At 71.4% G+C, this 111,086-nt stretch carries 104 protein-coding genes and 4 tRNA genes (2 of these 108 only partly in view); 45 read left to right on the top strand and 63 right to left on the bottom strand.

Annotated elements, in window-relative coordinates; translation table 11 throughout:
• Positions 1-264, bottom strand: the 5' portion of a protein-coding gene (locus ACFYNL_RS11130) for a beta-1,6-galactanase (RefSeq protein WP_388800113.1). The gene continues 1,209 nt to the left of window position 1, outside the view; 264 of the gene's 1,473 nt are visible here — the first part of the coding sequence; it begins with the start codon at positions 262-264; its stop codon lies off the left edge, out of view.
• 202 nt (positions 265-466) lie between these two features.
• Between ACFYNL_RS11130 and ACFYNL_RS11125 the strand changes: the two genes are divergently transcribed.
• From ACFYNL_RS11125 to ACFYNL_RS11110, 4 genes are all read left to right on the top strand, one after another.
• Positions 467-670: a hypothetical protein gene (locus tag ACFYNL_RS11125; protein ID WP_388800111.1), complete on the top strand. Its 204-nt coding sequence runs from the start codon at positions 467-469 to the stop codon at positions 668-670.
• Positions 667-978, top strand: a complete 312-nt coding sequence (locus ACFYNL_RS11120) for a DUF6412 domain-containing protein (protein ID WP_388800108.1) — start codon at positions 667-669, stop codon at positions 976-978. Before ACFYNL_RS11125 ends, ACFYNL_RS11120 begins: the two co-directional genes overlap by 4 nt.
• 127 nt (positions 979-1,105) lie before the next feature.
• On the top strand, positions 1,106-1,819 hold the full coding sequence (locus ACFYNL_RS11115; protein ID WP_388800105.1) for a YidC/Oxa1 family membrane protein insertase: 714 nt from the start codon (positions 1,106-1,108) through the stop codon (positions 1,817-1,819).
• Between the two features lie 128 nt (positions 1,820-1,947).
• Positions 1,948-2,805 (top strand): fumarylacetoacetate hydrolase family protein, encoded by an 858-nt coding sequence (locus ACFYNL_RS11110; RefSeq protein ID WP_388800102.1) that lies wholly within the window; start codon positions 1,948-1,950, stop codon positions 2,803-2,805.
• A gap of 113 nt (positions 2,806-2,918) precedes the next feature.
• Here the strand turns inward: ACFYNL_RS11110 and ACFYNL_RS11105 are convergent, their stop codons facing one another.
• Together ACFYNL_RS11105 and ACFYNL_RS11100 are read right to left on the bottom strand one after the other, a co-directional pair.
• Positions 2,919-3,446 carry a heme-degrading domain-containing protein gene (locus tag ACFYNL_RS11105; RefSeq protein ID WP_388800099.1) on the bottom strand — a complete coding sequence of 176 codons (528 nt, stop codon included), beginning with the start codon at positions 3,444-3,446 and terminating at the stop codon, positions 2,919-2,921.
• The gene (locus ACFYNL_RS11100) at positions 3,443-4,534 is read right to left on the bottom strand and encodes a Gfo/Idh/MocA family oxidoreductase (protein WP_388800096.1); all 1,092 of its coding nucleotides are present in this window, start codon (positions 4,532-4,534) and stop codon (positions 3,443-3,445) included. Before ACFYNL_RS11100 ends, ACFYNL_RS11105 begins: the two co-directional genes overlap by 4 nt.
• Before the next feature lie 97 nt (positions 4,535-4,631).
• Here ACFYNL_RS11100 and ACFYNL_RS11095 point away from each other — a divergent pair, with 97 nt between their 5' ends.
• The 6 genes from ACFYNL_RS11095 (at position 4,632) to ACFYNL_RS11070 (ending at position 10,192) form a co-directional block, all read left to right on the top strand.
• Positions 4,632-5,726, top strand: a complete 1,095-nt coding sequence (locus ACFYNL_RS11095; RefSeq protein WP_388800628.1) for an ROK family protein — start codon at positions 4,632-4,634, stop codon at positions 5,724-5,726.
• A gap of 170 nt (positions 5,727-5,896) precedes the next feature.
• Positions 5,897-6,682: a hypothetical protein gene (locus ACFYNL_RS11090; protein WP_388800093.1), complete on the top strand. Its 786-nt coding sequence runs from the start codon at positions 5,897-5,899 to the stop codon at positions 6,680-6,682.
• Between the two features lie 146 nt (positions 6,683-6,828).
• Positions 6,829-7,608 carry an HAD-IIA family hydrolase gene (locus ACFYNL_RS11085; protein WP_388800090.1) on the top strand — a complete coding sequence of 260 codons (780 nt, stop codon included), beginning with the start codon at positions 6,829-6,831 and terminating at the stop codon, positions 7,606-7,608.
• A 147-nt stretch (positions 7,609-7,755) separates the two neighbouring features.
• On the top strand, positions 7,756-8,286 hold the full coding sequence (locus ACFYNL_RS11080) for a hypothetical protein (RefSeq protein ID WP_388800087.1): 531 nt from the start codon (positions 7,756-7,758) through the stop codon (positions 8,284-8,286).
• A gap of 2 nt (positions 8,287-8,288) precedes the next feature.
• A complete protein-coding gene (locus ACFYNL_RS11075; protein ID WP_388800084.1) occupies positions 8,289-8,954 on the top strand; it encodes a class F sortase in 666 nt (221 codons plus the stop codon).
• A gap of 209 nt (positions 8,955-9,163) precedes the next feature.
• A complete protein-coding gene (locus tag ACFYNL_RS11070) occupies positions 9,164-10,192 on the top strand; it encodes a glycoside hydrolase family 6 protein (protein ID WP_388800081.1) in 1,029 nt (342 codons plus the stop codon).
• A gap of 81 nt (positions 10,193-10,273) precedes the next feature.
• Here ACFYNL_RS11070 and ACFYNL_RS11065 read toward each other — a convergent pair whose 3' ends face one another.
• The 4 genes from ACFYNL_RS11065 to ACFYNL_RS11050 all read right to left on the bottom strand — a co-directional run bounded on the left by ACFYNL_RS11065 (position 10,274) and on the right by ACFYNL_RS11050 (position 15,429).
• Positions 10,274-12,211 carry a galactose oxidase-like domain-containing protein gene (locus tag ACFYNL_RS11065; RefSeq protein WP_388800078.1) on the bottom strand — a complete coding sequence of 646 codons (1,938 nt, stop codon included), beginning with the start codon at positions 12,209-12,211 and terminating at the stop codon, positions 10,274-10,276.
• A complete protein-coding gene (locus ACFYNL_RS11060) occupies positions 12,208-14,190 on the bottom strand; it encodes a glycosyltransferase family 2 protein (protein WP_388800075.1) in 1,983 nt (660 codons plus the stop codon). Before ACFYNL_RS11060 ends, ACFYNL_RS11065 begins: the two co-directional genes overlap by 4 nt.
• Before the next feature lie 323 nt (positions 14,191-14,513).
• Positions 14,514-15,230 carry a FadR/GntR family transcriptional regulator gene (locus ACFYNL_RS11055; protein WP_388800072.1) on the bottom strand — a complete coding sequence of 239 codons (717 nt, stop codon included), beginning with the start codon at positions 15,228-15,230 and terminating at the stop codon, positions 14,514-14,516.
• Positions 15,231-15,355: 125 nt separating this feature from the next.
• Positions 15,356-15,429 (bottom strand) — tRNA-Lys (locus tag ACFYNL_RS11050).
• Positions 15,430-15,612: 183 nt separating this feature from the next.
• On the opposite strand from ACFYNL_RS11050, the gene ACFYNL_RS11045 reads away from it, so the two are divergent.
• From ACFYNL_RS11045 to ACFYNL_RS11025, 5 genes are all read left to right on the top strand, one after another.
• Positions 15,613-17,103 (top strand): peptidoglycan-binding protein, encoded by a 1,491-nt coding sequence (locus ACFYNL_RS11045; RefSeq protein ID WP_388800069.1) that lies wholly within the window; start codon positions 15,613-15,615, stop codon positions 17,101-17,103.
• A gap of 89 nt (positions 17,104-17,192) precedes the next feature.
• Positions 17,193-18,332 (top strand): SPFH domain-containing protein, encoded by a 1,140-nt coding sequence (locus ACFYNL_RS11040; RefSeq protein ID WP_388800066.1) that lies wholly within the window; start codon positions 17,193-17,195, stop codon positions 18,330-18,332.
• 119 nt (positions 18,333-18,451) lie between these two features.
• Positions 18,452-19,069, top strand: a complete 618-nt coding sequence (locus tag ACFYNL_RS11035; RefSeq protein ID WP_388800063.1) for a lytic polysaccharide monooxygenase — start codon at positions 18,452-18,454, stop codon at positions 19,067-19,069.
• A gap of 91 nt (positions 19,070-19,160) precedes the next feature.
• Positions 19,161-19,625: a DUF3592 domain-containing protein gene (locus ACFYNL_RS11030; protein WP_388800060.1), complete on the top strand. Its 465-nt coding sequence runs from the start codon at positions 19,161-19,163 to the stop codon at positions 19,623-19,625.
• Positions 19,626-19,681: 56 nt separating this feature from the next.
• On the top strand, positions 19,682-21,355 hold the full coding sequence (locus tag ACFYNL_RS11025; RefSeq protein ID WP_388800057.1) for an AMP-binding protein: 1,674 nt from the start codon (positions 19,682-19,684) through the stop codon (positions 21,353-21,355).
• Positions 21,356-21,408: 53 nt separating this feature from the next.
• Here the strand turns inward: ACFYNL_RS11025 and ACFYNL_RS11020 are convergent.
• From ACFYNL_RS11020 to ehuB, 6 genes are all read right to left on the bottom strand, one after another.
• Positions 21,409-21,485: transfer RNA gene (locus ACFYNL_RS11020), tRNA-Lys, on the bottom strand.
• Between the two features lie 126 nt (positions 21,486-21,611).
• Positions 21,612-22,370 carry an IclR family transcriptional regulator gene (locus ACFYNL_RS11015; protein WP_388800054.1) on the bottom strand — a complete coding sequence of 253 codons (759 nt, stop codon included), beginning with the start codon at positions 22,368-22,370 and terminating at the stop codon, positions 21,612-21,614.
• A 166-nt stretch (positions 22,371-22,536) separates the two neighbouring features.
• Complete coding sequence (gene ehuA, locus ACFYNL_RS11010; RefSeq protein ID WP_388800625.1) at positions 22,537-23,313, bottom strand: ectoine/hydroxyectoine ABC transporter ATP-binding protein EhuA; 777 nt, start codon at positions 23,311-23,313, stop codon at positions 22,537-22,539.
• Between the two features lie 10 nt (positions 23,314-23,323).
• On the bottom strand, positions 23,324-23,974 hold the full coding sequence (gene ehuD, locus ACFYNL_RS11005) for an ectoine/hydroxyectoine ABC transporter permease subunit EhuD (protein WP_388800051.1): 651 nt from the start codon (positions 23,972-23,974) through the stop codon (positions 23,324-23,326).
• On the bottom strand, positions 23,971-24,693 hold the full coding sequence (ehuC, locus tag ACFYNL_RS11000; RefSeq protein ID WP_388800048.1) for an ectoine/hydroxyectoine ABC transporter permease subunit EhuC: 723 nt from the start codon (positions 24,691-24,693) through the stop codon (positions 23,971-23,973). Before ehuC ends, ehuD begins: the two co-directional genes overlap by 4 nt.
• Positions 24,690-25,622: an ectoine/hydroxyectoine ABC transporter substrate-binding protein EhuB gene (ehuB, locus tag ACFYNL_RS10995; protein ID WP_388800045.1), complete on the bottom strand. Its 933-nt coding sequence runs from the start codon at positions 25,620-25,622 to the stop codon at positions 24,690-24,692. The genes ehuC and ehuB overlap by 4 nt, the downstream gene beginning before the upstream one ends.
• A 47-nt stretch (positions 25,623-25,669) precedes the next feature.
• Between ehuB and ACFYNL_RS10990 the strand changes: the two genes are divergently transcribed.
• The gene (locus ACFYNL_RS10990; RefSeq protein ID WP_388800042.1) at positions 25,670-26,164 is read left to right on the top strand and encodes a DUF3830 family protein; all 495 of its coding nucleotides are present in this window, start codon (positions 25,670-25,672) and stop codon (positions 26,162-26,164) included.
• Here ACFYNL_RS10990 and ACFYNL_RS10985 read toward each other — a convergent pair.
• On the bottom strand, positions 26,145-27,554 hold the full coding sequence (locus ACFYNL_RS10985) for an amidase (RefSeq protein ID WP_388800039.1): 1,410 nt from the start codon (positions 27,552-27,554) through the stop codon (positions 26,145-26,147). The genes ACFYNL_RS10990 and ACFYNL_RS10985 overlap by 20 nt on opposite strands.
• Before the next feature lie 23 nt (positions 27,555-27,577).
• Entirely contained in the window at positions 27,578-28,543 is a 966-nt protein-coding gene (locus ACFYNL_RS10980) for a D-2-hydroxyacid dehydrogenase (protein WP_388800036.1), read from the bottom strand.
• Positions 28,544-28,756: 213 nt separating this feature from the next.
• On the opposite strand from ACFYNL_RS10980, the gene ACFYNL_RS10975 reads away from it, so the two are divergent.
• The 3 genes from ACFYNL_RS10975 to ACFYNL_RS10965 all read left to right on the top strand — a co-directional run bounded on the left by ACFYNL_RS10975 (position 28,757) and on the right by ACFYNL_RS10965 (position 31,622).
• On the top strand, positions 28,757-29,548 hold the full coding sequence (locus ACFYNL_RS10975) for a decarboxylase (RefSeq protein ID WP_388800622.1): 792 nt from the start codon (positions 28,757-28,759) through the stop codon (positions 29,546-29,548).
• A gap of 10 nt (positions 29,549-29,558) precedes the next feature.
• Positions 29,559-30,290, top strand: a complete 732-nt coding sequence (locus ACFYNL_RS10970) for an aspartate/glutamate racemase family protein (RefSeq protein ID WP_388800033.1) — start codon at positions 29,559-29,561, stop codon at positions 30,288-30,290.
• 228 nt (positions 30,291-30,518) lie between these two features.
• Positions 30,519-31,622: an LLM class flavin-dependent oxidoreductase gene (locus ACFYNL_RS10965; protein ID WP_388800030.1), complete on the top strand. Its 1,104-nt coding sequence runs from the start codon at positions 30,519-30,521 to the stop codon at positions 31,620-31,622.
• 88 nt (positions 31,623-31,710) lie between these two features.
• Here the strand turns inward: ACFYNL_RS10965 and ACFYNL_RS10960 are convergent, their stop codons facing one another.
• Entirely contained in the window at positions 31,711-33,552 is a 1,842-nt protein-coding gene (locus ACFYNL_RS10960; protein WP_388800027.1) for a putative bifunctional diguanylate cyclase/phosphodiesterase, read from the bottom strand.
• 406 nt (positions 33,553-33,958) lie between these two features.
• On the opposite strand from ACFYNL_RS10960, the gene ACFYNL_RS10955 reads away from it, so the two are divergent.
• Positions 33,959-35,521: a M6 family metalloprotease domain-containing protein gene (locus ACFYNL_RS10955; protein WP_388800619.1), complete on the top strand. Its 1,563-nt coding sequence runs from the start codon at positions 33,959-33,961 to the stop codon at positions 35,519-35,521.
• A gap of 195 nt (positions 35,522-35,716) precedes the next feature.
• Here the strand turns inward: ACFYNL_RS10955 and ACFYNL_RS10950 are convergent.
• From ACFYNL_RS10950 to ACFYNL_RS10920, 7 genes are all read right to left on the bottom strand, one after another.
• A tRNA-Lys gene (locus ACFYNL_RS10950) sits at positions 35,717-35,790 on the bottom strand.
• Positions 35,781-36,356: a hypothetical protein gene (locus ACFYNL_RS10945; RefSeq protein WP_388800024.1), complete on the bottom strand. Its 576-nt coding sequence runs from the start codon at positions 36,354-36,356 to the stop codon at positions 35,781-35,783. Before ACFYNL_RS10945 ends, ACFYNL_RS10950 begins: the two co-directional genes overlap by 10 nt.
• 147 nt (positions 36,357-36,503) lie before the next feature.
• Positions 36,504-36,869: a hypothetical protein gene (locus tag ACFYNL_RS10940; RefSeq protein WP_388800021.1), complete on the bottom strand. Its 366-nt coding sequence runs from the start codon at positions 36,867-36,869 to the stop codon at positions 36,504-36,506.
• 114 nt (positions 36,870-36,983) lie between these two features.
• Positions 36,984-38,318, bottom strand: a complete 1,335-nt coding sequence (locus tag ACFYNL_RS10935) for an AAA domain-containing protein (RefSeq protein WP_388800018.1) — start codon at positions 38,316-38,318, stop codon at positions 36,984-36,986.
• Positions 38,315-39,919, bottom strand: a complete 1,605-nt coding sequence (locus tag ACFYNL_RS10930; RefSeq protein ID WP_388800015.1) for a hypothetical protein — start codon at positions 39,917-39,919, stop codon at positions 38,315-38,317. The genes ACFYNL_RS10935 and ACFYNL_RS10930 overlap by 4 nt, the downstream gene beginning before the upstream one ends.
• Positions 39,910-41,076, bottom strand: a complete 1,167-nt coding sequence (locus ACFYNL_RS10925; RefSeq protein ID WP_388800616.1) for a hypothetical protein — start codon at positions 41,074-41,076, stop codon at positions 39,910-39,912. The genes ACFYNL_RS10930 and ACFYNL_RS10925 overlap by 10 nt, the downstream gene beginning before the upstream one ends.
• The gene (locus tag ACFYNL_RS10920) at positions 41,027-42,052 is read right to left on the bottom strand and encodes a phosphatase PAP2 family protein (protein WP_388800012.1); all 1,026 of its coding nucleotides are present in this window, start codon (positions 42,050-42,052) and stop codon (positions 41,027-41,029) included. The genes ACFYNL_RS10925 and ACFYNL_RS10920 overlap by 50 nt, the downstream gene beginning before the upstream one ends.
• Before the next feature lie 183 nt (positions 42,053-42,235).
• On the opposite strand from ACFYNL_RS10920, the gene ACFYNL_RS10915 reads away from it, so the two are divergent.
• Positions 42,236-42,829: a histidine phosphatase family protein gene (locus ACFYNL_RS10915; RefSeq protein WP_388800009.1), complete on the top strand. Its 594-nt coding sequence runs from the start codon at positions 42,236-42,238 to the stop codon at positions 42,827-42,829.
• Positions 42,830-42,862: 33 nt separating this feature from the next.
• On the opposite strand, the gene ACFYNL_RS10910 is transcribed toward ACFYNL_RS10915, so the two are convergent.
• Complete coding sequence (locus tag ACFYNL_RS10910) at positions 42,863-44,350, bottom strand: hypothetical protein (protein ID WP_388800006.1); 1,488 nt, start codon at positions 44,348-44,350, stop codon at positions 42,863-42,865.
• 272 nt (positions 44,351-44,622) lie between these two features.
• Here ACFYNL_RS10910 and ACFYNL_RS10905 point away from each other — a divergent pair, with 272 nt between their 5' ends.
• Together ACFYNL_RS10905 and ACFYNL_RS10900 are read left to right on the top strand one after the other, a co-directional pair.
• Positions 44,623-45,075 carry a hypothetical protein gene (locus ACFYNL_RS10905; RefSeq protein ID WP_388800003.1) on the top strand — a complete coding sequence of 151 codons (453 nt, stop codon included), beginning with the start codon at positions 44,623-44,625 and terminating at the stop codon, positions 45,073-45,075.
• Positions 45,076-45,121: 46 nt separating this feature from the next.
• A complete protein-coding gene (locus tag ACFYNL_RS10900; protein ID WP_388800000.1) occupies positions 45,122-45,991 on the top strand; it encodes a spermidine synthase in 870 nt (289 codons plus the stop codon).
• A 15-nt stretch (positions 45,992-46,006) separates the two neighbouring features.
• On the opposite strand, the gene ACFYNL_RS10895 is transcribed toward ACFYNL_RS10900, so the two are convergent.
• Entirely contained in the window at positions 46,007-46,528 is a 522-nt protein-coding gene (locus ACFYNL_RS10895) for a hypothetical protein (protein WP_388799997.1), read from the bottom strand.
• Positions 46,529-46,626: 98 nt separating this feature from the next.
• Here ACFYNL_RS10895 and ACFYNL_RS10890 point away from each other — a divergent pair, with 98 nt between their 5' ends.
• The 3 genes from ACFYNL_RS10890 (at position 46,627) to ACFYNL_RS10880 (ending at position 50,327) form a co-directional block, all read left to right on the top strand.
• Positions 46,627-47,331 (top strand): response regulator transcription factor, encoded by a 705-nt coding sequence (locus tag ACFYNL_RS10890; protein ID WP_388799994.1) that lies wholly within the window; start codon positions 46,627-46,629, stop codon positions 47,329-47,331.
• Complete coding sequence (locus ACFYNL_RS10885; protein WP_388799991.1) at positions 47,328-48,731, top strand: sensor histidine kinase; 1,404 nt, start codon at positions 47,328-47,330, stop codon at positions 48,729-48,731. The genes ACFYNL_RS10890 and ACFYNL_RS10885 overlap by 4 nt, the downstream gene beginning before the upstream one ends.
• 108 nt (positions 48,732-48,839) lie before the next feature.
• Positions 48,840-50,327, top strand: coding sequence for a cellulose binding domain-containing protein (locus ACFYNL_RS10880; RefSeq protein ID WP_388799988.1), 1,488 nt, complete (start codon positions 48,840-48,842; stop codon positions 50,325-50,327).
• Positions 50,328-50,491: 164 nt separating this feature from the next.
• Here the strand turns inward: ACFYNL_RS10880 and ACFYNL_RS10875 are convergent, their stop codons facing one another.
• The 4 genes from ACFYNL_RS10875 to ACFYNL_RS10860 all read right to left on the bottom strand — a co-directional run bounded on the left by ACFYNL_RS10875 (position 50,492) and on the right by ACFYNL_RS10860 (position 55,316).
• The gene (locus ACFYNL_RS10875; protein ID WP_388799985.1) at positions 50,492-51,922 is read right to left on the bottom strand and encodes a GH1 family beta-glucosidase; all 1,431 of its coding nucleotides are present in this window, start codon (positions 51,920-51,922) and stop codon (positions 50,492-50,494) included.
• Positions 51,923-52,060: 138 nt separating this feature from the next.
• Entirely contained in the window at positions 52,061-52,963 is a 903-nt protein-coding gene (locus ACFYNL_RS10870; RefSeq protein WP_388799982.1) for a carbohydrate ABC transporter permease, read from the bottom strand.
• Positions 52,960-53,997 carry a carbohydrate ABC transporter permease gene (locus tag ACFYNL_RS10865; RefSeq protein WP_388799979.1) on the bottom strand — a complete coding sequence of 346 codons (1,038 nt, stop codon included), beginning with the start codon at positions 53,995-53,997 and terminating at the stop codon, positions 52,960-52,962. The genes ACFYNL_RS10870 and ACFYNL_RS10865 overlap by 4 nt, the downstream gene beginning before the upstream one ends.
• Positions 53,994-55,316 carry an ABC transporter substrate-binding protein gene (locus ACFYNL_RS10860; protein WP_388799976.1) on the bottom strand — a complete coding sequence of 441 codons (1,323 nt, stop codon included), beginning with the start codon at positions 55,314-55,316 and terminating at the stop codon, positions 53,994-53,996. Before ACFYNL_RS10860 ends, ACFYNL_RS10865 begins: the two co-directional genes overlap by 4 nt.
• A gap of 378 nt (positions 55,317-55,694) precedes the next feature.
• Between ACFYNL_RS10860 and ACFYNL_RS10855 the strand changes: the two genes are divergently transcribed.
• Entirely contained in the window at positions 55,695-56,750 is a 1,056-nt protein-coding gene (locus tag ACFYNL_RS10855; RefSeq protein ID WP_388799973.1) for a LacI family DNA-binding transcriptional regulator, read from the top strand.
• Positions 56,751-57,048: 298 nt separating this feature from the next.
• Here the strand turns inward: ACFYNL_RS10855 and ACFYNL_RS10850 are convergent.
• The 4 genes from ACFYNL_RS10850 to ACFYNL_RS10835 all read right to left on the bottom strand — a co-directional run bounded on the left by ACFYNL_RS10850 (position 57,049) and on the right by ACFYNL_RS10835 (position 59,882).
• Positions 57,049-57,121: transfer RNA gene (locus ACFYNL_RS10850), tRNA-His, on the bottom strand.
• A 116-nt stretch (positions 57,122-57,237) separates the two neighbouring features.
• On the bottom strand, positions 57,238-57,840 hold the full coding sequence (orn, locus tag ACFYNL_RS10845) for an oligoribonuclease (protein ID WP_388799970.1): 603 nt from the start codon (positions 57,838-57,840) through the stop codon (positions 57,238-57,240).
• 106 nt (positions 57,841-57,946) lie between these two features.
• Positions 57,947-59,191: a helix-turn-helix domain-containing protein gene (locus ACFYNL_RS10840; RefSeq protein ID WP_388799967.1), complete on the bottom strand. Its 1,245-nt coding sequence runs from the start codon at positions 59,189-59,191 to the stop codon at positions 57,947-57,949.
• Positions 59,192-59,567: 376 nt separating this feature from the next.
• Positions 59,568-59,882, bottom strand: a complete 315-nt coding sequence (locus ACFYNL_RS10835) for a hypothetical protein (protein WP_388799964.1) — start codon at positions 59,880-59,882, stop codon at positions 59,568-59,570.
• A 358-nt stretch (positions 59,883-60,240) separates the two neighbouring features.
• Between ACFYNL_RS10835 and ACFYNL_RS10830 the strand changes: the two genes are divergently transcribed.
• Both ACFYNL_RS10830 and ACFYNL_RS10825 read left to right on the top strand, forming a co-directional pair.
• Positions 60,241-60,768 carry a universal stress protein gene (locus tag ACFYNL_RS10830; RefSeq protein ID WP_388799960.1) on the top strand — a complete coding sequence of 176 codons (528 nt, stop codon included), beginning with the start codon at positions 60,241-60,243 and terminating at the stop codon, positions 60,766-60,768.
• A 150-nt stretch (positions 60,769-60,918) separates the two neighbouring features.
• Positions 60,919-61,485 (top strand): GPR1/FUN34/YaaH family transporter, encoded by a 567-nt coding sequence (locus ACFYNL_RS10825; RefSeq protein ID WP_388799957.1) that lies wholly within the window; start codon positions 60,919-60,921, stop codon positions 61,483-61,485.
• A gap of 179 nt (positions 61,486-61,664) precedes the next feature.
• Here ACFYNL_RS10825 and glmS read toward each other — a convergent pair whose 3' ends face one another.
• The 3 genes from glmS to ACFYNL_RS10810 form a co-directional block, all read right to left on the bottom strand.
• Positions 61,665-63,482, bottom strand: coding sequence for a glutamine--fructose-6-phosphate transaminase (isomerizing) (glmS, locus tag ACFYNL_RS10820; RefSeq protein ID WP_388799954.1), 1,818 nt, complete (start codon positions 63,480-63,482; stop codon positions 61,665-61,667).
• 14 nt (positions 63,483-63,496) lie between these two features.
• Complete coding sequence (locus ACFYNL_RS10815) at positions 63,497-63,754, bottom strand: hypothetical protein (RefSeq protein WP_388799952.1); 258 nt, start codon at positions 63,752-63,754, stop codon at positions 63,497-63,499.
• Between the two features lie 202 nt (positions 63,755-63,956).
• Positions 63,957-64,850 (bottom strand): DUF4429 domain-containing protein, encoded by an 894-nt coding sequence (locus ACFYNL_RS10810; protein ID WP_388799949.1) that lies wholly within the window; start codon positions 64,848-64,850, stop codon positions 63,957-63,959.
• 95 nt (positions 64,851-64,945) lie between these two features.
• Between ACFYNL_RS10810 and ACFYNL_RS10805 the strand changes: the two genes are divergently transcribed.
• On the top strand, positions 64,946-66,535 hold the full coding sequence (locus tag ACFYNL_RS10805) for a beta-N-acetylhexosaminidase (protein WP_388799946.1): 1,590 nt from the start codon (positions 64,946-64,948) through the stop codon (positions 66,533-66,535).
• Positions 66,536-66,599: 64 nt separating this feature from the next.
• On the opposite strand, the gene ACFYNL_RS10800 is transcribed toward ACFYNL_RS10805, so the two are convergent.
• The 10 genes from ACFYNL_RS10800 to ACFYNL_RS10755 all read right to left on the bottom strand — a co-directional run bounded on the left by ACFYNL_RS10800 (position 66,600) and on the right by ACFYNL_RS10755 (position 79,628).
• Positions 66,600-68,372 carry an IucA/IucC family protein gene (locus tag ACFYNL_RS10800; protein ID WP_388799943.1) on the bottom strand — a complete coding sequence of 591 codons (1,773 nt, stop codon included), beginning with the start codon at positions 68,370-68,372 and terminating at the stop codon, positions 66,600-66,602.
• Positions 68,369-68,902 carry a GNAT family N-acetyltransferase gene (locus ACFYNL_RS10795; RefSeq protein ID WP_388799940.1) on the bottom strand — a complete coding sequence of 178 codons (534 nt, stop codon included), beginning with the start codon at positions 68,900-68,902 and terminating at the stop codon, positions 68,369-68,371. The genes ACFYNL_RS10800 and ACFYNL_RS10795 overlap by 4 nt, the downstream gene beginning before the upstream one ends.
• Complete coding sequence (locus tag ACFYNL_RS10790) at positions 68,899-70,185, bottom strand: lysine N(6)-hydroxylase/L-ornithine N(5)-oxygenase family protein (protein ID WP_388799937.1); 1,287 nt, start codon at positions 70,183-70,185, stop codon at positions 68,899-68,901. Before ACFYNL_RS10790 ends, ACFYNL_RS10795 begins: the two co-directional genes overlap by 4 nt.
• Positions 70,169-71,611 (bottom strand): lysine decarboxylase DesA, encoded by a 1,443-nt coding sequence (gene desA, locus ACFYNL_RS10785; protein ID WP_388799934.1) that lies wholly within the window; start codon positions 71,609-71,611, stop codon positions 70,169-70,171. The genes ACFYNL_RS10790 and desA overlap by 17 nt, the downstream gene beginning before the upstream one ends.
• 161 nt (positions 71,612-71,772) lie before the next feature.
• Entirely contained in the window at positions 71,773-72,606 is an 834-nt protein-coding gene (locus ACFYNL_RS10780; protein WP_388799931.1) for a siderophore-interacting protein, read from the bottom strand.
• A gap of 122 nt (positions 72,607-72,728) precedes the next feature.
• On the bottom strand, positions 72,729-73,775 hold the full coding sequence (locus tag ACFYNL_RS10775; protein WP_388799928.1) for an ABC transporter substrate-binding protein: 1,047 nt from the start codon (positions 73,773-73,775) through the stop codon (positions 72,729-72,731).
• Positions 73,776-73,969: 194 nt separating this feature from the next.
• The gene (locus ACFYNL_RS10770; protein ID WP_388799925.1) at positions 73,970-75,130 is read right to left on the bottom strand and encodes an acyl-CoA dehydrogenase family protein; all 1,161 of its coding nucleotides are present in this window, start codon (positions 75,128-75,130) and stop codon (positions 73,970-73,972) included.
• 6 nt (positions 75,131-75,136) lie between these two features.
• The gene (locus ACFYNL_RS10765; protein ID WP_388799923.1) at positions 75,137-76,072 is read right to left on the bottom strand and encodes a hydroxymethylglutaryl-CoA lyase; all 936 of its coding nucleotides are present in this window, start codon (positions 76,070-76,072) and stop codon (positions 75,137-75,139) included.
• On the bottom strand, positions 76,069-77,997 hold the full coding sequence (locus tag ACFYNL_RS10760) for an acetyl-CoA carboxylase biotin carboxylase subunit (RefSeq protein ID WP_388799920.1): 1,929 nt from the start codon (positions 77,995-77,997) through the stop codon (positions 76,069-76,071). The genes ACFYNL_RS10765 and ACFYNL_RS10760 overlap by 4 nt, the downstream gene beginning before the upstream one ends.
• Positions 77,998-78,011: 14 nt before the next feature.
• Positions 78,012-79,628, bottom strand: coding sequence for a carboxyl transferase domain-containing protein (locus ACFYNL_RS10755; protein ID WP_388799917.1), 1,617 nt, complete (start codon positions 79,626-79,628; stop codon positions 78,012-78,014).
• Between the two features lie 95 nt (positions 79,629-79,723).
• Between ACFYNL_RS10755 and ACFYNL_RS10750 the strand changes: the two genes are divergently transcribed.
• The 4 genes from ACFYNL_RS10750 (at position 79,724) to tesB (ending at position 83,128) form a co-directional block, all read left to right on the top strand.
• Positions 79,724-80,317 (top strand): TetR/AcrR family transcriptional regulator, encoded by a 594-nt coding sequence (locus ACFYNL_RS10750; RefSeq protein WP_388799914.1) that lies wholly within the window; start codon positions 79,724-79,726, stop codon positions 80,315-80,317.
• Positions 80,318-80,373: 56 nt separating this feature from the next.
• Positions 80,374-80,943, top strand: coding sequence for a Uma2 family endonuclease (locus ACFYNL_RS10745; protein ID WP_388800613.1), 570 nt, complete (start codon positions 80,374-80,376; stop codon positions 80,941-80,943).
• A gap of 103 nt (positions 80,944-81,046) precedes the next feature.
• Complete coding sequence (locus tag ACFYNL_RS10740; RefSeq protein ID WP_388799911.1) at positions 81,047-82,204, top strand: acyl-CoA dehydrogenase family protein; 1,158 nt, start codon at positions 81,047-81,049, stop codon at positions 82,202-82,204.
• Positions 82,205-82,261: 57 nt separating this feature from the next.
• Positions 82,262-83,128 carry an acyl-CoA thioesterase II gene (gene tesB / locus ACFYNL_RS10735; RefSeq protein WP_388799908.1) on the top strand — a complete coding sequence of 289 codons (867 nt, stop codon included), beginning with the start codon at positions 82,262-82,264 and terminating at the stop codon, positions 83,126-83,128.
• 93 nt (positions 83,129-83,221) lie between these two features.
• Here the strand turns inward: tesB and ACFYNL_RS10730 are convergent, their stop codons facing one another.
• From ACFYNL_RS10730 to ACFYNL_RS10720, 3 genes are all read right to left on the bottom strand, one after another.
• Positions 83,222-83,872 (bottom strand): DedA family protein, encoded by a 651-nt coding sequence (locus tag ACFYNL_RS10730; protein ID WP_388800610.1) that lies wholly within the window; start codon positions 83,870-83,872, stop codon positions 83,222-83,224.
• A 221-nt stretch (positions 83,873-84,093) separates the two neighbouring features.
• On the bottom strand, positions 84,094-84,882 hold the full coding sequence (locus ACFYNL_RS10725; protein ID WP_388799905.1) for a phosphatase: 789 nt from the start codon (positions 84,880-84,882) through the stop codon (positions 84,094-84,096).
• Positions 84,883-84,956: 74 nt separating this feature from the next.
• Positions 84,957-86,417 (bottom strand): PucR family transcriptional regulator ligand-binding domain-containing protein, encoded by a 1,461-nt coding sequence (locus ACFYNL_RS10720; protein WP_388799902.1) that lies wholly within the window; start codon positions 86,415-86,417, stop codon positions 84,957-84,959.
• A gap of 259 nt (positions 86,418-86,676) precedes the next feature.
• Between ACFYNL_RS10720 and speB the strand changes: the two genes are divergently transcribed.
• Together speB and ACFYNL_RS10710 are read left to right on the top strand one after the other, a co-directional pair.
• Complete coding sequence (speB, locus tag ACFYNL_RS10715; protein WP_388799899.1) at positions 86,677-87,657, top strand: agmatinase; 981 nt, start codon at positions 86,677-86,679, stop codon at positions 87,655-87,657.
• Complete coding sequence (locus ACFYNL_RS10710) at positions 87,654-89,342, top strand: thiamine pyrophosphate-binding protein (RefSeq protein WP_388799896.1); 1,689 nt, start codon at positions 87,654-87,656, stop codon at positions 89,340-89,342. The genes speB and ACFYNL_RS10710 overlap by 4 nt, the downstream gene beginning before the upstream one ends.
• 11 nt (positions 89,343-89,353) lie before the next feature.
• On the opposite strand, the gene ACFYNL_RS10705 is transcribed toward ACFYNL_RS10710, so the two are convergent.
• From ACFYNL_RS10705 to ACFYNL_RS10690, 4 genes are all read right to left on the bottom strand, one after another.
• Complete coding sequence (locus ACFYNL_RS10705) at positions 89,354-89,581, bottom strand: hypothetical protein (protein ID WP_388799892.1); 228 nt, start codon at positions 89,579-89,581, stop codon at positions 89,354-89,356.
• 116 nt (positions 89,582-89,697) lie between these two features.
• Positions 89,698-90,498, bottom strand: coding sequence for an endonuclease I family protein (locus ACFYNL_RS10700; protein WP_388799889.1), 801 nt, complete (start codon positions 90,496-90,498; stop codon positions 89,698-89,700).
• 203 nt (positions 90,499-90,701) lie between these two features.
• Entirely contained in the window at positions 90,702-90,920 is a 219-nt protein-coding gene (locus ACFYNL_RS10695; RefSeq protein ID WP_388799886.1) for a DUF397 domain-containing protein, read from the bottom strand.
• Positions 90,913-91,707 carry a helix-turn-helix domain-containing protein gene (locus ACFYNL_RS10690; protein ID WP_388799883.1) on the bottom strand — a complete coding sequence of 265 codons (795 nt, stop codon included), beginning with the start codon at positions 91,705-91,707 and terminating at the stop codon, positions 90,913-90,915. Before ACFYNL_RS10690 ends, ACFYNL_RS10695 begins: the two co-directional genes overlap by 8 nt.
• Before the next feature lie 162 nt (positions 91,708-91,869).
• On the opposite strand from ACFYNL_RS10690, the gene ACFYNL_RS10685 reads away from it, so the two are divergent.
• The 6 genes from ACFYNL_RS10685 to ACFYNL_RS10660 all read left to right on the top strand — a co-directional run bounded on the left by ACFYNL_RS10685 (position 91,870) and on the right by ACFYNL_RS10660 (position 98,751).
• Positions 91,870-92,043 carry a hypothetical protein gene (locus ACFYNL_RS10685; protein ID WP_388799880.1) on the top strand — a complete coding sequence of 58 codons (174 nt, stop codon included), beginning with the start codon at positions 91,870-91,872 and terminating at the stop codon, positions 92,041-92,043.
• Positions 92,040-92,369: a hypothetical protein gene (locus ACFYNL_RS10680; protein ID WP_388799878.1), complete on the top strand. Its 330-nt coding sequence runs from the start codon at positions 92,040-92,042 to the stop codon at positions 92,367-92,369. The genes ACFYNL_RS10685 and ACFYNL_RS10680 overlap by 4 nt, the downstream gene beginning before the upstream one ends.
• Before the next feature lie 113 nt (positions 92,370-92,482).
• On the top strand, positions 92,483-93,373 hold the full coding sequence (locus ACFYNL_RS10675) for a serine hydrolase (protein ID WP_388799875.1): 891 nt from the start codon (positions 92,483-92,485) through the stop codon (positions 93,371-93,373).
• Between the two features lie 52 nt (positions 93,374-93,425).
• A complete protein-coding gene (locus tag ACFYNL_RS10670; RefSeq protein WP_388799872.1) occupies positions 93,426-94,457 on the top strand; it encodes an esterase-like activity of phytase family protein in 1,032 nt (343 codons plus the stop codon).
• A gap of 90 nt (positions 94,458-94,547) precedes the next feature.
• Positions 94,548-98,267 (top strand): ABC transporter ATP-binding protein, encoded by a 3,720-nt coding sequence (locus tag ACFYNL_RS10665; RefSeq protein ID WP_388799869.1) that lies wholly within the window; start codon positions 94,548-94,550, stop codon positions 98,265-98,267.
• A 94-nt stretch (positions 98,268-98,361) separates the two neighbouring features.
• Positions 98,362-98,751: a hypothetical protein gene (locus ACFYNL_RS10660; protein ID WP_388799866.1), complete on the top strand. Its 390-nt coding sequence runs from the start codon at positions 98,362-98,364 to the stop codon at positions 98,749-98,751.
• Between the two features lie 18 nt (positions 98,752-98,769).
• Here ACFYNL_RS10660 and ACFYNL_RS10655 read toward each other — a convergent pair whose 3' ends face one another.
• Both ACFYNL_RS10655 and ACFYNL_RS10650 read right to left on the bottom strand, forming a co-directional pair.
• Complete coding sequence (locus ACFYNL_RS10655; RefSeq protein WP_388799863.1) at positions 98,770-99,438, bottom strand: hypothetical protein; 669 nt, start codon at positions 99,436-99,438, stop codon at positions 98,770-98,772.
• Positions 99,439-99,585: 147 nt separating this feature from the next.
• Complete coding sequence (locus ACFYNL_RS10650) at positions 99,586-101,436, bottom strand: glycoside hydrolase family 3 protein (protein ID WP_388799860.1); 1,851 nt, start codon at positions 101,434-101,436, stop codon at positions 99,586-99,588.
• A gap of 413 nt (positions 101,437-101,849) precedes the next feature.
• Here ACFYNL_RS10650 and aroA point away from each other — a divergent pair, with 413 nt between their 5' ends.
• A complete protein-coding gene (gene aroA / locus ACFYNL_RS10645) occupies positions 101,850-103,088 on the top strand; it encodes a 3-phosphoshikimate 1-carboxyvinyltransferase (RefSeq protein WP_388799857.1) in 1,239 nt (412 codons plus the stop codon).
• 17 nt (positions 103,089-103,105) lie between these two features.
• Here aroA and ACFYNL_RS10640 read toward each other — a convergent pair whose 3' ends face one another.
• Both ACFYNL_RS10640 and ACFYNL_RS10635 read right to left on the bottom strand, forming a co-directional pair.
• The gene (locus tag ACFYNL_RS10640; protein ID WP_388799854.1) at positions 103,106-103,906 is read right to left on the bottom strand and encodes a sugar phosphate isomerase/epimerase family protein; all 801 of its coding nucleotides are present in this window, start codon (positions 103,904-103,906) and stop codon (positions 103,106-103,108) included.
• Positions 103,907-104,088: 182 nt separating this feature from the next.
• Positions 104,089-104,697, bottom strand: a complete 609-nt coding sequence (locus ACFYNL_RS10635; RefSeq protein WP_388799851.1) for a dihydrofolate reductase family protein — start codon at positions 104,695-104,697, stop codon at positions 104,089-104,091.
• A gap of 250 nt (positions 104,698-104,947) precedes the next feature.
• Here ACFYNL_RS10635 and ACFYNL_RS10630 point away from each other — a divergent pair, with 250 nt between their 5' ends.
• Positions 104,948-105,526, top strand: coding sequence for a TetR/AcrR family transcriptional regulator (locus tag ACFYNL_RS10630; protein WP_388799843.1), 579 nt, complete (start codon positions 104,948-104,950; stop codon positions 105,524-105,526).
• Between the two features lie 101 nt (positions 105,527-105,627).
• On the opposite strand, the gene ACFYNL_RS10625 is transcribed toward ACFYNL_RS10630, so the two are convergent.
• Genes ACFYNL_RS10625 through ACFYNL_RS10615 form a run of 3 tightly spaced genes read right to left on the bottom strand, consistent with a single transcriptional unit; the run spans position 105,628 to position 108,766 of the window.
• Entirely contained in the window at positions 105,628-106,428 is an 801-nt protein-coding gene (locus tag ACFYNL_RS10625) for a sugar phosphate isomerase/epimerase family protein (protein ID WP_388800607.1), read from the bottom strand.
• Between the two features lie 32 nt (positions 106,429-106,460).
• The gene (locus tag ACFYNL_RS10620) at positions 106,461-107,612 is read right to left on the bottom strand and encodes a dihydrodipicolinate synthase family protein (RefSeq protein WP_388799840.1); all 1,152 of its coding nucleotides are present in this window, start codon (positions 107,610-107,612) and stop codon (positions 106,461-106,463) included.
• The gene (locus ACFYNL_RS10615; RefSeq protein WP_388799837.1) at positions 107,609-108,766 is read right to left on the bottom strand and encodes a Gfo/Idh/MocA family protein; all 1,158 of its coding nucleotides are present in this window, start codon (positions 108,764-108,766) and stop codon (positions 107,609-107,611) included. Before ACFYNL_RS10615 ends, ACFYNL_RS10620 begins: the two co-directional genes overlap by 4 nt.
• A gap of 272 nt (positions 108,767-109,038) precedes the next feature.
• On the opposite strand from ACFYNL_RS10615, the gene ACFYNL_RS10610 reads away from it, so the two are divergent.
• Positions 109,039-110,085, top strand: coding sequence for a LacI family DNA-binding transcriptional regulator (locus ACFYNL_RS10610; protein ID WP_388799834.1), 1,047 nt, complete (start codon positions 109,039-109,041; stop codon positions 110,083-110,085).
• Positions 110,086-110,136: 51 nt separating this feature from the next.
• Here ACFYNL_RS10610 and ACFYNL_RS10605 read toward each other — a convergent pair whose 3' ends face one another.
• The 3 genes in view from ACFYNL_RS10605 to ACFYNL_RS10595 are tightly spaced (each overlapping or abutting the next) and all read right to left on the bottom strand, a layout consistent with a single transcriptional unit that may run on beyond the window.
• A complete protein-coding gene (locus ACFYNL_RS10605; RefSeq protein WP_388799831.1) occupies positions 110,137-110,535 on the bottom strand; it encodes a gas vesicle protein K in 399 nt (132 codons plus the stop codon).
• Positions 110,519-110,824, bottom strand: a complete 306-nt coding sequence (locus tag ACFYNL_RS10600) for a gas vesicle protein (RefSeq protein WP_388799829.1) — start codon at positions 110,822-110,824, stop codon at positions 110,519-110,521. The genes ACFYNL_RS10605 and ACFYNL_RS10600 overlap by 17 nt, the downstream gene beginning before the upstream one ends.
• Positions 110,821-111,086, bottom strand: partial view of a GvpL/GvpF family gas vesicle protein gene (locus tag ACFYNL_RS10595; RefSeq protein ID WP_388799826.1) — the 3' end only. The gene runs 679 nt beyond the window's last position; the window shows 266 of its 945 coding nt (coding positions 680-945); the start codon falls outside the window, past its right edge; it ends in the stop codon at positions 110,821-110,823. The genes ACFYNL_RS10600 and ACFYNL_RS10595 overlap by 4 nt, the downstream gene beginning before the upstream one ends.

The raw sequence follows: 111,086 nt of genomic DNA, 5'->3' as shown, positions 1-111,086 counted from the left end.
GCGGGCGATGTCGAGGCCGAGGCCGGGCAGCGTCGTGCCGTTGTACGTGACCGAGCCGGTGGTGAAGAAGAGGTCGGCGAAGTCGTTCCGGTTGCCGAAGACGTTGGCCCACCAGGCGAGGGACGTGCCCCAGCCCTCCCAGGTGCCGTACGACGTGCCGGGATTGACGGCGATCGTCGCGTCCGCGTGTGCGGTGCCCGTGGCCAGGGCGCTGCCGATGAGGGCACCGCCTGTCGCCGCCAGCAGGGTTCTGCGTCGGATCATGAGGTCTCCGCTTCGCTCAACGGCCGGTCGTCGTCGAACCGGCGTCGTGGCCTGTCCCGCTGATGCCGACAGGAAGCATCGGGGGTGGCCCACGAGGTTGTCGAGCCTTACGGCATCCCTTTCTCAAACCTCTGGAGGAAGTGTTCGAGGGGCCGGACGCCTCCTCTCGTCCGCCGGGGCCGTGCGCTGGTGGTGCTGCCGCTTGCGCCCCGGCAGCGCCTGCCGTTCCGATCCCGAGGCCGAGGCTGATCCCGAGGCCGAGCCGACGGGACCGATCCTGTATAACGAAGTTGAGGACGAGCGTCGTAAAAGACGAAAACACGAAAAGACGCAGAAGGCGCAGAAAGCCAAGAAGGCCAAGAAGGCCAAAGACGCCAGTCGTACGAGGGGAGGGCGCCGCCGGTGATCCGTAGCCTGGCCCATGCGCGCCCCGCCGCCACGCTGCTGCTTCTCTTCCTCCAGATCGTGCTGCTCGACACCGGCAGCCTCTCCGCGACCGTCGCGCTCGCCGCGACCGCCGCCGCCGGTTCCGCGTTCGCCGTGTGCTCCCTGCTCGCCTCGCGCGCCGCCCCGGCGGTGGCGCCCACCCGGGTGCGCACGGCCATCCGGGACCGCGCCCGCCGTACGGCCTTCCTGGCCCAGCGCGACCCCGACGCCTCCGGCCGGCCACGGCCCCGGGCGCCCGGGCAGGCCCTTCCGGCGACCGCCGCGTAGGGCACGCACCGCACGTTCGAGTACCACCCGTCGAAGCGCGTGACCTCACGCGGGTCGTCATGCCGCCATGCCGATTCCCGGCATTTTTCCCGCATCCGGCACGACGAGACCCCCGGAGGGCTCATCCATGTCCGTTTTCGCCGAGCTCGTTCAGCGACTGGCCGACCTGCTCCACCCCGTGTTCGGCGCCTCCGCGGCCGCCGCCGCGATCGTCCTGTTCACCGCTTTCGTACGGTTGCTCGTGCATCCGCTGTCCCGGGCCGCGGCGCGCGGACAGAAGGCGCGGGCCGAGTTGCAGCCGAAGATCGCCGAGCTGCGCAAGAAGCACGCGAAGAACCCCGAGAGGCTGCAGAAGGCCGTGCTGGAGCTGCACGCCGAGGAGAAGGTGTCGCCGCTGTCGGGCTGTCTGCCCAGCCTGTTCCAGCTGCCCGCGTTCTTCCTGCTCTACCACCTGTTCTCGAACACGACGATCGGCGGCCGGACCAACGAACTGCTCACGCACCAGCTCTTCGCCGCACCGCTCGGCGACCACTGGGCCGATGCGCTGGCCGCGGGAGGGGTGTTCGGGGGAGCGGGGATCGTGTACGTCGGGTTGTTCGTGCTGGTCGCCTGTGTCGCCGCGTTCAACTACGGCCGCACCAAGCGGATGATGGCCGCCAACCCGGCGGTGCTGGTGGTCGACGGTCAGGCGGTGCCGGGGATGGGGGCCATGACCAAGGTCATGCCGTTCATGTCCTTCTTCACCCTCTTCACCGTGGCGGTGGTGCCGCTGGCGGCCGCGCTGTACGTGGTGACCAGCACGACGTGGAGCGCGGTGGAGCGGGCTGCCCTCTACCGGTGAGGCGGGGCCGCCTGCGGTCCAGTACGTGAACCGGGTATTGCGGAGTGGCCGTCGACCTTGGAGGATCGACCAGTCCTCCGATGGCTGCACCCGTCGGCGGGCGCCCGCGATCGAGGGAGATTGTGACCATGAAGCTGCTGCGAGTCGGTACGGCGGGAGCGGAGACGCCCGCGCTGCTCGACGCCGAAGGGGTTCTGCGGGACCTCTCCGGTGTCGTGCCGGACATCGACGGAGCGCTGCTTGCCGACGATGCGGCGCTCGGGCGGGTACGTGATGCCGCCGGCGCCGGGGAACTGCCCGTGCTGGATGCCACCGGGCTGCGGGTCGGGCCGCCGCTCGCGCGGATCGGCAAGATCGTGTGCATCGGGCTGAACTACCACGACCACGCGCGCGAGACCGGGGCCGAGCCGCCCGCCGAGCCGGTGGTCTTCTTCAAGGCCGCGGACACGGTCGTCGGCCCGAACGACACGGTGCTCGTCCCCCGCAAGTCGGCGAAGACCGACTGGGAGGTCGAGCTCGCGGTCGTCATCGGACGCACGGCCCGGTACGTCGACTCGGCCGAGGAGGCGCTCGCGCATGTCGCCGGGTACGCCGTCGCGCACGACGTGTCCGAGCGGGAGTTCCAGATCGAGCGGGGCGGGACCTGGGACAAGGGCAAGAACTGCGAGACGTTCAATCCGCTCGGGCCCTGGCTCGTGACGGCGGACGAGGTGCCGGATCCGCAGAACCTGTCGCTGAGGCTGTGGGTCAACGGCGAGCTGAAGCAGGACGGCACCACGGCCGAGCAGATCTTCCCGGTGGGGGAGGTCGTGCGGTACGTCAGCCAGTTCATGACCCTGTACCCCGGTGATGTGATCAACACCGGGACACCGGCCGGGGTGGCTCTGGGGCATCCCGAGCCGAAGCCGTTCCTGCGGGCCGGGGATGTCGTCGAGCTGGAGATCGAGGGACTCGGCAGGCAGCGGCAGGAGTTCAAGGACGCCTGAGCGGCTCCGTCGGGAGAGCGGGGGAACTCGCGGGTGGTCGGTCGGCCGCCGGCGGTGCGTGGCCGGCCGCGCGGTTCCCCGCGCCCCTGACGGGCAAGGGCGCGCCCGTGCCGCTACCGCTTGCTCAGGAACTCCTCCAGCGCCTCCACCACGAACCTGTGGTCCGCCAGCTGCGGCAACCCGCTCACCGTCACCGCTCCGACGATCCCGACGCCCTCGACGTTGATCGGGAACGAGCCGCCGTGGGCGGCGTAGGTGTCGGGGTCGAGGCGGGAGGAGTCCTCGAAGGTCGTGCCCTTGGCGCGGAAACGGGCGCCGACGACGTAGGACGAGGCGCCGTAGCGCTCCACCACCCGGCGCTTGCGCGCGATCCAGGCGTCGTTGTCGGGGGTGGAGCCGGGCAGGGCCGCGTGGAAGAGCTGCTGGCCGGCCCGGTGGATGTCGATGGCGACCGGTGCCTCGCGTTCCCGGGCCATCTCGACCAGCAGGCAGCCGAGGGCCCAGGCGTCGTCGTAGGTGAACTGGCGGAAGACCAGACGGCGTTCCTGGGCCTCCAGCTCCGCCAGGGGCGGGGTGATCTCCGGGTGGAACTTCGGGGAGATCTCCGGGTTGTGCGTCTTGTGCGTCTTGTTCGTCGTCACAGGGCCACCGCCACTCCGTCACGGGCCGAACGGCGGGCCGCCTCCAGGACGTCCAGGGCGGATGCCGCCTCCAGGGCCGTCACCGGGTTGGGGCCGCCGTCCAGCAGAGCCTTCGCCACGGCCGCATAGTAGGCGGGGTAGTCGCCGGGCAGGGTGGGTTCGACGCGGCCGCCGCCCGTCAGCGGGGACTCCCCGGAGCCGACCCGGCCCCACATCGACTCCGGTTCGGTGCCCCAGCCGCTCGCCTGTTCCGGGCGTCGCCCCTCCCGCAGGGCCGCCTCCTGCGGGTCCAGCCCGTACTTCACATAGCCCGCCTTCGAGCCCAGCACCCGGAAGCGGGGGCCGAGTTGGGCGGTCGTCGCGGAGACGTACAGGTGGGAGCGGACGCCGCCCGCGTGCGTGAGTGCGATGAAGGTGTCGTCGTCCGTCTCGGCGCCGGTCCGGCGGACGACCGCTTCGGCGTACACCTGGGTGACCGGGCCGAACAGGACCAGGGCCTGGTCGACGACATGGCTGCCGAGGTCGTACAGCAGACCTCCGATCTCTGCCGGGTCGCCGGACTCCCGCCAGCCGCCCTTGAGCTGCGGCCGCCAGCGCTCGAAGCGGGACTCGAAGCGCCATACGTCACCCAGCTCGCCCTCCGCCAAGAGCCGACGCAGCGTCAGGAAGTCGTTGTCCCAGCGGCGGTTCTGGAAGACGGACAGCAGCAGGCTGCGCTCCTCGGCCAGTGCCGCCAGCTCGCGCGCCTCGGCGGCCGTGCCGGCGACGGGCTTGTCGACGACGACGGGGAGCCCGGCGTCGAGGGCGGCGGTCGCGAGGGGGACATGCGTCTTGTTGGGGGAGGCGATGACGACCAGGTCGAGTTCGTCCGCGCGGGCGAGCAGCTCATCGGGCGCGGCGGCGAGGCGTGCGCCCGGGTGCTCGGCGCGGACCTGCTCCTGCCGCTCCGGGTTCGACGTGACCACCGTGTCCAGGGCGAGGCCCTCGGTGGTGGCGATCAGCGGGGCGTGGAACACGGAGCCGGCGAGGCCGTAGCCGATCAGGCCCACGCGCAGGGGAGTAGCGGTCGTGCCGGGAGTGCCAGTCATACGACCACTTTCGCAACGCTGTTGCCAAAGTGCAAGCGCGGGAGAGAATGGCCCCGTGAAGGGTGGCGTGAACAGGACGAACAGCGAAGCCGACGGCATGGGGGGCGGCGGTGTGAACCTGGGTGCCCTGCGCAGCCACAACACCGCGCTCGTGCTGGACCTGCTCCGCACGGCAGGCGCCGAGGGCATCAGCCGGCTGGAACTCGCCGAGCGCACCGGTCTCACCCCGCAGGCGGTCAGCAAGATCACCGCCCGGCTGCGGGCGGAGGGGCTCGCCGCGGAGGCGGGGCGACGCGCCTCCACCGGAGGCAAACCGCGCACGGTGCTGCGGCTGGTGCCGGAGGCCGGGCACGCGGTCGGGGTGCATCTGGACCGGGACGAGCTGACGGCCGTGCTCTGCGATCTGACGGGAGCCGTGGTGGCGCGGCGCAGAACGCCGCTGGACCTGGGGGCCGGCGCCAAGACGGTCGTCGAGCGGGCCGTACGGGAGGTGGAGGAGCTGGCCGCCGGAGGCGGTCGTCCCGGTGCCGTGCTCGGCGTGGGGGTGGCACTGCCCGGGCCCCTCGACCATCGGCGCGGGGTCCTGCACCGGGTCACCGGGTTCCCGGAGTGGAACGGATTCCCGCTGCGGGACGTGCTCGCGGGGCGGCTGGCGCTGCCGGTCGTCGTCGACAAGGACACCAACGCCGCCGCCCTCGGGCTCGCGGTCGGCGGCGCTGCCGCGCCCGCCGTCTCCTTCGCCTACCTGCACGTCGGGGCGGGGCTCGGCGGTGGGCTGGTGATCGGGGGAGCGGTGCACCGGGGCGCCCGCACCGGGGCCGGGGAGTTCGGGCACCAGGTCGTCCAATTGGACGGCCCGCCCTGCGGCTGCGGCAACCGGGGCTGTGTCGAGGCCCTGTGCCTGGCGGCCGTGGCCCGGGGCGACCTGGCGGAGGCGGCCCGGGTGCTCGGCACCGCCGCCGCCAACCTGGTCGCGCTCCTCGACGTCGACCTCGTCCTGCTGGGCGGCCGTACGGTCGCCGCCGCGCCGGGCACCTTCGTCCGCGGGGTCGCCGCGGTCCTCGACGAACGCGCCCGGCGCGCGGGCGGCGACGCGGTGCCGGTACGGATCGCCTCCGGCGGGGAGCGCGGTGTCGCGGAAGGGGCGGCCCAACTGCTGCTGGCGCCGCTGTTCGGGCGGGCGGAGGGGTGAGGCGAGCGGTGCGGCGCGGGCACGGGTGCGCCGCCGTCCGCGGTCACCCGGCGCTGCCGTGCCCGCCGCCGCTCCACGCCCCCCGCGCATGCGCTGATCGAGGGGACTTCCCCCGTCGTACGGAATGGCTCCGACCGGAAGCCGCCCCCACCCGGCATGGTCATGTGTTCATGCGACTGCACTCACCCGCGGCCCTCTGCCTCGCAGCAGCCGCCCTCCTCGCCGCGGCGCCCCAGGCGCACGCGCACCCCACCGCCGACCTGCCCGGCTGTGCCGCCGACGGCCGGGCCTTCCCCCTCACCACCCGCCTGCACGGCGGCCCCGACTCCTACCCGGCCGGCGGCGGATTCGGCACCTGGTACCTCGACCTCACCAACAAGACGGGCAGGACCTGCACCGGCATCCACCCCGTGGTCGTCCTCGTCGACGCCGGACGCGTCCTCAAGCCGTCCCAGCCCCGCCTGGAGTTCTACGGCGGCCGGGACGGCTCCCGCCCCCACCCGGTCCGCTTCGAGACCACCGACCAGGACGAGCTCGTCGGCGCCTTCGACGGGTTCCCCGGCTTCAGGGTGGGCCCCCGCGAAACCGTCACCGTGAAGGTCCGGCTGGCCCTCACCTCCGACGCCGTACCGAACGAGGTCACCGCCAACGCGGCCGTCGTCCAGCGTCACGACGGCGACGGCGACTGGGTCGGGCAGTCCAACGACTACCGCTTCACCATCGAGGCCGAGCCGACGGCATCGGCCGCCGCGAGTCCCGGCCCCGACAAGGACGCCTCGGCGCACGCGGCCAGTCCCACCCCCTCGACGACCCCGGACCCGGCGCCCAAGGAGCTCACCCTCGCCGACGAACTCGCCCGTACCGGCCTCACCTCACCGCCCGGCGCCACGTTCGCCGCCATCACGGCTCTCCTCCTGGCGGGCGCCGTGCTGCTCGTGGCGCGGCGGCCCCGCTGAGACAACCGTGCCCGTCCGCGACGCGAATTCGACCGAGCCCTTCGACGAAGGGAAGGAAACCACCGGAATCCGACCGTTCCCTGAAGATCGGGCCTGTGCTTAGGCTGGGTCCCAGGCAGCACGTACGGCGGCAGGAGAGCGCGCACATGGCAGACCGCAAGCCCATCGAGTCATGGCTCACCGACATGGACGGTGTGCTGATCCACGAGGGCGTACCGATCCCCGGCGCCGATGCCTTCATCAAGAGGCTGCGCGAGTCCGGCAAGCCGTTCCTCGTGCTCACCAACAACTCGATGTACACCCCGCGCGACCTGCACGCCCGGCTGAACCGCATGGGCCTTGAGGTGCCGATCGAGAACATCTGGACGTCGGCGCTGGCCACCGCCAAGTTCCTGGACGACCAACGCCCCGCCGGCTCGGCGTACGTCATAGGAGAGGCCGGCCTGACCACCGCCCTGCACGACATCGGCTACATCCTGACCGACCACGAGCCGGACTACGTCGTGCTGGGCGAGACCCGCACCTACTCCTTCGAGGCCATGACCAAGGCGGTCCGGCTCATCAACGCGGGCGCCCGTTTCATCTGCACCAACCCCGACGAGACCGGCCCCTCCGCCGAGGGCCCGCTCCCGGCGACCGGCGCGGTGGCCGCGCTGATCACCAGGGCCACCGGCAAGCAGCCGTACTTCGCGGGCAAGCCGAACCCGCTGATGATGCGCACCGGTCTGAACGCCATCGGCGCCCACTCCGAGTCCAGCGCCATGATCGGCGACCGCATGGACACCGACGTCCTGGCCGGCATGGAGGCCGGGATGCAGACGTTCCTGGTGCTGACCGGCCTGACCCGGCCCGAGCAGGTGGAGAACTTCCCGTACCGGCCGTCGCAGGTCGTGGACTCGATCGCGGACCTCGTCGACCGGATCTGACGCCCGGACCCCGCCGATCCGATCCGGCGCCCCGACGGGATCCAAACCCGGTACCCCCGCGACACGACCCGTTCGGAGCACTCCGGCCCCGCTGAGGATGCGGGGCCGCAGTCCGCAGGGGAGTCTCCAGATATCTGGAGGTTCACGATGGGATCACTGCGCGTCACTCTCTGCGCGATCGCCGCCCTCGGGGCGGTCGCCGTCAGCCCGGCGGCACACGCGACGGACGGGGGCGTCTCGGTCAGCCCGTCGTCCCCGCACGCCGGCAGCGATGTCGCGCTGCTGGTGAGCGGCTGCCCGCGGCAGTCGGCCACGGCCGCCTCCCCGGCGTTCGTGGCCGACGCACGCCTGACCGCCGGTACCGACGGCACCGCCCTCGTCGGCGAGAGCCGTATCCGCTCCACGCTCAGGGAGGGCACCTACGACGTGAAGGTCGCCTGCGGGGACGCCTCCCGCACGGGCGCCCTCACCGTCACCCGGCCGGGGACGAAGCCGGCCCCCGCCTCTCCCCTGGCCCCGGTCGCGGCGGGCGGCGGTGGCGCCGCGCACCTCGCCGTCGTGGACGCCCGCGCGGCCGGCCCCGGCACGGCGCACACGGTGACCGGGCTGGTGCTGGCCGGCGTCGCCGCCACCGCGGTGGCGCTGCGCAGCGCCCGCCGGAGCCGACGGCCCCGCTGACCATGGCCGATCACGAACACCGCGGCCACCGCGGCCGCCTGCTGATGGGCGCGGCCTGGGGCGCACTGCTGCTGGGGTTGTGGCTGTGGGGGCGGGAGGTCACCGCCGTGAGGCTGAACGTGTCCGCCCCGGTGTCCGGCGACGTCGCCGCGGTCGGACGACCGCAGCGAGTACACCTTCCCACCGCGGTACGGCCGTTGGGGGACGCGCTGCCGCAGCGGCTCGACATCCCGGGGCTCGGCGTGCGGGCGCCGGTGGTGGCCCGGGGACTCGGCCCGACGGGTGCGATCGATCCGCCCCCCTTCGATCGGCCGGGCGTCGTCGGGTGGTACGCGGACGGGGCGCGGCCGGGGGCCGCCGGGGCCGCGCTGATGGTGGGGCATGCCGGCACCGGGACCGGGCCCGCCGTCTTCCGCCGGCTCGGCACGCTGAAGCCGGGTGCGCCGGTGCGGGTGCTCCGCGACGACGGCACGGTCGCCGAGTTCACCGTGGAGGACGTGCACGTCGTCGACCGCGACCGCTTCGACGCCCGGCAGGCCTACGGAGCCCACCGTTCGGGTCGGGCCGAGCTGCGCCTGATCACCTGCGGCGGCCCCGTCGACCGCACGACCCGCGGCTGCACGGCGAACGTGATCGTGTCGGCGTACCTCACCGGGACCGGCCTGTAGGGCCACACCGGGGCCGGCCGCGCGGTCGGCGACCGGTGCCTGACCGCACCCCCCTTCCCCCCACGGCCCGTGCGGAAGTGCGACCACCCTGGTCAGCGGAGCTGTCCGGGTGGCTGTAACAGCTCCCCGACAAGGCCCGGCGACCTCGTGTGCCCCACGACAGGTATGTCAGGATTGAGCCTTGGAACAGTGCACCAGGGGGGAGTTGGATGTACCACAAGAGGGGGGCCTGGAGGGGCGCTCGTACACGGACGTGCGCCGTGGTGCTGGGGGCGGCACTGCTGGTCACGGGTTGCTCGTCCGACGGCGGCGACGAACCGCAGGAGAGCGCCGGCGCCGGGATAGGCCAACAGCCCAAGTCCGTCGACCCGTTCTGGGTCAACCCGGACGGGAACGCGGCCCAGCAGGTGGTGGCCTACCAGAAGGCCGGCAAGAAGGAGGACGCCGAACAGATCCGCAAGATCGCGGAGCAGCCGACCGGCGAGTGGATCGGCCCGGAGAACCCGGAGCAGGAGGCACGCGGCTACACGGAGGCCGCCGACAAGGCCGGCCGTACCGCCCTGCTGGTCCTCTACAACATCCCGCACCGCGACTGCGGCCAGTACTCGCAGGGCGGCGCCGCCGACGGCAACGCCTACCGGGAGTGGATCGACGGCGTGGCCAAGGGCATCGGGGACCGCTCCACGGCGGTGATCCTGGAGCCGGACGCGGTACTGCACCTGGTGGACGGCTGCACCCCGGACGAGTTCCACGAGGAGCGCTACGACCTCCTCAAGGGCGCCATCGGCAAGCTGAAGTCCCTGAAGAACACCAAGGTCTACGTGGACGCCGGCAACGCCGGCTGGGGCCACCCGGACCAGATCTTCGAGCCCCTGAAGTGGGCGGGCATCGACAAGGCCGACGGCTTCGCGGTCAACGTCTCCAACTTCTACACGACCAAGGACTCGATCGCGTACGGCAAGGAGCTCTCCGCCAAGGTGGGCGACAAGCCCTTCGTGATCGACACCAGCCGCAACGGCAACGGCCCCTACACCGAGGGCGACCCGAACGAGCGCTGGTGCAACCCGCCCGGCCGCGCGCTGGGCGAGACGCCGACCACCAAGACGGCGGACCCGCTGGTCGACGCCTATGTGTGGGTCAAGCGACCGGGCGAGTCGGACGGCGAGTGCAAGGGCGGCCCGAAGGCGGGCGAGTGGTGGGCCGCGTACGCCCTGCGCCTGGCCAAGGCCAGCAAGTAGGCCGAAGGGCCGGGTACGGTCCTCGGACGCCTTGGGGGCGCCCTCCGTCACGGAGGGCGCCCCCAACTGCGTACGGGCCCGTTACGGGACCCTGACCCACTGCGCCTTGCTCGGTGTGCCCTGGTCGTCGGTCACGAACAGCATGTACCAGCCCGACGGGACCAGGTTGCGGTTCGTCGGCACGGTCACGGTGATCTTGTCGCCGGCCTTCTTGAAGTCCAGCTTCACCGACCGCTGGTCGACGTCCGTGACATGCGTCGAGGCGCTCGGCCGGATCAGCCGTACGTTCTCGATGGACGAGGCGTGCCGCGAGGTGAAGCTGCCCGTGCCACCGCGCTTGATGGTCTGCGGGCCGCCCGCGAGTGACGGCTGCGCGTCCCGGTAGAGGTACGGCGGCGTGTAGATCTCGATCCGCTGCTCGAACTTGCCCGGCTTGGTGTTGGCCTTGTCGGCGTAGAGCGAGTCCGAGCCGAAGAACATCACGCGGCCGTCCGGCAGCAGGATCGACCCCGAGTGGTAGTTGCGCCCCACCAGCGGGTCGGCGACCCGGTCGAGGGTGTTGCCCTCCGGGTGGTAGAGGTGCGCCTGCAGGATGTTGGAGTCGCCGCGGCCCCGGTAGTCCTCGGAGCCGCCCGACACCAGCACGGTGTCGTCCGGCAGCACCGACGCCTGCGGGTAGCGCGTGCCCTTCTCCAGCGACGGCCCGTCCACGAACTTCGGGGCGTCGTCCTTCAGGTCGATGAGCCGGGTCTTCTCGCTGGACTCCTTGGACTCGCCGACGCCACCGCCGCCGATCACCATGTACTTCTCGTCCTGCGCCGGCGGCAGCAGCACCGTGCCCGAGGTCTCCATCAGCTTGGCGTCGCTCAGCCCGGGCAGCTTGGTGAACTTGTTGGTCTCCACGTCCCAGATGCCCGGGTCGCGGCCCACGTCGTCAGGGCCGTAGCCCGCGTTCGAGCCCGAGTAGAAGATCTTGCCGTTCTGCATCGGGAACAGCGCGGGGTACGTCGGGAACTGCCGCACCTTCGGCGTGTACGTCCACTTCTTCGTCTTCGGGTCGTACAGCTCGTTCTTGCCCGGCACCAGCTGGCCGATGTCGTCGAGGCCGGAGACGCTGAGGATCCTGCCGTCGCTCAGGGTGGTGAGCGTCGGGTACCAGCGGGCCTCGTGCATCGGGTCGACCTTGATGTACTTCTCGGCGACCGGGTCGAACTCGTAGGTGTCCCGGATGCCCTGGAAGTCCTTCTTGTCGAGGGCGAGTTTCTGCGCGATGCCGTACGTGTTGCGGGCGTCGGCGCCGGTCAGGCCCTGGATGCGGTAGTTGTCCTGGGTGCCGGTCTCGTACTTGGCGCCCTTCTTCTGCGCCTCGACGTAGATCCGGCCGAGACCCGGGTCGTTGCGCAGGAACCTGCCGGTCGCCTTGTCGAAGACCTTCTTCGCGCGCGGCACCAGCACCGGGTCCTTGGAGACGAAGGTCTTGCCGTTCTCCTTGCCGGTGAACTTGGTGCCGGCGGGCAGCGTGATCGGCTGGTCCGGGTTCTCGTTGTGGACGATCATCAGGCCGCCGGCCTTGGTGACGTCACCCTTGAGCTTCTCGTACCGCTTCGTGCCGCCCGCGATCAGCAGGTTGCCGCTTGCCAGCTGGGTGTGGCCGGTGCAGAACAGGTCGTTAGGCGTCGGCACCTTCTTGATCGTGCCCTTGACCGGGTCCCAGATCCGGGTGTCGTACTGCTTCGCGTCGAAGTTGTCCTGGTTGTTGCCCGAACCCGCGATCAGCAGCACCTTGCCGGTGTGCAGCAGGGCCGCGTGGATGGTGTTCTGGCGGTACTCCTCGGGGAAATCGACGATCTCCCACTTGCCGTTCTCGGCTTTGTACTCGGGTCTGTTGATCTGGTACTCGTGATACTTCTCGGTACCGACCCGGTACAGCCACGGCCCGTTCATCCCGGCCAGCGCGAGTACCACCGCCGTACCTATCGCGAGTCGACGGGCGCGGCGGCGGCCTGCACGGTCGTTCATTCCTTACGTCCCCCAAGTCCACCAAGGGCGATTTGCATGGTCTGGTCGGTGCCGCTGCCGGAGGCGGCCCAACTCGGTTTGTGCTGCGGCGCATGTGCCGCGTGCGGAGCGTGCGCCGCGTGCTGCGCGGGCAGCGGTTGCGGCTCCGGCTGGTACGACGCGGGCTGCGCCGGTACCGGTGCGGAGGGCCGCTTCTTGTCCTGGCGCAGCATGTAGCGCCAGGCGAAGATCGGTGTCGCGGTGATCAGCATGGCGAACGTCGCCCAGATGATCATCGCGGGGTGCGCGTGGCCGTACACGAAGCCGGCGACGATCGAGGCGCCGAAGATCGCGATGAAGTACCAGTGGTACCGGAACGTCCCGAACCACCGGTCGGGGCTGGCCGAATCGCCCTTGGGGGTCACCACGAACTTGCTCTTGCGGCGCAGCGCGGAGTCGATCAGCGCCTTCGCGTACAGCGGCGCCGACAGCGCGGACATCACCATGCCGGCCACACCGCCGGAGCCCTCCGGCTCGTGCGGCGAGACGTTGTGGCGGCGGTTCCAGACGTACAGGCCGATCTGGAGCGCGGAGGCGTTGCCGTAGAGCATCAGCCAGATCGTCGGGTCGATGTTCACACCCGAGGCGCCCAGGCCCAGGAACAGCGCACAGCTCAGCGCCGCCAGGATCCAGTTGAGGGCCGACATCGGGTAGAAGATGATCATCATCGTGTAGTTGAAGAGCTTGCTCGGCGGCAGCGAGTACCAGCCCTTCCAGTACTGCTTGAGGATCGTCTCGTACGTCCCTCGCGACCAGCGCATCTGCTGGGTGAAGAAGTCGGTCCAGGCGCTCGGGCCCTCACCGACGGCGAGCACGTCCGGCGTGTACACGGAGCGCCACTTCTTGCCCGTCGCCGGGTTCTTGTGGCGGTGGATCTCGAAGCCGGTCGCCATGTCCTCGGTGATCGAGTCGTACAGACCGCCGATCTGCTTGAGCGCCTTGATGCGTACGGCGTTCGACGTACCCACGAACATCGGGGCGCCGTACTTGTTGCCGGCGCGCTGGATGAGGGCGTGGAAGAGGAACTGCTGCGACTCGGCGGCCTTGGTGACGAAGTTGTCGTAGTTGCCGTAGACCTGCGGGCCGATGACGAAGCCGACGTTCGGGTCGCGGAAGAAGCCGAGCATCCGCTCCAGGTAGTTGGGCAGCGGCACGTGGTCGGTGTCGACGGAGGCGAAGAAGTCGTAGTCGTCGCCGTGCGCGTCGAGCCACGCGTTGTAGTTGCCGTGCTTGGTCTTGGCGCGGTGCGGGCCCTTGGCCTGGTTCCACTTGGCTATGCCCTTGCGGGAGAAGTGGTGCACACCGAGTCGCCGGCAGACCTCCTTGACCTCCGGGTCGTCGCCCTCGTCGAGCAGCCAGACGTGCATGAGGCCCCGGTGGCGCAGCTTGACGGCCGCCTCCAGGGTCTTCGTCACCATCTCCAGCGGCTCCTTGCCGGGCACGAAGGAGGTGAGGAAGGCAACTCTCGTGCCGGTCTCCGGCACCACCGGGATCGGGTCGCGGGCGACCAGCGTGGCGTGCGCGTTGGACACCACGTTCATGCAGCGGAAGAACTCGATCAGACCGATCGAGACGAGCATCACGACGTCGAGCGCGGGCAGCCAGTCGAAGGCCGGGTAGTCCCGCTCCGTCCAGTGCTCGGGCTGGAGCAGCCAGAACAGCAGGACCAGGGAGAGCACGGGGGCCGCGGCGAGCATCAGCGCGACCCTGATGCGGTGCGGCTCCTGCGAGATCAGCGAGCGGTACTGGACCCGGTACGGCTTGTTCGGGTCGGGCTGGGTGAGGGGGCCGGCCAGCCGGCTGTAGTGCTCGTAGTCGTACTTCGGCAGCGTCTTCTTTATCCGGCGAAAAGCTCCGGTCCGGGTCTGCGAAGGCACCCTGAGCTGGGTGGTCTGAGACGGGTCGAAGTTGTGCCGGGCGCCCGTCGGCGTCGACGTCATGAGTCATCCCCCCACACGCAGGTGACCGCGTGTCTGTCGGTTCCTTTACGACTGCGTCGGTCCCCCTCGACCTTCACAGGCGTATCAGTGGTGGGCCGCAGTCACCACATCTTCCACACCTTAGACATGGAACTGCGACCTTCCGGTTGCATCATGCCCCCCTCGGCATGCGGTCATGAACGGGGGCCCCTACTCCCCTTCGAAAACCGGCAACCGGCTCCTTGCCCCCCAACTGCCGCGTATGCGCAGCATCTTGAAAAACCAATCACCAGGTTCTACGTCGTGCCACATGATCGCAAGATGCGAAACGAGGTGTTTACCGGTCATACGCGCTCATTGTGGCACCTGTGGGGGTGTTGTGTACCCGTTGGGGACACGCGGGCGCGGATGTTGCCGAAGTGCTCCCGTATGGCCTCCTCCGCCCGCTGCGCCTCGCCCGACCGCACCGCGTCCACGATCTCCCGGTGCTGCCGGCAGGTGACCAGCGGATCCTGCGGCGTGCCGCCGAGATCGGTGCGGACGCGGTGGAAGGTGTCCCAGAACGCCTCCATGACCTCGCCCAGCAGCACGTTGTCCAGCCCCCGGTAGAGGGTGGCGTGAAACGCCCGGTCGGTCTCGGCGATCCCGTCGCCGCCCCGCGCCGCCTGCTCTTCCATACGGTCCACCAGCGCGTCCAGTTCAACGAGATCCGCTTCCGGAACCCGCCCCGCGAGCCGCGACACCAGCCCCGTCTCCACCGCCTCGCGCAACTGCAGCAGCTGGAGCAGGGTGTCCTCGCCCCGGTGGTGCCCGGCGACCGTGCGGAAGGCGAGGCCCTCGATCATCGGCTCCAGGGACATCGACCCGACATACGTCCCGAACCCGTGCCGGACCTCCACGATGCCCATCGCCTGGAGCCCCTTGAGCGCCTCGCGCACGGAGTTCCGGCTGGCACCCAGATGCGCCATCAGCTCCGGCTCCGTCGGCAGCGGGGCCCCGGAGGGCAGCCGGCGGTCGATGATGAGCCTCTTGATCCGCTCCTGAAGGTCACGCGCTGCCATGGCCAGAGACTATCCGGCCAAACACACGGCGGGCCCCCGCTTGCACGAGGGCCTGCAAGGCCACAGGAACGACGAAGGCGAGCCAGGATCGCGTTGCCCGCGATCATGACTCGCCGTCGTCATCGTGCGCCGCCAGGGACTCGAACCCCGGACCCGCTGATTAAGAGTCAGCTGCTCTAACCAACTGAGCTAGCGGCGCCTGCTGACGTCGTAACTCTACATGACCTCCCGGGGTGCTCCGGACCACCTCCGGGTGGCGGTGGGGCGTCGCCGGAGTGCCGTAAACCATTCGGACCGTCAACATGCGAGTCCCGAAGACAGTTGTGAAACTGACGGTGTGTACAGCCGCGGACATGTCCATCTGGTGTGTGAGGGGAATCGCATGGAGACTCGGACTCCGGTATTCGAGGAATTCGATCCGGAGCGGGACTGCGACTGCCCCGGATGCGTTCACTGGCGGCGCGTCCTGCCGCATTCCACGACCGGCCGCCACCCGGCGGGGACCAGGGCGCTGATCGTCGCCGCAGCCGCCTCCACCACCCTCGGCATCGGCCACACCGCCCCGGCCCTCGCCTCCGCGCACGCTCAGGAGCGACCCGGCCTCTCCGGCGTTCCCGCAGGTGACGAGCCTGCATCGCCCCAGGGCGGCCAGGCTCCGCTGCACGGCCCGGGCGGTCGGCCGACCGAGCCGGGCGCGGTCACCGCGCCCGCGACCACGCGTGCGGAGATCATCAGGCGGGCGAAGAAATGGGTCGCGGCGAAGGTGCCGTACAGCATGTACCGGTACTGGTCGGACGGATACCGGCAGGACTGCTCCGGCTTCGTCTCGATGGCCTGGAACCTGCCCGGGAACGAATGGACAGGCAGCCTCGACCAGTACGGCGTACGTATCGCCCGGGAGGATCTCCAGCCGGGCGACATTCTGCTGTTCCATAATCCGGCGGACCCCGAGAAGGGCTCGCACGTCGTCATTTTCGGCGGCTGGACGGACTACATGCGCACCCATTACGTCGCCTACGAGTCGACCCGCCCCCACGCCCGCCGACTGGTCACGCCGTACGCCTACTGGAGCCACTCCGACCGCTATCTCGCCTATCGCTACAAGGGACTCGCGGGCGGTACGAAGGGTGAGGAACCGGACACCGGGCAGCAGGGGGAGGGGCAGCCGGACGGCGGTGGGACGAAGGGGGAGCAGCCCGACGGCGGGCGGCCCGCCGGCGATCCGCCGGGCACCGGACAGCAGCAGCCGGTCACGGCCGAGCCGCAGAAGCCGCACCGACCACGGGAACCGCAGGGTCCGCAAGGACCGCAGCACACGGCGCCGTACCCGGGACGGGCGTACTTCGGCCCCGGGGCCCACAACAGGCATGTCGCCGAGCTGGGCCGGATGCTCGTGGCGCGCGGCGCCGGCCGGTACTACTCCCAGGGCCCCGGCCCGCGCTGGACGGACGCGGACCGCAGGGCCACGCAGGCCTTCCAGCTGTCCCAGGGCTGGCGCGGACCGGACGCGGACGGGCTGCCGGGGCCGCGGACGTGGAAGCTGCTGGTGAGCGGCGGGGGCAAGGACATCCGGGCGGCCGGCGCGGCGGGGGCGGCCGGACCGGTGGCCCGCGGGGCGCCGGCGTCGCACGGGTTGCCCGGGTATCCGGGGCGGGCGATGTTCCGGCCGGGCGCGAACAACGAGTACGTCGCCCGGCTCGGCAGGCAGCTCGTGAAGAAGGGATTCGGCAAGTACTACGGGAACGGGCCGGGACCGCGCTGGGGCGAGGCGGACCGGCGCGGTGTGGAGGCCTTCCAGCGCGCCCAGGGCTGGCGGGGCGGCGCGGCGGACGGCTACCCGGGGCCGGAGACCTGGCGCCGGCTCTTCGCCTGAACCGAGCCGACCTTGAGGGGCGGGGTCCGGGAGTACGACCGGCTGTACGACCTTCCCTGACGCATCTGGCGCGGAGGCTGGAGGCACACATGACCACGACCACTTCTCATACGCCCGAGCCCGAGGGGCTCGCCGGGCTCGCGGGGCAGGCCGAGGGGTCCGCCCGGCCGGGGCGGCTGATCCAGAACGAGGCGACCACCGAGATCCCGGTCCATCTGCTGTTCCGTGACAACCCCGACCCGGTCGCCGTGCCGCTCAAGCCGGCGATCGTGGCCCGCCGGCAGGGCACCGGGGAGCAGCCCCGGCTGCGCCGTCCCGCGCAGTCGAAGCCGCACCCCGCGCCGGAGGTGGATCCCGAGCTGGTGGAGCAGTCCGCCCGGGTGCTGCCCGGGGCCGCGGGTGTGTTCGCCGGGGCCTGCGGGGCGGCCGGCTGCCTGGCCACGTCGTGGTGGGCGGGGGTGCTGCCGCCGCCGGTGCTGGAGGCGCTGCGCCTGCCGGCGTCCGTGGGGGCGGGGCTCGGGCTCGTGCAGTGGGCGGCCTACACGGGTGCCGGAGCGCTGGGGCTCTTCGGGTTCGGCGGGCTGGCTCGGGGGCGGACCGGGCGGGCCTGGGTGCTGGGGCTGTTCGGCCGCTACCGGGGGACGGTCCGGCGTACCGGCCTGCTCTGGGTCAACCCGCTGCTGCTGCGCCGCCGGGTCGACGTACGCCTGCGGCACTGGCGCAGCGAGCCGATGCCGGCGGCCGACGGCAACGGGGTCGCGCTGCGGGCGGTCGTGCTGGTGGTGTGGCGGGTTCGGGACACGGCGCGGGCGCTGCTCGGGGTGGAGGACCACGAGACGTACCTGCGCGAGTGCGTCGAGGCGGCGCTGGCCCGGGTGCCGGTGGAGATGCCGGGCGGTCCGCGCGGCTCGATCGAGGCGGCCGCGGAGACGCTGACCCGCTTGGTGGTGCGGGACGCGGAGGCGGTGGGCCTGGAGGTGTTCTCGGTGCGGCCGGTGCGGGTGGAGTACGCCCCGGAGGTCGCCGCCGCCATGCACCGCCGCCGTATCGCGGCGCTGGACGCCCAGAACCGGGCCACCGTGCTCACCTCGGTCGTCGACTCGGTGGAGGACACGGTGACGCGGCTGACCGTGCGGGGCCTGGTGGAGCTCGACGACTACGAACGCAAGGCGTTGGTGAAGGACTTGACGGTGGCCTTCTGCGCGGGGCGGGGGGAGAGCGCCGGCTGACGGCCCGTCGAACGGGTTCGCCGATTGGTATGGACATGTTCAACCGTCAGCAATAATCTGGGACTTGGTCTAGACCTGCAAGCTCGTCGAACTTCCCCCACGTTCCCAGGAGCAGCAGCATGCACAGGAAGACCAGCAGAAAGACCAAGTGGTACGCCTCCGCGCTCGGTCTGGTCACGACCGGCGCCCTCGTCCTGTCCACCGGCGGTGCCAGCGGCCACGGTTACACCGACCTCCCCATCAGCCGGCAGAAGCTCTGCCAGAACGGCACCGTGTCCAACTGCGGCCCGATCCAGTGGGAGCCGCAGAGCGTCGAGGGCCCGAAGGGCTTCCCGGGTTCCGGCCCGGCGGACGGGCAGATATGCAACGCCGGTCTCGGCCAGTTCAGCCAGCTCAGCGCACCGAGGACCCCGTCCGGCGCCGCCTGGCCCACCACGCGGGTGAGCGGGGGTCAGACCTACACCTTCCGCTGGCAGTTCACGGCCATGCACGCCACGACCGACTTCAAGTACTACGTCACCAAGCCGGGCTGGAACCAGAACCACAACCTGGCCCGCTCCGACCTCAACCTCACCCCGTTCCTGACGGTCCCGTACAACGGCCAGCGGCCACCGGCGACGCTCTCCCACAGCGGCAGACTGCCGTCCGGGCTCAGCGGCCACCACGTCATCCTCGCGGTGTGGACGGTCCACGACACGGGCAACGCGTTCTACGCGTGCTCGGACGTCACGTTCTGAGGTTCCCTTGAGTCACCACCCCGGCCGGCGTGGGTAGGTTCCTGCCACGCTGGCCGAACGAGGTCGGCGCACCGACCTCGGGGGATGAACGATGGACGCGATCTTCTACGTCGTACCGGGCCTGATCATGGCAGTGGCCCTCTTCATGGCGTACCGGGTGGTGCGCCGCTCGCTGCAGCTGCGCAGCGCCTGGAACAGCGGGCTGACGGCGGAGGGCCGTTGCCTGCGGATGTACACGACGACCCACGGCGGCAGCGGTGACTCGCACGTGAGCACCACGCTGCACCATGTCTACGAGTTCACCACGCACGACGGCCGCCTCGTCCGGTTCGAGGAGGAGGACGGTCCGGGGACGACGGTCGAGGGCGACTTCGTGACGGTCTACTATACCGACGGTTCCGACGTGGTGGCCACGGCCCATCGGCCGCGCCACGGCAGGCAGGCGGTGACCTCCCTCGGCATGCTCGTGTTCCTCGGCGTGATCGTGGTGTTCTGCGTCGGCTTCATCGCGACCTACGCCCAGACCTCCTCCGGGATGGACGGCGTGGGGTTCTGACCTCTCCTCCCTGCACCCCTCCTCATCTGACGGCCAATCAGTTACCGTGCGCCCGCATGGAGTCCACTACTGGGCGCACGGTCGCCGAGTTCGTCGCCGCGGGGTGGGGTGACCGCCGGCCGGGGCTGTGGTTCGAGGGGCGGACGCTGACCCGGCACGAGACGGCCGCCGGGGCCGCCGTCCGGGCGGCGCTGCTCGCCGACCTGCTGACACCCGGCGCCGAACCGCACATCGGCGTGCTGCTGGACAACGTCCCGGAGTACCCGATGTGGCTGAGCGCCGCCGCCCTCGCGCGAGCCACCGTCGCCGGGATCAACCCCACCCGCCGGGGACCGGAACTCGCCCGCGACATCCTGCACACCGAGTGCCGGGTGCTGATCACCGAGCGGGCCCGGCTGCCCCTGCTCGACGGCCTCGACCTGCCCGGCGTACGGCTGCTGCTCATCGACACCCCGGAGTACGACGCCCTGCTCGCCCCGTACGCCGACGCGCGGCCCGACGCCTCCCGCGCCACTCCGCGGGACCGGCTACTGCTCTCCTTCACGTCCGGCTCGACCGGCGCCCCCAAGGCCGCGATCTGCACCCAGGGGCGGCTGGCGGCCGCCGGGGGCTCCCTGGCCGACCGGTTCCGGGTACGGCCCGACGACGTGCACTACATCTGCATGCCGATGTTCCACGGCAACGCGGTGATCGCCGACTGGGCACCCGCCTTGGTGGCCGGTGCCGGGGTGGCGCTGCGGCGGCGGTTCTCCGCGTCGGGGTTCCTCGCGGACGTACGGGCGTGCGGGGCGACGTACTTCACCTACGTGGGCCGGGCCATCCAGTACCTCCTCGCCACCGAGCCCCGCCCCGACGACCGTGACCATGCGCTGCGGCTCGGCTTCGGAACCGAGGCGGGCGCCGTGGACGCCGCCGCCTTCGAGCGGCGGTTCGGGGTGCGGCTGGTGGAGGGGTACGGCTCCTCCGAGGGCGGGGCGGCCGTGCAGTGGTCGCCGGGGACGCCGGCGGGGGCCGTGGGGCGGGCGGGGCCCGGGCTCGTCGTCCTCGATCCCGAGACCTGTGCGGAGTGCCCGCCGGCCGTGTTCGACCGGACCGGCCGGCTGCTGAACGGCGACGAGGCGATCGGGGAACTGGTCAACCGCGGCCCGAACCCCTTCGAGGGGTACTGGCGCAATCCGCAGGCGGAGCGGGAACGGCGCCGGGAGGGCTGGTACTGGACGGGGGACCTGTCCTGCCGGGACGCGGACGGGTTCCTCTACTTCGCCGGCCGTACCGACGACCGGCTCCGCGTCGACGGCGAGAACCTGGCCGCCGCCATGATCGAGAACATCCTCGCCCGGTACGAGGGGGCGGATGCCGTCGCCGTGTACGCGGTGCCGGACCCGGTGACCGGGGACCAGGTGATGGCGGCGCTGGCCGGGACCTTCGAGCCGACGGCCTTCGAGGCGTTCCTGGCCGCGCAGCCCGACCTCGGGACGAAGATGGCGCCGCGGTTCGTGCGGGTCGTGGAGCGGATGCCCGTGACGGCCACGAACAAGATCCATCGAGCCCGGCTCAGGAGGGAAGGGGTCCGGTGCGCCGACCCCGTCTGGTGGCGGCCGCCCGGGGAGAAGACGTACCGGAGACTGACCCGGAACGATGTCGAAGGGCCCCTCGCTCCCACGAGAGGCCCTTCAAGAGGGGGTGTGGGTGGCGAAGCCCCCACCACGCGCGGCGTAGCCGCGCAATAACAGAGATGGCGAGGGGTATTCGCGTGATCCGCGAACATCCCTCGCCATCGCTATGGTGCGCCGCCAGGGACTCGAACCCCGGACCCGCTGATTAAGAGTCAGCTGCTCTAACCAACTGAGCTAGCGGCGCATGACTCACGCCCACCGCGTTCGTTGTGCTCCCGCGGCCGGCGACGAAGAAAATACTACCTGGTCCCCGGGGGTGCTCCGGACCACCGCCGACGCGGTGGTCCGGTCCCATGTGTGGTGATCACGTCTAGATCGCCAGCGACAGCAGCACGGGCGCCGCGTTCCGGTTGAGGGTGTCCGCCGCCTGGCGCAGGCGGTGCGCGTGCTCGACCGGTAGCGACAGGGCCAGGCAGCCCACCGAGGAGCCCGCCGTGATCGGGACCGCCGCGCACACCGTGCCCACCGCGTACTCCTGGAGGTCGAGGTGCGGGACCGTCGGCGGCTGGGACTCCAGCCGGGAGAGCAGGACCTTGTCGCTGGTGATCGTGCGCGAGGTGAGGCGGGCCATCTTGTGGCGGGAGAGGTGGTCGCGCCGGCCGTTGTGGTCGAGCTGGCCGAGCAGGCTCTTGCCGATCGCGGTGGCGTGGGCGGAGTAGCGGAAATCGACCCACTCGTTGACCACGGGCGTGGCCGGGCCGGCCGCGTACTGGTCGATCCTGATCTCGCCGTCGACGTACCGGCTGATGTAGACCGCCGCGCCCACCGAGTCGCGCAGCCGGTCGAGGGTGTGCTGGAGGTTCTCGCGCAGGGCCTGGTCATGGCCCTGCGCGGAACCGAGGCGGGTCAGGGCGTCGCCCGTGACGTAGGCGCCGTCGGCGACCTGCTCGACGTAGCCCTCCCGGCGCAGCATCCGCAGGAGGCCGGTCAGGCGCTCCGGGCCGATGCGGGTGTGCCGGGCGAGTTCGGTGTCGGTGACTCCGGTGCGGTGCCGCACCACGGTCTCCAGGACGCGCAGGGCGTCCTGGGCCGAGTGGTACGGCGCGGTCGGCTCGTGCTTCAGCGCCACGGTTCCCCCTGCGGTCGCTCTCTTGGGCCGGGTTGCAGTCAGCCAGTCCCCTTCACGATAACCGGCAAGGGGCTTGTAGTGAGCGGTTGTTGACGAGATTGCGAGCCTCTCAGCTGCGGTACCAGCACTCTGGCATATGCCAGAAGCACGCTCCGCCGACGAGCGCTCACAGCACCGCGCTGAGGAACTCCCGGGTGCGGTCGTTCTCGGGGTCGTTGAAGATCTTCTCCGGCGAGCCGGACTCGATGACCCGGCCGGAGTCGAACATCAGGACCTGGTCCGAGATGTCCCGGGCGAAGTTCATCTCGTGGGTCACGCAGAGCATGGTGATGTCGGTGCTGCGGGCGATGTCCCGCAGCACGTCCAGGACGCCCGCGACCAGCTCCGGGTCCAGCGCCGAGGTCACCTCGTCGAGCAGCAGCACCTGCGGCCGCATCGCCAGCGCCCGCGCGATCGCCACGCGCTGCTGCTGGCCGCCGGACAGCTGGGTCGGGCGGGCGTCGCACTTGTCGGCGAGGCCCACCATCTCCAGCAGCTCACGGGCGCGCGCCTCCGCCTCGTCCTTGGACAGGCCGAGCACGGTGACCGGGGCTTCGGTGATGTTGCGCAGTACCGACATGTTCGGGAACAGGTTGAACTGCTGGAAGACCATCCCGATCTTCTTGCGGATCTCGCGGACCTGCTTCTCCGGGGCCGGGAAGAGCTGCTCACCGCCGACGGTGATCGTGCCCTCGTCGGGCTTGAGCAGGGTCATCAGCATGCGCAGGATCGTCGTCTTGCCGGAGCCGGACGGACCGATCAGCGTGACGTGCCTGCCGGAGGCGACGGAGAAGTCGAGCCGGTCCAGCACCGTGTTGGAGCCGAAGCGCTTGGTGACGTTGTCGAAGCGGATCAGCTCGGCGCCGTCCACCGGCGGGTTGGCGCTCGCGTCGGGTTCTTTCATCAGCGGGGTGTCAGCGGACAAGGCGTCGCTCCAGAGCTCGTACGAGAAGGGAGGCCGGGTAGGCGATGAAGACGAAGGCCACACCGATGACCGTCAGGGGCTCGGTGAACTGGAAGTTCTCCTGCGCGAACAGCCGCGCCTGGCCGAGCATCTCCATGACCGTGATCGTCATCAGGATCGGGGTGTCCTTGAGCATCGCGATGACGTAGTTGCCGAGGGCGGGCACGACCCGGCGGATCGCCTGCGGCAGGATCACCACCCGCCACGTCCTGGTGACCGGCAGGTTCAGCGCCGTCGCCGCCTCCCACTGGCCGGCGGGCACCGCCTCGATGCCGGCCCGGTAGACCTGCATCGTGTACGTCGAGTAGTGCAGCCCGATCGCGAAGACGCCGGTGGCCAGCGCCGAGAAGGTGAAGCCCCACTCGGGCAGCACGTAGAAGAGGAAGAACAGCTGCACCAGCAGCGGGGTGTTGCGGATGAATTCCGTGACCGCCCCGACCGGCCAGCGCACCCAGCGCGTCGGTGTGCGCATCAGCAGCGCCCACACCAGGCCCAGCGCGAACGAGATGAGCGAGCCGAGGGCCAGGATCTGCAGGGTGAGCAGCAGCCCGTCCCAGAAACGTGGCATGAAGTCGGCGACAGCGCCCCAGTCCCAGGTCATCCGAGAGCACCTCCCGCGCCCACACCGGTCGTCTCAGGACGGTGCAGCTCCTGGTCGGCCGTGCGCCCGACGGGCTTGCCGACACCGGCCTTGAGCTTGTGTTCCAGTCCGCGCATTCCCCGGGTGAGCAGGAAGGCGATGACGAAGTAGATCAGCAGGACATACGTGTAGATCTCCGCGCTCTCCTGCAGCGCGAGCCGCACCAGGTTGGCGCTGAAGGCCAGGTCGCCCATGCCCATCACGGACACCAGGGCCGTGCCCTTGAGCAGCTCCACCAGCAGGTTGGTGAAGGACGGGATCATCTCCGGCACCGCCTGCGGCAGCAGGATCAGCCGCATCCGCTGCCACGGCGTGAAGCTGAGCGCGATCCCGCCCTCCCGCTGCGCCGGGTCGACGGAGTTCAGGGCGCCGCGCACGATCTCGGCGCCGTACGCGCCGTAGGTCAGCCCGAGCGCGAGGGTGCCGGCCCACAGCGGGACCAACTGCCAGCCGAAGGCGACCGGCAGCACGAAGAACACCCAGAAGATCATGATCAGGGCCGAGGTCCCGCGGAACACCTCGGTGTAGAAGCCCGCCAGGAAGCGGACGATCCACAGCCGGTGCGTGCGGGCCATGCCGACCCCGAAGGCGACCGCCGCGGCCACCAGCGCACTCAGCACCAGCAGCTGGACGGTGACCCAGATTCCTTGCAGGACGAGTTCCCACAGTCCCGAGGTCATCCGCCGGTCCCCCCTCCGCACAGTTCCTTCGCGGTGAGGTCGGTCATCTCGGCCTCGGTGAAGCCGAAGGGCTTGAGGATGCGCAGCAGCTCCCCGCTCTTCTTCAGCTTGTGAAGCTCGACGTTGAAGGCGTCCCGGATCCTGGTCTCGGTACGGCGGAAGGCGAACGCGCCGCCGTCGACGTGCGGTTCGCCGCCCACGATCGGCTTGAAAGGCTCGGTGACCTCGGCCTTCGCCGACTTCTTGACGACTTCGCGGGTGGTCAGCGCCGTACCGGCGAAGACGTCCACGCGCCCCGCCTCGACGGCGTTCAGCCCGGCGACCTGGTCCGGCACGATGAGGATGTCGCCCTCCTCGTACCCCGCCTCGACGGCGTACTGGATCTCGGCGTAGCCCGCGCCGGTGGCGAACTTCGCCTTCTTCTCCACGACGTCCTTGTAGGAGCGCAGCCCCATCGGGTTGCCCTTGCGGACGATGAAGGAGTCGAGCATCTGGTAGTCCGGGTCGGAGAAGATGACTTGTTCACAGCGCTCGGGATTGACGTACATCCCGGCGGCGACGACGTCGAACTGCTGGGAGTTGAGGCCGGGTATCAGTGAGCCGAACTCGGTGGGCACGGGCTGCACCCGGTCCACCCCGAGCCGCTTGAAGATCACCTTCGCCAGCTCCGGTGCCTCACCGGTGAGTTCACCGTTCTTGTCGATGTATCCGAAGGGGATCTCGCCCGCGATACCGAGCCGTACGACACCCGCGGCGCGCAGCCGGTCGAGCAGCTCGCCGCCTTCCTCGGTCGAGGCCGTGGCCACGCGCGAGCAGCCGGCCGCACCCAGCGCGCCGAGCGCCGCCACCCCCGCGAGCAGCGACCGGCGTGTGGGGGTGCCCGATCTGTGTCCGACATGTGTTTCGACATGTTCCAGTGGTGGAGCCATGGCGGCGCGGCTACCCGAGACCATGCGATGTATGCACCCTGGATTGCATGACTGAACGGTTCATCGAGGTGTCGCTGGTCAAGCGGGGAATCAACTGCACGGCCAAACTCCTGGACGACCGCGCCCCGCTCACCTGCGCGGCCGTCTGGGACGCCCTGCCCCTGACCGGCGACGTCTACCACGCGAAATACGCCCGCAACGAGATCTACGCCCTCTTCCCGCCCTTCGCGCAGACGGAGCCGCCCCTGGAGAACCCGACCGTCACCCCGATCCCCGGCGACCTTTGCTATTTCGCCTTCGCGGGCACCGAACTGGGCACCAGCTCCTACGGCTACGACCGTGAGGTCCGCCCCGGCACGACACTGGTCGACCTGGCCCTGTTCTACGAGCGCAACAACCTGCTTCTGAACGGCGACGTGGGCTGGGTGCCCGGCATCGTCTGGGGCCAGGTGGTCGAAGGGCTGGAGGAGATGGCCCAGGGCTGCAACGACCTGTGGCGGTCGGGTGCCCTGGGCGAGTCGCTCAGCTTCCGGAGGCTGTGAGGCCGGCGACACCGGCCTCGTACAGCGCGTGGGCCGCCCGCAGCACCAGATCGTCCCGGTGCCGGGCGGCCACGAGCTGCAGGCCGATCGGCAGCCCGGCGCCGGCCGTGCCGTCCCTGCCGACAGGGACGGTCGCGGCCGGCTGCTGGGTGAGGTTGAAGGGGTACGTGAACGGCGTCCAGCCCGTCCACCTCCGGTGCCCCGAGCCCTTCGGCACCTCCGCGCCCGCCTCGAAGGCGGTGAGCGGGAGGGTCGGGGTGACCAGGAGGTCGTAGGTGTCGTGGAAGCGGCCCATGCGGCGCCCGAGCTCCATGCGGACGTCGACCGCGGCCAGGTAGTCGAGGGCGCCCAGGCGCGCGCCCGTGCCGCAGATCTCCCTCAGCCCCGGATCGAGCAATTCCCGCTGCCGCGGCCCGAGATGCTGGGTCACCCGGGCCGCCCCGGTGAACCACAGGGTGTGGAAGGCGTGCACCGGGTCGGTGAAGTCGGGGTCGGTCTCCTCGACGTACGCCCCGAGTCCCGCAAGCCGCTCCACCGCCCGCCGCACCGCCGCCGCGACCGCCGGACGCACCGCCACCTGGCCGCCGAAGGAGGGCGAGTAGGCGACCCGCAGACCCCGCACCCCACCGGACAGCGCCGAGACGAACGAGCCGGGCGGGGCCGGAAGCGCCGACCAGTCACGGGAGTCGGGGGCGCCGATCACATCGAGCAGCAGCGCCGCGTCGGCCGCGTCCCGGGTCATCGGACCGACGTGCGCCAGGGTGCCGAAGGCGCTCGCCGGATAGAGCGGGACCCGGCCGTACGTCGGTTTCAGGCCGAACACGCCGCAGAACGCCGCCGGGATCCGGACACTTCCACCGCCGTCCGTACCGAGCGCGAGCGGCCCCGCGCCGAGCGCCACGGCCGCACCGGCACCACCGCTGGAACCGCCCGCGGTGCGGGTCGGATCGTACGGATTGCGGGTGACGCCGGACAGGGGCGAGTCGGTGACGCCCTTCCATCCGAACTCGGGCGTGGTCGTCTTGCCCAGGAAGACGGCGCCGTGCGCGCGCAGACGGGCCACGGACGGGGCGTCCTCGTCCCAGGCGCCCCGCTCCGAGATGGTCTTCGAGCCCTTCAGCGTCGGGGCGCCGCGCATCAGCAGGATGTCCTTCACCGTGACCGGCACACCGTCCAGCAGACCGGCCGGTTCGCCGCGCCGCCAACGCTCCGTCGCCGCATGGGCCTGCGCGAGGGCCGCGTCGGCGGTGAGGCGCACGAAGGCGTTGACCTCCGGCTGGATCCGCTCGGCCCGCTCCAGGGCCGCGCGGGTGGCGTCGACCGGGCTGAACTCTCCTTTGCGGTACCCGTCGAGGAGTTGTACGGCGGTCAGTTCGGTGAGATCCGTCATGCGTCGCCCTCCAGCTGTGGACATCAGCGTCCGGGTACGTACCCGCGCTGCTTGTCGACCACGTTCAGCAGCGGTCTGCCCGCCTCCCAGCGCTCGTACAACTCCACGAACTGACGGCCGAGTTCGTCCCGCCAGCCGATCGTGTCCCCGCTCATGTGCGGGGACACGATCAGCCCCGGCAACCCCCACAACGGGCTGTCCGCGCCGAGCGGTTCGTGCTCGAAGACGTCCAGCGCGGCCCCCGCGATCCACCGCTTCGACAGCGCCTCGGCCAGCGCCTCCTCCACGACCAGCTGTCCGCGCCCGACGTTGATGAACCGGGCGGAGGGCTGCATGACGCCGAAGCGGCGGGCGTCGAACATGCCGTGCGTCTGCGCGGTGAGCGGCGCGGCCGAGATCACCCAGTCGGCGCGGGCGATCAGCCGGTCGAGGTCCTCGGGGCCGTGGATACCGGTGCGCGGGGTCCGGCCGACCAGCGCGGTGGTGACGTCGAGGGCCTTGAGCGTGCGGACGATCGTCCGGCCGATGGGGCCGGATCCGACCACGCACGCGCGCGAGCCGGCCACACGCTGCCCCTCGCGGTGCCGCCACTCACGGGAGCGCTGCAGCTCCAGGGTCCGCGGCAGGTCCTTCGCCATCGCCAGCACCAGCGCGGCCACATACTCGGCGATCGGCTGGTCGAAGACCCCGCGTGCGTTGGTGACCACCGTGTCGGACGCGGTGAGCTCGGGACACATCAGGTGGTCCACGCCCGCGCTCGCCGTGTGCACCCAGCGCGGCCGCGGGCCCTCGCCGGGCCAGGCGCGGCGTACGGCGTGCGAGGTGAAGTCCCAGACCAGCAGCACGTCGGCGTACGGCAGCCGCTCGGCGAGGGTCGACTCGTCCGTGTGCTCCACCCGGGCGCGGCCGGTGAGGCGGCCGAGGCGGGGGAGGGGGTCGGCGTCCAGGACCAGGACGGTGGGCGGGAGGTCGGATGCGGGTGCCGTCATGCGGGCCGTTTCTCCGGGGTGTGTGGGGGCGTGGGGGGCGTGTTCCGGGAGGGTGCGGGCGCTGTCGCTCGGCGTTCCACTGGACGTGACGGCCGTCTGACATGCGAGGTTTGACCACGCTCGCACCCGAACCTACCTTCGTCAACACGGGCGTGCGTACGGTCCGTTGCTCACCTGTTTCTCGTAGTGAGGACGGTGCCTGGCATGAGTTCCATGGACATCTCCTTCCTCGGCGGACCTCGGCCCCAACGCGGGGTCGGAGTCGTCGCTCCCTTCGACTTCGCGCTGGACCGGGAGCTCTGGCGCTGGGTGCCGGACGAGGTCTCGCTGCACCTCACCCGGACCCCGTACGTGCCGGTCGAGGTCAGCCTCGACCTGGCCCGCCTCGTCAGCGAGCACGAGACGCTGAGCGACGGCGTCCGCACCCTGACCGCGATCGCGCCCGAGGTGGTCGCCTACGCCTGCACCTCCGGCAGCTTCGTCGGCGGCATCGCGGGCGAGCGGGCGATGTGCGCGGCGATGACCCGCGCCGGGGCGATACCGGCGGTCACCACGTCCGGGGCCCTGCTGGAGGCGCTGACCGAGCTGGGCGCACGACGGGTGGCGCTGGTGACGCCGTACACCGTGTCGGTGACGCGGTCGCTGGAGGCGTACGTGGCGGAGGCGGGGGCCGTCGTCACGGGGTGCGCGTTCATGGGGCTGACCCGGCACATCTGGAAGGTGCCGTACCGCGATGTGGCGGACATGGCGCGCAAGGCCGCACGCCGCTCCGCCGACGCCCTGTTCATCAGCTGCACCAACCTGCCGACCTACGACGTGATCCCCCAGCTGGAGGCCGAGCTGCGCATCCCGGTGCTCTCGGCCAACCAGGTCACGATGTGGGCGGCGCTGCGCCGGCTGGGTACCCGAGCGGTGGGGCCGTATCAGGCGCTGATCGATCCGGCGGCGCGTGGCGGTCCCGTACTTCCGGACGTGCCGGACGTTCCAGAACAGGAACAGCAGTAGGAAGGCTGACATGACCGCACTCGGATTCCTCTACCCGGGCCACTCCGCCGAGGACGACTATCCACGCATCGAGCAGCTGCTCGCCAGCGACATCCGCCTCGACCTCGTGCACACCGACATCGGCGAGGACGCGCACCGGGAGGACGCGCTGCGGCAGATGGGCTCCGCGCAGCGGCTCGCGGCGGGCGTGGAGGAGCTGCGGCTGACCGGCGCCGAGGCGGTGGTGTGGGCGTGCACCTCCGGCAGCTTCGTCTACGGCTGGGAGGGCGCCCACGAGCAGGTGCGCGCCCTCGCCGTCGCGGCGGGCATGCCGGCCTCCTCGACGTCCTTCGCCTTCGTGCACGCGATCCGGGAACTCGGGGTGCGCCGGGTGGCGATCGGCGCGACCTACCCGGACGACGTGGCCCGGCTCTTCGCGGAGTTCCTGCGCGCCGCCGACGTGGAGGTGGTGGCGGTGCGCGGCTCCGGGATCATCACCGCGGCCGAGGTCGGGACGTGGGGCGACAAGGAGCTGTTCGCCCTGGCGAAGGAGGCGGACCACCCCGACGCGGAGGCGGTCCTCCTCCCGGACACCGCCCTGCACACCGCCTCCCACCTCCCGGACCTGGAGCAGCACGTGGGCAAGCCGGTCCTCACCGCCAACCAGGTCACGGTCTGGGAGGCCCTGCGCCTGACGGACCGCCGTGTGAACGCTCCGGAACTGGGCGCGCTCTTCACGAGGGAGCCGATCGTGCAGGTGTAGCCGGTCCGCCTCGTCGGGCCCGTCCGGGGGCGCCGCTGTGCGGGAGTTCGGGGACGGGCCCGTCGGGGCCGGCACGGGGCCCGGGAGGACGGCGGCCCTCCGGCGGGGCCGACAGGGGCGGAGCCCCCGGGCAGGGACGGGCGGCGGCGACGCGAGCGGAAATAAACCGGAGACTGCCTCCTGTTATCGCCGAGGACAGCACACGCACGGCGAACACAGGAGGCACACGTGAGGGCGGACGACACCCAGCCGGACGAGATCCGGGGCACGACCCGCGGCACCGCCCCCGTCCCCCTCTCCGTACTGGACCTGGTCACGGTCAGCGCAGGCCGCACCGCCACCGACGCCCTGCGCACCAGCGTCGACCTGGCCCGCCTCGCGGAGTCCCGCGGCTTCCACCGCTACTGGGTCGCCGAACACCACTCCATGCCGGGCGTGGCCTCCTCCTCGCCCGCCGTGATCCTCGCCCATCTCGCCGCCCACACCGACCGCATCCGGCTGGGCTCGGGCGGCGTCATGCTCCCCAACCACGCCCCGCTCGTCATCGCTGAGCAGTTCGGCACCCTGGAGGCCATGGCCCCCGGCCGCATCGACCTCGGCCTCGGCCGCGCCCCCGGCACGGACGGCGCCACCGCGGCCGCCCTCCGCCGCACCGACCGGCTCGACGAGGGCGCCGACGACTTCCCCGAGCAGCTCGCCGAACTCACCCGCTTCCTCGACGACGACTTCCCCGACGGCCACCCCTTCCGCCGGATCCACGCGGTCCCCGGCCCCGTCCAGGCGACCTCGCCCGGCGGCGTCCAGTCCCCGCACCGGCCGCCGATCTGGCTGCTCGGCTCCTCCGGCTTCAGCGCCCGCCTCGCCGCCGTCCTCGGTCTGCCCTTCGCCTTCGCGCACCACTTCTCGGCGCGCCACACCATCCCCGCCCTGGACCTGTACCGGGAGTCCTTCCGGCCGTCCGCCGTCCTGGACCGGCCGTACGCCCTCATCGGCGTCTCCGCCCTCGCCACCGACGAGGAGAAGGAGGCCCGTCGTCAGGTCAGGGCCGCCGCTCTCGGCATGATCCGCCTGCGCACCGGACGCCCGGGCCTCATCCCCACGCCGGAGGAGGCCGAGGCCCACGCGTTCACCGCGATGGAGAGCGAGTTCGCCGACTCCTGGAACGCCAACGTCATCCACGGCACCGCCGACGAGGTCCGTGCCGGCCTCGACGACCTCCACAAGCGCACCGGCGCCGACGAGTTGATGATCACGAGCAACGCGCCCGGCATGGACGTGCGCCTGCGGTCCTACGAACTCCTCGCGGACGCCTACGACTTGCCCACCGCCTGATGCGGCACGCCTGACGCGGTCGCGTCGAGATCGGAGACGGCCAAGGCGTCCCCGCGCCGGGTGCGCACGGCACGCCTGGCGGGGCACGTCACACGTCGACCGTCACCCCGTCGGGCCCGCTGCTCATCAACTCGCTGATGCGATCCGGCGGCACCGGCCGCGAGTACAGCCATCCCTGGCCGGTGTCGCAGCCGATCCGGCGCAGGCGGGAGGCCTGGGCCAGGGTCTCCACGCACTCGGCGGTGACCGTCAGGCCCAGTCGGTGGGCCAGCTGGATCATCGCCTCGACGACCACCTCGTCGGCCGGGTTCGGCGGGACGGCCGAGGTGTTTTCGCTCTCGTACTGGAAGCCCCGTACGAAGGAACCGTCCAGCTTCAGGACCGAGACGGGCAGCCGGCTGAGGTACGCGAGGTTCGAGTAACCGGTGCCGAAGTCGTCGATCGCGATCCGCACGCCCATGTCGCTGAGCGCCTGGAGCACCTGGAGCGGTCTGCCCGCCGAGCCCATCACCGCTGATTCGGTGAGCTCCAACTGGAGCAGGCGCGGAGCGAGTCCCGTCTCGTCCAGGATTCGCGCCACGTCCGCCACCAGGTCGGAGTCCCAGACCTGGCGCACGGCCACGTTGACGCTGACGAAGAGCGGCGGCTCGTCGGGGTGCGTCACCTGCCAGGCACGTGCCTGGCGGCAGGCGGTCGCCAGGATCCAGCGGCCGAGCGGCACGATCGAGCCGTCCTCCTCGGCCAGTCCGATGAACCGATTCGGCGCCAGTACGCCGAACTGAGGATGTTTCCAGCGGACAAGTGCCTCGACTCCGCGCAGCAGGCCGTCCTCCATGCTCACGAGCGGCTGGTACTCCAGGGCGAACTCACCGCGCTCGATGGCCGGGCGGAGCGTGGAGGCGAGGGCCTGGCGGGTCATGCGGTGGGCGTTGCGCTCGGGGTCGAAGAGCGTCCAGCGGTCCTTGCCGTCGGCCTTGGCCCAGTACAGCGTGGTGTCCGCGGCCTGCATCAGGGCGGTCGGGGTGGTGCCGCTCGCCTGGCGTTCCACGACGCCGATCGAGGCCGACACCGACAGACGCCGGTTGGAGATCTCGAACGGGGCCCGTAGGGAGCCGAGCACCGACTCGGCGAGGTCGGCGAGTTGCTCGGTGCCCGTCGAGTCCTCGACGAGCAGGGCGAACTCGTCGCCGCCGAGCCGTGCCACCAGGGGCGGGCTCGATCTGGCGTAGCCCGCCTCCTCGGCGCACCGGGTGAGCCGTTCGGCCACGGCGGCCAGCAGGGTGTCGCCGACGCGGTGGCCGAGGGTGTCGTTGATGGCCTTGAAACCGTCGAGGTCCAGGTAGCACAGGCCGATGCGGCCGGTGGCCCCGCTGTCCTCGTACGACTCCGGCTCCAGCGCCGCCGACAGGCGCTCGAAGAACAGGGTGCGGTTGGGCAGCCGGGTCACCGGGTCGTGCATCTGCAAGTGCCTCAGCCGCGCCTGGAGTTCGCGGTGGGCGCTGATGTCGGCGACGGAGAGCAGGACGCTGCCCCGCTCCTCGCCGGGCAGCGGCGCGACCGTGACCTGGGCCCACAGGGAGTGTCCGTCCGGGTGCTTCAGGCGGCGCGTGCAGCGCAGCCGGGCCTGGCGGCCGCGCAGCACCTCCAGGTACGCGTGCCAGGTGCGCGCGTCGGAGGCGAGGTCCACCAGGTCGGCGGCGACGGATCCGGCCAACTCCCCGGGCGGTGTGCCGAGCAGCTCGGCGAGGGCGGAGTTGGCACCGGTCACCACGCCCTCGCCGTCGACCACCGCCATCGCCAGGGGCGCGGCGCGGAAGGCGGAGGAGTAGGGCGGCGCCCCGGTACCGGCAGATGTCTGTACGTTACTCTCTGTGACGGCTGGCCCGATGAGGTCTGCCGCGGGCGTCGGCCCTTCGGACGTTCCGCTCACCGCTCGCTCCCGCAGTGCACTCGTTCTTCGGATGGGTCTCATCGGAATGGCCGGCCGGGGGGCGGTCGGCCGCCAGGCCGTGTCCGTGCAGGAAAGTGTCAGGAAAGTGTGCCGATCATAGAGGCTGGCTTCTGGCCCTTCCACCCGCAGTCCGGTGTTCCCATGGGACCTGAGCTTCCGACAGATCGTTTCTGCCCGCACCTGGACGGCTTCTTCGGTCTCTCGACCGGTTGTGACGTTCCGTGAGCGATTCGGGGGTGTCGGTACGGGCGATTCCTCGGCCCTCTCACCCGTCCGGTGCAGGCAAACAGGGCGTAGTACGACAATCTGACTCAGGCTGAGTGCGGTGTCCCGCGAACCGCTCCCGGAGGTCCCCGTGCAGCGTCAGTTCCCCCTGCTCCCCGGCATGGGTCGGCTGCGGGAATGGCCTCGACTGCGCACTGTCGCCGCCGTGTTCACCACGATGTCGGCGCTCGCCGCCACCTCCCTGGTGGCCGGCCCCTCGGCCGCCGAGTCGCTCGGCGCGACACCCTGCGCCCTGGAACGCACGGACGCCCACCACTCCGAGGGACTGGACACCTGGAACGCCGCCTATCCGCGCCCGACCCGCAGGCTCGACGCGGTCATGGTGTTCCTGTCCTTCCCGGACGCGCCGCCCCGCACGACGCCCACCGAGCTGACGGCCGACCACTTCCCGCTCACCACCCGCTTCTTCGAACGCGCCTCCTACGGCAGGTTCACCCTGCGTCCGCATCCGCTGCGGCACTGGCTCCAGATGCCGCGCCCGTCGACGGCGTACGCCATACAGCGTGACTGGAACATGGCCCACCGCACCGCCTACCTGCGCGACGCCCTCGCCCTGGCGGACCGGGAGGTCGACTTCTCCCGCTACGACGTCGTCTACTTCGTGGCCGACCCCGACGCGCCCGGCGTCGACTCGGACGCCACCAAGGTCGTCAACCTGGACGAGCCCCTGCGGGCCGACGGTACGGACATCCGGCGCGTCGTCACGGTCTTCGAGAACCATCCGCCGGACCGGCTGGTCCTGGCCCACGAGACCGGCCATGTCTTCGACCTGCCGGACCTGTACCACCGCCCGGTGGACGGCAAGGGTGACTGGGACACCTACGTCGGCGACTGGGACCTGATGGGCAGTCAGTTCGGTTTGGCGCCGGATCTGTTCGGATGGCACAAGTGGAAGCTGGGGTGGCTGGAGCCCCGGCAGGTGGTGTGCGTGCGGGGGTCGAGGTCCGGCTCCACACGGCTGACCTTGGAGCCGCTGTCGGCCGGGCCCGGTGAGCCGGCGCGGGTGGGGGCCGCGGGCGCACCGGAGGAGACGGTCGGTGCGCGGGGCGCGGCGGGTGAGGGCGGCGGCTTCGGCGTGTCCGGCGGGCTCGACGGGCCGGGTGCGGTTGGTGGGGCTGGTGCTGAGGCGGTCGGTGGGAGCGGGGTGGGGGCTGGGCCGGAGGCGGTTGGTGGGGCTGGTGCTGGTGCTGGGCTTGAGGCGGTCGCTGGGCCTGGGTCTGGGGCTGGGGCTGGGCATGAGGCGGCCGGTGGGCCTGGTGCGGTCGGTGGGCCTGGAGCGGTCGGCGGGTCGGGGGCGGTAGGTGGTGTGCCCGGTTTCGGGCTGGGCCGCGGCATCAAGCTCGCCGTCGTGCGCACCGGGCCGGAGAGCGCTCTCGCCTTCGAGGTGCGCGGGCCGGTGGGCAACGACGTGGCGGCCTGCCGACAGGGGGTGCTGGTGTACCGGGTGCGCAGCCGGACCGAGTCCGGCGGCGGACCGGTGGAGGTGGTCGACGCCCATCCGCGCACCGAGGCCTGCTGGGAGCAATCGGTGTACCCGCCGCTCGCGGACGCGCCGGTCGGGCCGGGGGAGAGCTTCACGGTGCCGGGGGAGGGCGTGCGGGTGGAGGTCGAGGGGCGTACGGCTTCGGGGGCGTGGACCGTGAAGATCGCGACAGGGGGGTAGCGCCCGCGCCGAACGGGGGGTCGTGCAGCGGTCGGCCGATGCGCCGGGGGGTGGCGGTGCACCCCGTGGCGGGAGCGGTGTGCCGGTGGTAAGAGCGCGACCGGCGGCGGGGTGCGACCGGGCGGGGGCGGTACGGGGCTCTGCCCCGGGGGGATGTGAAAAGCCCCCCGCTCGCGCGAGGGGCTTTCAGTGTCGTGCGCCGCCAGGGACTCGAACCCCGGACCCGCTGATTAAGAGTCAGCTGCTCTAACCAACTGAGCTAGCGGCGCCTGCTGACGTCGTAGACCTTAGCACCCTGATCCGCGTGGGGAAAAATCGATATCCGAACGGCCTCGCGAGCCGCCCGCACCGCCGCCCAGAGCAGCACCTCCGGGCCCGGCAACCAGGGATGACGGGTGTCGGGAGCGACCAGCCAGCGCGAGCTCGGGGAGGCGCTGGTGCCGGCCCGGGCCGGCACGGTCACCGCGTCTCCGGGGCCGTGGCAGAGGAGCGCAGGGACGTCGCCCGCGCGGCCGAACTCCTCCCACCGCAGCAGCGACGGCAGCCGCTGGGCCGTGCCGGGCGCGGCGAACAGCAGCATCCGGCCCCGTAAGACCGCTACCGGTCCCGTCCCGGGGCCCTCCTTCCACAGTCGGTCGACCATGCGGCGCCCGAAAAGTACCGGCGCGCTGACCACGTCGAAGACGGAACCGCAGGCCAGCGCCATGGAGGCGGCCGGCCGCTCGTCACGGAGCGCCCGGCTGCCGCGCGGATACGGTTCTGCAGAGGCGAGCCATGCGGCGCCGTCCGCGGTGATGGAGGCGGGCGAGAACGGGGCGTTGCGCGTGCTGCTCATGGCAGATACATCTACCGAGGGTGAGTGAGCGGTTCCCCAGAGTTCCCGGAAATCGGGACAGGGCCGGGTGGCAGGGCGTATCTTGCCCACCTGGCATATGCCATGAAGGTGTGGAAGGTATCGATGGGGATCGGCGGGGATCGGTGGTCACACGGGGTCGACGTGCCCCGGGCCCTCCACACCGCGCATCAGATCCCGGCCGAACTCCACCATCTTCTTGGCGTAGTCCTCGGTCCACTCGGCCTGCGCGGCGATGTCGGCGGGTGTGAGCCGGTCGAACCGCCGGGGGTCCGCCAGCTGGGCCGCCGCGATGGCCTGGAACTCCACCGCGCGGTCCGTCGCCGCCCGGAACGCCTGTGTCAGCTCGGTCGCCCGCGCCAGCAGCGCCCGCGGGTCGTCGATGGACTCCAGGTCGAAGAAGTGCTCCGGGTCGGCGGCCACCTGCGCGGGCTCGAAGAGCAGGGGCGCGGGGCGTAGCCGCGGTTCGTTCCGTCGCGGCGTGGGCTCCGCCATGTTTTCTCCTCCTCGTGCGTCACCGGTCTCGTAGGCCATCGCTACCCAGCCCGTGGACCGGTCCACCGTCCATTGTCCCGCGCTCGCGCAAGTGGGTCCGGGCCATCGCACCCCTCACGCCCGCCATGTGACCCGATGCTCCGCCAGCCGCGCCAGCACGGCGTGGTTCGCCTCCCAGCCGTCCGGGAACTTCACCACCGTTCCCAGCTGCACCGGCTCGGTCGACGGGTAGTCGTCGAGCAGCTCGCTCACGCCTGCCCGGCACACCACGATGCACGCGTGCCGGTGACGGGAGGCGAGGACGCACAGACGGCCCGTCTCCAGATGGAACGCGGTGGCGTCGGGGCGGCCGGAGAGCGGGTGGAGGACCACTGTCACGTCGTACTCACGGCCCTGCAGACGGTTCGCGGTGTCGACGGTGACATCCGTCACGCCCAGTTCGGCCAGCGCCGACCGGACGGCCGCCGCCTGGTCCCGGTGGGCCGTGCCGACCGCGATCCGGTCGGCGGTGAGGGGAGCGGGGTCGGGTGAGCGCTCCGACGTGGCCGCCCCACCGCGTTCCAGCAGACGCCGTACGACCGTCGCCACCGCCCGTACCGCCTCGGGATCCGTGCGCGGGGTGTGCCGGGCGGGCAGTTCCAGCAGGCCCCAGCCCGCCTCCGCCGCCTCGTCGATGACCCGGTCGGGGGCCGAGCCGTCCGACGGCACCGCGAAGGACAGCCGGCGGTCGCCGTGGTCCGTGCCGCTGCGGAACGGGGTGTACGGATAGAAGGCGTCCGAGACCAGGGGCGCGGCGGACGCGGGCAGGCGCCAGGAGACCGGCAGCCGGTGCTGGGGCAGTTCCGGGTTGTGGGCGAGGAGCGTGCTGACCGCGGAGGCCGACGGGTCGTACGACAGTCCGGCCCACTGCTCGCTGCCCACGATGGCGAACGGGTCCAGCTGACCGGGGTCACCGACGAACAGGGCCCGCTCGAACAGGCCGGCCACGGCCAGCAGTGCGTCCGAGCGCATCTGGTACGCCTCGTCCACGATCGCGTGCGGCCAGGGCTCGTCGGACTTCACATGCCCCCACTTGGCCGCGGTGGAGATGACGACCGCCAGCCCGGTGAGATCGCCGGCCTTCGCCGACTTGCGTACCTGGGGCAGGGCGTCCAGCGCCTTGTCGTACGGGTCGGCCTCACTGCTGTGCAGCCGCCCCACCGGCAGCTCGGGATTCTTCTCGGCGAGCCTGAGCACCAGGTCGTCGACCTGCGCGTTGGTCTGCGCGACCACCATCAGGGGGCGGCCCGCGTCGGCCAGCTCCAGGGCCGCGCGGACGACGAGCGTGGACTTGCCCGCGCCGGGCGGGGAGTCGACGACGACGCCGCGCGCGCTGCCGTTCAGGGTGTCGGCGAGGATCGCGTCGGTGGCCTGGGCCGCCGCGGCACCGGGGTCGAACACGGCGGTCACAGGACGTCCTCCTGGGTCATCGGGTCGGCGGCTTCCCTCACCTGCTCGCCGGGCGGCCCGCCGTGCGTCCACGGCGTCTCCTCCGGTTCGGGCAGTTTCGCGCCACCGCGCTGCTCGTGCTCGAACAAGGTGAAGCAGACCAGGTCGCCCTTCTCCGGCACGGACCCCTCCTCCGGTTCCCGGCCGCGGCCCATCTTGTCGAGCACCCGCAGCACGACCAGCGCGCCGTCGTCCCCGACGGCCCCCTCGTAGCCGACGAACTCCGCCGACTGGGGCTTGCCGCCCAGCGACCGGAACACCTTGGCCCGCTCGCCCAGATACGGCCGGTCCTCCGTGCGGACGGTGACCAGAGGGCGCGGGCTGGGCCGCTTGCCCTCGCTGTAGGCCATGACCACCTCGGTGACCTCGCCCGCGAACGCCTCCCCGGCGAGCCGCCGCCCCGCCATCACCAGCGGGTCGTCGAGCGCTTCCTGCGCCTCCAGGCGGGCCTGTTCACGCTCCCGCGCGGCGAGCTTGTTGGCCGCGGTGACCGCGTCGTCGCGACGCGGTTGCGGGGGCTCACCGGCGAGGACACGGTCGCGGTGGCCGGTGAACGACCAGCGGTCGCGGGTCCACCGTTCCTCGACCCGCCCGGCCTCCGGCAGCTTCCGCAGCAGGTCCAGGGCCCGCCACACCGCGTCCCAGGTGGGTCGGGTCCGGCTCTCGACGAGCCGGCGGATCTCCCGCTCGGCGGCGGTCAGGTCACCGAACCGGTCGTCCGCCTCCAGACCGTCCTCGGCGGCGGCGAGGGCGGTGCGGGCGCGGTCGTAACGCTCGATGGCGGGGGCGAGCAACCTGTTGTCGAACGCCGGGTCGGTGGCCGGACCGGCCGGCGGGCACAGCAACTGGCCCTGCGGGTCCCTCGCCAGCTCCGCCCGCAGCGCCGCCTCGGCGCCCGTCTCACCCTCCGGAGGGTCGATCCAGGCGAGCAGCGCGCCCAGGTGCTGGTCCTCCAGGGTGGACTGGCCGGTCACCCAGTGCCGGGCCAGGACGTCCGTCATGGCCAGCAGCAGCGAGGAGCCGGGCACCCGCGCCCGCTCGCCGAAGTGGGTCAGCCAGCGGCCGAGCAGCGGCACGCGCGGGGGAGCGGGATAGGGGGCCTCGGGGTCCTGCTCCGCAGTACGCCTGAAGCGCATGGAGCGGCCGAGCAGCCGTACGAAGTCGACGCCTCCGCGGCTCGGGACGATCAACTGCGGTGCGTCGGCGCACAGTTCGACCTCGACCTTGACCCGCTTGCCGGTCTCCGGGTCGGTCTCGTTGCGTTCGGCGGCCTCGACGTCGGTCGCGTACGCGTCGACGTACGGCAGGACGACGTCCGCCAGCTCGGCCAGGAAGGCGAACCGCAGGTCGCGGTCCCGTGGTTGGGGCACCACCAGCAGGTGCGGGGCGTCCCGGTCGGTGCCGACCAGCGCGCCGAGCGGGGCGCCCGCCTCACCGGCGGTGGTGAGCGGCACGAACACCAGGGGGCGGTCGGACAGGTGCCGGTGGCGGACGGTGGCGGCGCGCTGGGCGCGGCCCGTGCTGACGGCTTCGAGGCGGGCGAGGGTGGAGATCAGCGACACGGGACCACCGCCTCCTGCCCGAGGGCCTCGGCGCGCAGCCTGGCCGCTCTGCGCAGGGCGGCCACCGCCGGGTCGTCCGGGTCGCCCGTCTCACCGCGGGCCGCGGACAGGACGTCCTCCACCGTCGTCAGGCCGCCCAGCTCCGCCCGCACCGAGCGGCCCAGCGAGGTCACGGCGCCGGACGCGCGCGAGCGGGCGCGGCAGTGGAAGGCCAGCTCACAGGCGGACAGGCACTCGGGCGCGTACGTCGCCGGGACCGACTCGACGGCGGCGGTCAGGTCGGCCGCGGGCAGCTCCGGGGAGAAGCAGGTGCCGGCCGGCAGGGCATCGGCGATGTCCTCGATGCGGGTGAGACGGGCCAGCTGGCGGGCGGTCACCGCGCGCTGCTTGCGGACGTCCACGGCCGAGGCGGTGGGCAGGTTGGAGAAGTCCTTGGGGCAGACGAGCAGGACACGGTGGCGCACCCGGGACGCGGGGGCGCCCTGCGAGGCGGGCCCCTGCGGCAGCGCGCCGAGCCGTGCGGCGACCTGCTCCAGCGCCAGCACGTACACCGCCGCCTGCCGGGCCGCCGCGCCCACCTTGGCGGGGTCCGCCGAGCCGTCCAGCATCGGGAACGACTTGATCTCCACGACCGTCCAGCTGCCGTCCGGGTGCACGACGACCGCGTCCGGCTCCAGGAAGGCGGGCGAGCCGGCGACGTCCAGGGCGAGCATCGGGTGGTCGAGCAGCGTCCACTCGCCGCGCGCCTCGGTGGCCTCGCGCAGCGCCAGCGCGGTACGGGCCGTGCGACCCTCGGGGCCGGTCGCGGTGAGGTCGGGCACCCGCGCGCCGACGGGCGGTTCGCCGGCGCGGTCCAGTCTCTCGTGGACCAGCCGCAGCAGCTCCGCGCCGCCGTCCGCCTTGACCCTGGCCTCGAAGGCGTTCCCGCGTGTGAGGGCGAACTGGGACTGCCCGAACACCGACGGCGCGCCCAGCGCGCTCGCCAGTGCCGCCTTGTTCACCCCCGCGCCGTCCAGGATCGCGCGGCGTCTGCACCCGGGGTTGGCGGCGAGGGCGGCCAGGGCGCGGGCGTCCAGCGCCTTGGCCGGTACGTCGGGACCGCGCAGCTCAGCGAGCCGGTGCCGGAGCGCCGTCCCCCGCGTCCTGGGGGACGGCACTCGGCTCGGCTCCGGCTTCGAACCGGGAATCGCGCTGCCGTGGAATTCGCTCACCCGCGGAAGTCTGGCATCCGTCACTGACAATCGAGGAAGGAGCGTCGGCAGAGCCCACGGTGACGGGGTCGGCGGCGACCCGGGCGGCGGCCCCGGCCGAGCCGGTACGGGCCGCGCCGCCGGAGGCCGTCGCGACCGACGCGGACGCCGTGGCGAACCGGGCCCGGACCCGGTCCGCGGTCCGCATGACGAGCGGCGCGAGCAGCAGCCCGACGCCCATCACGGCGGCGCCCGCCACCGCGTCGAGGAAGTAGTGGTTGGCGGTGCCCATCACCACGATCGTGGTGATCAGGGGGTAGGCGATCGCGGCGATCTTGGCCAGGCGCGTCCCGCCGTACCGCCACAGCATCACCCCGCACCACAGCGCCCAGCCGACGTGCAGGCTCGGCATGGCCGCGTACTGGTTGGTCATGCCGCCGAGCCCCCGGGGCGCGCTGGCCTCGCCGCCCCACCAGCCGTAGGAGCTGTAGTGGGCCATCGTGTCCACGAAGCCGTGGCTCGCGTCCAGCAGCCGCGGCGGGCAGGTGGGCATCAGGGTGAAGCCGATCAGACCGATGAAGGTCGACGTCATCAGCCAGGTGCGGGCCGCCCGGTAGTGCACGGTGCGAGACCGGAAGATCCAGACCAGGAGCACCGGCGTGACCAGGTAGTGCAGCGAGGCGTACCAGAAGTCGGCCGGGACGCCGATCCAGGGCTCACGGGTGAAGAGCCGGTTGAGGGGGTGCTCCGCGTTGAGGTACAGGGCCTTCTCGAAGTCGAGGATCGCCAGGCCGTGGTCGACGGCGGTGGACACGTCGCCCCGGGCGAGGAGGCGGCCCGCCGAGTAGCAGGCGTAGACCAGGAGTATCAGCGGCAGCTCGGTCCACCAGCGCAGGCGGGTCCGTGGCGTCGCCTCCACGCCAGCTGTCTCGGCGTGTGGCATCCGATCGCCTCCCCCTTCTCGTCACGGCGCCCGGTTGACCGGCCGTTCCACTTTACGGTGTATGCGCGCGCCCCCTTCGGGCGCCCCGGCCCTCAAGACGCAGAGATCGCCCCGCGGGTTGCCCCCGCACAGCGTGCGCGATGATGGAGGCGTTCCGCCTCTCATTTCCCGGAAGGCCCTTTCATGGCACCGCGCATCCTGCTGGCCCGGCACGGACAGACGCAGTGGTCGCTGTCCGGCAAGCACACCGGCAGGACCGACGTACCGCTCCTGGAGGAGGGCCGCCGAGGCGCGAAGCTCCTCGGCGAACGCCTGCATAGGCCGCCGTACGACGGGCTGGCAGGGGTCGAGGTGCGCACCAGCCCGCTGTCACGCGCGCGTGAGACGTGCGAACTCGCCGGCTTCGGTGAACGCGCGCGTGCCTGGGACACGCTCATGGAGTGGGACTACGGCGCGTACGAGGGCATGACCCCGGCGGACATCCAGGCCGTCCGGCCCGGCTGGCTCATCTGGCGCGACGGCGTACCCGAGGGCGAGACCCTGGCCGAGGTGACCGCCCGTGCCGACGAGGTGGTGGCCTGGGCGCGTGAGCGGGACCGCGACGTCCTGGTCTTCGCGCACGGGCACATACTCCGGTCCATAGGGGCGCGCTGGCTGGGGCTGCCGCTCGACTTCGCGGCCCGGATACGCCTCAACCCCACGTCGCTGTCGGTGCTGGGCTGGGCGTACGGGGAACCTGCCGTCGAGAGCTGGAACGACCTGGGGCACCTGGCGTAGCGAGCGCACCGGCGAGCCGCCCGGCCGCGGCGCTCACACGGTCCGCGGCGTCGAGGCATGCCGTTCCAGGAACGCCGACACCCCGCTCGCCCGCCGGTGCGGCAGCAGTACCCGCGCCGTCCCCGCCAGCATCGTCTGCACCCGGGACGACTGGACCTGGTCCAGCAGGTCCAGCACCCGCATCCCCGCAGCGGCGGCCTCGTCGGGCCGCCCCCCACGGGCCAGATCGTCCGCCAGCTCCGCCGTGTACAGCGCGATGTTGCGCGTGAAGTGCGGATCCTGGAGCTGGGCCGCCCGCCCCGCGTGCCGTGCCGCCCGCTGCCAGTTGCCCAGCGTCGACCAGCACTGCGCCTCCAGGACCTCCAGCTCGGCCTCGCCGTAGAAGGTCATCCACTCCGGGTCGGCGTCCGAACGGCCCCGCTCGAAGAGCGCCTGGGCGCGGACGAGGGCCTGCTCGCAGCCGGTGCGATCGGCGAGCCCTGCCCAGCCGCCCGCCTCGCGCAGCGCCAGCAGCGACATCAGGCGGGCGGAGCCCAGGGCACGCGCGACACGCTGTGCGGCCTGCGCCGCCCGCACCGCCTCACGCGGCCGGCCCGCGTCCCGGGCGAGGAACGAGGTGTTGCAGAAGGCGTGCGCCTCAACAGCCGCGTCCCCGGCCATCCGGGCCGTCGCCAGTGCCTCCGCGTAGTGCGAGCGCGCGTCGTCGAACCGTCCCGAGTCGTGCGCCAGCCAGCCCACCGAGATGGCCAGTTCCCCCGCGCCCGCGTGGATCCGCTCGCTGGTCGCCTGCCGGGTCGTCCCGGCGTCGAGCAGTTCGTAGGCGGCCCGCAGCGGGGCGGCAGCACGCCGGTACAGGCCGTCGGCACCGTGCCGGTCGTCGAGCAGCCGGATTCGGCGTACGGCTTCCTCCAGCGCGTCCGCCTCGCGACCCCCGACCCGTCTGACAGGACGCTCCGCGGCCGCGGCGTCGAAGGTGAGCCCCAGTGGGCTCAGCGAGGCGGCGGCCACCGTGGCGCCTCCGCCGGTCATGAATGCGCGACGCAGCACGTCGCTCTCCTCGTGGTTCTCGTGGTTCCGGTCGTTCTGCTGTGCGCCGTACGGGTCGCGAGGGCCGTACGGGTCCTGAGGGTTCAGCGGGTCATACGGCTCGTGGCCCGCACACGTCTCAGACGGGGCGGGCACTTGGAGCGTGGTGTGCACCAAGGGCGCGTCCTCGTCGGCGTGCGCCCGGCGCCCGCGGACGGACGAGCGGGGCGCGAAGCCCAGGTCGGTGAGCGTGCGGCCGGGGAACATGTGCAGGAACACCCGTTCATACGCGTAGTTGGGGCAGCGGATCTCGCCGGCCTCGACCCGCCCGACATAGCGCGCGTCACAGCTGACCCGCTCACCGATCTCGCGGGCGGCCCGCCGCACCGCCGCGGCGAACTCGGCCGGCGAGCGCTGTCCGCGCAACTGCCGGAACGCGAGATTCGGCCGCAGCGGCCTGGGGGGCTGGGACGAGGTCAGCTCTGACGACGCCATGGCCGGGTCCTCTCGTGCGAACCGTCGAACCATGCAGGAGGGGGGCCAAGTCGCCTCGGACATCGGCGAGTCGGGCCGAATATCCGTGTGGTGCCCCTTGTCTCCGGCGGGCAAGAACGTACCTGCTGTGTCGGACCCGCCACGCTGGGTTTGGCTACAAACCGGATATCTCATACAAGATCTGCCATGAACTGCCATCCTTTGCGGCGCACTTGTGCCGTAGCCGTTGACGCGGCGCCGCGTTGAACTCCTCGGACTGCACAAGGGGTTCCGTGGTGGAGGTCGGGATGGAGACCAGCCAGAGCGTCGTTCCTCGCACGCCGTCGAGACCGGCGGGGCACGCGCCGGGCGCGCGGTGCGACGAGCCGCCGGGAACGGGCTGCGACGTGGTCACCGTTCCGGCCCGGCAGGGCCTGGAGGCGGTCGACATCCTGCGGCGGGGCACCGCCGACGCGGTGGGAGCGGTTCTGCACGACGACGGGGGCGACACCCTGGGCTTCGTGGTCCCCTCGGGCACCGCGGCCGCCTGGGACCTGCCGGGCAGCACCTGCACGGAGACCGACGGCCGGGGCCTGAGCCTGGACCTCGACCCCGAGCCGCCGGTCGAGGGCTCGGACTGGCTGCTGCCGCCCGGCGAGGCGGACCTCGCCACGGACCCCACGGCGCTGCGGGCGGCCCTGGGGGAGGCGGCACGCCTGATCGAGGCGGCCGACAACTGCCGCTGACCCGGCTGCCCGGGCGGCCCGGCCACGGCCTTGCGAGAATGACCGCATGGGAAAGTCCAGGAACGCCCGGCGCCGGTCGGCCGCAGCCGAAGCCGTCGTCGAGAGCGTCGACGGTGGGCTCGCCGAGCTGATACCCGACCGGGATCGTGCCCGGGCCTGGACGCTCCTGATCGACGGGGCGCCGCAGTCGCACGTCGACCTGGACGACCCGGCTCACCTCTCCTTCGAGTACCAGCGGCGCCTGGGGCACGTCATCGACCTCGTCGCCCCGCCCGGCAGACCGGTACGGGCCGTGCACCTCGGCGGTGGCGCCTTCACCCTCGCCCGCTATGTCGCCGCCACCCGGCCCCGGTCCACCCAGCAGGTCGTCGAGCGGGACGCCGCCCTCGTCCAACTGGTCAGGCGGGAGCTGCCGTTGGATCCCGGCGCCCGGATCCGGGTGCGCTCGGCGGACGCCCGGGACGGGCTCGCCAAGGTGCCCGACGGGTGGGCCGACCTCGTCATCGCCGATGTCTTCAGCGGGGCCCGCACCCCTGCCCATCTGACCTCGACCGAGTTCCTCGACGACGTTCGCAGGGTGCTGGCGCCCGGCGGTGTGTACGCCGCCAACCTCGCCGACGGCCCGCCGCTCGCCCACCTGCGGGGGCAGATCGCCACCGCCGCCGCCCGCTTCGGGGAACTCGCGCTGGTCGCCGACCCGGCCGTACTGCGCGGCAAGCGCTTCGGTAACGCCGTCCTCGTCGCCTCCGACCGGGCACTGCCGATCGCCGAACTGACCCGCAGCGCCGCCTCCGACCCGCACCCCGCCCGCGTCGAGCACGGCAAGGCGCTCACCGACTTCACCGGTGGCGCCGCCCCCGTGACCGACATCGCGGCGGTGGCCTCCCCGGCCCCGCCCCCGTCCGTCTTCCGGTGACAGTGCGCCGCTGACTCAGTAGGTGCCGATGTCCACCCGCGGCGGCCCGTCGTGCCAGGTGCAGAACACCGACACCCGGTCCGCGCCCGCGGCGAACTCCACCCGGATCCACGTCTGCGTCTTCCACACCTGCATCGACCAGCCCGCGCCCGGGGTGGCCGAGACCAGCGTCGCGGAGCTCTCGCCGATGTCGAAGACCACCCGGCCGCCTTCGGTGTCATAGCCCTTGACCTGGCCCGCAGGGGTGGGGGCGACACCGGTGCTCTTCGGCGGGGTCGTCGACGGGCTCGGCGCGCGGGGCGTCCCGGTCGGCTTCGGGGCGGGACTCGAAGGGCTCTTCGACGGGGTCGGCCGATTCGTCGACGAGGCCAGCGGCTCCGACTTCCGCGCGGCCGCGTCGGCCGCCGTGATGGGCAGGGCGCGCGGCCGGTCGTACACCGTGCCGGCCATCACCGTGTGGACACCCCACCACGACAGCGTGACCGCCGCGCCGGTGGCGAGCGACCAGGCGAGTACGTGTACGAGTCCTCTGCGCATCGCGGGCCATACTGCCCCACGCGTCACACGGACCGCACACGGACTGAGTTATCCACAGGCCCGGATGCCCGTCCGCCGCATGGCGTACGGTGCGGCGCATGGCAAGTGTGCTCGTGGTCGAGGACGACCCGTTCGTTCGCTCGGCGCTCATCCGGCACCTGACCGACGCGGCGCACGCCGTGCGCAGTGTCGGGACAGCGCTGGAGGCGCTGCGCGAGGTCGCCCATTTCCGTTTCGACGTGGTCGTCCTCGACCTCGGCCTGCCCGACCTGGACGGCTCCGAGGCCCTGAAGATGCTGCGCGGGATCACCGACGTCCCTGTGATCATCGCCACCGCGCGGGACGACGAGACGGAGATCGTGCGGCTGTTGAACGCCGGGGCGGACGACTACCTCACCAAGCCCTTCTCCGTCGAACACCTTTCGGCCCGCATGGCCGCCGTCCTGCGGCGTTCCCGTGCCTCGGCGGGAGACGTGCCGCCGGAGACCGTGCTGCGCGTCGGCGGCCTCAGCGTCGACCCACTGCGCCGCCAGGCCGAGCTGGACGGTGCCCGACTCGACCTGACCCGGCGCGAGTTCGACCTGCTCGCCTTCCTGGCCGCTCGGCCCGGGGTGGTCGTACCCCGCAGGGAACTGCTCGCCGAGGTGTGGCAGCAGTCGTACGGCGACGACCAGACCATCGACGTCCACCTGTCGTGGCTCAGGCGAAAGCTCGGGGAGACCGCCGCCCGACCGCGCTATCTGCACACCCTGCGCGGCGTCGGCGTGAAGCTCGAACCACCCGGTGAGGAGCCGCCGCGATGAGGTGGGCACTGGTCAAGGTCTGTCTGGCGGTCACCACCATGGTCGTGGTCGCCTTCGCCGTGCCGCTCGGACTCGTCATCCGGGAGATGGCCCGCGACCGCGCCTTCTCCAACGCCGAGCGGGAAGCCGCGGCCGTCGCCCCTGCCCTGTCCATCACCACCGACCGGGACCAGTTGGAGCGGGTCGTCGCCTCTGCCGGGTCGGACGCGGGCATGGCCGTGCACATACCCGCCTCCGGTGACGCGGCCGCCGTCGACCTCGGCCGGCGGCGCGCCGCCGCCGACGACATCGCCACCGTACGGCGGCTGGGCCGCGCCTCGACCTCCGAGGTGCCCGGCGGATCCACCCTGCTCCAACCCGTCGCGCTGAGCTCCGGCGAGATCGCCGTCGTCGAGGTGTACGTCCCCGACTCCGAGGTCACCAACGGACTGGCCACCGCCTGGGCGGTGCTCGCCGGGGTGGGGGTCGCGCTGATCGTCGGCTCGGTGGCGGTCGCCGACCGGCTGGGCGTGCGGATGGTGCGGCCCGCGCGGCGTCTGGTCGAGGGCGCGCACGAACTGGGGGAGGGCAAGCTGGGCGCCCGGGTGCCCGAGGAGGGACCGACCGAACTGCGGCTGGCGGCCGTCGCGTTCAACTCGATGGCCGACCAGGTCGTCCAGCTCCTGGCGAACGAGCGCGAGTTGGCGGCCGACCTGTCGCACCGGCTGCGCACCCCGCTCACCGTGCTCCGGCTGAACGCGGCGTCGCTGGGGGACGGCCCGGCCGCCGAGCAGACCAGGGCCGCCGTGGCCCAGCTGGAGCGCGAGGTCGACACCATCATCCGTACGGCCCGGGAGGCCAAGCCGCAGACGGTCGCGGCCGGTCCGGGCGCCGGGTGCGACGCGGCCGAGGTGGTGCGCGAGCGCATGGCGTTCTGGTCGGCGCTGGCGGAGGACGAGGGCCGCAAGGTGCGTGTGGCCGGCGTGGACCGACCGGTGCGCATACCCGTGGCCCGGGCGGATCTGGCGGCCGGCCTGGACGCCCTGCTCGGCAATGTGTTCCGGCACACGCCCGAGGGCACGGCGTTCGCGGTCGACGTGCACAACGGCGAGGACGCGGTGATCGTGCTGGTCTCGGACGCGGGGCCCGGCATCGCCGATCCCGAGGCGGCGATGGCACGCGGGCGGGGCTCGGGCAGCGACGGGTCGACCGGGCTCGGGCTGGACATCGTGCGGCGGCTCGCGGAGTCGACGGGCGGTGACGTGCGGATCGGGTCGTCGGTGCTCGGCGGCACCGAGGTGCGGATCTGGATTCAGCTCGACGGGCGGGCGCCTGTGCGCAAGGGGCATCGAGGGGCGGTGCGCAGACGGCGTCCCCGCAGATCCGCCTCCACCTTTAACCGTCCCCGATCCCTTCCTTAAGCGCGCCCTAAGATCCCCAACTCCGGCCTCGATCAGGCGTTTTGCCCGATTCCGGATCGCTAGCGTGCTGCCGCACCCCACCCCGTGAAACAGTGAGGCAGGCACGCGATGAGCACCCACCGGCGCAGGCTCAGTGGCAGGAACAAGGCGATCGGCGGCCTCGTGGCCGCGGCCGTGGTCGGCGGCGCCGCCGTCGTGTTCACCGGAACCGCCCAGGCGGCCGCGACCGGAGCGGCGTACACGAAGACCAGTGACTGGTCGACGGGTTACACCGCGCAGTACGTCGTCACGAACAACAGCGGTGCGGCGAAGAAGGACTGGACGCTGGAGTTCGACCTTCCGGCGGGCTCGAAGCTGAGTTCGCTGTGGAACGCGCAATCGCGGGTGAGCGGGCAGCACGTCACCGTGACGCCGCCGAAGTGGGACAAGGACGGGCTGGCCGCCGGCGAGTCGGTGACGGTCGGTTTCGTCGTGAACGGCACGGGCGCCCCCACCGGCTGCCGGATCGACGACGCCGCGTGCTCCACGGACGACGGCGCCACCCCGGAGCCCAGCGGCCGCCCGACACAGTCCCAGCCTCCGAAGCCCACCCCGACGGCGACCGAGCCCACCCCGACGGCGACCGAGCCCGGCGCGACGCCCCCCACCCAGTCCGCGACGCCCACCGGGAAGCCCTCGCAGAGCCCCGGTACCGGCAGCGGCACCACCGCCGACTTCGCCCCGTACGTCGACACCTCCCTCCACCCGGCCTTCGACCTGGCGGCGAGCGCCGAGGCGACCGGAGTGAAGAACTACACCCTCGCCTTCGTCACCGACGGCGGCGGCTGCACCCCGAAGTGGGGCGGGGTCACGGACCTCGGCCGTGACGCGGTGGCCGGGCAGATCGGTGCCCTGCGCGCCAAGGGCGGTGACGTCCGTGTCTCCTTCGGCGGCGCGGCCGGCAGCGAGCTGGCCACGACCTGCTCCTCCGCGGACGCGCTGGCCGCGGCGTACGGCAAGGTCGTGGACGCCTACAAGCTGACCAAGGTCGACTTCGACGTCGAGGGCGGCGCGCTGCCCGACAGGGCGGCCAACACCCGCCGGGCCCAGGCGATAGCCCGGCTCCAGCGGCAGCACCCGGACCTGGACGTCTCCTTCACCCTCCCTGTCATGCCGGAGGGCCTGACCCAGCCCGGCGTCGACCTCCTCGCCGACGCGGCGAAGCACGGCGCGAAAATCAACGCCGTCAACATCATGGCGATGGACTACGGCCCGGCCTACAGCGGCGACATGGGCACGTACGCCGAACAGGCGGCCACCGCCACCCAGGCCCAGATCAAGGGCGTGCTCGGCCTCTCCGACACGGCGGCCTGGAAGACGGTCGCGGTGACCCCGATGATCGGCGTCAACGACGTCACGACCGAGGTCTTCAAGGTCGACGACGCCACCCAGCTGGTGGAGTTCGCCCGATCCAAGGGCCTCGGCCGGCTGTCGATGTGGTCGGCGACCCGCGACCAGCAGTGCGCGGGCGGCGAGAAGCCGGCGGCGGACGCGACGTGCAGCTCGATCCTCCAGGAGAAGTTCGCGTTCTCGAAGGCGTTCGCGGCCTACAACTGACCCGGACGGCCTCTCGGACCACGGGGGGCGTGCCCCGGCCGGCTCCCCCCATCCGGCCGGGGCACGCGTGTGCGCCGAGGCCGAGGACCTGGCGGACCCGGATCCCCGCCGGGACGCGGCACACCCCCCAAGGCGTGCCGCGCCCCGTCCCCCGGCCGGGAGCCCTAGAGCTCCCGCTCCACCGCCGGCAGCGTCCCCGTGCGTGCCGCGTCGGCGTACCAGCGCGCGCTCGACTTCGGCGTCCGCTCCAGGGTCGAGTAGTCGACATACACCGCGCCGAACCGCTTCTCGTAGCCGTACGCCCACTCGAAGTTGTCCAGCAGGGACCACAGGTAGTAGCCCCGGACGTCGGCGCCGTCGGTGATGGCCCGGCGCACCTCGCAGAGGTGGCCGTGCAGGTAGGCGATGCGCTCCGGGTCGTGCACGCGGCCGTCGGGGTCCGGCTTGTCGTCGTAGGCCGCTCCGTTCTCGGTGATGTAGAGCGGCAGCCCCGGCGCCTCCCGCGTGTAGCGCATGATCAGCTCGTGCAGGCCGGTCGGGTCGACCGTCCAGCCCATCTCCGTGCGGTCGCCCGGCGTCTGGTGGAAGGCGACGTCGTCGGCGGCCGGCCACGGCGAGTGCTCGCTCGCCCCGTGCCCGTCGGCCCTCGGGCCGCCGGCATCGGGCTTCGCCGCCGAGACCAGCGACGGGCTGTAGTAGTTCAGTCCCAGCGCGTCCAGCGGCTGGTTGATCGCCGCCAGGTCGCCGTCCAGGACGAACGACCAGTCCGTCACCGGTGCGGTCGCCTTGTACAGCGACTCCGGGTACGCGCCGTGCAGGATCGGACCGTGGAAGATCCCATTGGCCAGGTCGTCGATCTTCCGGGCCGCGGCCAGGTCCGCCGGGTCCTGGGACAGCGGCCGCACCACCGCGGAGTTGAGGCTGAGCGCCACCGCGTTACGGGCGGGCATCACCGACCGCAGGGCCGACGCGCCCAGCCCGTGCGCCAGGTTCAGGTGGTGCGCCGCCCGCAGCGAGGCAGCCGGCTCGGTGCGGCCCGGTGCGTGGACCCCGGAGCCGTAGCCCAGGAACGCGCTGCACCACGGCTCGTTGAGCGTGATCCACTGCTCCACGCGGTCGCCGAGGGCCTCGCCGACGATCTGCGCGTACTCGGCGAACCGGTACGCGGTGTCGCGCTCCGGCCAGCCGCCCGCGTCCTCCAGCTCCTGCGGGAGGTCCCAGTGGTAGAGGGTGACGGCCGGCTTGATGCCGTGCGCCAGCAGTTCGTCCACCAGGCGGCGGTAGAAGTCCAGGCCCACCTGCACCGCCGGGCCCCGGCCCGTGGGCTGCACCCGCGGCCAGGAGATGGAGAAGCGGTACGCGCTCAGGCCGAGTTCGGCCATCAGCGCGACGTCGTCGCGGTAGCGGTGGTAGTGGTCGACAGCGATGTCACCGTGCTCGCCACCGGCCGTCTTGCCCGGCGTATGGCTGAAGGTGTCCCAGATGGAGGGGGTGCGACCGCCCTCCCGCACCGCCCCCTCGATCTGGTACGCGGATGTCGCTGCGCCCCAGAGGAAGGCGGGGGGAAAGGACACGGAGGTCATGGGCTCAGGCATGGAAGCGCTCCCATAGGGGGTCGTGGAGACCGACGGGTCGGAGAAGGAGAGGGGGGAAGGCGGTACGGGGGGCCGAGGCGGCGGTGACCCGGCCCCCGGGAACGGACGACTGGTACGGCCGAGGGGAAGGAGTGGGCGTCAACCCTTGATCGCGCCCTGCATGATGCCGCCCACGATCTGCTTGCCGAACAGCAGGAAGGCGATCAGCAGCGGCAGTGTGCCCAGCAGGGCGCCCGCCATGATGACCGACTGGTCGGGGACGTAGCCGGTGCCCAGCGAGTTGAGCGCGACCTGAACGGTCGGGTTCTCCTGGTTCAGGGCGATGATCGGCCACAGGAAGTCGTTCCAGGCGAACACGAAGGTCAGCAGGCCGAGGACGGCCATCGCGGGCCGGGCGGCCGGGAACACCACGTGCCAGACGATCCGCAGACTGCTCGCGCCGTCCACCCGGGCCGCCTCGATCAGCTCCGTCGGCAGCGCCTGCACCAGGTACTGCCGCATGAAGAACACACCGAAGGCGGTCACGAGCGTGGGCAGGACGACCGTCTGCAACTGGTTGGACCAGCCGAGGTCCGCCATCCACAGGTACAGCGGCACGACGGCCAACTGGGGCGGGATCATCATCGTGCCGATGGTCAGCAGCAGCAGGACGTTGGAGAACCTGAACCGCAGCTTGGCGAAGGCGAAACCGGCGAGCGTGGAGAACAGCACCGTGGCCACCGTGATCGTGCCGGCGACCAGCGTGGTGTTGACCATCGCGGTCCCGAGCCCGGCCTCCTCCCACGCCGTCTCCATGTTCTTGAACAGGTTGCCGCCGAACCACAGCGGCGGCGGAGTCTGTGCCAGCCGTGTGTTGGTGCGCGAGGCGGCGATCGCTGTCCACACCAGCGGGGCCAGCGAGACAAGCGCGAACAGGGTCAGCACGACGTAGGTGACGGGGCCCGCGTGCAGCTGCTTGCCCGCGCGTATCACCCGCGGCCGTTCCCGCTTGGCGGTGTTCTTCTTCGCGGCCGGCGAGGGAGTCAGATCGGTTGTTGTCATTGGGACTTCCTCAGCCGTCGTGAGATCAGCAGGTTGATCGCGGCGACGATCAACAGGATCAGGAACATCGACCAGGCGATCGCGGACGCCTTGCCGAGGTTGCCGATGATCCAGCCCTGGTCGTACATGTACAGGCCGAGCGTCTGGTACTGGTGACCCGAGCCGCCCTTCGAACCGCTGACCCCGCCGAACAGCAGGGGCTCACCGAAGAGCTGGGTCGCGCCGATGGTCGAGACGACCACCGTGAACAGGATCGTCGGCCGCAGCTGCGGGATCGTCACATGGATGAACTGCTGCCAGCGGTTGGCGCCGTCCAGTGCCGCCGACTCGTACAGATCGGACGGGATCGCCTGCATGGCGGCGAGATAGATCAGCGCGTTGTAACCCGTCCACCGCCAGATCACGATGGTCGACACGGCGAACTTCGAACCCCAGTCGGACTCGCGCCAGTTGACCGGATCGATCCCGACGAAGTCGAGCATCCAGTTGATCATGCCGCCGTCCCAGGAGTACAGCAGCACGAACACCAGCGTCGCCGCCGCGACCGAGGTGGCGTACGGGGTGAGCATCACGACCCGCCACACGGTCGAGCCGCGCAGCTTGTAGTTGAGCAGGTGCGCCAGGCCGATCGCCATCAGCAGCTGCGGCACCGTGGAGATCACACCGATGACGAAGGTGACCCACAGCGAGTTCCAGAAGAAGTCCGAGGCCAGCAGGTTCTCGTAGTTCTTCAGGCCCACCCAGGTCTGGCCGTCCAGGTTGGACAACTGCACGTTGTGCAGCGAGTACCAGGCCGTGTAGAGCAGCGGGACGAGCGCGAACGCTCCGAAGACGACGAAGAAGGGGGAGATGAACGCGTACGGCGACGCCTTCATGTCCCAGCGGTACAGCCGGCTCCGCCAGGAACCCGGTCCCTGCGGAGTCGGAGTGGGCGTACCGCGACCGTGCGCGCGGCCGGCCGCGCCCGGCTGATCACCGGGCGCGGCGTCGGCACTCGACGCGGAATGCGCGAGGGCCTGCTTGGGGCTGGTCACTGGCCGAGCACGTCCTTGATCTCCGCGGTCGCCGCGTCCCAGCCCTCGTCGGCGCTCTTGCCCTTCTGCTCGACCTGGAGGATGCCGATGTCCGTGATCGCGGTGCCGATCGGCTGGTCCTTGGCGCCGTGGTACGTGGTCGGGATGGACTCGGCCGAGGCGGAGAAGATCTCCGTGATCGGCGCGTTCGAGAAGTACTCGGTGGTGGCGGCAGCCGGCTTCAGGGTGGAGTACGCCGACGGGGTCGACGGGAAGCTCGCCTGCTTGGCGAAGACCTTCGCCTGCTGCTCCGGCGCGGTCAGCCACTTCGCCAGGGCGACGGCCTCCTTCTGGTGCTTGCTGGCGGTCGGCACACCGAGGAACGAACCGCCCCAGTTGCCCGAGGTGGGAGCGACGGCCACGTCCCACTTGCCCTTGCCGGCGTCACCGGACTTCTCCAGGATGTAGCCGATCATCCAGGCCGGGCAGGCCACCGTGGCGAACGTGCCGTTCGCGTAGCCCTGGTCCCACGGCTTGTCGAACTGCTTGAGCTTCGCCGACATGTTGCTCGTCGCGACCTTCATGGCGATGTCCCACGACTTCTTCACACCCGCGGACTTGTCCCAGACGACGTTGCCGTCCTTGTCGTAGTACCGCTCGCTCTCGCCGTTGAGGACCGCGTTGTAGACGGAGGAGGCCGAGTCCACGAACTTGGTGCCGCTCGGCGCCTTCTTCATGTACTCCTTGCCCAGGGCGACGTACTTGTTCCAGTCGCCCTTCCACTGCGCGGCGAGCTTGGTGCGGTCCGTCTCCAGGCCGGCCTTCTCGAACAGGTCCTTGCGGTAGCAGATCGCCATCGGGCCGATGTCCGTGCCGAGCCCTATCAGCTTGCCGTCCTGCGTGGTGGCCTGGGCGTTCTTCCAGTCCAGCCACTGGGACTTGTCGACCTCCTTGCCGAGGTCCACGAACTTGGCGGCCTGCGTCTGCACCGCCTCGGTGATGTTGCCGACCTCGATGGCCTGGATGTCGTCGGTACCGGCGCCGGCCTGCAGCCGGGTGAGCACCTTCGGCCAGTAGACGTCGGTACGGGTGGTGACGTTCTCCTTGATGGTGATGTCGGGGTTGGCCTTCATGTACTCGTCGTAGAGGCCGGCCTGCTTGTAGCCGAAGGTGCCGAAGGTGCCGATGGTGAGGGTGGTCTTGCCACCGCCGCCGTTGCCACCGCCCCCGTTCGAGGGGTCGTCCGAGTCCTCGGCGCAGCCGGCGAGCAGCCCTGTCGTCAGCGCGGCGACGACCGCGAGGGTCGTCATCCTGCGGGACCCGCGGGTACTCGTGCGCATTGCGTCCTCCTGTTGCCTGACGTGCCGACCCCCCGGCCAACGGCTTTGTTGGGCCCGTTGAAACGTCATCTTGCATCGCTGCGGCTCGGGCGGGGAACGTGCGGGATGTGTATGTGTCAGGTAGCGTGGGAGCGCTCCCACGCGTGATGTGTTGAAGGTTCGCCGGTCCGAGCGGGGGTGTCAAGGGAGTCGACGCGGAGAGATGCGTTCAGTTATCGGCCTGTTAACTGGACCCACTTGCGGCCGCCCGGCGATCGGGGCGAGGCGTCCGGGTCGCGGCGGAGGTCTTCGGGCGCCGGCACCGGCGGCGGTCACTCTCCCGCACGGGACTGTTAAATTCCAGGCCAGCGTGATGACGACGGCGGAAGGCGGGGCCCAATGGCAAGCCATGGAGCGCGGAGCCGCAGCGGCGGCCGGCCCACCCTCGAAGAGGTGGCGGCCCGCGCGGGCGTCGGCCGCGGCACCGTCTCCCGGGTGATCAACGGGTCGCCACGGGTCAGTGACGCCACGCGCGCGGCGGTGGAGGCGGCGGTGGCGGAACTCGGCTACGTCCCGAACACGGCGGCCCGTGCCCTGGCGGCGAACCGCACGGACGCGATCGCGCTGGTGGTCCCCGAACCGGAGACCCGGTTCTTCGCGGAACCGTACTTCTCGGACATGCTCAAGGGCGTCGGCGCCGAACTGGCCGACACCGAGATGCAACTGCTGCTGACCTTCGCGGGCAGCGACCGCGAACGGCGCCGACTGGCCCAGTACCTCGCGGCGCACCGCGTCGACGGGGTGCTCCTGGTCTCCGTCCACGCCGACGACCCCCTGCCGGACCTCCTGGCCCAGCTGGAGATCCCCGCGGTGATCAGCGGTCCCAGATCCGCCGCGGAGACCCTGACCTCGGTCGACTCGGACAACTACGGCGGCGCCCGCTCGGCCGTCGAGCACCTGGTGGCCCGCGGCCGCACCCGCATCGCCCACATCACCGGCCGCCTCGACGTCTACGGCGCCCAGCGCCGCGTCGACGGCTACCGCGACGCGATGAGCGACGCCGGGTACGGGATGGACGAGCGGCTGATCGAGGCGGGCGACTTCACCGAGGAGGGCGGTGCCCGGGCGATGGCGGCGCTCCTGGAGCGCTGCCCCGACCTGGACGCGGTCTTCGCGGCGTCCGACGTGACGGCGGCGGGCGCCCGGCAGGCGCTGCGCGAGGCGGGCCGCCGCATCCCCGACGACGTGGCCCTCGTGGGCTACGACGACTCGGCCATCGCCCGCCACCTGGACCCGCCGCTGACCAGCGTCCGCCAGCCCATCGAGGACATGGGCCGCCGGATGCTGGACCTCCTGCTCGCGGAGATCGCCGATCGCCGCCCGGCGGCCTCCCGGGGTCTGGAGCGCCCGCAGGTGGTGCTGGCCACGGAGTTGGTGACACGGGCGTCGTCATGACCGGCCACCCGCCGACGGCCTTGCGGACGGACTGCCGCCGGAGCCGGCCGACCGGCCCTCGCCGCGCGGCCCTGCGAGGCGAACCCGTGTCCCTGCAGGAATGACCGCGCACGGCCGCAGCACCCGGTCGCGCCACGAGACTCCCGGATCGGGTCGAGGCGGCCGGTGGGCATGAGCTCGGCGTGCCGGGCGACGGGATCGGACACCCCGCGCAGCCCGGCCCGTGTCGTGCCGGAAGATCACGGCACATGACGAAGGGCTGACCCGTTTTCACAGGTCAGCCCTTCGTTTCCAAGAGGGTGAGTGACGGGACTCGAACCCGCGACATCCTGGACCACAACCAGGTGCTCTACCAGCTGAGCTACACCCACCATGACCGGCGGTTGACTTCCGTGGAGTCCCCGACCGGCCGAGAAAAAGTGTACAGGGTCCGAAGGGGTGCTCGCGCACGGCTTTCGCGGCGCCCCTGTCCGGGCCTCTTGCGCACCTACTGAGCAGGCAGGACGTGCTTGGCGGCGATCGACTTCGCCGTGTCGGAGTCCGGCCCGGGCTGCGGTACGAAGACGGCCTCGCGGTAGTAGCGGAGTTCGGCGATGGACTCGCGGATGTCGGCGAGGGCGCGGTGGTTGCCGTTCTTCTCGGGGCTGTTGAAGTACGCGCGCGGGTACCAGCGGCGGGCCAGCTCCTTGATCGAGGAGACGTCGACGATCCGGTAGTGCAGGTAGTCCTCCAGCGTCGGCATGTCGCGCAGCAGGAAGCCGCGGTCCGTGCCGACGGAGTTGCCGCACAGCGGGGCCTTGCCGGGTTCCTTCACATGCTCGCGTACGTACGCCAGGACCTGCTCCTCGGCGTCGGCCAGCGTCGTGCCGCCGGGCAGTTCGGCGAGCAGGCCGGACGCGGTGTGCATCTGACGCACCACCTCCGGCATCGTCTCCAGCGCCGAGTCGGGCGGGCGGATGACGATGTCCACGCCCTCGCCGAGGACGTTCAGCTCGGAGTCGGTGACGAGGGCGGCAACCTCGATGAGCGCGTCGTCGGACAGCGAGAGGCCGGTCATCTCGCAGTCGATCCACACCATGCGATCGTTCATGCGACCACCCTACGGCCGACCTCCGTGTGCGAGCTGCCCGGCGTCGCGCCGGCGGAACGCCGGGTGGTCGAGCGCACTCGGCCCACCCGGCGTTCCAGGGTCCATCTCACGAACCGCTGCGCTGCCCCGGCAGGCTCGCGCGGCCCGCGTACGCCTCGCGGCCGTTGTCCGACGGGACCGACAGCGACGCCGAGCTCCCGATGGTGCTCGGGGCCGGTGTGCGGCGGGTCTGCATCGGAACCGGACCGCCCTCGGAGTACGGGGACGGCGGCGGGCCCGAGGGTGCCGGGGCGTGGCCCAGCGCGGGCTCGGCGTCCGTCGGCCTGTCGCCCTGGGGGCGCCGTGCCCGGTACGCCGCGCGGTAGGCGGCGGGCGACGAGCCCAGTTGGCGGCGGAAGTGACCGCGCAGTGCCACCGGTGAGCGGAAGCCGCAGCGACCCGCGACCTCGTCCACCGAGTAGTCCGACGTCTCCAGCAAACGCTGCGCCTGCAGCACCCGCTGGGTGATCAGCCACTGCAGCGGCGCGCTGCCCGTCAGCGAACGGAAGCGGCGGTCGAACGTCCGGCGGCTCATGTACGCGCGTGCCGCCAGCGTCTCCACGTCGAACTGCTCGTGGAGGTGCTCCAGCGCCCAGGCGACGACCTCGGCCAGCGGGTCGGCGCCGATCTCCTCCGGTAAAGACCTGTCGAGGTAGCGCTCCTGACCGCCGGAACGACGCGGCGGGACCACCAGACGGCGGGCCAGGGCCCCGGCCGCCTCGTTGCCGTGGTCCGTCCGCACGATGTGGAGACAGAGATCGATTCCGGCCGCCGTACCCGCCGATGTAAGGACGTCTCCGTCGTCGACGAAGAGCTCCCTCGGATCCACGTGTACCGACGGGTAGCGCTTGGCCAGTGTCGGTGCGTACATCCAGTGCGTCGTCGCGGGACGGCCGTCCAGCAGGCCGGCCGCGGCCAGCACGAAGGCGCCGGTGCACAGTCCGACGATGCGGGCGCCTTCCTCGTGCGCGCGACGCAGCGCGTCGAGCGCCTCCTCCGGTGGCGGTGAGGTGATCGAGCGCCAGGCCGGCACGACGACCGTGCCCGCCCGCGATATCGCCTCCAGGCCATGTGGTGCGGTGAGTTCCAGGCCCCCTGTGGTCCGCAGTGGGCCTTCCTCGCCGCCGCACACCAACAAGCGGTAGCGCGGCACGCCGGCGTCCTGGCGGTCGATCCCGAACACCGACAACGGTATGGAACTCTCGAAGATGGGGCCGCCGCTGAACAGCAGCACCGCGACGATCTCCTTGCGGCGTCGTCCGGAAAGCTTCCGGGCCGCAGCTTCCGGCGCGGCAGTGGAGTCGTGGCTCATACTGCTAAGCCCCCCTCGGTGGTCGCGGCTCCTCGGTCGTGTCGCTCCTGCACGTTTCCCCTTGGTCCTGCACGAGTCCCCCGCCGTAACAGTCAAGATCGAATCTACTGGGTCGTGTCACGCCGCAATGGCCGGTTCGGCACCCGGCGCATTGTCGACTTGGCAACTTGGCGTGAAGCATTCGATCACGAAGCGTTGCACTCCCGAGCCGTGCAGGGAAGTGCGCCTCGTGGCGGTGGCCAATCCACGTAGGGTGCGCAGGGCCCCGGAGACCCTTTCCGTGCAGGTGGAACGGGGGTTGGGGGGTGTTGTGAGGGGGTGATGAGCGCCTGCTGGAAGTTGGCTGAAAAGCAACGTTCCCGTGCATCGAAACCGGTCAGCCGACCGGTGTATTTCCCCCAGTGTGACGTCCGCCTCTGTGAGCCCCGGTTCCGGTCCTGTGATGGCGACCGCGACGGGATGTCGACTGGGTGACCCGATCCTCGTCCTTCATGCGCGCCGCACCGCGTTCCGACTCGCGCAGCAGTACGCGGCAGACGGCCGTCACGGCCGCGAGACCGAGGGCCGTGCCCGCGGCGCCGGCCAGGGAGGTGCCGTACCAGAGGAGGACCACCGGGACCAGGACGCAGCTGAAGACCGCCCACCGGACCACGGTGGCGCTGTCCTCGGAGGGGGTGCGGGGTCCGGTCATGGATGCGTGCTCCTGGGCTCCCTGGGCGGTGGACACGGTGATCAACGCCGGTTCGAGCGGTCGGTCACTGGTGCGGGGCCGTCCCGGTGGCGGTCATGACCGTACCGGCGAGTGAATCCTGTGCAAACCGCCTGTACACCGCAGCAACCATTGCGTTACGGGCGTCCCCTCGTGCATGCTCCCTGGAACCCGCACCGACCGTGAGCGGAGACCTGGGTTAAGGAGGCGTGCCGCCGTACCCTTGGGGTATGGGGTTGGGAAGACCGTTCCCGGACACAGCTCCGCCGCACACTGCTGGATCCGTCAGCGAGCTCCGCTCGCGGGCCCACCCATAAAGGATCAATACGCCGAGACAGCCATGGCCGGTCACGAATTCTTCGAACCCGCGGACCGCAAGCGGCCGGTCGCCGATCCCACGGCGGCCGATCCCCTGGCGGCGGATGAGCCACGCCACGCCTGCGATCCGGCTTTCAAGCACGGGGTCGTCGTCGGCTTCGACGGCTCCACCTCCAGTGAGCGCGCCCTCGCGTACGCCATCGGCATGGCCCATCGCTCCGGGTCGGGCCTGATCATCGTCCATGTGGCCAACCGGCTGCCCACCACGGTGTGGGCGGGCTGCGAGCCGCCGGTCTTCGTCGACGTCCCGGACCACCGCACCGAGGTGCTGGGCCTCGAACTCGCCTGTGCCGACTATCTCGCCGAGGTGCCCTGGATCCTCGTCGAGCGCGGCGGCGACATCTGCCACGAGCTGGAGGAGGTCGGGCGGGAGTACGAGGCGGACGCGATCGTCGTCGGCTCCACGCACGGTCTCGTCGGGCGGATCTTCGGCTCCGTCGCCGGGCGGCTCGCGAAGCGGGCGAAGCGGCCCGTCGTTGTCATTCCGTAACTCGTCGTAGGCCCAGGTGAGATGGCGCCTGGGAAGCGGCGGACTCCTTGGCGTCATGCGTGAATCTACCGGCGCGTAGAGGTGTTTGTGCCTTTGTGAAGGGCATATATCGCTCACCGCACAACTGCACATGCATGAAGGGAGCCCGCCGTGGACAACGACGTCTCCGCGGGAAGCGCAACCACCACCGTGGTCGGCCGACTCGCCCTGGGCATCACCCTGTTGGCCTTCGGGCTGGGGTACACCGGTGTGATCGACGGGGTGTCGGCTGCTGACGCCGTATCAATCGCCCAGTACGTGGGCGGTATTGCCCTCTTCCTCGCCGGGCTGATGGCCCTGCGCGACCATGACACCGCCAACGGGACCGCGTTCGTGGCGCTCGGTGCCCTCTGGTTCACCTGGGCCGTCTCGGCCGACGCGGCGGTCTCCGACAACGCGGCGGGGCTCTTCCTGCTGCTGTTCGCCCTCGTGGCACTGACCCTCACGCTCGCCGGTGGCGACCAGCTCGGTCAGGGCGCTTACGGGCTGTTCTTCGTGTCCCTGCTGCTCATGGCGGTCGCCCACTTCGCCGACGGCGACGTACTCGCCAAGGCGGGCGGCTGGTTCGCCGTCGCCGCGGGGGCGGTGGCCTGGTACGCCGCGACCGCGGCCCTGGCGCACTGGCCCACCGTGCTTCCTCGACGCGCTGCGGGCCGGGGAGTGACGGCCACCGGTTAGCCGCGCCGGCTGGGGGGTTGGGCGGCTCCCCGGCGATATGAACGGACCCCCCGTGAATGGTGGCATCACGTGGGGGTCCGTTCCTGTTTCGTGGGCCTCCGCGGGTGCGTGGGGGTCGCTCGCGCCCACGCGGCGGAGTCGCAGACCGATACGGCCCCGCGCCCCTGGAGACCAGGGTGCTACTCGACCGTCACCGACTTGGCGAGGTTCCGGGGCTTGTCGATGTCCCGGCCCAGGGCCAAGGCCGTGTGGTAGGCGAGGAGTTGCAGCGGGATGCCCATCAGGATCGGGTCCAGCTCGTCCTCGTTCTTCGGGACCACGATCGTCTGGTCGGCCTTCTCCTGGTGCTGGTGGGCGACCGCGAGGATCTTGCCGCTGCGGGCCTTGATCTCCTCCATGGCGGCGCGGTTCTTCTCCAGCAGGTCGTCGTCGGGGACGATCGCGACCGTCGGGAGGGCGGGCTCGATCAGGGCCAGCGGGCCGTGCTTGAGCTCGGAGGCGGGGTAGGCCTCGGCGTGGATGTAGGAGACCTCCTTGAGCTTCAGGGAGGCCTCGCGGGCGACCGGGTAGCCCCGCACACGGCCGATGAAGAGCATCGAGCGGGCGTCGGCGTACTCCTGGGCCAGCTTCTTGATCTCCTCCTCCTGCTCCAGCATCTCGGCGATCTGGGCGGGCAGCTTGCGCAGGCCCTCGATGATCCGCTTGCCGTCGCGCACGGAGAGGTCGCGGGTGCGGCCCAGGTGCAGCGCGAGGAGGGCGAAGGCGACCGTGGTGTTGGTGAAGCACTTCGTCGAGACGACGCAGACCTCGGGGCCGGCGTGGACGTAGATCCCGCCGTCGGCCTCGCGGGCGATCGCCGAACCCACGACGTTCACGATGCCCAGGACCCGGGCGCCCTTGCGCTTCAGCTCCTGGACGGCCGCCAGGACGTCGTACGTCTCACCGGACTGGGAGACGGCGATGTAGAGCGTGTCGGGGTCCACGACCGCGTTGCGGTAGCGGAACTCGGAGGCGGGCTCGGCGTCCGCGGGGATGCGGGCCAGCTCCTCGATCATCTGGGCGCCGATCATGCCCGCGTGGTACGAGGTGCCGCAGCCGAGGATCTTCACCCGGCGGATCCGGCGCGCCTCGCGGGCGTCCAGGTTGAGGCCGCCGAGGTGCACGGTGGAGAAGCGGTCGTCGATGCGGCCGCGCAGCACGCGGTCCACGGCGTCGGCCTGCTCGTGGATCTCCTTGTGCATGTAGGTGTCGTGGCCGCCCATGTCGTAGGAGGCGGCCTCCCACTCGACGGTGGTGGGCTCGGCCGTGGTGCGGGTGCCCTCCGTCGTGTAGGTGCGGAAGTCGTCGGCCTTGAGGGTGGCCATCTCGCCGTCGTCGAGGGTCACTATCTGCCGGGTGTGGGCGACCAGCGCGGCGATGTCCGAGGCGACGAACATCTCCTTCTCGCCGATGCCGAGGACGACCGGGGAGCCGTTGCGGGCGACGACGATGCGGTCCGGGAAGTCGGCGTGCAGCACGGCGATGCCGTACGTGCCCTCGATGAGCCGGAGGGTCTCGCGGACCTTGTCCTCCAGCTTCTCCGCCTGCGAGCGGGCGATGAGGTGGACGAGGACCTCGGTGTCGGTCTCCGACAGGAACTCGACGCCGTCCGCCTCCAGCTTGCGGCGCAGGTCGGAGGCGTTGTCGATGATGCCGTTGTGGACGACGGCGACCTTGCCCTCGGCGTCCAGGTGCGGGTGGGCGTTCAGGTCGGAGGGGGCGCCGTGGGTGGCCCAGCGGGTGTGGGCGATGCCAGTCGTGCCCTTGAAGCGCGCCGGGACCTTGGCCTCCAGGTCACGGACGCGGCCCTTGGCCTTGACCGTCTTCAGGCCGGCCGCCTTCGGGGAGGTGACGGCGATGCCCGCCGAGTCGTAGCCGCGGTACTCCAGGCGCTGCAGGCCCTCCAGCAGCAGGGGAGCCACGTCACGCTTCCCGATGTATCCGACGATTCCGCACATATATATACGTATTCCTAGCCGTAGACGATGCGCCGCAGCTGCCGGAGCGAAAGGTCCGGCGGTGCCACCGCGCGATACTTGAGATCCGCCTCGATCCGCTCGAAGATCGTCGCGTTGACCAGGCCCTGAGCCTGGAGCTCGCGGTGGCGGCGACGGACGTAGTCCTCGGTCGTCTCGTCGAAGTAGGCGAGCACGTCCTGGATCACCCGCAGCGCCTCGCCCCTGCTCAGGGGCGTGGACCGCGTCAGGTGATCGACAAGTTCCTCGTGCACCCGGTAGATCCTGGGGTACCGGAGCCGGTTTCGCAAGAAACCTGCCCGATTTCGGGCAGGTGCCCGGGGTGGCGCGTATCCCGTCGCCCGGGGGGCGATTTTCGGGCGTCATGGACATTCTTCCTCGCGCGGGGGCGCGGGGGGCGCGCTGATCACGGTGGCCCGCAGGGCCGGGCAGGCGGGGCCGGGCAGGCGGGCCGTACTACATCCGCTTGAGGACGGCCTGCTTGGCCAGGCTGAACTCCTCTTCCGTCAGTACGCCCGTGCGGTGCAGCTCGCCGAGCTCGCGCAGACGGCGCAGGAGGGCGTCGTGGTCGTCCTCGGGGGGCGCGGCCGGGGCCGGCAGCGCCGGTGGCGCGTCCTGCGCGGCCGCGGCCGCGGCCGTGGCGGTGGCTGTGGCCGGGTGCGGGAGGCGGGCCTGGACCGCCGCCGCGACCAGGGCCATCAGCGGGTCCTTCTTGAAGCCCCACAGCTCCACGGAGTTGTGGTCGTACTTGGGCGGCGCCTTGGTGGGCGCGTTGCGCACGGTGAAGCGGAGGCAGCCGTTCTCCAGGCCCACCGCCGGCTGCCACTCCACGGCCGCGATGTCGGCCAGGGGGAGGGAGCGGGTCCCGGCGGCGGCCTTGGCGTCCTCCGTCTTCCAGTTCCACTCCAGCCGGACCTGCTCGCCGTCGAAGCTCGCGGTGCCGTCCCCGGCGGAGACCGACAGCGGCACCGCGGGGCCCGGCAGCAGGAACTCATCGACCGGGTCGGCGGGGACCCGGTCGAGCAGCAGGGCGCCTCGCACCTCGTCCGCGACGTACTCCGCGACGCCGTACCGGTCGGACTCGACGATCAGCTGATACGGGTCGTGGGGCTCGGTGAGCCGGCCGCCGGTGGCGTGCAGCAGCGGGTCGGCGCCGTCGCGCAGGCGCAGCCTGAGACGCCCGGCCTTCTTGCCCTGCTCGAAGGAGACCCCCGCCAACGCCCCCAGCGGCACGACCAGTTCACCCAGCGTCCTGCGGAACAGACTCACGGACTTGTCCCGTCCGGGGATCAGGCGCAGGGCGTCGCCGTCGAAGACCCATGTGCCGTCCTTCTGGATGATTTCCGCCATGGGGTGGATTGTTCCACCAGTCTCACGAGAGAGTGGTCCAGACCTCTTGGGGCTCAACGGCTCATGGAAGGGACACGCTTGTGAGAGCTGGCCGTGTGAGACAGCACCACAGAACGCTTCGCCTTCTCGGTTCCCTGCTGCTGGTCGCGACGGGCGTCTGCCTGACAGGCGCGGCTCCCCCACCACCGGCATCCTCCGCCCCGCTCGACCGCGTGGTCCCCGCGCCCGCGTCGGTCGCCCCCGGCGGATCCCCGTACCGCATCACCCCCGGCACCCGCATCCGCGTCGACGACTCCCCCGAGGCGCGCCGGATCGGCGAGTACCTCGCCACAGTCCTGCGCCCCTCCACCGGCTACCGCCTCCCCGTCACCACCCACACCGGCGGCGGCATCCGGCTGCGCCTGGCCGAGGGCGCGTTCGGCACCGAGGGCTACCGCCTCGACAGCGGCCGCAAGGGCGTCACCATCACCGCCGCGAAGCCCGCCGGCCTCTTCCACGGCGTGCAGACGCTGCGCCAGCTGCTCCCGGCGGCCGTCGAGAAGGACTCCGTGCAGCCGGGCCCCTGGCTGGTCGCGGGCGGCACGATCAAGGACACCCCGCGCTACGGCTGGCGCGGCGCCATGCTCGACGTCTCCCGGCACTTCTTCACCGTCGACCAGGTCAAGCGCTACATCGACCAACTCGCCCTCTACAAGATCAACAAGCTGCATCTGCACCTCAGCGACGACCAGGGCTGGCGCATCGCCGTCGACTCCTGGCCGCGCCTGGCGACCTACGGCGGCTCGACGCAGGTCGGCGGCGGCCCCGGCGGCCACTACAGCAAGGCCGACTACAAGGAGATCGTCCGGTACGCGTCCGCCCGCTACCTGGAGGTCGTCCCCGAGATCGACATGCCCGGCCACACGAACGCGGCGCTCGCCTCCTACGCCGAGCTGAACTGCGACGGCGTGGCGCCCCCGCTGTACACCGGCACCGAGGTCGGCTTCAGCTCGCTGTGCGTCGGCAAGGACATCACGTACGACTTCGTGGACGACGTGATCCGGGAGCTCGCCGCGCTCACGCCGGGCCGGTACCTGCACATCGGCGGGGACGAGGCGCACTCCACCAGCCACCAGGACTATGCGGCGTTCATGGAGCGGGTGCAGCCCATCGTCGCCGAGTACGGAAAGACGGTGGTCGGCTGGCACCAGCTGACCGGGGCGACTCCGGCGCAGGGGGCGCTCGCCCAGTACTGGGGGCTCGACGGTACGAGTGCCGAGGAGAAGGCGCAGGTGGCGAAGGCCGCACGGAACGGGACGGGGATCGTTCTCTCGCCCGCCGACCGGATCTACCTGGACATGAAGTACACGGCCGACACCGAGCTGGGCCTGGACTGGGCGGGCCTGGTGGAGGTACGGCGGTCCTACGACTGGGATCCGGGCGACTACCTGCCGGGGGCGCCCGCTTCGGCCATCAGGGGTGTGGAGGCACCGCTGTGGACGGAGACGATCACGAAGTCCGCGGACATCGAGTACATGGCCTTCCCGAGACTGGCGGGCGTGGCCGAGCTGGGCTGGTCGCCGGCCTCCACGCATGACTGGGACGGCTACCGGCTGCGGCTCGCCGCGCAGGGGCCGCGGTGGGAGGCGCTGGGGATCGGGTACTACCGGTCGCCGCAGGTCCCCTGGCCCGCCGCGCGGGGCTGACATGCCGACGGGCACCCCGGAGGACCGTACTCCGGGGTGCCCGCCCGTCCGTGGGGGCCGTTGATCACAGCCCCGCGATGGGGTTCTTCAGGGTGCCGACCAGCTGCAGGGCGCCGGCCGGGTCCGACAGGTCGACCATCTGCTGGTTGTTGCGCAGCTGGAGGCGGTTGAGGCACGACAGCGCGAACTCGGGGGCGAACATGTCGTACTGCGCGAACTTGTCGGCCAGCTCGGGCACCGAGCGCTGGTAGTCCCGGGTGACTTCGGCGACCGTGCGCCAGAAGTCGTCCTCCTCCAGGATCCCCTCGGCGGCGAGGTTCGCGGCGAGGAAGCGGAAGAAGCAGTCGAAGACGTCTGTGAAGACGGACAGCAGCTTCGTGTCCTCGGGCACGTCCACCCGGACCCGCTCGACCGTCGGCGGCAGCACCGCGTCCGGGTCCATGACGGCGATCTCCTCGGCGATGTCCTTGTAGATCGCGCGCTCGACGACGCCGTCCTTCAGGACGAGGATCACGTTCTCGCCGTGCGGCATGAAGACCAGGTCGTAGGCGTAGAAGCTGTGCAGCAGGGGAGTGAAGTACGCCTTCAGGTACCGGCGCAGCCACTCCGTCGGGGCCAGCCCCGACCGCTCGATCAGCGCGCCCGCGAAGGAGGCGCCCTCGTGGTCGACGTGGACGAGGGAGGCCATCGTGGCCAGCGACTCGCCCTCCTTCAGCTGCGGCACCGGGCTCTCGCGCCACAGCGCGGCCAGCATCTTGCGGTACGGCGAGTAGCGGTCCGTCGCCGCCTCGTACTCCAGGTGCCGGTAGCCCACGGCGGCGCGTTCGCGGATGATCGACAGACCGGTGGACCGCAGGACCGGGTCGTTGTCGATGAGCTGGACCAGCCAGTCGTTGATCGCGGGAGTGGCCTCCATGTAGGCGGCCGACAGTCCGCGCATGAAGCCCATGTTGATGACGGACAGGGCCGTCTTCACGTAGTGCTTCTCGGGGCTGGTGCGGTTGAAGAACGTCCGGATGGACTGCTGGGCCAGGTACTCGTCGTCGCCCTCGCCCAGGACGACGAGGTGGCGGCGGGCGACCTCGGCGGCGAAGGTGACGGCGAGCTTGTTCCACCACTGCCACGGGTGGACGGGGATGAGGAGGTAGTCGGCGGGGTCGAGGTCCTGCTCGCGCAGGACGCCGTGGAAGCGCTCGACGGTCTCCTCGCCCAGCTCCTGCCGTACGAAGGTCTCGTACTCGATGCCGACACCGGCCGTGAACGCGGCACGCGAGCGGTGGGCCGCGAGCCAGACCAGGCGGACGGGGCTCGCCGTCTCGGGGGCGTACGCGAGGTACTCGTGGATGCCGAAGCCGAGCCGCCCGTTGTTGGCCACGAAGCAGGGGTGGCCCTCGGTCATACCGGTCTCGATGGCCTGGAAGCCGGACCCGACCAGCTCGGCGACCGTAACCTGCGGCTTGGTGAGCTTGTAGCAGGTGCCGGAGAGGGTGGAGGAGATCTCCTCCAGGTAGACGGGCAGGATCTCGTCGCTCAGGCCGAGCGACTTCTGCAGCTCGATGAAGAAGTCCAGCGCGGCGAGCGGGAGTTCGGACCCGTCACGGTGGCGGGTGATCGAGTCGGCGTCGACCTGCCAGTGGTCCAGGGCGCGGATCACGGCCGTGAAGGTGTACCGCGTCAGGCCGTCGTCGCTGCGGACGACGTACGTGCCGTCGTCGCCGGCCTCCGGCGTGATCAGGCGCTCGTGCGCGAACTCGGCGAGCGCCTTGCGGATCAGGAGGCGGTTGGCCCGCGCCCAGCGGTGGGGGGACAGATGCGCCACGGCGTCGGACAGGGTCATACGGCTACTCCTCGGGCGGCCTCGAACTGCTCACGGGTGCAGAAGCTCAGCAACGCCTTCTTCTCCGGCTTCTGGATCTCGCGCTCGGGCACGAAACCGACGGCCTCGTTCAGGGCGTGGACGGCCTTGTTGGAGACGTCGGGCTCCACGACGACGCGCCGCACCTGGGGGTCCTCGAACAGGTGCGCCATCACGGCGGTGATGACGGACCTCGTGAACCCGTGCACGGGCTTGTCGGTCGCGGGGGTGAGGAAGTGCATGCCGACGTCACCCGGCTGGGGCTCGTACAGGCCGACCAGCTCCCGGTGGGCGGGGTCGTACTTCTCCATCAGGAAGGCGGGAACGCCGTCCTCGTCGAGGCCGAGCAGGGCGTGGTGGTGCTCGTCGGCCGCGATCTCCATGTAGGCACGCTCGACGTCCTCCAGCCGCGCGTCCTGCATCATCCAGAAGGCCGCCTTGGGATGGGTCACCCAGGCGTGCAGGAGCTCGGCGTCCTGCAGGGGGTCGAGGGGGCGGAACGTGAACGTCATACGGAGAACTCCTGGAACGCGATCGTCTTCTCGACGGGGTAGTACTCGGTGCCGAGCAGCTCGCGGATGATGTACGCGTTCCGGTACGGGCCCATGCCCAGGTCGGGGCTGGTGATGCTGTGCGTGTGCACGCCGGCGTTCTGCAGGAACACGCCGCGGCCGGTGACGTCGACGGCGTAGTTGCGGGCGACGTCGAAGTTGCCCTGGGAGTCGTAGACCAGGCGGTCCTTGACGGGTGCCAGGAACTCGGGCTCGGCGTACTTGTAGCCGGTCGCCAGGACGAGACCCTGCGAGTTGAGCTCGAAGTCCTTGCGCTGCTCCTCCTGGCGGAAGCCGAGGGTGTACGTGCCGTTCTCGTACACCGCGCTGGTCAGGGCGGAGTTGGTGAGCAGCCGGGTGGGGACCGGGCCGCCGAGGTTCTTCTGGTAGAGCAGGTCGAAGATCTCGTTGATCAGGTCGCCGTCGATGCCCTTGAACAGGCCCTTCTGCTCGGCGGTGAGCCGGTAGCGGGTGGCCTCCGGCAGCTCGCGGAAGTAGTCGACGTACTCCGGTGACGTCATCTCCAGCGTGAGCTTGGTGTACTCCAGCGGGAAGAAGCGCGGGGAGCGGGTGACCCAGTTCAGCCGGTAGCCGTGGACGTCGATCTCGCTGAGCAGGTCGTAGTAGATCTCGGCGGCCGACTGGCCGGAGCCGACCAGGGTGATCGAGTCCTTCTTCTGCAGCTCCGCCTTGTGCTGGAGATAGCGGGAGTTGTGGATGAAGTCGCCGCCCAGGCCCCGGCACGCCTCGGGTATGTGGGGCGGGGTGCCCGTACCGAGGACCAGGTGGCGGGCGCGGTAGGTGTCACCGGCGGCGGTGTGCACGACGTACAGCTCGTCCTCGTAGCGGACTTCCGTCACCGTCGTGCCGAAGCGGATGCTGCTCAGCTGGTTCGCGGCCCAGCGGCAGTAGTCGTCGTACTCGACCCGCAGCGGGTAGAAGTTCTCGCGGATGTAGAACGAGTACAGCCGGCCCTTCTCCTTCAGGTAGTTCAGGAAGGAGTACGGCGAGGTCGGGTCCGCCAGGGTGACCAGGTCCGACATGAACGGCGTCTGCAGGTGGGCGCCGTCCAGGAACATGCCCGCGTGCCACTCGAAGTCCGGCTTGGACTCCAGGAAGACACCGTCGAGCTCGTCGATCGGCTCGGTCAGGCAGGCGAGGCCGAGGTTGAACGGGCCGAGCCCGATCCCCACGAAGTCATGAGTCGCAGGAAAAGAGGACGGGTTTTCAGGACGCGCGGTCAAGGGACTCTCCCAGGTACTGCTCGGCGTGGCCGGCGATCAGGTCGAGGACGGCGGCGATGTCGGCCGCCTTCGTCTCGGGGTTGAGCAGGGTGAACTTCAGGTAGTGGCGGGCGCCCACCTTGGTGCCCGCGACCACGGCGTCGCCGGAGGCGAACAGGGCCTTGCGGGCGTACAGGTTGGCGCGGTCGATCTCGGCCGGGTCGGTGACGGCCGCCGGGATGTAGCGGAAGACCAGGGTGGAGAGGGTCGGCTCGACCACGACGTCGAAACGCGGGTCGGCGGCCAGCAGCTTCCAGCCCTCCACGGCCAGGTCGCAGACCTCGTCGAAGAGCTGCCCGATGCCGTCGGCGCCCATGGTCCGCAGGGTCACCCACAGCTTGAGGGCGTCGAAGCGGCGGGTGGTCTGGAGGGACTTGTCGACCTGGTTGGGGATGCGCTCGTGCACCATGCGGCGCGGGTTGAGGTACTCCGCGTGGTAGGTGGCGTGGCGCAGGGTCGAGGCGTCGCGGACCAGCACGGCGGAGGAACTCACCGGCTGGAAGAAGGACTTGTGGTAGTCGACGGTGACCGAGTCGGCACGCTCGATGCCGTCGATGCGGTGCCGGTACTTGAGGCTCGCGAGCAGACCGCAGCCGTACGCCGCGTCCACGTGCATCCAGGCGCCGAACTGCTCGCACAGCTCGGCGATCTCGGGCAGCGGGTCGATGGACCCGAAGTCGGTGGTGCCGGCGGTGGCGACGACCGCCATGGGGACGAGGCCGTCCTTCCGGCAGCGCTCCAGCTCGTGGGCGAGGGCGACGGTCTGCATGCGCTTGTCGTGGTCGACCGGGATGGAGACCACGGCGTCCTGGTCCAGGCCGAGCAGTTTCGCCGACTTCTTCACGCTGAAGTGGCTGACCTCGGAGGCGAAGATGCGCAGGTCGGCGAAGGAGTTGCTCTTCGCCTCCTCGCGGGCCAGGAGCAGGGCTTGGAGGTTGGACTGGGTGCCCCCGGAGGTGAAGACGCCGTCGGCGTTCTCGCCCAGCCCTATGCGCTCCGTCGTCCAGTCGATGAGCCTGCGCTCGATGAGGGTGCCGCCGGCCGACTGGTCCCAGGTGTCCAGCGAGGAGTTGACGGCGGAGAGGATCGCCTCGCCGAGCACGGCCGGGATGACGACCGGGCAGTTGAGGTGGGCGAGGTAGCGGGGGTGGTGGAAGTAGATCGCGTCCCGGAGGTAGACGTCCTCGAGCTCGTCGAGGACCGCGGCGGTGTCCAGCAGCGGCTTGTCGAGGTCGATCGCGTCGATGGTGGGGGCGAGGTCGTCGACCGTGACGCCGGTGAACGGACGGTCGGTGGTGGCGAGTTTGGCCGCCACCCGCTCGATGCCTTCGGTCACGGAACGGCGGTACTGCTCCGCGGTCGTGTCGTTGAGCAGGTGCGAGCGCATGGGGAGGTCCTCCGGTGGGGACGGGCCGTGGGTGCTGTGGGGAATGAAGGGTTCAACTTAGGTTAGCCTAACCTAAGTGACCTTGGATGAGGGCGGCATCAAGGGTGACTGCGATCACTTCGGTCGCAGTGGACGCCCAATTGCCTTGGTTTCGTGGGCGCTCAGCCCTGCTCGCGCAGCTGTTCCTCGGTCAGCCCCTGGCGCCAGTACCCCACGAAGGTGACCCGCCGGCGGTCGACGCCGCGCTCGCCGACGAAGTGCCGGCGCAACGCCTTCACGCTGCCGGACTCGCCCGCGATCCAGACGTACGGGTGCTCGGCGGCGGGGAGCCGGGCGGCGCGGATCGCGTCGAGGGCCATGGGGGAGCCCTCGGCGCGGGTCTCCTCCCGGACCAGCCAGGTGATCTCCGCGTCCGCCACGGTCACCATGTCCTGCATGGCCCCGGCGTCGTGCACCTCCAGCCAGACCCGGGCGCGGGTGCCGACGGGCAGGGCTTCGAGGATGGCCGAGACGGCGGGTACGGCGGTCTCGTCGCCCCAGATCACCACCAGGTCGGTGTCCGCCGGCGGCCGGAACCGGATCGCCCGGTTGTCGGCGATCGCCGGGCCGAGCAGCAGGACCCGGTCACCCGCGGCGGCGCGAGCGGCCCACCGCGAGGCGGGGCCGGCCGGGGTGTGCAGGACGAAGTCGATGTCGATCTCGTCGGGGTCCCGGCGCATCGCGCGCAGCGTGTACGACCGCATCACGGCCCGTACGTCGTCCGGGAGTTCACGCCAGCCCTGCCACCAGCCGTCACCGAGCTCCAGGGGAACCCGCGGCTCGCTCTGGCCCGGATGCGGCAGGAACAGCGACAGGGACTGGTCGTGCCCGTCGGAGAAGAAGTACCGCAGATCGTCCCCGCCGAAGGTGACCCGGACCATGGACGGACCGAGCCGCCGCGTCCGTACGACGTGCAGGGAGAAGAACCGGAACGGGGCGGCTACGGCTGTGGTCATGGGGTAACTCCTGAATCGGCGTCAGGGGTGCCTGCCCGGGGGCCGCGGATCGGTGTGCGGCTCCGTCGCGTGGGCGCGGGCGGCCGCGGCGGCCCACGGCTCCCCGGGCGGCTGGGGCCTGGTCAGCTGACCTTCTTGGCCTTCTCGATGGCCTCGGCGAGGCTGGTGAGCAGCGGCGTGCACTTGGCGTACGAGAGGATCGGCTCGGGCGAACGGCCGATGACCTGACCGGCCTTGACCGCCGGCAGCTTCTTCCAGGTCGCCTCGGTGATGTCGGCCGGCTGGATGGTCGAGGAGCGGTCGTCCATCATGATGATGTCGGCCGGGTACTTGTCGACGTTCTCCCAGCTCAGCGACTCGTACCAGCCGCCGCCCGGCTTCTTGGCGCTCTCCGGCGGCTCGACGAAGTTCACGCCGAGGGCCTTGAAGTACTCCAGGTCGATGGAGAGGTTGGTGCCGGAGACGTAGAACAGGTCCTGGCTCGCGGAACCGGCCATCACCTTGATCTCGGGGCGGGCCTTCGCGGCCTTGCGCAGCCGCTCCGCCGCCGCCTCGAAGTCCTTCTTGGACTGGGCGACCTTGTCGGCCTTCAGGTCCGCGCCGAGGGACTCGGCCAGCTCCCACATCCGCTCCAGCGGCTTGGTCAGCTGGCGGTCGTAGGCGGAGATGGCCGCGCTCGGGGCGAGCTTGGCGATCTTGTCCTTGGACGCCTCGGGGACGTACCAGAGGGTGCCGGCGCTGTCGAAGGTCGTGGAGATGAGGACCTCGGGGGCGAACGCCGCGTACTTCTCGACGTTGAACTGGTCCCAGACGTTGCCGAAGACGGTCAGCTTGCTGACGTCCATGTCGCCGGCCTGCACGTCGGCCTTGCCGTCCTGCGTCTTGGTGGGCCCGAAGACGCCCTTGACCTCGATGCCGTAGTCGTACAGGGCGGCCGCGACGCCGACGAAGGCGACGATCTTCGTGGGCACCTTGTCGAGCTTCACGGTGGTCCCGCGGTCGTCCTTGAACGTCCAGGGGCCGGACTTGGCGGCCGTCGTGGCGTCGTCCGAACCACCGTTCTTGGCGTCGCCGTCCCCGCAGGCTGCGAGCACGGCCCCGAGGCCGAGGGCGCCGCCGGCGGCGAGGACGCCGCGACGGGTGAGGTGGGTGGCTCTGGCGTTGGACATGGCTACGCTGCTTTCGAACAGGGCGGATCACCCGCGGACAATTCGAAGGTAGGTTAGCCTAACCTGAGCTGATGTCCAGTGGCGGGGGCCTTGCTTTCCCAACCGGGTGTGCCCTGCGAGGCCCGGCGTCTCAGCCTGCGAGGCCCAACTTCCTTGCATTCAGGCAAAGTTGGGCCTCGCGTGTGCCGTAGGCGTCAGCCCGCGAGCCCCAACTCCCGGGCGATCAGCATCCGCTGCACCTCGCTGGTGCCCTCGCCGATCTCCAGGATCTTGGAGTCCCGCCACATACGCGCGACGGGGTACTCGTTCATGAAGCCGTAGCCGCCGTGGATCTGAGTGGCGTCCCGGGCGTTGTCCACCGCCACCGTCGACGAGTACAGCTTCGCGAGAGCCGCCTCCTTCTTGAAGGGTTCCCCGGCCACCAGGCGCGAGGCGGCGTCGCGCCAGGCCAGACGCGCCGTGTGCGCCTTCATCTCCATGTCGGCGATCTTGAACTGGATCGCCTGGTTGGCGCCGATGGGGCGGCCGAAGGCGTGGCGCTCCTTGGCGTACTTCACCGACTCGTCGACACAGCCCTGCGCCAGACCCGTCGCCAGCGCCGCGATGGCGATCCGGCCCTCGTCCAGGATGCGCAGGAACTGGGCGTAGCCGCGGCCCTCCTCACCCAGGAGGTTGGCGGCCGGGACGCGGACATCGGAGAAGGACAGCTCGCGGGTGTCGGAGGCGTTCCAGCCGACCTTGGAGTAGGGGGCGGCGACCGTGAAGCCCGGCGTGCCGGACGGGACGATGATCGCGGAGATCAGCGGCCTTCCGTCGGGCTTGCGGCCGGTGACCGCCGTGACGGTGACCAGGCCCGTGATGTCCGTGCCCGAGTTGGTGATGAAGCACTTCGTGCCGTTGATCACCCACTCGTTCGTCTCCGCGTCGAGCCGGGCCGTCGTACGGGTCGCCCCCGCGTCGGAGCCGCCGTCCGGCTCGGTGAGCCCGAAGGCGCCGAGGATCTCGCCGGAGCACAGTCTCGGCAGCCACTGCCGCTTCTGCTCCTCTGTGCCGAAGAGGTGGATCGGCATCGCACCGAGCGAGACGCCCGCCTCCAGGGTGATGGCGACCGAGGAGTCGACGCGGGCCAGCTCCTCCAGCGCCACCCCGAGGGCCTGGTAGTCCCCGCCCATGCCGCCGTACTCCTCCGGGAACGGCAGACCGAACAGGCCCATGCGGCCCATCTCCCGGACGATCTCGTACGGGAACTCGTGACGCTCGTAGAAGTCGCCGATCTTCGGCGCCACGACGTCGTGCGCGAACTGCTCCACCGTGCGGCGCAGTTCCTCCAGTTCGGGGGAGAGACGGTGGTTCATGGCTGTTCAGTGCTCCTTGTGGGAGAGGGCTCGGACGGTGCGGGACGGGCTGGGTCGGCCCAGTTGCTCGGCCATCCACGCGCTCGTGGCGACGAGGCGGCCGAGGTCGACTCCGGTGTCGATGCCGAGGCCCCGCAGCATCCACACGAGGTCCTCCGTGGCGAGGTTGCCGGTGGCGGACTTGGCGTACGGGCAGCCGCCCAGGCCGCCGGCGGAGGCGTCGACGGTCGTGACACCGTGCTCCAGGGCGGCGTAGGTGTTGGCCAGCGCCTGGCCGTAGGTGTCGTGGAAGTGGACGCCGACGACGTCGGTCGGCACCCCCTCCGCGTTCAGCGCGCGCAGGAGCGCGCGCACATGGCCGGGCGTGGCGACCCCGATCGTGTCGCCGAGGCTCAGCTCGTCGCAGCCCATGTCCCGCAGTGCCGTGCACACGCGCACCACCTGGGGGACGGGGACCGCGCCCTCCCACGGGTCGCCGAAGCACATGGACACATAGCCGCGGACATGGAGGCCCTCGTCCTTGGCCCGGGCCACGACCGGCTCGAACACCGCCAGCGACTCGTCCAGGGTGCGGTTCAGGTTGGCCTTGGCGAAGGACTCCGTGGCACTGGCGAAGACGGCGACCCGCCGGGCACCCAGCGCCAAGGCGCGGTCCAGGCCGCGGTCGTTGGGCACCAGGACGGGCAGCTGCACCCCCTCCAGGCCGCTGACGAGCGGGAACAGCCGCTCGGCGTCGGCGAGCTGGGGCACCCACTTGGGGTGGACGAAGCTGGTGGCCTCGATCGTCGTCAGCCCCGCCTCGGCGAGCCGGTGGACGAACTCCGCCTTGACCTCGGTCGGCACGCTCGACTTCTCGTTCTGCAGGCCGTCGCGCGCGCCGACCTCATGGATCCGCACCCGGGCGGGCAGGTTCGGCGCGGGCACCGTCATCGGCAGGGTCATCGCTCCTCCTCCACCGGCTCGATGACCGCGAGCACCTGGTCCATGGCGACCGTGGCGCCCGGCGTCACATCCAGCGCGGCGACCGTCCCGGCGTGCGGCGCGGAGATGACGTGTTCCATCTTCATCGCCTCCACCACCAGCAGACTCTGACCCGCGCTCACCTCGTCGCCGACCGCGACCTTCACGACCGTCACCGTGCCGGGCATGGGCGCGGTCAGGGAGTCGGCGCCCGCGTGCGCGGCGCCGGTCAGGGACGCGGCCACCGGGTCGTGGTCGCGTACGTGCCAGGCCTCACCGTCGCGGCCGAGCCAGTCGCCGGCCCGGTGGAAGGTGTGGCGGACGCCGTCCAGCAGGACGGACACCTGCTCCGCGGTGACGGTGTGCGTGCCGCGCGGGACGTACTCCACCGGCTCCTGCACCCGCAACGGGAAGGCGACCGGTTTCGCGACGCCGCCCAGCCGCCAGCCGCTCGGCACCGAGAACGGGTCCGTCCAGCCGTCGCCCTTCGGGCGCAGCGCCTCCAGCCGTACGGCCGCCGCCGCTTCGAGGACCTCGTCGGGAACCTCCGTGGTGACCAGGTCGGACACCTCGCGCTCCACCAGGCCCGTGTCCAACTCGCCCGCCACGACCGCCGGATGCGCGAGCAGGCGCCGCAGGAACCCGGCGTTGGTCTGCACGCCCAGCGTGACCGTCTCGGCGAGCGCCGCCCGGAGCCTGCGGATCGCCGTCGCCCGGTCCGGGCCGTACGCGATCACCTTGGACAGCATCGGGTCGTACAGGCTGCCGACCTCGGTGCCCTCGCTGAGCCCGGAGTCGGTGCGCACGCCGTCGCCCTGGGGCTCGCGCAGCCTCAGGACCGTGCCGCCCGACGGCAGGAACCCGCGCGCGGGGTCCTCGGCGCACACCCGGGCCTCGATCGCGTGGCCGGTGAGCCGGACGTCGTCCTGCGTGAACGGCAGCGGCTCGCCCGCGGCGACCCGAAGCTGCCACTCCACCAGGTCCAGCCCGGTGACGAGTTCGGTGACCGGGTGCTCCACCTGGAGCCGGGTGTTCATCTCCATGAAGTAGTACTGGGAGGGGTCGCCGCCCGGCACGATGAACTCCACCGTGCCCGCGCCCCGGTAGCCGCAGGACCGGGCCGCCTGGACCGCGGCCTCGCCCATCGACGCGCGCGTGGCCTCGTCCAGCAGGACGGACGGCGCCTCCTCGATGATCTTCTGGTGCCGCCGCTGGAGGGAGCACTCGCGCTCACCGAGGTGGACGACGCCTCCGTGGCCGTCGGCCAGGACCTGGATCTCGATGTGCCGGGGCCGGTCGATCCACCGTTCGACGAGGAGGGTGTCGTCACCGAAGGAGGCGCGAGCCTCACGCCGGGCGGCGGCGATCTCGTCCCCGAGCACCGCAGCGTCCCGCACCAGGCGCATGCCCTTGCCGCCGCCGCCCGCGGAGGGCTTGAGCAGCACGGGCATGCCGATCTCCCGGGCGGCGTCCACCAGTTCGGCGTCCGTCAGCCCGCTGCCGCTGGACCCGGGCACGACCGGGACCCCGGCCGCCTTCACCGTCTGCTTGGCACGGATCTTGTCGCCCATCAGGGAGATGGCGTCGGCGGGCGGTCCGATGAAGACGAGTCCGGCGTCGGCGCAGGCGCGCGCGAAGTCGGCGTTCTCCGCGAGGAAGCCGTAGCCGGGGTGCACCGCCTGTGCCCCGGTCCGCGCCGCCGCCTCCAGCAGCCGCTGCACGGACAGATAGCTCTCGGCCGCGGGCGCCGGACCGATCCGTACCGCCGTGTCGGCCTCGCGTACATGCCGTGCGTCGGCGTCGGCGTCGGAGAAGACGGCCACCGAGCGCACGCCGAGCGAGCGGAGCGTACGGATGACCCGTACGGCGATCTCGCCCCGGTTGGCCACGAGCACTGTGTCGAACATGGGTTCCGTCCCCCTCACATCCGGAAGACGCCGAACTGGGGGTCACCCAGGGGCGCGTTGGCACAGGCGGTCAGGGCGAGGCCCAGCACCTGACGGGTCTCCAGCGGGTCGATGACCCCGTCGTCCCAGAGCCGGGCGGTGGCGTAGTAGGCGTTGCCCTGGCGCTCGTACTGCTCGCGGATCGGCGCCTTGAAGGTGTCCTCCTCCGCGGCGGGCCACGACTCGCCGCGCGCCTCCAGCTGGTCCCGCTTGACGGTCGCGAGGACGGAGGCGGCCTGCTCGCCGCCCATCACGGAGATCTTGGCGCCCGGCCACATCCACAGGAACCGGGGCGAGTACGCCCGGCCGCACATGGAGTAGTTGCCGGCGCCGTACGACCCGCCGACCACCACCGTCAGCTTCGGCACCCGGGTGCAGGCCACCGCCGTGACCATCTTGGCGCCGTGCTTGGCGATGCCGCCGGCCTCGTAGTCCTTGCCGACCATGAACCCGGAGATGTTCTGCAGGAAGAGCAGCGGGATCCCGCGCTGGTCGCACAGCTCGATGAAGTGGGCGCCCTTCTGGGCGGACTCGGAGAACAGGATGCCGTTGTTGGCGACGATGCCGACCGGGTGGCCGTGGATCCGGGCGAAGCCGGTGACGAGGGTCTGGCCGAACTCGGACTTGAACTCCGCGAAGCGCGAGCCGTCGACCACGCGCGCGATGATCTCGCGGACGTCGTAGGGCGTGCGGGAGTCGACGGGCACGGCGCCGTACAGGCCGTAGGGGTCGACCTTCGGCTCCGCGGCGGGCGTGACCTCCCAGGGGAGCGCCCCGCGCGCGGGCAGGGTCGCGACGATGTTCCGCACGATGCGCAGCGCGTGCGCGTCGTCCTCGGCGAGGTGGTCGGTCACGCCGGACACCCGGGAGTGGACCTCGCCGCCGCCCAGCTCCTCCGCGGTGACGACCTCGCCGGTGGCGGCCTTCACCAGCGGCGGGCCACCGAGGAAGATCGTGCCCTGGCCGCGGACGATGACGGCCTCGTCGCTCATGGCCGGGACGTAGGCGCCACCGGCGGTGCACGAGCCGAGCACCGCGGCGATCTGCGGGATCCCGGCACCCGACATCCGGGCCTGGTTGTAGAAGATCCGCCCGAAGTGCTCGCGGTCCGGGAACACCTCGTCCTGCATGGGCAGGAAGGCGCCACCGGAGTCGACGAGGTAGAGGCACGGCAGGCGGTTCTCCAGGGCCACCTCCTGCGCGCGCAGGTGCTTCTTCACCGTCATCGGGTAGTACGTGCCGCCCTTGACCGTGGCGTCATTGGCGACGATCACGCACTCGCGTCCGCTGACCCGTCCGATACCGGCGATGACACCGGCGGCCGGCGCCTGCCCGTCGTACATGCCGTCGGCGGCGAGGGGAGCGAGCTCCAGGAAGGGGGAGCCGGGATCCAGGAGAGTGTCGACCCGGTCCCTGGGCAGCAGCTTCCCGCGCGCCGTGTGCCGGGCGCGCGCCTTCTCGCCGCCTCCCAGCCGGGCGGCGGCGAGCTTGCCGTGCAGCTCCTCCACCAGAGCCCGGTGGGCCTCTTCATTGGCCCGCCAGGCCTCCGACGCGGGATCTGCCGCGCTCGCAAGCTCCGGTGCCTCGTGCATCCTGCGGTCCCCTCACCCAGTGATCGACTGTTAATGAGCGTTAACCATTTCCATCAGGTTAACGACCGCTAACCTCCCTGTCTAGAATTGCTTGCATGGCCACCAGAACCGACGCCCCGACCCGCCGCGAACAGATCCTCAAGGAGGCCGCGCGGCTCTTCGCCGAGCGCGGCTTCCATGGCGTCGGTGTCGACGAGATAGGCGCCGCCGTGGGCATCAGCGGGCCCGGTCTCTACCGGCACTTCGCCGGCAAGGACGCCATGCTCGCCGAGCTGCTGGTCGGCATCAGCGGCCAGCTGCTGACGGGCGCGAAGCGGCGGCTGGCGGAGGCCGACGGGGTGCCGCCCGAGGCGGTCCTCGACTCCCTCATCGAGGGCCACATCGACTTCGCCCTCGACGACCGCCCCCTGATCACCCTGCACGACCGCGAGCTGGACCGCCTCCGCGACAGCGACCGCAAGCTCGTGCGCCAGCTCCAGCGGCAGTACGTCGAGCTGTGGGTGGAGGTGGTCCGCAAGGTGTACCCGGACCTGGCGGAACCGACGGCCCGCTCGGCGGTGCACTCGGTGTTCGGGCTGCTGAACTCGACGCCGCACCTGGGACGGCCGGGGGCGCTGCCCGGGCGCGGGGTCACGGCGGAGCTGCTGCACCGGATGGCGCGGGGGGCGTTCGGGGCGGCGGGGGGCTGAGCTGGGGCGACTCGCCTGTCGGGGGGCCTTCGGCTCATTACTCTGGGCCCATGGGCATGGACTACGCGAAGATGCGCGCGATCGCCGAAGAACTCGGGGCCTACGCCGAGCGACTCGAAGGGGCTTGGAGCGTCGAGATCGGGCCGTCCGGTCCGATACTGGCCATGATGTGCCCTTCGAAGCGTCACGAGGGCACGCTCTACCGCATTCGCGAGCAGCTCAACGAGCAGGTGCCCGTCACTCATCCGGGGTACATCTGTGCAAACGGTCCCGAAATCGAGCACCCGGAAATCGGTCGTATGCGCTTGCCCGACGCGGTCGTCATTCCCCGGGACGTCCTTGACGAGGAGGGTGTGGCCGTCGACGCCACGCAAGTCCTCGCGGTCGTCGAGATCGTCTCGCCGTCCAACCCCAACAACGACTACATCGAGAAGCTCGCCGACTACCCGGCCATGGGCATCGCCCACTACATGATCGTCGACCCGCGTACTGGCACGATCGAGGTGCATTCCGATCCGTGCAAGGGCCGCTACGCCCAGAAGGATCCCTACATCTACGGAGACTCGGTGCCCTTCGGCCCATGGGCCGTCGAGACGTCCGAGTTCCGCCGCTACGGCAGACCATGAGAGTGACGAGCGTTACGGCCGGTCCACCCTGGACGCCGCTCGCTACCCGCCGGTACGGTTGAGTGAGCAAGCGCTTAGACATGTACCGGTGGAGGTGGACGGCGTGCGCCGTACGGTGTTCAACGAGGATCACGAGGCGTTCCGGGAGACCATCCGGGCCTTCATCGAGGCCGAGGTCGTCCCGGTCTACGACGAGTGGTTCGCGGCCGGCCAGGCGCCGCGCGACTTCTACTACAAGCTCGCCGAGCTCGGCGTCTTCGGCATCCGCGTCGACGAGGAGTACGGCGGCGCCGGCATCGACTCGTACAAGTTCGAAGCCGTCATGTACGAGGAGACGGCCCGCGCGGGCGTCCAGTTCGGCGGCTCCGGCGTGCACGTGCTGCTCGGCCTGCCGTACATCAAGATGCTCGCCACCGACGAGCAGAAGAAGCGGTTCCTGCCGAAGTTCGTCTCCGGCGAGGAGATGTGGGCGCTGGCGATGACCGAGCCGGGCACCGGCTCCGACCTCGCGGGCATGAAGACCACCGCCAAGCTCTCCGAGGACGGCACGCACTACGTCCTCAACGGCGCCAAGACCTTCATCACCGGCGGTGTCCACGCCGACCGCGTCATCGTCTGCGCCCGTACCGCCGCCCCGACGGCCGAGGACCGCCGCCACGGCATCTCCCTGTTCGCCGTGGACACCAAGTCCGAGGGCTACTCCGTGGGCCGCAAGCTCGACAAGCTGGGCCTGAAGACCTCCGACACCGCCGAGCTGGCCTTCGTCGACGTCAAGGTGCCCGTCGAGGACCTCCTCGGCGAGGAGAACAAGGGCTTCTACTACCTCGGCCACAACCTCGCCTCCGAGCGCTGGGGCATCGCCTTCGGCGCCTACGCCCAGGCCAAGGCGGCCGTGCGGTTCGCCAAGCAGTACGTCCAGGAGCGCACCGTCTTCGGCAAGCCGGTCGCCGCCTTCCAGAACACCAAGTTCGAGCTGGCCGCCTGCCAGGCCGAGGTCGACGCCGCCGAGGCCGTCGCCGACCGCGCGCTGGAGGCCCTGGACGCCGGCGAGCTGACCCCGGCCGAGGCGGCCTCCGCGAAGCTGTTCTGCACCGAGGTCGCGCACCGCGTGATCGACCGCTGCCTGCAGCTGCACGGCGGCTACGGCTTCATGAACGAGTACCCGATCGCCCGCCTGTACGCCGACAACCGCGTCAACCGCATCTACGGCGGCACCAGCGAGATCATGAAGACGATCATCGCGAAGGACATGGGCCTGTAAGGCACGGAAGCCACCGGCCACCAGCACCCCACGTCACCGGCCCACAGAAAAGGTGCCATGAACCAGGCACTGCAGGACCTCCTCGATCTGCTCGACCTGGAGCAGATCGAGGAGGACATCTTCCGCGGCCAGTCCCGGTCCGCCGTCGTCCCGCGGGTCTTCGGCGGCCAGGTCGCGGCCCAGGCGCTGGTCGCCGCCGGGCGCACGGTCCCCGGGGACCGCCACGCCCACTCCCTGCACGCGTACTTCCTGCGCATGGGGGACCCCGGCGCGCCCATCGTCTACAACGTCGACCGCATGCGCGACGGCCGCTCCTTCACCACCCGCCGGGTCGTCGCGGTCCAGCACGGCAAGCCGATCTTCGCGCTGTCGGCGTCCTTCCAGACGTACGAGGAAGGGCTGGACCACCAGGCCCCGATGCCGGCCGCGCCCGACCCGGCGTCGCTCCCCACCTCCGAGGAGCGCCTGCGCGGCTACGGCCACCTCGATCAGGCGGTGGTCGAGAGGTTCCTGGAGGCACGCCAGGCGGTCGACCTGCGTTACGTCGACGAGCCGCCGTACGGCCGGTTCGGCGAGCCGCGCGAACCGCACTCCCAGGTCTGGTTCCGCACCAACGGCAAGCTCGCCGACGACCCCCTGCTGCACGTCGTACTCGCCACGTACGTCTCCGACATGACCCTGCTCGACTCGGTCCTGCTGGCGCACGGCCGGGGTGGCTGGGCCGTCGGGGACGTGGTCGGCGCCTCGCTGGACCACGCGATGTGGTTCCACCGGCCCTTCCGGGCCGACGAGTGGCTCCTGTACGACCAGGAGTCGCCGTCCGCGCACGGGGGGCGCGGCCTGGGACAGGCCCGCATCTACACGCAGGACGGGCAGCTGGCGGTGTCGGTGATCCAGGAGGGCGTGGTCCGCGTCCCGCGGTGACGGCTCGTCGGGCGCCGGATCGCCGGCCGGTTCGGCGGTGACGGCCGGCCGTCCGTTTCGACCCGCTGCCCCCCACCACCCGGCGTCGACGGCTCACCGCTCGCCGTACCGCCCCGGGCTCTGCGCGGTGACCGTCGGACGTTCTGCCGACCGGTCGCCGCCACGGCGTCGGCCGCTGCCCGAGCGGAACACCCGCAGGGCCAGGAACCCGACGACCCCCAGGGCCACGAGCGCCAGGATCACCTTGGAGTACAGGCCCACCAGGTCGCTGACCTGGTGCCAGCGGGCGCCGAGGGCGTAGCCGGCGGAGATGAAGGCGGTGTTCCAGATGAGGCTGCCCACCGCGGTGAGCGCGAGGAACGCGGGCAGCCGCATGCGTTCCACACCGGCCGGTATCGAGATGAGGCTGCGGAAGATCGGTATGAAGCGGCCGAAGAAGACGGCCTTGGTGCCGTGCCGCAGGAACCACGCCTCCGTCCGCTCCACGTCCGCGACCTTCACCAGGGGCAGCTTGGCGGCCACGGCGATCAGACGTTCCCGGCCGAAGAGCGCGCCGAGCAGATAGAGGGCCAGCGCGCCCACCACCGAACCCGCGGTCGTCCAGACGACGGCGGCGACGACGTCCATACGGCCCTGGCTCGCGGTGAACCCGGCCAGCGGCAGGATCACCTCGCTCGGCAGTGGCGGGAACAGGTTCTCCAGGGCGATGGCCAGTCCGGCGCCCGGACCGCCCAACTTCTCCATGAGGTCGGCCGCCCAGCCGGCGACTCCGCCGACGGGTGCGCCGGACACAGCAGCAATGATCATGCGCCCACTTTACGAAGTCTTGACCTAAAGGCGCGATGAGGACGGCCCCACACCCGGCTGCGCAGACCCGCATCACGGCCGTGGGGCGACCGGACGCCGCCCGTCCGTCCCGCCGAGCGCGCCGCGCCGGGCCGCCCTGGACCGGCGTCGCCTCACGATCAGGCCAGCCCGGCCTCCGCCAGCAGGAACGCCGTCATCGGGTCGTAGTGGCGGGGGCTCACCACATGGTCGTCCAGCGGCACGACGACCTGCACGGTTCCCTCGGCCTCCGCGAGGAACAGCGCCGGGTCGTTGCAGTCCGCGTAGCCGACCGAGTCCACGCCGTGCTGCCCGGCACAGCCCGCCCAGCCGTGGTCGGCGACCACCAGGTCCGGCAGCGGGCGCCCCTCGCGTTCGAGCCCCGTCAGGATGGCCTTCATCGGCTCACCGGAGTGGGTGTGCCAGAGGGTGGCGCCGTGTTCGAGGACCGCCACGTCTGCGAACTGCATGACGTACCCCTCCTCCGTCTGCAGACCCTCCGGGATCACCACGATCTCGCAGCCCGCCGTGCGCAGCGCGGCGGCGGTGGCGCGGTGGACGTCCAGCAGACCGCCCGGGTGCCCGGTGGCGAACAGCACGCGCTGCCCGCCGTCCGCGGCCTTGCGCAGGCGGGCCGCCATCCGCTCCAGCGCGGCCACGGTCAGCTCGGGATCGATCGTGTCCTGGCCGTGGCGGTGCTCCGCGTCGTCGTTCACACCGACCCGCTCCGCCATCACCGCGAGCACGTCCTGCTCGTCGGTCCAGCGGTCGCCGAGTTCCAGGCCGAGCCAGTAGTGGCGGTTGCCGTTCGCCAGCTGGCGGTAGTGGGAGAGGTTGTTCTCGCGGGGCGTCGCGACATCGCCCGCGATACGGGTACTGACGAGGTGGTCGATGAGTTCGGCGCGGTTGGGTGTCCCGGGTATCGGCATGGTTCCCATTGTGAGGCAGACAACTGCCCGAACGTCGGCGTCCGGTGCGCGTGCGATGCGCGTCACTGTGCGCGTCACCGCTCCGTGTGCCGCAGCGCGAACCACAGCTCCATCCGTACGTCCGGGTCGTCCAGGTCGGTGTCGAGCAGCGCGGCACACCGGGCGATCCGCTGGCGGACGGTGTTGCGGTGGACGGACAGGGCCACCGCGGTGCGGTCCCAACTGCCGTGCAGGGAGAGCCAGGTGCGCAGGGTCTCGGTGAGCGGGGCGGTGAGCGGCGCGAGCAGGGAGCGGGCGTGTGCGCGGGCATCGTCGGGGGAGAGCAGGTCGGTCAGGGCCGGGCGGTGGGCGCCGTGCCGGATCAGGGGCGCGCGGGTGGCCCTCGCCCGGGACAGCGCTCGGGCCGCCTGGGTGTCGGCGGCCGGCCACTCCCGGGGCTCCGCGGGGGCGCTGACACCCAGGGTCCAGCCGGGCTGCGCGGCCGGCTCGCGGTCCGTCGGCACGAGGACGCGCACGACGTCCGGCGCCAGGTCGACCAGCGGGGAGCCGAGGGCCGCGCCCAGCGCCGAGGCCGCCACCGGATCGCAGGGCGCGGTGTCGGGGCGGGCGTGGACCACGAGCAGGCGGCCGACGCCCAGGAGCGGGGCGACCGTCTCCGGCTCGGCGCCCAGCAGCAGCCGTACGAGCGCCGCCGAACGGGCCGCTCCGGAGCCGCTCTGCTGCTCGCCGGTGAGGAGGGAGAGCAGCACGGCGGCGACGGAGGCGATGGTGTGGTCGCCGGTGTCGCGGCGCGGCGCGGCGACCCCGAGCACGAAGCCCCGGCCGGCCCCGAGGGCGTAGGCGGCGAGGTGGGTGCCGGAGGCGGTGGTGTCGGTGGCCGTGGCGGAGGACCTGCTGGTGACGACACCCGCGAGCCCCGCCAGCCCTTCCCGGACCCCGGCGTCCGGCTCCCGCCCCGCCTGCCCGACCACCGCGCCCTCCGGCCCGTACAGCACCGCCCGGCCGCCGACCCGCCGGGCCAGCTGCCGCAGCACGGCGCGGACCGGGTCCGGGCGTGCGGCCGCCGCCGCGAGGCTCTGCTGGGCCTCCGTCACACGGCGCAGTTCGGCGAGCCGGGCCTGGGCCATCAGCTGCCAGACCGCGCGGGCGACACCCGAGAAGGTGGTCCGCGGCGGGACTTCCAGCAGCGGAAGGCCGTACGTCTCGCATGCCGTGACCAGTGCGCCGGGCACCGTGTCGTGGACGGGGGCGAGCCCGAAGCCGAGCGCCGCGCCGCCCGCCGCGACGATCCGCGTGACGTAGTCGTCGAAGTACGTGCCCTGCCCCGCGGCCTGCGGGATGTGCACGCCGGCTGTCAGCAGCAGCTCGCCGCCGAGAAGATAGGGGTAGGGGTCGGTCATCTCGGAGGTGTGGGCCCAGTGGATCACCGTGTCCGCGCCCCTGGGACCGGCGATCTGGCGCAGGCCCAGATCCTCGCGGGCCAGGAGGGCCGACAGAGGTACCGGCGGGGTCGGCGGAACGGCGGGCTCCGGCATATGGACGCTTCCTCCAGTCACACAGCCTCGGATGGATGAAACGTACACTTCGCAGCCGCTTTGCGGCCATCTACTGTCGATGCGGACCCGGCAGCGCGCGGGCGCGGGCGGACGTCGCGGACCTCTCCGTGAGCCATCGACCCGCGAGCCGCCGGCCCGCGAGCCGCCGGCCCGCGAGCCACCGGCCCGTGGCCCCGCCACCCGTGATCCACCGCGGAAGCGCACACACGACCACACGTAGGAAAGAAGGCGATCCACCATGACCGGCAACGAGACGCCCCGCGGCCCCGTCGACTCCTCCCGCATCCCGCGGTACGCCGGACCCGCGACCTTCGCCCGGCTCCCGCGCCTCGACGAGGTCGGCCGAGCCGACGTCGCCGTGGTCGGGGTGCCGTTCGACTCGGGCGTCTCGTACCGGCCGGGCGCCCGCTTCGGCGGCAACGCGATCCGCGAGGCGTCCCGGCTGCTGCGCCCCTACAACCCGGCGCAGGACGCCTCCCCGTTCGCCCTCGCCCAGGTCGCGGACGGCGGCGACATCGCCGTGAACCCGTTCAACATCAACGAGGCCGTGGAGACCGTCGAGGCCGCCGCCGACGAGCTGCTCGGCACCGGCGCCCGCCTGATGACCCTGGGCGGCGACCACACCATCGCGCTGCCCCTGCTGCGCTCGGTCGCCAAGAAGCACGGCCCGGTCGCCCTGCTCCACTTCGACGCGCACCTCGACACCTGGGACACCTACTTCGGCGCCGAGTACACCCACGGCACGCCCTTCCGCCGCGCGGTGGAGGAGGGCATCCTCGACACCTCCGCCCTCTCCCACGTCGGCACCCGCGGCCCGCTGTACGGCAAGCAGGACCTCACCGACGACGAGAAGATGGGCTTCGGCATCGTCACCTCCGCGGACATCTACCGCCGCGGCGCCGACGAGGTGGCCGACCAGCTGCGCCAGCGCATCGGCGACCGCCCGCTGTACATCTCCATCGACATCGACTGCCTCGACCCGGCCCACGCGCCCGGCACCGGCACCCCCGAGGCGGGCGGCATGACCTCCCGGGAGCTGCTGGAGATCCTGCGGGGCCTGGCGTCCTGCAACCTCGTCTCCGCCGATGTCGTCGAGGTGGCTCCCGCGTACGATCATGCCGAGATCACGTCGGTGGCCGCGTCCCACACGGCCTACGAACTGACCACCATCATGTCCCGCCAGATCGCCCAGGCCCGCGAGGAGAACAAGGCCAAGTGACCCACGACCACGACCTGGTGCTCCGCCCTACCGAGGCGCAGACCGCCGCCGCCCTGAACCCTCCGGCCGGCCGCAACGGCGGAGACCTGGTCGTGGAGACGCTGGCCGGACTCGGCGCGACGACGGTGTTCGGGCTGCCCGGACAGCACGCGCTGGGCATGTTCGACGCCCTGCGCCGCTCCGACCTGCGGTACGTCGGCCTGCGCGTGGAGAACAACGCCGGCTTCGCGGCGGACGCGTACGGCCGGATCACGGGCGAGGCGGCGCCGCTGCTGCTCTCCACCGGGCCGGGCGCGCTGACCTCCCTGGCCGCGCTCCAGGAGGCGGCGGCGGCCTCCGCCCCGGTCCTGGCGATCAGCAGCCAGGTCCCCACGGCGGGGCTGGGCGGCGGCCGGCACGGCTATCTGCACGAACTCCCGGACCAGGCGGCCTCGTTCAGGGGCGTGGTGAAGTCGGTCCACACCGTCCGTGCGCAGTCCCAGATCCCCTCCGCTATCGAGGCCGCCTGGAAGTCGGCGCTGACCGCCCCGCACGGCCCGGTGTGGGTGGAGATCCCGCAGGACGTCCTGCTCGCCGAGACGGTGATCCCGGTGGTGACGGGCGGCGACGCGTTCCCGGAGGAGCTGCCGCCGCGCCCCGAACTGACGGCGGTCGCCGCCGCCCTGCTCTCCAGGGCGGCCCGTCCGGCGATCATCGCGGGCGGGGGAGTGGTGCGGGCGGACGCCTCCGGCAAGTTGAGGAAACTGGCCGAGAAGCTCCAGGCACCGGTCGTCACCACGCCCGGCGGCAAGGGCGCCTTCCCCTGGACGCACCCCCTGTCCCTCCAGTCCTGGATCGAGGACCGGCACACCACGGACTTCCTGGAGGACGCCGACGTCCTCCTGGTCGTCGGTTCGGGACTGGGTGAACTCTCCTCCAACTACCACACGTTCAAGCCCCGTGGCCGGGTCGTGCAGATCGAGGCCGACCTCGGCAAGCTGGAGGCCAACCACCCGGCGCTGGGCATCCACGCGGACGCCCGTCTCGCCCTGCAGGCGCTGCTGGAGACGGTGACCGGGCGCGAGGACCCGTCGGCGCCGGACCGGGTCCGGGAGGTGCTCGCGAAGGTCGCCGAGCGCATCGCCGCCCAGGAACTCACCCTGGAGCAGGAGGTGCTGGCGTCCGTGCGCCGGGCCCTGCCCGCCGACTCGCCGTCCTTCTGGGACATGACGATCCTGGCCTACTGGGCCTGGTCGGCCTTCGACGCCATGGGCCCGAACCACATGCACTCCGCCCAGGGGTCCGGCGGCCTCGGCTACGGCTTCCCGGCCGCGCTCGGTGCGGCGGTGGCGGACCCGACCCGCCCCGTCCTCGCGGTGTCCGGCGACGGCGGCGCCCTGTACTCGATCGCCGAGCTGGCGACGGCCCGCCAGTACGACCTGAACGTCACCTGGCTCATCGTGGACGACGGCGGCTACGGCATCCTGCGCGAGTACATGACGGACGCCTTCGGGCAGACGATGGCGACGGACCTGACGCGGCCCGACTACGTGGCGCTGGCCGGTTCGTTCGGCGTCCCCGGGGTCCGTACGACCCCGGAGACGCTGGAGTCCGACCTGGCGAAGGCGCTGTCCGCGCCGGGCCCCTCGGTGGTGGTGCTCCCGGCGGTGCTGCGGATGTTCGCGCCCACGCACCTGACGGGGTGACGCCTCAGCGTCTAGTCGCGCGTGTCGTCGACGTGGTCCCGGTTGTAGCAGGCGTCGTCCACCGCGGGGCTGGTCCACGGCGCGGCCACCGGGACGAGCGCGAGTGCCTGCCGGCAGATGTTGGCGGCGGAGTAGCCGGCGATGTTGATACGGCCCCGGTCGCCGTCGTCGGCGTGTGCCGGAGCGGCGAGTACGAGGCCTGCCAGGGTGAGCGCGGCGAGCGCGCTGATCTTCTTCATGGCCGGATCAACGGTGCCGGATCGGCGCGGGTATTGCGCTGCACAGGTGGTGACCGAGCACGCCGGGGGCCGGCCAGGCCCCCGGCGCCGACGGCGACCGGGCAGGGCCCGCCCGTCTACCAGATCGCCTCGACCCACTCCGGGTGGTCGATGAACGGGTTCCGGTTGCCCTGGTAGCTGGTGTAGATGACCTCGTGGCGGCGCTCCTCGAAGGCGTCCGGCGGGTCCTCGTCGTTCCACTGCTTCAGGACGGAGAGGCGGCCGTGGTAGGGGACGCTGCCGTTGATGGAGTCGTTGGCCTCCAGGTCGGGCCAGCTGTCGTCACCCTCGTAGCGGACCGCCATGTAGAGGATCATGCGGGCCACGTCGCCCTTGACGGCGTCACGGGGCTCGAAGGAGTTGGAGTCGGTCAGGCTGCCACCGGAGTTGGTGAAGCTGCTGCCGCCGTGGTCGAAGTCCTTGTTGCCGCGGATGGCGTTGACCTGGACGTCCTCCGGGCGCAGGTGGTGCAGGTCGGTGCCGGGACCGGCGGTGGTGCCGAAGTCGCCGTGGGACTGGGCCCACACGTGCTCACGGTTCCAGTTGCCGGTGCTGCCCCCGCTGAGGGACTTGCTGCGCGAGATGCCGCTGTAGAGCAGCTTCACGTTGTTGCTGTTGTTCGGGTCCTGGTCGGTGACCTTCAGGGCGTTCCAGACGGCCGAGTACGAGATCGTGCTCTGCTCGCTGATGATCGTGTGGAGCGAATCCTTCAGCGCCGTACCGGTCTTGCCGACCGCGGCGGCGTAGTACGTGCCGTCGTACTGCGTCGTCGTCGCCGCTGCCGGGGTCGCGGTGAGCGCGGGGGTGAGGCCGACCACGAGGGCGGCCGTGGTCAGCGCCACTGGTCTCCAGCGGCGGGCTATGCGTGTCGCCAGCATGTGGGGTGTCCCATCTACGCGGGTTGAATGGAGGCGGCAAACGGGAGAGTGGCATGGACATGTGGCGATGTCGATGGCTTGAATGTGTCGATCAGATGACGGGAAAAGGCAAATCGGGGCTTGTCCGAGCGAGTTGACGTACGAGAAACGGCCCCGACCGGAGAGTCGGGGCCGTTTCGGTGCCGGCGGCGGGCTGGTTCACCTCACACAGGTCGCGATTCCTTGACGGCGGCGACGAAGGCCGACCAGTGGGCGGCGGAGAAGAGCAGTGCCGGGCCGTGCGGGTTCTTGGAGTCGCGGACGGGGACGCCGGCGGGGTGGTTGTCGAGGACTTCGAGGCAGCTGCCTGCGTCGTCATTGCTGTGAGAGGACTTCCGCCAGCCACTCAGTATGGCCGCGTTCGGGATGGCCCGGTCAGTCATCGTGCCCGTACTCCTTCGCGATGGCCCTGAGCAGGGCCAGTGACTCCTTCAATGGCAGCGCGTCGCTCAGCGCGAGGTCATAGCGGCTCTGCAACTCGCGGACCACGGTGGGGGAATCGTGCAGCTTCCCCATCCGGTCTCCTTCACCGTATGCCAGAGGCGGTTGGTCCTCGAACCACATCAGCGTCAGCATGCTCGACATGAGCGGGTAGTGGCCCGTACTGAACGGCATCACATGGGCGCGGACGCGTCCGGACTCGGCCAGACGGACGATGTGCATGATCTGCTCCGCCATGACCTCCTCGCTGCCCACCGGGCGCCGCAGGACCGCCTCGTCCAGCAGCAGCCACACCACGGGCGTCACCGGATCGTCGAGGATCTTCGCGCGCTCAAGGCGTGTGACGACTCGCTTGTCACACGCCTCCTTGCTCACCGGGGGGAACGCCGCACCGAGGACCGCACGTGCGTACCTCTCCGTCTGGGCGATGCCCGGGAAGAACGCCGGAGCGAACTCACGGATCATCACCGCCTGTTGTTCGAGTACGCGCACCGACTCGAAGTAGTCGGCGACCGCCATGTCGCTTTGTGGCAGAAAGGTACTCAGCACATTCCCCGTGCCCAAGGCCGCATCCAACCGCCGCGCATCCTCCTTCGACGGCACCCGCCGCCCCGCCTCGATGTGCGCGATGTGCGAACGCGTCATGATCGCCCGCTCCGCCAGCTGCTGCTGCGTCAGCTCCGCCGCCTCGCGCTGCTGCTTCAGCCAGTCACCGTACGTGCTGCTCATGGCCAACTCCCTTGCGACGAATGCCTGGTCACACACGACCCTCTGGCGAGGCTAGCCCGCTTCGTCTCAGTCTGTGAGTTGATCGCTACGCAAAGCGATACCCCCGCGACCGCGCGACCGGTCCGGGGGCGTGGTCATCAACGAACAGCAGGAGTCGACGACATGAGTCACCGTATCGTCACCGCCCTCTTCCGCACGCCGCTTTCGCGTCTGCTGCGCCGCCGGGGCCACGACGCGGGCCGGGTCCAGCCGCCCGCCGCCGTACCCGGTATCGGCTTCGGGTCCTGCGGGATCCCCCGGGAGTGCATGGTGATCATCCGGGGGAAGGCGTCGTGAACCGCGCCCCCCACCGGAGGGGCGTCCGTCTGCTGCCGTGGACCGGGGAGGGCGGCAAGCCCTGCTATCTCGACACCGACGGAACCGGCCGGCTCTCCCGTCTGGCCGACACCGCCGAACGGGTCCAGCTCGCGATGGCGGACGACCTCCTCGGCCACGTGGACGACGTGCTCGCCGACCGGCGGGTGACGCCGGACCAGCTCCGGTTCCTGCTCGCCCGGATGCGCGAGGCGCTGGCCGATGTCCGGCGGGTCGCGGAGAGCCGGGGCGCGCGACTCGCCGGGGCCGCGTGGGACGAGGACGACCCGGGAAGCGGACCGCCGTAGTGCCGATCCGGAGACCGGCCCTCGGCCTTTCGGGGCAACCGCCCCCCGGACAGTAGGCCGTCAGCGGTCATCCCCCGTACAACCTTTCCCGTGGGCTCGTTGGTCCACAGGACATGACTCATGGGACATCGAGCGGGACATCGAGCAAGAAGACGACAGGCGCCAGGCGTGCGAGAGCGCTCCTGGCGGTCGGCGTGGGCGCGGGCGTCCTCATACCGTCCGTCGCCGCCGCCACCCCGGCGGCCGCGGCGGTCACGCCCACCGTCAGCTGCACGTCCGCCAAGGCGGGACTGGCCGACAAGCTGAAGAGGGACATCACGGCCGCCCTGGCCAACCGCAAGGGCACGATCGCGGTCGGGCTGTACGACCGTTCCACCAACACCACCTGCACCCTGCGGGCGTCCAGCGCCTTCGACTCCGCCAGTGTCGTCAAGGTGACCGTGCTGGCCACGCTGCTGTGGGACGCGAAGAAGCACGACCGGTATCTGACCGACCGTGAGGTGGCCCTGGCCAAGGCCATGATCACCAAGTCGGACAACGACGCGACCAGCAAGCTGTGGAAGCAGCTGGGCATGACGAAGATCAAGGGTTTCCTGGCCGCGGCCGGCATGACCCAGACCAAGCCGGGCGCCAACGGCTACTGGGGCCTGACCCAGATCACCGTCACCGACGAGCAGAAGCTGCTCAAGCTCATCACCGCCAGGAACTCGGTGCTCAGCGACAACTCCCGCGCCTACATCCTGAAGCTGATGGGCCAGGTCGTCTCCTCGCAGCGCTGGGGCACGCCGTACGGGGTGCCGTCCGGTGTCACCGTGGCCGTCAAGAACGGCTGGCTGCAGCGGTCCACCCACGGCTGGCGGGTGCACAGCGTCGGCGCGTTCAAGGGCGGCGGCCACGACTACATGATCACGGTGCTCACGCACGGCAACAGCACCATGAACTACGGCATCACGACCATCCAGGGCGTCGCCAAGGTCATCCACAGGGACCTCGCGGCGAGCTGACGCTTCACGCGGCGGCCCACCTCGCGTCACCCACCCGCCGTACGGTGACCCCATGAGTCTGAGAACCGTACTCGCGACCGCCACGGCGGGCCTGGCGGCGGCCACCTGCCTCACCGCCGCCGGCCCGGCGAACGCCCACACCGCCCCGCGGGGCGGCCACGCCTGCTCGGCCGCCGTATCCATCGACCGCTTCTCCGACGCGCTCGACAAGACGACGTACGAGGGAACGTTCGTCGGGAACCTCTCCGGGCTCGCCGTGGACCGCGACGGCTCCCTCGCGGCCGTCTCCGACCGCTCCGCCCTCTTCCGCCTGGACGGCGAGACCCTCGTGCCCGAGGGGGTCGTCCCGCTCGCCGACGAGTCCGGCGGCGCGCTCGACTCCGAGGGCCTGGTCGTCGAACGGGACGGCACCCGGCTCGTCTCCTCCGAGACCGAGCCCTCGGTGCGCCGCTACTCCCGCGACGGCAGGATCCTGGACCGGCTGCCGGTGCCGGACGCGCTCGGGGTCGCCCCGGTGGGCCGTGCCGTCTCCAACGGCACCTTCGAGGGGCTCACCCTGTTCCCCGGCGGCCGTACCCTGCTCGCGTCGATGGAGTACGCCCTCACCGGCGACAGCGCCGGGATCGTCCGCTTCCAGACCTGGCGCAAGACCGGGAGCGGGGACTTCGCGCTCGGGCGGCAGTACGCCTACCGCACCGACACCGGACTCGGCGTCCCCGAGGTCCAGGCCACCGGTGACGGCCGTCTCCTCGTCCTGGAGCGCGGCTTCACCCCGGGCGTCGGCAACACCGTCCGCCTCTACCTGGCCGACCCGCGCCGGGCCACCGACACCGGTGGCATCGAGAAGCTCACGGGCCAGGGCGGCGTACGCCTGATCGAGAAGTCGCTCCTCGCCGACCTCGTGAACTGTCCGTCACTGGGAGCGACCGCGAAGCAGCCCCAGCCGAACCCGCTGCTCGACAACATCGAGGGCATGGCGATCACGGGCCGTAAGGGCGATCGGCTGCGCGTGCTGCTGGTCAGCGACGACAACCAGAACCAGGTGCAGACCACGCGGTTCTACCACCTGCGGGTACGCCTCTGAGGCCGGACCCGATCCGTCGCGGAGGGATGAAATCCGCTCCTGCCCGCGTTGGTGCCTTCCGGTAGATCAGGACGAACGGAGGGCACCGGCGTGGCAGCGGAGCAGGGGTGGGCAAGACGGCTGTGGGGTTACGCCCGGCGCTACCCCAAGGACGTGATACTCGCTCTCGGCTCCTCCCTGGGCGGCATGGCCGTCATGGCGGTCGTCCCCCTGATCACCAAGGTGATCATCGACGACGTCATCACCGACCACACGCGGGACATGGCCGTCTGGGCGGGCCTGCTCATCGCCGCCGCCCTGGCGGTGTACGTCCTCACCTACATCCGGCGCTACTACGGCGGCCGTCTGGCCCTCGACGTCCAGCACGACCTGCGGACCGAGATGTTCGGGACGATCACCCGGCTGGACGGGCGGCGCCAGGACGAGCTGTCCACGGGACAGGTCGTGGGCCGGGCCACCAGCGACCTCCAGCTGATCCAGGGTCTGCTGTTCATGCTCCCGATGACCATCGGGAACTTCATGCTCTTCCTGATCTCCCTGGTCGTCATGGCGTGGCTGTCGCTGCCGCTGACGCTGGTCGCCCTCGCGGTCGCCCCCGCCCTGTGGTGGATCGCCAAGTACAGCCGGGCCCGGCTGCACCCGGCCACCTGGTACGCCCAGGCGCAGGCCGCTGCCGTCGCGGGCGTGGTCGACGGCGCCGTCAGCGGTGTGCGCGTGGTGAAGGGGTTCGGGCAGGAGGAGCAGGAGACCGGCAAGCTCAGGGAGGTCGGCCGACGGCTCTTCGCGGGGCGGCTGCGGACCATCCGGTTCAACTCCAAGTACACCCCGGCGCTCCAGGCCGTCCCGGCGCTCGGCCAGGTCGCCATGCTCGCGCTCGGCGGCTGGCTGGCGGTGCGCGGGCACATCACCCTGGGCACGTTCGTCGCCTTCTCCACCTACCTCGCCCAGCTCGTCGGCCCGGTCCGCATGCTCGCCATGGTCCTCACGTTCGGCCAGCAGGCCCGCGCGGGCACCGAGCGCGTCCTGGAGCTGATCGACACCGAGCCGTCGATCAAGGAGGGCACCAGGACCCTCCCGGCCGATGCCCCCGCGACCGTCGAGTTCGACGACGTGTCCTTCGGCTATGACGACGGGCGCCCGGTCCTCGACGGGCTGAGCTTCGAGATCCGCCCCGGTGAGACCCTCGCGGTCGTCGGCTCCTCCGGCTCCGGCAAGTCCACGGTCTCCCTCCTCCTGCCGCGCTTCTACGACGTCACGGGCGGTGCCGTCCTCGTCGGCGGCCACGACGTCCGCGAGCTGACCTTCGACTCGCTGCGGGCCGCGATCGGACTGGTGCCCGAGGACTCCTTCCTCTTCTCGGACACCGTGCGCAACAACATCGCGTACGGCAGGCCCGACGCGACCGACGAGGAGATCCGCACAGCCGCCCGGGCCGCCCAGGCGGACCGTTTCATCGCCGAACTGCCCGAGGGGTACGACACCAAGGTCGGCGAGCACGGCCTCACCCTCTCCGGCGGCCAGCGTCAGCGTGTCGCGCTCGCCCGGGCGATCCTCACCGACCCGCGCCTCCTCGTCCTCGACGACGCCACCTCGGCGGTGGACGCCCGTGTCGAGCACGAGATCCACGAGGCGCTGAAACACGTCATGGAAGGCCGGACGACCCTGCTGATCGCCCACCGGCGCTCCACCCTGGGCCTGGCCGACCGCATCGCCGTCCTGGACGCCGGCCGGCTCGCCGACCTCGGCACCCACGAGGAACTCCAGCAGCGCTCCGCCCTCTACCGCCGCCTGCTGACCGACCCCGACGAACTCGGCGGCGTCTCACCCGGCCACGCCCAGCCCTCCTGCCCGCAGGAGGACACCTCCGTACGCGACGAACTGGACGCCGAGTTCGACGCCGAGCGCGGGGTGACACCGAGGCTGTGGACGGGCGACCGCGAACGCAAGGACCTGGCCCTGGCCGACTCCCCGGCCACCCCGGAGCTGCTCGCGCAGGTCGAGGCGCTGCCCCCGGCGACCGACACCCCCGACGTCGACGAGGCACGCGCGGTCCGGCCGGAGGAGTCATACGGACTGCGGCGGCTGCTCCGCGGCTTCGGGGCGCCCCTGCTGATCAGCCTGGGTCTCGTCGCCGTGGACGCCGGGATGGGCCTGCTGCTGCCCGTCATGATCCGGCACGGCATCGACGAGGGCGTCTCCGCGGCGGCCCTCGGCGCCGTCTGGACGGCCTCCGTGCTCGCCCTGCTCGCCGTGATCGCCCAGTGGGCGGCCCAGGTCGGCGAGGTCCGGATGACCGGACGTACCGGCGAACGCGTCCTGTACTCCCTGCGTCTGAAGATCTTCGCCCAGCTCCAGCGGCTCGGGCTCGACTACTACGAGCGCGAGCTGACCGGCCGGATCATGACCAGGATGACGACCGACGTCGACGCGCTGTCGACCTTCCTCCAGACGGGCCTGGTCACGGCCTTCGTCTCGGTCGTCACCTTCTTCGGCATCATGGTCGCCCTGCTGGTGATCGACGTCCAGCTCGCGCTCGTCGTCTTCGCGACGCTGCCGCCGCTGATCGTCGCCACGTACTTCTTCCGCCGGGCGAGCGTGAAGGCGTACGAACTCGCCCGTGAGCGGGTGTCGGTGGTCAACGCCGACCTGCAGGAGTCGGTCGCGGGGCTGCGGATCGTGCAGGCCTTCCGGCGCGAGCGGGACGGCGGCGCGCGGTTCGCCGAGAGCAGCGACAGCTACCGCCGGGCCCGGATCCGGGGCCAGTGGCTGATCTCCGTCTACTTCCCCTTCGTGCAGTTCCTGTCGTCGGCGGCCGCGGCGGCGGTGCTGATCGCGGGCGGCGCCCGGATCGACGACGCGACGCTGACGACCGGCGCGCTGGTGGCGTACCTGCTCTACATCGACCTGTTCTTCGCCCCGGTCCAGCAGCTCTCCCAGGTCTTCGACGGTTACCAGCAGGCCACGGTCTCCCTCGGCCGGATCCAGGAGCTGCTGCGCGAGCCGACGTCGACGAAGGCGGCCGAGGAGCCGCGCGAGGTGCGGTCGCTGCGGGGCGAGGTCGCCTTCGAGGACGTCCACTTCAAGTACGGCGACGACGAAGAGGCGCTGACCGGCATCGACCTGCGGATCCCCGCCGGTCAGACGGTCGCGTTCGTCGGTGAGACCGGCGCGGGCAAGTCGACGCTCGTGAAGCTGGTGGCCCGGTTCTACGACCCGACCGGCGGCCGGGTGACGGTCGACGGCACGGATCTGCGGGACCTGGACCTCACCACGTACCGCCACCGGCTCGGTGTGGTCCCCCAGGAGGCGTACCTCTTCCAGGGCACCGTCCGCGACGCCATCGCGTACGGCCGCCCGGACGCGACGGACGCCGAGGTCGAGGCCGCGGCCCGCGCGGTGGGCGCCCACGAGATGATCGCGACCCTCGACGGCGGCTACCTCCACGAGGTCGCCGAGCGCGGCCGCAACCTCTCCGCCGGGCAGCGCCAGCTGATCGCGCTGGCCCGCGCCGAACTCGTCGACCCCGACATCCTGCTCCTCGACGAGGCGACGGCCGCCCTGGACCTGGCCACGGAGGCCCAGGTCAACCAGGCCACCGACCGCATCGCGGGCCGGCGCACCACGCTCGTGGTGGCCCACCGCCTGACCACGGCCGCCCGCGCGGACCGGGTCGTGGTGATGGACCACGGAAGGGTGGCCGAGGACGGTACGCACGACGAGCTGCTGGCGCGCGAGGGCCGCTACGCCGAACTGTGGCGGACCTTCCTCGGCCGGGCCGAGCCGGAGGAACCGGTCGGCGCGTCCCGGTGAGGGCCTGTTCGTGCCGCCGGCGCAACCATCCGGCCTACGTCGTGCGTCCGTACACCAGTACGCTCGTTGACCGGGGTACGGGGAGGACAACACAGTGGACAGAGGTGCGATACGCCGACGACTGGCGGTCGGGTTGGCGGTGCTGACCGCGTCCGGACTGCTCGCGCTCGCGGCGCCGGCCCAGGCGCAGGCCGCGCCCACGCGCTGCGAGGGCCGCAAGGTCAAGACGTACCCGTTCTCCACCGGCACGCTGTACGTCTACAAGAAGCGCGGCTACGTCTGCGCCATCACCAAGGCCAAGGACCCCGGCCGCAGGCAGTGGATGATGGTCAGTGTCCAGGCGCGCCGCGCCAACCCCGTCGTGGACCAGAGGCACTACCGCTACCAGGCGGGGCCGGTGACGGTGCACGCCGGGCAGCGGTGTGTGCGGGTCGAGGGCAGGGTGGGGCGGGGGTCGGTGAGCAAGGGGTGGATCCTGTGCTGACCGGTACCGCGTCGGCGCTCACACCGGCCGCGCACACCCCACCGGCTTCTCGCCGCCCAGCCTGACGTACAGGGCCGTCGACACCGGGCACTGCGGGCGCCTGTCCACGGCCTTGGTGACCTTGTACTGGGGCTTGTGCTCGCCCTTGCCGTCGCAGGACGTCTCGCGGACCCGGCCGTCGCCGAAGTCGTAGACGCAGTCGCCGACGATCGTGCGGGGGCCGCCTCCGCCGCCTGGGTCGCCGGGGTGGGGCGGGGTCAGGTTGCGCATGCAGGCGTAGCCCTGCGGGACGGCGCCGTCGCCGTCCTCGTCGGAGGTCCGGCTCTGTTCGCTGATGTGCAGGACGAAGTCCGTGGTGCCGGGGCACGGCGGCCCGTCGCCCACCGTGCCGTCATGACGGGCCACGACCCGCGCGGCCGCCCGCTCGCCGGTGCAGGACACCTCGGTGAAGCTCGTCGTCCCGAAGGAACTGCACTCGTCGACGCCGAGGAACACCGCGCCGTAGCCGGCCGGCCGGGTCGGCGTCACCCGCTGCCCGTCCCCGGTTCCCGCCCGGCTCGCGCTCGTGCTCTCGCTCAGCCGGCCGTCCTCCCGCGCCGGCCCCGCCGGGCCCTGGCATCCCGTCACCGAGGCGACGAGCAGCGCCAGCACGGCACACGCCACCCCCACGCCCTTGCTCCCGCGCATCGCACTCCCCCCGGTACACCCCCGTCCAGCGTGGCCCGCCGCAGCGGGCGCACGCCAGGCGTACGGGGTCCTTTGCGTATGTTGGGGGTGAGTCCGACAGGTATATGGCGTACGGGCGGTACGCCCGCGGTGCTACGTCACGTCCTGCTACCCGCGCCCGTACGACAGTCCGTGGCCGGTCGGATACAGCACCCGCGTCGGATCGTCGGCACGCTGCACCGGCACCGGCAGCCTTCCGCGCGGTGCCACCCGGCCGGCGATCACCCGCGCGGCGGCCCGCAGTTCGACGTCGGTCCACGAGTAGGACGCCAGGTAGGCGGGGACGGCGGGCAGGTGGGCCACGTCGTACGGGTTGCGGATCGCGACCGCGACCACCGGCCTCCCGGTCGCCAGCAGGTGCTCGACCAGCGTCTTCTGCGCACTGCCCGCCGTGACGTTGTACGTGCCCACCACCACCGCGTCCGCCTCCCGGGCCGCCGCCACGGCCCGCGCGATCGTGGCCGCCGAGGGCGCCGTACCGGTCGACAGGGCGGTGGCCGTGAAGCCCAGCTCGGTCAGGGCGGCGGCCAGGACGCCGGTCGGCGGGCCCGTCGTGCCGGACGGGGAGGCCGGGTCGGCCCCGACCACCAGGAGCTCGGGGTGCCTGCGGCGGGACAGCGGGAGCAGGGCCCCCTGATTGACCAGCAGGGTCGTCGTGCGGTCGGCGATGCGATCGGCGGCCCTGAGGTGGGACGGGGTGCCGACGTGGCGGTCCACCCCGCCCTGGCTGACGTACGGCTCGTCGAACAGCCGCAGCCTCGCCTTCAGCCGCAGGATCCGCAGGATCGATTCATCGAGTCGCGCCTCGGTCAACTCGCCGTCCTGGACGGCCTTGAGGACCGCGTTCCAGGCCACCGCGAGCGAGGGCGGGTTGAGGAGCTGGTCCACGCCCGCCTTGAGCGCGAGGACGGGCACGCGGTCGTCGCCGTACTTCGTCCGTACGCCCTCCATGCCGAGGGAGTCCGTGACCACCACGCCGTCGTAACCCAGTTCCTCACGCAGGATGCCGGTGAGGATCGGGCGGGAGAGGGTGGCCGGATCGCCGGAGTCGTCCAGTGCCGGGACCATGATGTGCGCGGTCATGATCGAGTCGATGCCGGCGCGCACGGCGGCCCGGAAGGGCGGCGCGTCCAGGGCCTCCCACTGCTCACGGGTGTGCGTGATGACCGGGAAGCCGTAGTGGCTGTCGACGGCCGTGTCCCCGTGGCCCGGGAAGTGCTTGGCGGTGGCGGCGACCTGCCGGCCGCGCTGGTATCCGCTCACCTCGGCGGCGACCATGGCGGCCACCGCAGCCGGTTCGGCGCCGAAGGAGCGCACGCCGATGACCGGGTTGGCCGGGTTGACGTTCACGTCGGCCACGGGGGAGTAGTTCTGCCGGATGCCCATCGCGCGCAGTTCCCGGCCCGCGATCCGGCCGAGGGTGCGGGCGTCCGAGCGGGAGCCGCCGGCCCCGACGGCCATGGCGCCGGGGAAGAGGGTGGCGGGCTCGCCCACGCGGCAGACGATGCCGTGCTCCTGGTCGGTGGAGATCAGCACCGGCAGGCCGCGGGGCTGGGCGAGGGAGGCGCGCTGGATGCCGTTCGACAGATCGGCGATCTGGTGGGGGTCGCGGGTGTTGTGCGCCCAGGTGAAGTAGATGATGCCGCCCACCCGGTACCGGCTCACCAGTTCGGCTGCCGTGCGGACGCCGATCTCCCTGAGGTTGGCGTCGATGTCGGCCTGGTCGGGGGCGGTCGCGGAGTGTCCGTAGACCCGCATCACGAAGAGCTGGCCGACCTTCTCCGGCAGCGTCATCCGGGCGACGAGGGCGCGCAGTCCGCGGTCGTCGGCAGTGGTGGCGTCGGCGTGGGCGGTGCCACCCAGAGCCAGGGAGGTGGTGAGGCCGGCGCCGGCCGCGAGGACCGTACGTCTGGAAGGGGGTGCGGTGTTTCCCATGCTTCCCGTGCTGGAGTCGGGCACGTGCGCTCCTTCCGGAGGTGGTGCGCTGAAGGAAACTTCCGAGAAGTCACCAATAACCGGGAAGTTTCTGCCAGTCAAGGGAACGGGCCGCGACCACCGCGCGTGAAGGGGCCGCCATCGGCGCAGTTGGAGGGGGCGCGCCGATGACGGCGTGCTGCCGGCCGCGGTACGGCGGAGAGGGTGGGTCAGCGATCGCAGCCAGCAGCGAGGGCCGACACCGCACCGCGGTGACTCTCCGGCAACTCGCGGGTTGGACGAGCGGGGAGGGGGCCGGGTTCCCGGGGATGGCCGGAATCGGCGAAGTCGGGACGCCCGGGGCGCAAGTGACGCACGGGCGACGCGCAAGGGTCGGGTGCCGGTCCATCCCATGGACGCCCCGGCAGGGGCGACGGGCCTCGGGCGATCATGACGGCATGCCCCTGGTCGACATCCCCGGTTCCAAGTCCATCACCGCCCGCGCCCTCTTCCTGGCCGCCGCGGCCGACGGTGTCACCACCCTCGTACGGCCGCTGCGCTCCGACGACACGGAGGGCTTCGCGCAGGGCCTGACCCGGCTCGGCTACCGGGTCGGCCGGACCCCGGACGCCTGGCAGGTCGACGGCCGCCCGCAGGGGCCGGCGGTCGCCGAGGCGGACGTCCACTGCCGCGACGGCGCGACCACCGCCCGCTTCCTGCCCACCCTGGCGGCCACCGGCCACGGCACCTACCGTTTCGACGCCTCGCCCCAGATGCGCCGCCGCCCCCTGCTGCCCCTGACCCGCGCCCTGCGCGACCTGGGCGTGGACCTGCGGCACGAGGAGCGGGACGGCCACCATCCGCTGACCGTGGCGGCGGCCGGCGTCGAGGGCGGGGAGGTGACGCTGGACGCGGGCCAGTCGTCGCAGTACCTGACGGCGTTGCTGATGCTCGGGCCGCTGACCCGCAAGGGCCTGCGGATCACCGTGACCGACCTGGTCTCGGTGCCGTACGTAGAGATCACGATCGCGATGATGCGGGCCTTCGGGGTGGAGGTGCGACGGGAGGGCAACACCTACACGGTCCCGCCGGGCGGCTACCGCGCCACCACCTACGCCATCGAGCCGGACGCCTCGACCGCGAGCTACTTCTTCGCGGCGGCGGCTGTCACGGGCGGCGAGGTGACCGTCCCCGGCCTGGGCGAACGGGCGCTCCAGGGGGACCTTGCCTTCGTCGACGTACTGCGGCGGATGGGCGCGCGGGTGTCGGTGGGCGCCGCGGCCACGACCGTGCGGGGGACGGGCGAACTGCACGGCCTCACCGTCAACATGCGGGACATCTCCGACACCATGCCGACCCTCGCGGCCATCGCGCCGTTCGCCTCCGGGCCGGTGCGGATCGAGGACGTGGCGAACACGCGGGTGAAGGAGTGCGACCGGCTTGAGGCGTGCGCGGAGAACCTGCGGCGGCTCGGCGTCGAGACACGGACGGGCCCCGACTGGATCGAGATCCTGCCGGCCGGCCCCGGCGGCCCGGCCGGCACCGAGATCAAGTCCTACGGCGACCACCGCATCGTCATGTCCTTCGCGGTGACCGGGCTCAGGACGCCGGGTGTCTCCTTCGACGACCCGGGGTGCGTGCGCAAGACCTTCCCCGGCTTCCACGAGGAGTTCGGGGCGCTGAGCGCGCGGTGGTGAGGCCGGCCCCCGGTGGGCTACGCCGAGTCGTTGAGCAGACGGGCGAGGTGGTCGCGTCCCGCGTCCAGCAGGTCGGGGAGCGGGGCGGCCTTCTCGTACCAGCGCTTCTCGTACTCCCAGCACAGCCAGCCGTCCCAGCCGTGCCGGGAGAGGACCTCGACGCACTCCGCCAGCGGGAGTACACCGGTGCCGAGGACGAGCGGGGTCGTGTCGTCGGCGGAGGCGATGTCCTTGACCTGGACGTAGCCGAGGTGGGGGGCGAGGGCCGCGTAGCTCTCCGAGGGCTGCTCGCCGCCCAGCCAGGTGTGCATGACGTCCCACAGCGAGCCGACTTGGCGGTGTCCGACCAGGCCGAGGACGCGGATCGCGTCGGCCGCGGTGCGGTGCGAGTCGTGGGTCTCCAGCAGGATCCGTACGCCCATGTCGGCGGCGTGCTGCGCGGCCGTGCCGAGGCGCCGCGCGGCGATCGCGTCGGCCTCCTGCGGACTCTGCTCGGGGTCGGCGCCGGGGAACACCCGGACGAAGCCGGTGCCGAGGTCGTGGGCCAGGTCGACGAGGGCGCGGATCTCCTCGATCACGGGGGCGTCGTCACCGGGCGCGGCGACCCGGGTGTACCCGGCCAGGCCCAGCAGTTCGATGCCGGCCGCCTTGAACTCGCCGACCGTGTCGGCCCGTTGAGCGGGGGAGAGGCCGAGGTGCACCGGTTCCTCGGGGTGCGTGCGCAACTCGACACCGTGAAAGCCGTGCACGGTCGCGAGCCGCAGTACGTCGGGGAGGGGGAGACCGGGGACGCCGAGGGTGGAGAACGCCAGTTTCATGGGTTCCACCTTGCCAGGGAAACGCGGGGACACACATGGGTACGGCGACGGGATGCCGGCGGTGTCGCTCCGGACGTCCCGGACGGCCGTGGTCTTCCCAGGAGACTCCCCTCGGGGCCGCTCGCGCGGCCCCGAGGATCGCGGATGCCCGGGCTCGGTCGCAGACGCCGGTGGGGTCGAGCTCAGGCGCTGTCCGGGCCCTCGGTGGCGGGCCGGTAGACACAGACCTGGGCGCCGGTCTTGGCGGTGGTGGTGGAGACCAGCTCGAAGGGCCGCTTGGCGCCGTCCGTCGGGAAGATCGACTTGCCGCCGCCCAGCAGCACCGGCATGACGACGAGCTGGAGTTCGTCGACCAGGCCCTCCTGGAGGAGGGTGCGCACGAGGGTGGGGCTGCCCATCATCGCCAGGTCGCCGCCCTCGCTCTCGCGCAGCTCGCGGATCCGGGCGACGGCCTCGCCGCCCGGGATGCGGGTGGTGTTGTTCCAGGTCAGCTCGCCGTCGGTTAGCGTGTCGGTCACCACGTACTTCTTGAGGGCGTTCAGCCGGTCGGCGAACGGGTCCCCGGCCCGCTCGGGCCAGGCGGCGGCCATCGTCAGGTACGTGCGCCGCCCGTACAGCAGCGCCTCGGCGCTCCCCAGCCCCGCGTCGAAGGCGCCGCCGAGCACCTCCGGGTCGAAGTACGGGTGCGACCAGCCGCCGTGCGCGAAGCCGCCGTCGGTGTCCTCCTCGGGGCCGCCCGGGGCCTGGACGACGCCGTCGAGGCTGATGAACTCGGTGATGACGATGCGCATGTCCGGCGCTCCTGTGTCTCGCTCGGGTGAGGACGCATGAGAGACCGGGACGCGGCCGGAAACTCATCGGTGAGGCCAGTCCTATATGCGGAACGAGGGATTCGGTAGGCGTTCCGCGGATACCGCGGATACCGCGGATACCGCGGATACCGCGGATACCGCGGATACTGCTGATAACTCCACGCGTAGTACTCTCCCTGTAGTGGTCCGAACGGTGGTGCCGACGGCACCCCAGGGGGAGTGAACGCCCATGGTCAGACGGAACGACCAGCGACGCGCCGCGCTCGTCGACGCCGCGATCGAGGTGCTGGCGGGTGAGGGCGCCCGCGGTCTGACCTTCCGGGCCGTGGACAAGGAGGCCGCCGTCCCGGCCGGGACCGCCTCCAACTACTTCGCCAGCCGCGACGACCTGCTCACCCAGGCCGGCGCCCGCGTCTACGAGCGGCTCCAGCCCGACGAGGCCACGATCGCCCGCCTGGAGTCGGCCGACCGCGACCGGGAGACGTACGTCGGGCTGATGCGGGAGCTGGTCGACCGCGTGGCCGCCTTTCGCACCGGCTATCTCGCGCTGCTCGAACTCCGCCTGGAGGCGACCCGTCGCCCCGCCCTGCGCAAGGTCCTCACCGAGCGGGTCCGCGCCGACGTCGACGCCAACGTCGCCTACCACGAGTCCTCCGGCCTCCCCGGCGACACCATGGCCGTCAAACTGCTCATGCTGACCCTGAACTGGCTGATCGTCGAGCAGCTCACCCTGCCGGACGTCTTCTCGGCGGCGGAGCGGGAGCAGTTGGTCAGGGCGGCCGTCGAGCGGATCGTGGCAGCGGAGTAGCCGCCGCACAGTCCCGTCCCGCGGCCACGACCCCCGCGCCCGGTCCGCGTCCGGCACCCGGGTGGGGCGCGGCCGGTGAGGTGCCGGTCGCGCCCGTGTTCTCACCGGATCACGTGCTCCACGAACCGCTCCGCGGTCTCCGCCAGCACCTCGTGGCCGTCCCGGGCCCACAGGCCCTCGTTGAACAGCTCGACCTCGATGGCCCCGGCGTACCCGGCCGTCTCCACGTACGCCTTCCACTCCCGCATGTCGATCGCCCCGTCCCCGATCTGACCGCGCCCGGTGAGCACGCCCTGCGGCAGCGGAGTCGTCCAGTCGGCGAGCTGGAAGGTGTGGATACGGCCGCCCGCGCCCGCCCGTGCGATCTGCGCGGGCGCGGTGTCGTCCCACCAGATGTGGTACGTGTCCACGGTGACGCCGACCTGGTGGGCAGGGAAGCGTTCCGCGAGGTCCAGGGCCTGGGCCAGGGTCGACACCACGCAGCGGTCGGAGGCGTACATCGGGTGCAGCGGCTCGATCGCCAGCTTCACGCCGCGCTCCTCGGCGTACGGGCCCAACTCGCCCAGGGCGTCCGCGATCCGCTCCCGCGCGCCGTGCAGGTCCCTGGAGCCGGCGGGCAGCCCACCGGACACCAGCACCAGGACGTCGGTGCCCAGCGTCGCCGCCTCGTCGACCGCCCGGCGGTTGTCGTCCAGCGCAGCGGCCCGCTCCCTCGGGTCGATCGCCGTGAGGAAGCCGCCGCGGCACAGGGTGGTGACCGTCAGCCCGGCGTCGCGGACCAGCTTGGCCGTCGCCTCCAGGCCGTAGGACTGGACGGGCTCGCGCCACAGGCCGACGTTCGAGATGCCCAACTGCCCGCACGCGTCGGCCAGTTCCGGCAGCGACAGCTGCTTGACCGTCATCTGGTTGATGGAGAAGCGTTCGAGTCCGGTGCTCACTGGGCCACTCCGTACAGGGCGAGCAGGTTGCGCATCCGCTCCTCGGCCAGCTTGGGGTCCGGGAACAGGCCGAGGCCGTCGGCGAGTTCGTAGGCGCGCGCGAAGTGCGGCAGGGAGCGGGCCGACTGCAGGCCGCCGACCATCGTGAAGTGCGACTGGTGGCCGGCCAGCCAAGCCAGGAAGACCACGCCCGTCTTGTAGAAGCGGGTCGGTGCCTGGAAGAGATGGCGGGACAGCTCCACCGTGGGGTCGAGGAGGGCGCGGAAGCCGGGCACGTCCCCCGTGTCCAGCACCCGCACCGCCTCGGCCGCCAGCGGCCCCAGCGGGTCGAAGATGCCGAGCAGGGCGTGGCTGAAGCCCTTCTCGTCGCCCGCGATCAGTTCGGGGTAGTTGAAGTCGTCGCCCGTGTAGCAGCGCACCCCCTGCGGCAGCCTGCGCCGCAGGTCGATCTCGCGCTGCGCGTCCAGCAGCGACACCTTGATGCCGTCCACCTTGTCGGGGTGCGCGGCGATGACCTCCAGGAAGGTGTCCGTGGCCGCGTCCAGGTCGGACGAGCCCCAGTAGCCCTCCAGCGCCGGGTCGAACATCGGGCCCAGCCAGTGCAGGACCACCGGCTCGGCGGCCTGGCGGAGCAGGTGCCCGTAGACCTCCAGGTAGTCCTCGGGGCCGGAGGCGGCCGCGGCGAGCGCGCGCGAGGCCATCAGGATCGCCTGCGCCCCGCTCTCCTCGACGACGGCGAGCTGCTCCTCGTAGGCGGCGCGGACCTCGGCGAGCGAGCCGGCGGCGATCTGGTCGGTGCCGACGCCACAGGCGATGCGGCCGCCGACCGCCCTGGCCTCGGCGGCGGACCGGCGGATCAGCTCCGCGGCCCCGGCCCAGTCCAGGCCCATCCCGCGCTGGGCGGTGTCCATGGCCTCCGCGACGCCGAGCCCGTGGGACCACAGGTGCCGGCGGAAGGCGAGGGTGGCGTCCCAGTCGACGGCGGCGGGCGAGTCGGGCGACACGTCGGCGTACGGGTCGGCGACCACGTGGGCCGCGGAGAAGACCGTACGGGAGGTGAAGGGGGCGCCCGGGGTGAGCGCGAGCGGCTCGGTGCGCGGCTCGTACGCCCGCAGGCCGCCCCGGGAGTCGGGCAGTCGGATGGTCACGGCTGGATCTCCGGTACGTCGAGACGGCGGCCCTCGGCCGAGGACCTCAGGCCCAGCTCGGCGAGTTGGACGCCGCGGGCGCCGGCGAGCAGGTCCCAGTGGTAAGGGGCATCGGCGTAGACGTGCTTGAGGAACAGCTCCCACTGGGCCTTGAAGCCGTTGTCGAACTCGTCGTTGTCGGGGACCTCCTGCCACTGGTCGCGGAAGGAGTAGGTGGCCGGGATGTCCGGGTTCCACACCGGCTTCGGGGTGAGCGAGCGGTGCTGGACGCGGCAGTTGCGCAGACCCGCGACCGCGGAGCCCTCCGTGCCGTCCACCTGGAACTCGACGAGCTCGTCGCGGTTGACGCGGACGGCCCAGCTGGAGTTGATCTGTGCGATGGCGCCGCCCTCCAGCTCGAAGACGCCGTACGCGGCGTCGTCGGCGGTGGCGTCGTAGGGCTTGCCGTTCTCGTCCCAGCGCTGCGGGATGTGGGTGGTGGCGACGGCCTGGACGGACTTCACCCGCCCGAACAGCTCGTGCAGGACGTACTCCCAGTGCGGGAACATGTCGACGACGATGCCACCGCCGTCCTCTGCCCGGTAGTTCCAGGACGGGCGCTGGGCGGCCTGCCAGTCGCCCTCGAAGACCCAGTAGCCGAACTCGCCGCGCACCGAGAGGATGCGTCCGAAGAAGCCGCCGTCGATGAGCCGCTTCAGCTTGAGCAGGCCCGGCAGGAAGAGCTTGTCCTGGACGACGCCGTGCTTGATGCCGGCCTCGTTCGCGAGCCGGGCGAGCTCCAGGGCGCCCTGAAGACCCGTCGCCGTCGGCTTCTCGGTGTAGACGTGCTTGCCCGCGGCGACCGCCTTCCTGATCGCCTCCTCGCGGGCGGAGGTGACCTGGGCATCGAAGTAGATCTCGACGCTCGGGTCGGCGAGGACCGCGTCCAGGTCGGTCGAGATGTTCTCCGGGTCCAGGCCGTGCCGCTCGGCGAGCGCCTTCAGGGCGTGCTCGCGGCGGCCGACCAGGATCGGCTCCGGCCACAGCACGGTGCCGTCGCCGAGGTCGAGGCCACCCTGCTCGCGGATGGCCAGGATGGAGCGGACCAGGTGCTGGCGGTAGCCCATGCGCCCGGTGACACCGTTCATGGCGATACGCACCGTCTTGCGTGTCACGTCATTCCCTTCGTACGCGGGGTCTGCGCCGCGTACGCCCTGTCCTCCAACTGGTGAGCGTTACAGCAAGCGCTTTCTATACAAGGAGAAGCTAGCCTCTGTGCAGCGGTCCGGACAAGACCGTGACCAGCCTGAGTTGTTCGAGGGGACGAACAACAGGGGGGTTATGGCCTTAAGGTCAGCTCGACATACCTGGAACCGCGGGCCGCGGTGGCCTGTCTACGAGCACGTACGAGGTGGTTCGACAAGATGCGCGACCGGAGGAAGACGAGATGACGGTGACCCTGGCGGACGTGGCGGCACGCGCCCAGGTCTCCCCCGCGACGGTGTCGCGCGTACTGAACGGGAACTACCCCGTGGCCGCCTCCACCCGGGAGCGGGTGCTGCGCGCGGTGGACGAGCTGGACTACGTACTGAACGGGCCGGCCAGTGCGCTGGCCGCGGCCACCTCCGACCTGGTCGGCATCCTGGTCAACGACATCGCCGACCCCTTCTTCGGGATCATGGCGAGCGCGATCCAGTCGGAGATCGGCGGCCCGGGCGGGCGGGCGGGCGGGGAACGGCTGGCCGTGGTCTGCAACACCGGGGGCTCCGCCGAGCGTGAGCTGACGTATCTGACGCTGCTCCAGCGCCAGCGGGCCGCCGCGGTCGTGCTGACCGGCGGCGCCATGGAGGACGCCCCGCACGCGGCGGCGATGGCCTCGAAACTGCGCAAGCTGACGGACGCCGGGACCCGGGTGGTGCTGTGCGGACGCCCGCCGGCGCGGGACACCGGCGCGATCGCGCTGACCTTCGACAACCGCGGGGGCGGCCGTGAGCTCACCGAGCACCTGATCGGCCTGGGCCACCGGCGGCTCGGCTACATCGCGGGCCCGGAGGAGCGCACGACGACCCGGCACCGGCTGGAGGGCCACCGGGCCGCGCTGCAGGCGCACGGCATCCAGGAGGACGAGCGCTGGACCGTCCACGGCCGCTACGACCGGCAGTCCGGTTACGAGGCGACGCTGGAGCTGCTGCGCCGCGATCCCACACTCACGGCCGTGGTCGCCGCGAACGACTCCGTGGCGCTGGGCGCGTGCGCCGCGCTGCGGGACTCCGGGCTGCGGATCCCGGAGGACGTGTCGGTGGCCGGTTTCGACGACCTTCCGTTCAGCATCGACGCGGTGCCTTCGCTGACGACGGTGAGGCTGCCGCTCTCGGAGGCGGGGGCGCGGGCCGGGCGGATCGCCATGGGGCGCGAGGAGCCGCCGCCCGGGGGGATCGCGACCATCCGGGGGGAGCTGATGGTGCGGGGGTCGTCCGGGGGGCCTCGGGACTGAACACGGGGGTACGGCGTCCGCTTCACCGCCCCATGGGCGCGGGCGGGCGTCTCACGGCGGGAGCAGGGGGCCCAGCGGGCCCAGGTCGAGGTTGAGGTCGTCCAGGGTGAGGCCGTAGCGGTCGCACAGCTCTGTCATCCGGTCGTGGAGGAGCATCAGGGTCAGGCCCAGCCGTTCCTCCTGTTCCTCGGTCAGATCGCCCTGGTCGACGCGGTGCAGTGCCTGGCGCTCCATCAGCTGGCGCAACAACTCGACGATGGTCAGGACCAGTTTGACCAGGTCCCGTTCCACCGTGTCGGGGTCGGCGCGCAACCGGCGTGCGGCACTCTGGCCCGCGGGCGGCGGAACCATGTCGTCCGGCCGGGCGGGCAGCAGCGAGAACGCGCGGTGGGCGGCCTGAGCGACCTCCCGCAGCCGGTCGGGGGGCGGGCGGTCAGCCGGGCCGGTCACCGGTGTCCTCGTCCGCGACGGGCGACGTCCGGTCAGGGAGGACGGGCGCCCACTGCTCCTCCATCTGCTCGCGGACGGCGATCACCACCGCGCGCAGCGAGATCCGCACCAGGTCGATGTCGGCGATCGACAGGACGAGGTCGCCGGTGAGCACGACCCCGCCGCTCAGCAGCCGGTCGAGCAGGTCGATCAGCGCGACCTGGCGGCCGCTGATGGGGCGGTCGTCGGTGTAGGCGGCTTCGGGGGAGCCGCTCGCCCGGTATGCGCCGTGCGCCTCGTGCTCGGTCACCGCTGTCGCGCCCCTTCCGGGGGTGCGGTGCCTTTCGTCGGTGCGGTGCCTTTCGGCGGTGCGGTGCCCTCCGGCGGTGCGGTGCCCTCCGGCGGTGCGGTGCCCTCGGTGGATCCGCTGCCCCGGGAGGGCGCGCCGCCCTCGGCCGACTCCGTGAAGGAGTACGGCGCCCAGGGGCCGGTGACCTCCACCCGTACCCCGGGCAGGTCGTCGGCGGCGTGCAGCATCCGGTCGCGGAACCGTTCGGCCAGGTGACGAGGGA

It is taken from the genome of Streptomyces sp. NPDC007808, from assembly GCF_042868655.1.
GTDB lineage: Bacteria > Actinomycetota > Actinomycetes > Streptomycetales > Streptomycetaceae > Streptomyces.
The sequence above is the reverse complement of the archived record's forward strand: the minus strand, read 5'-3'. Positions and strand labels throughout refer to the sequence as shown.

Bases quoted from the DNA above. Each gene is read 5' to 3' on its own strand.
- ACFYNL_RS10795 (WP_388799940.1), bottom strand. From the start codon at position 68,902: ATGACGTTCACGTTCCGCCCCCTCGACCCCCTGCAGGACGCCGAGCTC.
- ACFYNL_RS10900 (WP_388800000.1), top strand. From the start codon at position 45,122: ATGGGAAAGTCCAGGAACGCCCGGCGCCGGTCGGCCGCAGCCGAAGCC.
- orn (WP_388799970.1), bottom strand. From the start codon at position 57,840: ATGAACGATCGCATGGTGTGGATCGACTGCGAGATGACCGGCCTCTCG.
- ACFYNL_RS10745 (WP_388800613.1), top strand. From the start codon at position 80,374: ATGGACTACGCGAAGATGCGCGCGATCGCCGAAGAACTCGGGGCCTAC.
- ACFYNL_RS10630 (WP_388799843.1), top strand. From the start codon at position 104,948: ATGGTCAGACGGAACGACCAGCGACGCGCCGCGCTCGTCGACGCCGCG.
- ACFYNL_RS11045 (WP_388800069.1), top strand. From the start codon at position 15,613: ATGGAGACTCGGACTCCGGTATTCGAGGAATTCGATCCGGAGCGGGAC.
- ACFYNL_RS10940 (WP_388800021.1), bottom strand. From the start codon at position 36,869: ATGGCGGAGCCCACGCCGCGACGGAACGAACCGCGGCTACGCCCCGCG.
- ehuC (WP_388800048.1), bottom strand. From the start codon at position 24,693: ATGACCTCGGGACTGTGGGAACTCGTCCTGCAAGGAATCTGGGTCACC.
- ACFYNL_RS10855 (WP_388799973.1), top strand. From the start codon at position 55,695: ATGGCAAGCCATGGAGCGCGGAGCCGCAGCGGCGGCCGGCCCACCCTC.
- ACFYNL_RS10895 (WP_388799997.1), bottom strand. From the start codon at position 46,528: ATGCGCAGAGGACTCGTACACGTACTCGCCTGGTCGCTCGCCACCGGC.
- ACFYNL_RS10800 (WP_388799943.1), bottom strand. From the start codon at position 68,372: ATGACCCTGTCCGACGCCGTGGCGCATCTGTCCCCCCACCGCTGGGCG.
- ACFYNL_RS10700 (WP_388799889.1), bottom strand. From the start codon at position 90,498: ATGCTGGCGACACGCATAGCCCGCCGCTGGAGACCAGTGGCGCTGACC.
- ACFYNL_RS10970 (WP_388800033.1), top strand. From the start codon at position 29,559: ATGACCGCACTCGGATTCCTCTACCCGGGCCACTCCGCCGAGGACGAC.
- ACFYNL_RS10695 (WP_388799886.1), bottom strand. From the start codon at position 90,920: ATGACTGACCGGGCCATCCCGAACGCGGCCATACTGAGTGGCTGGCGG.
- ACFYNL_RS11060 (WP_388800075.1), bottom strand. From the start codon at position 14,190: ATGACGTCGACGCCGACGGGCGCCCGGCACAACTTCGACCCGTCTCAG.
- ACFYNL_RS11095 (WP_388800628.1), top strand. From the start codon at position 4,632: ATGGGGGGCGGCGGTGTGAACCTGGGTGCCCTGCGCAGCCACAACACC.
- speB (WP_388799899.1), top strand. From the start codon at position 86,677: ATGACCGGCAACGAGACGCCCCGCGGCCCCGTCGACTCCTCCCGCATC.
- ACFYNL_RS10720 (WP_388799902.1), bottom strand. From the start codon at position 86,417: ATGCCGGAGCCCGCCGTTCCGCCGACCCCGCCGGTACCTCTGTCGGCC.
- tesB (WP_388799908.1), top strand. From the start codon at position 82,262: ATGAACCAGGCACTGCAGGACCTCCTCGATCTGCTCGACCTGGAGCAG.
- ACFYNL_RS10870 (WP_388799982.1), bottom strand. From the start codon at position 52,963: ATGACAACAACCGATCTGACTCCCTCGCCGGCCGCGAAGAAGAACACC.
- ACFYNL_RS11025 (WP_388800057.1), top strand. From the start codon at position 19,682: ATGGAGTCCACTACTGGGCGCACGGTCGCCGAGTTCGTCGCCGCGGGG.
- ACFYNL_RS10910 (WP_388800006.1), bottom strand. From the start codon at position 44,350: ATGGCGTCGTCAGAGCTGACCTCGTCCCAGCCCCCCAGGCCGCTGCGG.
- ACFYNL_RS11100 (WP_388800096.1), bottom strand. From the start codon at position 4,534: ATGACTGGCACTCCCGGCACGACCGCTACTCCCCTGCGCGTGGGCCTG.
- ACFYNL_RS11065 (WP_388800078.1), bottom strand. From the start codon at position 12,211: ATGAACGACCGTGCAGGCCGCCGCCGCGCCCGTCGACTCGCGATAGGT.
- ACFYNL_RS10945 (WP_388800024.1), bottom strand. From the start codon at position 36,356: ATGAGCAGCACGCGCAACGCCCCGTTCTCGCCCGCCTCCATCACCGCG.
- ACFYNL_RS10760 (WP_388799920.1), bottom strand. From the start codon at position 77,997: ATGTTCGACACAGTGCTCGTGGCCAACCGGGGCGAGATCGCCGTACGG.
- ACFYNL_RS10670 (WP_388799872.1), top strand. From the start codon at position 93,426: ATGAGTCTGAGAACCGTACTCGCGACCGCCACGGCGGGCCTGGCGGCG.
- ehuD (WP_388800051.1), bottom strand. From the start codon at position 23,974: ATGACCTGGGACTGGGGCGCTGTCGCCGACTTCATGCCACGTTTCTGG.
- ACFYNL_RS10765 (WP_388799923.1), bottom strand. From the start codon at position 76,072: ATGACCCTGCCGATGACGGTGCCCGCGCCGAACCTGCCCGCCCGGGTG.
- ACFYNL_RS10955 (WP_388800619.1), top strand. From the start codon at position 33,959: ATGGGTCGGCTGCGGGAATGGCCTCGACTGCGCACTGTCGCCGCCGTG.
- ACFYNL_RS10890 (WP_388799994.1), top strand. From the start codon at position 46,627: ATGGCAAGTGTGCTCGTGGTCGAGGACGACCCGTTCGTTCGCTCGGCG.
- ACFYNL_RS10640 (WP_388799854.1), bottom strand. From the start codon at position 103,906: ATGAAACTGGCGTTCTCCACCCTCGGCGTCCCCGGTCTCCCCCTCCCC.
- ACFYNL_RS10725 (WP_388799905.1), bottom strand. From the start codon at position 84,882: ATGCCGATACCCGGGACACCCAACCGCGCCGAACTCATCGACCACCTC.
- ehuB (WP_388800045.1), bottom strand. From the start codon at position 25,622: ATGGCTCCACCACTGGAACATGTCGAAACACATGTCGGACACAGATCG.
- ACFYNL_RS11085 (WP_388800090.1), top strand. From the start codon at position 6,829: ATGGCAGACCGCAAGCCCATCGAGTCATGGCTCACCGACATGGACGGT.
- ACFYNL_RS10980 (WP_388800036.1), bottom strand. From the start codon at position 28,543: ATGACGGCACCCGCATCCGACCTCCCGCCCACCGTCCTGGTCCTGGAC.
- ACFYNL_RS10610 (WP_388799834.1), top strand. From the start codon at position 109,039: ATGACGGTGACCCTGGCGGACGTGGCGGCACGCGCCCAGGTCTCCCCC.
- ACFYNL_RS10770 (WP_388799925.1), bottom strand. From the start codon at position 75,130: ATGAACCACCGTCTCTCCCCCGAACTGGAGGAACTGCGCCGCACGGTG.
- ACFYNL_RS10810 (WP_388799949.1), bottom strand. From the start codon at position 64,850: ATGGCGGAAATCATCCAGAAGGACGGCACATGGGTCTTCGACGGCGAC.
- ACFYNL_RS10775 (WP_388799928.1), bottom strand. From the start codon at position 73,775: ATGTCCAACGCCAGAGCCACCCACCTCACCCGTCGCGGCGTCCTCGCC.
- ACFYNL_RS11070 (WP_388800081.1), top strand. From the start codon at position 9,164: ATGTACCACAAGAGGGGGGCCTGGAGGGGCGCTCGTACACGGACGTGC.
- ACFYNL_RS10885 (WP_388799991.1), top strand. From the start codon at position 47,328: ATGAGGTGGGCACTGGTCAAGGTCTGTCTGGCGGTCACCACCATGGTC.
- ACFYNL_RS11075 (WP_388800084.1), top strand. From the start codon at position 8,289: ATGGCCGATCACGAACACCGCGGCCACCGCGGCCGCCTGCTGATGGGC.
- ACFYNL_RS10860 (WP_388799976.1), bottom strand. From the start codon at position 55,316: ATGCGCACGAGTACCCGCGGGTCCCGCAGGATGACGACCCTCGCGGTC.
- ACFYNL_RS10675 (WP_388799875.1), top strand. From the start codon at position 92,483: ATGACTCATGGGACATCGAGCGGGACATCGAGCAAGAAGACGACAGGC.
- ACFYNL_RS10685 (WP_388799880.1), top strand. From the start codon at position 91,870: ATGAGTCACCGTATCGTCACCGCCCTCTTCCGCACGCCGCTTTCGCGT.
- ACFYNL_RS10880 (WP_388799988.1), top strand. From the start codon at position 48,840: ATGAGCACCCACCGGCGCAGGCTCAGTGGCAGGAACAAGGCGATCGGC.
- ACFYNL_RS11040 (WP_388800066.1), top strand. From the start codon at position 17,193: ATGACCACGACCACTTCTCATACGCCCGAGCCCGAGGGGCTCGCCGGG.
- ehuA (WP_388800625.1), bottom strand. From the start codon at position 23,313: ATGAAAGAACCCGACGCGAGCGCCAACCCGCCGGTGGACGGCGCCGAG.
- ACFYNL_RS10730 (WP_388800610.1), bottom strand. From the start codon at position 83,872: ATGGAGAAGTTGGGCGGTCCGGGCGCCGGACTGGCCATCGCCCTGGAG.
- ACFYNL_RS11115 (WP_388800105.1), top strand. From the start codon at position 1,106: ATGTCCGTTTTCGCCGAGCTCGTTCAGCGACTGGCCGACCTGCTCCAC.
- ACFYNL_RS10915 (WP_388800009.1), top strand. From the start codon at position 42,236: ATGGCACCGCGCATCCTGCTGGCCCGGCACGGACAGACGCAGTGGTCG.
- aroA (WP_388799857.1), top strand. From the start codon at position 101,850: ATGCCCCTGGTCGACATCCCCGGTTCCAAGTCCATCACCGCCCGCGCC.
- ACFYNL_RS10975 (WP_388800622.1), top strand. From the start codon at position 28,757: ATGGACATCTCCTTCCTCGGCGGACCTCGGCCCCAACGCGGGGTCGGA.
- ACFYNL_RS11055 (WP_388800072.1), bottom strand. From the start codon at position 15,230: ATGGCAGCGCGTGACCTTCAGGAGCGGATCAAGAGGCTCATCATCGAC.
- ACFYNL_RS11035 (WP_388800063.1), top strand. From the start codon at position 18,452: ATGCACAGGAAGACCAGCAGAAAGACCAAGTGGTACGCCTCCGCGCTC.
- ACFYNL_RS10655 (WP_388799863.1), bottom strand. From the start codon at position 99,438: ATGCGCGGGAGCAAGGGCGTGGGGGTGGCGTGTGCCGTGCTGGCGCTG.
- ACFYNL_RS10750 (WP_388799914.1), top strand. From the start codon at position 79,724: ATGGCCACCAGAACCGACGCCCCGACCCGCCGCGAACAGATCCTCAAG.
- ACFYNL_RS10835 (WP_388799964.1), bottom strand. From the start codon at position 59,882: ATGACCGGACCCCGCACCCCCTCCGAGGACAGCGCCACCGTGGTCCGG.
- desA (WP_388799934.1), bottom strand. From the start codon at position 71,611: ATGCGCTCGCACCTGCTCAACGACACGACCGCGGAGCAGTACCGCCGT.
- ACFYNL_RS10875 (WP_388799985.1), bottom strand. From the start codon at position 51,922: ATGCCTGAGCCCATGACCTCCGTGTCCTTTCCCCCCGCCTTCCTCTGG.
- ACFYNL_RS10830 (WP_388799960.1), top strand. From the start codon at position 60,241: ATGGCCGGTCACGAATTCTTCGAACCCGCGGACCGCAAGCGGCCGGTC.
- ACFYNL_RS10755 (WP_388799917.1), bottom strand. From the start codon at position 79,628: ATGCACGAGGCACCGGAGCTTGCGAGCGCGGCAGATCCCGCGTCGGAG.
- ACFYNL_RS10625 (WP_388800607.1), bottom strand. From the start codon at position 106,428: ATGACGGTCAAGCAGCTGTCGCTGCCGGAACTGGCCGACGCGTGCGGG.
- ACFYNL_RS11080 (WP_388800087.1), top strand. From the start codon at position 7,756: ATGGGATCACTGCGCGTCACTCTCTGCGCGATCGCCGCCCTCGGGGCG.
- ACFYNL_RS10840 (WP_388799967.1), bottom strand. From the start codon at position 59,191: ATGAGCCACGACTCCACTGCCGCGCCGGAAGCTGCGGCCCGGAAGCTT.
- ACFYNL_RS11110 (WP_388800102.1), top strand. From the start codon at position 1,948: ATGAAGCTGCTGCGAGTCGGTACGGCGGGAGCGGAGACGCCCGCGCTG.
- ACFYNL_RS10920 (WP_388800012.1), bottom strand. From the start codon at position 42,052: ATGCCACACGCCGAGACAGCTGGCGTGGAGGCGACGCCACGGACCCGC.
- ACFYNL_RS10635 (WP_388799851.1), bottom strand. From the start codon at position 104,697: ATGCGCATCGTCATCACCGAGTTCATCAGCCTCGACGGCGTCGTCCAG.
- ACFYNL_RS11030 (WP_388800060.1), top strand. From the start codon at position 19,161: ATGGACGCGATCTTCTACGTCGTACCGGGCCTGATCATGGCAGTGGCC.
- ACFYNL_RS10780 (WP_388799931.1), bottom strand. From the start codon at position 72,606: ATGACCACAGCCGTAGCCGCCCCGTTCCGGTTCTTCTCCCTGCACGTC.
- ACFYNL_RS11090 (WP_388800093.1), top strand. From the start codon at position 5,897: ATGCGACTGCACTCACCCGCGGCCCTCTGCCTCGCAGCAGCCGCCCTC.
- ACFYNL_RS10705 (WP_388799892.1), bottom strand. From the start codon at position 89,581: ATGAAGAAGATCAGCGCGCTCGCCGCGCTCACCCTGGCAGGCCTCGTA.
- ACFYNL_RS10985 (WP_388800039.1), bottom strand. From the start codon at position 27,554: ATGACGGATCTCACCGAACTGACCGCCGTACAACTCCTCGACGGGTAC.
- ACFYNL_RS10990 (WP_388800042.1), top strand. From the start codon at position 25,670: ATGACTGAACGGTTCATCGAGGTGTCGCTGGTCAAGCGGGGAATCAAC.
- ACFYNL_RS10690 (WP_388799883.1), bottom strand. From the start codon at position 91,707: ATGAGCAGCACGTACGGTGACTGGCTGAAGCAGCAGCGCGAGGCGGCG.
- glmS (WP_388799954.1), bottom strand. From the start codon at position 63,482: ATGTGCGGAATCGTCGGATACATCGGGAAGCGTGACGTGGCTCCCCTG.